Here is a 115343-nt window from a genome sequence, read left to right as displayed (position 1 = left end):
CCCTGTGCCTCGACGAGGTAGGCGGAGCAGGGGGACTCGGGACCGGGGAAGCTCCCCGCGCAGCCCAGGACGGTCAGCCGCATCCGGTCGCCCCACGATTACTGTGAGTAGTCGACACGCCGGGGTCAGCAGCGCTGATGATCTCAACCGACGCGTACGCCACGCTGCGCAGCCTACGCGCAGCTACGGCAGGGCAAGAATCATCTTCTGGAAGTTGTCATCAACGCGACACCCACGGGGCCGGCCGACGGTCCGTCGGCCGGCCCACCCGGTGGGGTCAGGCCCAGAGCTGCCCCTCCAGGGCGCCCTCGGCGTCGGCGAGGGTGCCGCCGTACGCCCCGGTGGAGAGGTACTTCCAACCGCCGTCGCAGACCACGAAGGCGACGTCGGCCCGTCGACCGTCCCGCACCGCCTCGTGCGCCACGGCCAGGGCGGCGTGCAGGATCGCCCCGGTGGAGAAGCCGGCGAAGATCCCCTCCACCTCCACCAACTGCCGGGTACGCAGCACCGCGTCCCTGGTGCCGACGGAGAAGCGGCGGTTGAGCACCGTCGCGTCGTACAACTCGGGGACGTAACCCTCGTCGATGTTGCGCAGGCCGTAGACCAGCTCGCCGTAGCGCGGCTCGGCCGCCACCACCTGGATGCCCTCGACCTTTTCCCGCAGGAACCGCCCGGTGCCCATCAGGGTGCCGGTGGTGCCCAGGCCCGCCACGAAGTGCGTGATGGTGGGCAGGTCGTGCAGCAGCTCAGGCCCGGTGGTCTCGTAGTGCGCCCGCGCGTTGGCCTCGTTGCCGTACTGGTAGAGCATCACCCAGTCCGGATGATCGGCCGAGATCTGCTTCGCGGTGGCGACCGCCTGGTTCGAGCCACCCGCCGCCGGCGAGAAGATGATCTCCGCACCGTACATCCGGAGCAGCTGAATCCGCTCGGTGGAGACGTTCTCCGGCATCACGCAGACCAGCCGGTAGCCGCGCAGCTTGGCCACCATGGCCAGCGAGATACCGGTGTTGCCGCTGGTCGGCTCCAGGATGGTGTCCCCCGGGCGGAGGCGGCCGGCCTGCTCCGCCGCGCGGACCATGAACAGGGCCGCGCGGTCCTTGATGCTGCCGGTCGGGTTCCGGTCCTCCAGCTTCGCCCAGAGCCGCACCGGCGGCGCCCCGTCGGGCACCGTCGGCGAGAGCCGGGGCAACCCCACCAGGGGGGTGCCGCCGCAGGCGTCGAGCAGGCTGTCGTACCGCGCCATGACGCCCGCCCTCAGCGGGGGGCGACGGCCGCGCGCCGAGCCGCCACCGACGCGGCGGTCGCTCGGCGCTGGCTGAACGCCGCGGTGGCGGCACGGTGCTGGCTGATCGCCGCAGCGGCGGCGAAGCCGAACGCCCCACCGGCGACTGCCGGCAGCACGGTCACGCTGTCGCCGTCGCTGAGCTTGGCGTCCAGCGCGCCCAGGAACCGGACGTCCTCGTCGTTGACGTAGACGTTGACGAAACGGTGCAGCGCACCGGCGTCGGTGACCAGCCGGGCCTTCAGGCCGGCGTGCCGGGAGTCCAGGTCGGTGAGCAGGTCGTTCAGGGTGTCCCCGGCGCCCTCGACGACCTTCGCGCCGCCGGTGTAGCTGCGCAGGATGGTGGGGATGCGAACCTCGATGGCCATGACGTACTCCTTGATCGGGTGTGCCTCGGTGCCGGACGGGAAGGGTGCGCGGAGCTGAAGGTCAGCTACCGGAACACTCGTAGTCGACCGTCGCCGGGCTCTGCCCGAACATGTAGGACTGGACCGCGTGCGGGTCCACCCCGGCGTCCACGATCCGCACCGGCTCCTCGGTCACCACGCCGTCGACGATCCGGAAGGACCGGATCTCCTCGGTGTCCGGCTCGCGGGTGGAGACCAGCACGTAGTGCGCGCCCGGCTCACCGGCGAAGGCGACGTCCGTCCGGGACGGGTACGCCTCGGTGGCCGTGTGCGAGTGGTAGATGACGACCGGTTCCTCGTCGCGGTCGTCCATCTCCCGCCACACCCGCAACTGCTCCATCGAGTCGAACTCGTAGAACGTCATCGAGCGGGCCGCGTTGTCCATCGGGATGTGCCGGGTCGGGGTGTCGCCGCCGACGGGTCCGGCGACCACCCCACACGCCTCGTCCGGGTGGTCCCGGCGCGCGTGGGCGACGATCGCCTCGACGATCGACCGGTCGATGCTCAGCACGTCGACCAGCCTAGCCCCCGTCTGCCGGAACCGGCGAGGCGGTGACCGTCACAGTTCAGTCGATCAAGGCGTTGAGCAGGGATTCCTGGAGATAACCCAGATAGGCGTAGACCGACAGTTGGAACACCCGGGACGAGGTCGGGTCCTCAGCGACCGCGTCGTCGAGCTCCTCGCCCAGGTCGGTGCCGTCCTTGATCTCCAACCGGACGCCCATCGCGAGCCGGGCGTCGTTGAGCGCCCGCAACCACGCCTCGGCCGCCTCGGCGTCCAGCCGCACCTCGCCCCCCGCGGAGTCGGGCAGCGCGGCCAGCACCGCGCCGGCCTGGTCGATCTTGGCGGTCTTCAGGTCGCCCTCGGTGTAACGGCGGAACTCCGCCGTACCGGCCGGATCGTCCGGGTAGGCGTCGGGGAAGAGCCGGCCGACGACCGGGTCGGTGTGGTCGAAGCCGTCGGTGAGCAGACCGACCACCTCACTGGCGACCTTGCGCAGCACCCGGACCTCGTCCACGGCGAAGGTCGCCACGTAACGGCCGCCCTGGCGACGGAACATGCTCACCGTTTCGCCTCCGTTCGCGACTGCGGGGCTCGCAACACCGGCTCACTCCTCGCGCTCACGACCGGTCCACCGTTGCCCAGAGGCCGTACGCGTGCAACTGCGACGCGTCGTGCTCCATCCGCTCCCGGGCGCCGCTGGACACCACGGCCCGACCCTTGTGGTGCACGTCCAGCATCAACTTCTCGGCCTTCTCCCGGCTGTAACCGAACAGCTTCTGGAAGACCCAGGTCACGTACGTCATGAGGTTGACCGGATCGTCCCAGACGATCGTCACCCACTGCCGGTCCGCGACCGGCACCTCGTCGGTGTCCGGCGTCTCGACCGGTGCAACCTGTGGAGCCGCCATGCCCCCCATCGTGCCACCGGAAGTGGCGATCCGATGAACCGGAACGCCGGGGCGGCGTGGATCACCCTCCCGAGCTGCGGAAACCGGGCAGGGTACGGACACGGCGGGAATACGCACGGGGACCCTCGGCGGCTCAGGCGAGCAGGATGCCGTGGTCGAGGGCGTCGGAGAGGACCCCGTCGAGCGAGAGCCGCAGCGCCTCGAACCGCCGGGTCACCTCACGGGACACCTCCAACTCGACCTCCCGCAGCGCCCGTTGCGCCCAGGACCGGGCGGCGTTCGAATCGTCGTTGCCGGGGCTGCGCCAGTGCTGCCAGCACCCGCCGGAGAGGGCGATCCCGATCGGCGGCAGCACCTCGGCACGCAACGCGCCGGGATGACCGGGCAACGCGTCCAACGCGCCTGCCCCGGGCAGCAGCGCCACCCCGGCGGTTCTGGTGACCAGGAGCACCCGGTCCAGCTCCCGACCGGACGGATGGTCGGCCAGCCCCCACCGGACGGCGGCGCCGATCCGGTGGCGCACCCCCTCGGGCAGCGGTGCGCCGAAGACCTGGGCGGCGGCACCCTCGATGATCTCCCGGGCGGCCCGGTCCTGCTGGTCGGTGGCGAGCAGGGAAAGCGCCTCCAGCTCCCGGTCGAGCAGTTGCGGCAGGCCCGCGCAGCCCACCCCGAAGACGATCTCCTGAACGGCGCGCAGGTGGATGGCGGCCAGTTCGAGGGCGAGGTGCTGACCGACAGCACGGGCGCAGGCCCGGGTCTGCCGCTCCAACCGGTCGGCCCAGTCGTCGCCGGGCGGGTCGGCGACCACCGGCACCCGCCCGTGCGTGCCGGGTGGCTCGGGCGACCGGGAACTCGCCCGGCGCAGCCCCTCGGCGGCGGCCCAGCCGACCAGCGCCCGGCGCAGCGCCGGGTGCTCGCCCCGGTGCACCGGAAACCAGTCGGCCCCGGCCAGCGCCGGCACCGTGGCCAGCAGCGTGGCCCGGTGCGCCGCGACGGTCACCGCCACCGGGTCGACCGGCGGGCCGACGGCGGGCCTGACCGGGGGCGGCGGGACGGACACCCCCGTGCCGTCCGTCGCCACCGCCTCCGATGCCTCCCAGCCGCCCGCTCCGGGGGTGACCACGAAGAGGACCCGCACCGACGCGCGGGCCACCTCGGCGAGCAGGTGCAGCTCGGCGGCGGTGAGGGTCTGGTCGGCGCCGATCACGAAGAGCAGCGCGCCGGACCGGACCACCGCGTCCAGCAGGACCCGCCCGCCGGCCACGCCCAGGGTGTCGGTGTCCGGCGTGTCGAGCACGGCGAAGTGCCGCAGCAGCGGCTCCGGCAGGCTCAACTCCACCCGGCGCGGTGCCCGGGCCAGCGCCGGACCGGCCGCCGCCTGGTCTGCGCCGTAGGAATGGGGCTGGCGGTAGCCGGGCACGTACGCCGCCCGGGTGGCGACCCGGGCGTGCCGGACCAGCAGGCAACTGCCCGCCGGCACGACGAGCATCCCGGAGGGAATGGCGAGCAGCGCGGCGAGCACCTCGCGGCGGGCCGCTCCGGCGGGGCCTGCGGCGACCACGGTGAGCGGTTCGTCGGGGTGGACTTCGGCGGCCCGGAGGTGGTGCGGGAACGGGCCCCGACGGGGCGGCCCGGCGGTACCGGAATCGTCGGACGGGTCGTCGGTCATGTCGACCCCGGGGAGTGGTCCGGGCTTCATGCGGCCTCCGCTTGACGCAGGCGACGGTCTGCACCCGCGTAGGACGTCAGATCGGTGACGTTTGGCTGACGGAAGGTTACGGGGCGCACCCGGTTCCGCCGGAACATCTCGGATACTCAGCGGCAACTGCGACATTACTCAACTTCACAGCGTGACCAGGTACCTCCGGACCGATTTACATCGATATGCTGCTCGGATGAGTCGGTGGAGTTTCGTCGGCCGAACGGATGAACTCACCCGTCTGTTGGCAGCGGTGCACGAGGGCCAGGGGCACGGGCTCTTCCTCAGCGGCAGCGCGGGCATCGGCAAGAGCCGGTTGCTGCGCGAGGGAGTGGCCGCACTGCCCACCGACCGGTACGCGCTGTCGTTCGTCGCGGCCAGCACCGCCACCGCGGCACTGCCCTTCGGCGGGCTCGCCCCGGTGCTGCCGGCCGAGCAACCGCCGGGCCTCTCCCCCGCCGGCGTGCTCCGCTGGGGGGTCGAGGTGCTCCAGGAGCAGGCGGCCGGGCGGCGCATCGTGCTCGCCATCGACGACGCCCACCTGCTCGATCCGCCCTCGGCGGCGCTGGTCCACCTGCTCGCCCGCGCCGAGAACACCACGGTGCTGGGGACGCTGCGCAGCGGCGAGCAGATCCCGCTGCCCATCCGCGCACTGTGGACCGACGATCTGGTCGCGCACGCCGAACTGGCCCCGCTCGGCCCGCGCGAGACCACCGGTCTGCTCGCCGCCATCCTGGCCGGGCCGGTCGACGCCGGTTCCGCCGAACGGCTGTTCCGGCTCTCCGCCGGCAATCCGCTGCTGTTGCGGGAGCTGGTGCTGGCCGCTGCCACCGGCGGCGAACTGGTCCGCACCTACGGGGTGTGGCGGTGGACCGGGCGGCTGGAGCTGGCCCCCAGCCTCACCGACCTCATCGACACCCGGATCGGGCAGTTGGAACCCGGCGTCCGGGCGGTGGTGGAGCTGGTCGCCTTCGGCGAACCGCTCGGCCTGCGGCTGCTCGACCAGGCCGCCGACCAGGCCGACGTGGAGGTCGCCGAGGAACGCGGCCTGATCACCGTCGTGCCGGACGACCGGCGGGTCGACGTCCGACTCGCCCACCCGCTCTACGGCGAGGTGATCCGCCGACGCTGCCCGGTCAGCCGGACCCGCCGCCTCAAGGCCCAGCTCGCCGAACGGTTGGAACTGGTCGGCACCCGCCGCCGGGGCGACCTGCTGCGGGTCGCGGTGTGGCGGCTGGACTCCGGCACCGCCCAGGACCCGGCCCTACTGCTGCACGCGGCCGTCCAGGCGTTCACCCGGTACGACGTGCCGCTGGCCACCCGACTGGCCCGCGCGGCCCTCGACGCCGACGGCGGTTACGACGCCGCCGAACTTCTCGCCACCATCCTGATGTTCGGCGACCGGCCGGCGGAGGCGATCGGGGTGCTCGACGCGGTGGCCGGTGACATCGCCTGCGAGCAGCGCCGCAGCCGGTGGCTGACCGTACGCGGGATGGTCAGCTACTGGGGGCTGAGCGACGAGTCCACGGTGGACACGATCGCGGCGGCCGGGCAGTCCCTGAGCGATCCCGGGCACCAGGCCCGGGTCCGCGCCTTCGAGGCGATCATGCGGTTGCACGGCCTGGACGTCGACGCCGCGCTGCGACTCGGCCGGTCGGTGCTGGACCGGCCGGCAGCCAGCGTCGCGGCCCGGGAACTCGCCCGGTCCACGATCGCCCATGCCGACGCGGTGCGCGGCCGGTTCCGGGCCAGCGCCACGGCGATCGACCGGGTGCAGGCGGAGGCGGCAAACTGGCGGGTCGACATGCCGTACCTGCAACTGGCCATGGAGCTGGCCCGGGGCACCCGGCTGGCGCTCTCCGGAGACCTGGCCGGCATCGACGCCATCGCGGCCGACGAATTCGCCGACCAGGCCGGCGCCGGGGACTTCCGGCTCGGCACCGGCTACCTGTCCATCCTCCAGGCGTACGCGGCGCGGCTGCGCGGTCGTGGCGACGACGCGCTCAAGGCCAGCCTCGACGCCTGCGCCGTGCTCGCCACCAGCCGGGTCTTCGCGGGCCTGGCCCACGCCGAGCGGGCCCAGGCGGCGGTGTTGCGCGGTGACGTGGCGACCGCGGTGGCGGCGATGGCCGAGGCCGATCGGACCCAGACCCCCGGGATGGCGGTGCTCCAACCCTGGCTGGAGCAGGCCCGGGGCGCGGTGCTGGTGGCCGGGGGCGACCTGCCCGGGGCGACGAGGCACCTCTGCGAGTTGGCCGACCGGCTGCGCGCCGACGGCTTCGCCGGGCACGAGGTGCTGGTCCTGCACGACCTGGTCCGGCTCGGCCAGGCCGCCGCCCCGGTCGGGCCGACCTGCACCGACGGCAACCGGCGTACGGTGGCGCAGCGGCTGGCGGAACTCTCCGAGACCGTCGACGGGGTGCTGACGCCGCTGCTCGCCCGGCATGCGCGAGCAGCGGCCGAGCGGGACGGGGCGGCCCTGCTGGAGGTGGCCGACGAATTCGCGAAACTCGACCTGACGGTCTGGGCGGTGGACGCCACGGCGATGGCGCTGCGTGGGTGGCGGCGGGACCGGTCGACGTCCGCCGCCGCCGCGCACGAACGGCTCGCCGCCCTGCTCACCCGCTGCGACCAGATCCGCACCCCGGCGCTGGACGGGCTACGCCCCACACTGAGCGACCGGGAGTTGGAGATCGCCGGTCTCGCCGCCGCCGGGGTGACCAGCCGGGCCATCGCGGGTCAACTGTTCCTGTCGCCCCGGACGGTGGAGAACCATCTCCAGCGGGTCTACAGCAAGCTCGGCATCACCGGTCGCGGTGAGCTGGGCGCGGCGTTGCGGTCGATCCCGGGCCACGACGGCGGCCGGACCCGATGAACTCTAGGCTGGGCTGGTGAGCCACCTTCGCCCCGCCCTGCTGACCGACCACTACGAGCTGACCATGGTCAGTGCCGCCCTGCGGGACGGCACCGCCGACCGCCGGTGCACCTTCGAGGTGTTCAGCCGGCGGCTGCCCACCGGACGCCGGTACGGGGTGGTCGCGGGGACCGGCCGGCTGATCGACGTGATCAAGGATTTCCGGTTCACCCCGGAGGAGGTCGAGTTCCTGCTCCGGACCGGGGTGGTGGACGAGCCGGCCGCCCGGTGGCTGGCCGACTACCGCTTCACCGGCGATATCGACGGGTACGCCGAGGGCGAACTGTTCTTCCCGGGCTCGCCGATCCTCACCGTCTCCGGGGGGTTCGCCGAGTGTGTGGTCCTGGAGACGCTGGTGCTGTCGGTGCTCAACCACGACTGCGCGGTGGCTGCGGCAGCCGCCCGGATGGTCACCGCAGCCCGGGGCCGGGCGCTGATCGAAATGGGTTCCCGGCGGGCCCACGAGGAGGCGGCGGTGGCCGCCGCGCGGGCGGCGTACCTGGCCGGGTTCCGGTTCACCTCCAACCTGGCGGCCGGCCAGCGCTACGGCATCCCCACCGCCGGTACCGCCGCCCACGCGTTCACCCTGCTGCACGACGACGAGCGGACGGCGTTCGCCTCGCAGGTCGCCACGTTGGGCCGGGACACCACGCTGCTGGTCGACACGTACGACATCAGCCAGGGCATCCGGACCGCCATCGAGGTGGCCGGGCCGCAACTGCGGGCGGTCCGGATCGACTCCGGCGACCTCGCGGTCATCGCCCAGCAGTCCCGGGAGCTGCTCGACTCGCTCGGCGCCACCGAGACCAAGATCATCGTGTCGGGTGACCTCGACGAGTACGCCATCGCCGCGCTCGCCGCCGAACCGGTCGACATGTACGGCGCGGGCACGGCCGTGGTCACCGGCTCCGGCGCACCCACCGCCAGCCTGGTCTACAAGCTGGTCGAGGTGGACGGGCGGCCGGTGGTCAAGCGGTCCGAGAACAAGGGCACCATCGGCGGCCGGAAGGTCGCGGTGCGCCGGCACAAGCCCACCGGCACCGCGACCGAGGAGGTCGTCGTCTCGCAGGGGGTGCCGGACCGGCAGGCCAACGACCGGCTGCTCCAGCACTCGTTCGTGGTCGACGGTGAACCGGTCGCCCTGCCGAGCATCGCCGAGTCCCGCGAACACCTGCGCCAGTGCCTGATCTCCATCCCGTGGGAGGGGTTGAAGCTCTCCGCGGGCGATCCGGCGATCCCGGTCACCGTCGTACCGGCAGGTTGAGTATTCCTGGCAGGCTGGGGCGTACCAGCCGGCTGAATCGTGCTGGCGAGCGGGGAGGAAGGGGACACCGATGGCCAACGCGCTGATCATCGTGGACGTGCAGAACGATTTCTGCGAGGGCGGGTCACTCGCCGTCGCCGGGGGTGCGGGGGTCGCCGCCGGCATCTCCGGACTGTTGGCGGACGAGCCGCAGCGGTGGGACCACGTGGTCGCCACGAAGGACTACCACGTCGACCCGGGGGCGCACTTCGGTGATCCGCCGGACTACGTCGAGTCGTGGCCCCGGCATTGCGTGGTCGGCACCTCGGGCAGCGAGTTCCACCCCGGCCTGGCGACCGACCGGGTCGAGGCGATCTTCCACAAGGGCGAGCACGCCGCCGCGTACTCCGGGTTCGAGGGGCACGCCGGCGACGGTGAGTGCCTGGCCGACTGGCTGCGCCGGCACGACGTGGACCGGGTCGACGTGGTCGGCATCGCCACCGACCACTGCGTGCGGGCCACCGCCCTGGACGCCGCGCGGGAGGGCTTCGCCACCACCGTGCTGCTCGACCTGACGGCGGCGGTCGCGCCGGCGACGCTGGACGTGGCGCTGCGGGCGATGGACGGTGCCGGGGTCACCATGCACGGTGCGCCGGTGATCAACGCCGCATGAGCCGGTAATCACTTGCCGATGTCGTACCCCCGGTCGAGGATGACCGCCGGAGGTACGGAGCATCATGACGTTGACGCCTTACCGGCAGGCCCTGGCCCAGCCCGGTCTGCGGGCCCTGCTGCTGGTGGCGGTGCTGGCCCGCATCCCGCTCACCGCGACGGGGGTGACGCTCACCTTCTTCGTGGTGCTGGAGCTGGGCCGGGGTTACGGTGCCGCCGGCCTGGTCGGTGCCGCGTCGGTCGCCGGCGCGGCCATCGGTTCACCCCTGCTCGGCCGGTTGGTGGACCGGCGCGGCCTGCGTCCGGTGGTCGCGGTGACCACCGCCGTCGAGGCGGTCTTCTGGGCGAGCGCCCCGACGTTGAGCCTGCCGCTGCTGCTGCCCGCCGCGTTCGTGGCCGGGTTGTTCGCGCTGCCGGTCTTCTCGGTCATCCGGCAGTCGATCGCCGCGCTGGTGCCGGCGTCCCGCCGACGCCCCGCATACGCGCTGGACTCGATGTCGATGGAGCTGTCCTTCATGATCGGGCCGGCGCTGGCCGTGGCGCTGGCCACCGCCGTCTCCCCCCGGGTCACCCTCTGGGCGGTCGGCGCGGGCATCGTCGGCGCCGGCATCGCCCTCTGGCTGCTCAACCCGCCGACCCGCGGCGCCGAGGAGCCGGCCGGCCCGCAGCCCCGGGTGCCCCGGCGGCAGTGGTTGACCAGCCGCCTGCTCGCCGTGTTCGCGGTGAGCGCCGCCGCCACGCTGGTGCTCGGCGGCACCGACGTGGCGGTGGTGGCCGTGCTGCGGGCGGGTGGCGAGGTCGGCTGGACCGGTGCGGTGCTCACCGTCTGGGCGGTCGCGTCGCTGATCGGCGGCTTCGCGTACGGCGCGGTCCGCCGGTCCTTTTCTCCGTTGGCCCTGGCCGCCCTGCTCAGCCTCTGCACCATCCCGGTCGGGTTGGGCGGCGGTCACTGGTGGCTGCTCTGCCTGGCCCTGCTCCCCGCCGGTGCGCTCTGCGCCCCCACCATCGCCGCCACCGCCGACGCGGTCAGCCGGCTCGCTCCCGCCGGTGTACGCGGTGAGGCGATGGGTCTACACGGCTCCGCCACCACGGTCGGCATCGCGCTCGGCGCTCCCCTGGCCGGCGCGGTGATCGACGCCTCGGTGCCGCTCTGGGGCTTCGCGGTCACCGGGGCGGTGGGGTTGCTGGTGACCCTCGTGGTCCTCCCGCTGGAACTGCGGCACCGCCGCTCGCCCGCCACCCCGGCACCCGACATGTCCACACCCGCACCGGCACCGACCGCGTGAGCCACCACCGCCCACCGCGGCCGGGCCGCGTCAGGGCGGCGGTGGGCCGTGGTCGGCGATACGCTGCCACGACAAGGAGATTGCCGCGATCATCGAGGCCAACCCCCATGGGTGCGCTCGGCATCGAGATTCTCCACCCGGGAGACACCGCCGTTCCCGATGGTGCGCGGGTCGTCACGAACCGACCCGCCGTCGCGAAACCGACCACCTCGCCGGCCAACTCCACGTCGACACCCTGCGCCGTGACCCCACACGTCTGCTGATGAGCCATATGCCTCAGCGTCAGAATTATGCTTCTGGGGCATAGAGCCGCGCCGAGAATGTGTCACCCGACGGGTTCCACAATCCAGCGGGAGGCCCGGCGAGGCGAGGGACGGCCGTTACACCGCTCGTCGCCCCACTTCGCGACGATCTCGCTCAGTTCATCAGTTCCTCAGCTCCTCAGCGAGGCTTGCGACGTCGCTGCGGGTCCTCAGCGAGGCTCGCGACGTCGCTGCGGGCGGCGTTGCGGTCCCGCTGGGTGCCGGCCCGGGACAGGGCGGCGCGCACCAGCACAGCGGGCAGGAAGCCGCGCACCAGCGCAACGGCCGGGAAGCCCTGCACCAGCGGAACCCGGGCGCTGCGCAAACGCGGATTCCGGCAGGCACAGAACAGCGACCGGACCTGCCCCGTGGCATCCGGAAACGGCGAAGGGCACCGTGCCCCAGGTGGGGTGCGGTGCCCTTCGGTGGTCTGGGTCGGGCGTCAGCGCTGGTCGAGGTTCCCGGACGTGTCCTCCTGGTAGCTGGCGCCACCGTTGACCGCGCTGGTCAGCGGCTTGGCACCACCCTCCGGCGGGCCGGCGAGGCTCTGGCCGGCGGCCAGCTCGGGGAACTTCGCGTCGAATGCCGGGCGCTCCGAACGGATCCGGGGCATCCGGTCGAAGTTGCGCAGCGGCGGCGGGCAACTGGTCGCCCACTCCAGCGAGTTGCCGTGGCCCCACGGGTCGTCCACCTCGACGACCGGCCCGGTCTTGTACGACTTCCAGCAGTTCCAGATGAACGGCAGGGTCGAGATACCGGTGATGAACGCCCCGATCGTGGAGATCATGTTGAGCGTGGTGAAGCCGTCGCTGGGCAGGTAGTCGGCGTACCGGCGGGGCATGCCCTCCGCGCCGAGCCAGTGCTGCACCAGGAACGTGGTGTGGAAGCCGATCATGGTGAGCCAGAAGTGGATCTTTCCCAGCCGCTCGTCGAGCATCCGGCCGAACATCTTCGGGAACCAGAAGTAGATGCCGGCGAAGACGGCGAACACGATGGTGCCGAAGAGCACGTAGTGGAAGTGCGCCACCACGAAGTAGGAATCGTGCACGTGGAAGTCCAGCGGCGGGCTGGCCAGGATCACCCCGGTGAGACCACCGAAGAGGAAGGTGACCAGGAAGCCGAGCGCGAAGAGCATCGGCGTCTCGAAGGTGATCTGGCCGCGCCACATCGTGCCGATCCAGTTGAAGAACTTCATCCCGGTCGGCACGGCGATCAGATAGCTCAGGAAGCTGAAGAACGGCAGCAGCACCTGGCCGCTGGCGAACATGTGGTGCGCCCAGACGCTCATCGACAGCGCGGCGATCGCGATCGTCGCGGCCACCAGGCCCTTGTAACCGAAGATCGGCTTACGGGAGAAGACCGGGATGACCTCGGTGATGATGCCGAAGAACGGCAGCGCGATGATGTAGACCTCGGGGTGGCCGAAGAACCAGAAGAGGTGCTGCCACAGCATCGGGCCGCCGGTGGCCGGGTCGTACACGTGGGCACCGAGCAGGCGGTCGGCGGCGAGCGCGAAGAGCGCGGCGGCCAGCAGCGGGAAGACCAGGATCGCCAGCAGGCTGGTGACCAGCATGTTCCACGTGAAGATCGGCATCCGGAACATGGTCATGCCGGGCGCGCGCAGGGTCAGGATCGTGGTGATCAGGTTGACCGCGCCGAGGATGGTGCCCAGACCGGAGATGGCCAGGCCGACCACCCACATGTTCGCGCCGACACCAGGCGAGTGCTCCATGGTGCTCAGCGGGGTGTAGGCGGTCCAGCCGAAGTCCGCGGCGCCACCCGGGGTGAGGAAGCCGGCGGTGGCCATGGTGCCGCCGAACAGGTACAGCCAGTAGGCGAAGGCGTTCAGCCGGGGGAACGAGACGTCGGGGGCGCCGATCTGCAGCGGCACGACGTAGTTGGCGAACGCGAACACGATCGGCGTCGCAAAGAACAGCAGCATGATCGTGCCGTGCATGGTGAACAGCTGGTTGTACTGCTCCGGCGACAGGAACTGCAGGCCCGGTCGCGCCAGCTCGGCTCGCATGATCAGGGCCATCAGGCCGCCGATCATGAAGAACACGAACGCGGTGACCATGTACATGATCCCGATCTGCTTCGCGTCCGTGGTGCGCAGCAGCCGCGCGATGGCCGACCCCTTGACCGGCTCTCGGACCGGCCATGGCCGGGTCACGACCGGCTTGGGTGCGACGGTGGTCACGAATGGCCTCCGGTTCTCGGTTGTCCCGCTCGGCACGCGCTGTCAGCTGCGAGCCGTCATCCGAAAGGATGTTAGTCCCCGGTAGGTCGCAGCACCGCTCGGGGTGCTCTGGCACCATGTCCGGCCGACCATCGCGCCTACAGCGGGCCGACCAGGAGCCGGTAGTGCTCACCGAAGATCCGCCCGCCCCGCCCACGCAGCAACGGGTCGCGCAGCGCCGGCGGCACGTCGCGGGTGCGGTTGCGGTCCCGGGTCCGGTCGCGCACCCATCGGGTACGCGGACGACGGCGGCTCTCGTACGCCACCAGGGCCGCCTCGACGCTGCCGGCGGCCCGCAGCGACTCGGCGAGCACCACCGCGTCCTCCAGTGCCATCGCTATCCCCTGGGACAGGGTCGGCGCGGTGGCGTGCGCGGCGTCGCCGACCAGCAGCACCCGCCCCCGGTGCCAGCGGCCCAGCTCGACCTCGTCGGTGAGCCCGACCTGGACGTCGTGCCAGGCGGCCAGCACCGCGGGGACCGGCCCGCCGTAGTCGCCGAAGAGTTCGTGCAGCCGGGCGACCGGGTCGGCCGGCGCGACGGTGCCGGCCTCGTCGGCGTAGCAGTACAGCCGGCCGGCACCGAGCGGCACCACCAGGAACCCGGCCCGGCGGCCGAGCAGCGCCGTCCAGTCGGCGACGTCCGGGCCGTCGCGCACCACGCCCCGGTAGACCACCTGACCCGCGGGCCGGGGCGGGCCGCCGAGCGCGGCCAGTGCGCGCACCGCCGAGCGGGGGCCGTCCGCGCCGATCACCAGGTCGTACTCGCCGCCGGTGCCGTCGGTGAAGGTGACCGCGACCCCGTCGGGCAGCAGCTCGACGGCGCTCACCTCGGCGCCGTGCCGGACCGCGCCCCCGGCCCCGCTGAGCAGCACCTGGTAGAGGTCGCGGCGGGGCAGCGCCCGGCACTCGCCCACCTCGGCCCAGAGCGCGTCGAGGTCCACCTCGCAGAGCGGGTCGCCCGCGGCGTCGAGGAAGCGCTGGCGGTGGATCACCTGCCCGAGGGGGCGGACCGGGCCGTCGAGGTCCAGTCGACGCAGCGCGCGGGCGGCGTTGCCGGGCAGGTAGAGACCGGTGTCGGCGAGTTCGTTGGGCGGAAGTCTCTCGGTGACGTCCGGCCGGAAGCCGGCCAACCGCAGGGCCCGGGCGACGGCCAGACCGGCGATGCCCGCGCCGACGACGAGGATGCGCAGGGGGGAGCCACGCATGGTGGTGTACGCCTCCGGAGGGGATCGGTACGCGGTGAAGGCAAGACACTACTCCGCGCGATCGGCGCACACCAGAGCCGGTGAGCCCCACCGAACCACTCCGGACTGGACAGAAAGTCGTTCCGCCAGCTGAACGCCGTTCGATCGAAGAATACCCATGGGCTGGATGTCGCTCGTCTCACTAGAGTGACGGCGTGACGACGGACGAGTCATACCGCTCGGTCAAGTCGGCGGGTCGGGCACTGGACGTGCTGGAGGCGCTGGCCGCCCCCGCCGGCCCCCGCTCGCCGGTGGAGCTGAGCCGGGCGCTGGGCATCCCGAAGAGCAGCCTGCACGCCATCCTGCGGACCCTGCTGGACCGCGAGTGGGTGGCCGCCGACCCGACCGGCACCCGGTTCTCAGTGGGGTTACGGGCGCTGGAGGTCGGCGCGGCGTTCCTCGCCGGCGCGGACGCCGCCGCCCTCTACGACGTGACCCTGGACCGGCTGGCCGAGTGCTCCGGCGAGACGGTGCAGCTCTACCGCCTCGACCGCGGTTCGGTGGTGCTCCTCGCCCGGCGGGACTCGGCGCACATCGTCCGGCCGGTCTGCGCGGTGGGGCGGCGGCTGCCCGCGCACGCCACCGCGGCCGGCAAGGCACTGCTCGCCGCCCGGACCGACGAGGAGGTCGACCGGCTGCTCCAGTGGCCGCTGCCGGCGGTCACCGGTCGGACGGTCACCACTCCGGAGGCGCTGCGCGCCGAGCTGGCCGCCGTCCGGCGGCGCGGCTGGGCCGAGGAGTGGGAGGAGTGCAGCCCGGGACTGGCGGCGGTGGCGGTGGCCGTGCCGCTGCAGGAGGCGGCGGTGGACGCGATCGCGGTGGCCGCACCGGTGGACCGGCTGGGGCCGGAGGCACGGACCCGGCTGGCGGCGGTGTTGCGGGAGGCGGCGGCCCAGGCGCGGACCGCCCGCGCCCTGCTCGCGCCCCATCGGTAGAACGAGGTTCCCGTATAGGGACGTGAACAGTTGTCAACTTAACCGGTTCAGTTGCGTCATAGTTTCAAGTATGTAAATGTGTTCAGGACCATGGGAGCGCTCCCGGTCACATCCGAGACAAGGTCCGGCGCCCCCGCGCCGCAGCCAAGGAGCATCATGAAGCGTCCATTGCGGGCCCTCGCCGCCGCCGGCCTCCTGGCCGTCGGTTCGATCGTCGCCGTCGCCTTCGGCGGCACCGCCTCCGCCGACACCCAGATCTGCGAGCAGTACGGCTCGACCGTCATCGGCGGCCGGTACGTGGTCCAGAACAACCGTTGGGGCACCACCGCCCAGCAGTGCATCAACGTCACCGGCAGCGGCTTCAACATCACCAGCCAGCAGGGCTCCGCGCCGACCAACGGCGCACCCGTGTCGTACCCGTCGATCTTCGTCGGCTGCCACTACACCAACTGCTCGCCGGGGACCAACCTGCCGGCCCAGGTCAAGTCGATCAGCAGCGCCCCGGGCAGCATCTCCTTCAACTACGTGGGCGGCGCGATCTACGACGCCGCCTACGACATCTGGCTCGACCCGTCGCCCAAGCGGGACGGGGTCAACGCGATGGAGATCATGATCTGGTTCAACCGGCAGGGCAGCATCCAGCCGATCGGCTCGCCGGTGGGCAACGCGAACATCGCGGGCCGCAGCTGGCAGGTGTGGCGCGGCAACAACGGCGGCAACAACGTCATCTCGTACGTCGCGCCGTCGGCGATCCAGGGCATGAGCTTCAACGTGCTGGACTTCATCGCCGACACCCGCAACCGTGGGGCGATCACCAACGACTGGTACCTGACCAGCATCCAGGCCGGTTTCGAGCCGTGGCAGGGCGGTGCCGGGCTGGCCGTCACCAACTTCTCCCAGACCGTCAACACCGGTGGCAACCCGCCGCCCACCACCGCCCCGCCGACCACGCCCCCGGGCAACGGCGGCGGCTGCGCGGTGAAGTACACGTCGAACTCGTGGAACAACGGCTTCACCGCCGACGTGACCGTCACCAACCGGGGTTCCAGCGCCATCAACGGTTGGACCCTGAGCTACAACCTGCCCAGCGGGCAGCAGGTCACCAGCTCCTGGAACGCCAGCGTGACGCAGAGCGGGTCCACGGTGACCGCCCGCAACGCCAGCCACAACGGCACCCTCTCCCCCGGTGGCAGCGCGACCTTCGGCTACCAGGGCTCGCTCAACGGGACGTACTCGGCGCCGACCAGCTTCTCGCTCAACGGCGTCGCCTGCGCCCGCGCCTGACCCACACCACCCACCACCACGCGGGGGGCCGTGACCGACAGGTCACGCCCCCCGCACCCCTGCGGCCCACGAGGCCAGGTCGAACCCTGGACGTCGCACGGGCCGGCCCGACGCCCGGTGATCACCCGCATCAGGCCGGCCTACCTGGCGACAGCTCAGCCGCCCAGCGCGTCGATGTCGCGCATCTCCTCGGCGGTCAGGGAGAAGTCCCAGATGGCGGCGTTGGCCCGGATGCGTTCCGGGGTGACCGACTTCGGGATCACCACGGTCTCGTGGTCGATGTGCCACCGCAGCACCACCTGCGCCGGGGAGACGTCGTGCGCGGCGGCGATCCGGGTCAACACCGGATCGGCCAGGTCGCTGGCCTTGAACGGGCTGTAGCCCTCCAGCACGATCCCCCGGTCCCGGTGCTCGGCGTGCCGCTGCCGGTCGTACAGCGACGGGCTCCACCGGATCTGGTTGACCGCCGGGTTCTCCTCGGTGGCCTGGATCAGCTCGTCGAGCTGGGCGGTGGCGTAGTTGCTCACCCCCACCGCCCGGGTCAGGTTCTCGTCCCGGGCGGCCAGCAGCTCGCGCCAGACCGGGATGCTGTCCGCCGGCGACGACGGCGGCCAGTGGATCAGCCAGAGGTCGACGTGGTCGGTGCCCAGCGCCCGCAGGCTCGCCTCGATCGTCTCGCGTTCCCGGCCGACCCGGTCCGGCGGCAGCTTGGTGGTGATGAAGACGTCCTCCCGGCGCAGTCCACTCTCCCTGACCGCCCGACCCACCTCCTCCTCGTTGCCGTACATGGTGGCGGTGTCGATGTGCCGGTAGCCGGCGTCCAACGCGGACAGCACGGCGTCGTAGCCGGCCTCGCCGGTGGCCTGCCAGGTGCCGAAACCGAGCAGCGGCATCCGTACGTCGCCGGGGAGCAGGACGGTGGGTTGGTCGAGGTCCATGCCCAACGTTCTACCCGACATCGCACCGGACATGCCGGGCACCCGGCGAACCGGGACGGATTGCCGGAGAATGCCGGTGTGCCGCGCATCGACCCGGGCCGACGGCGAGGAGCATCGTGTACCTGACCCACCTGGAGTGTCCCCGCTGCGGCCGGGAGGACGACCCCGGCCGGCTCACCAACCTCTGCACGTGCGGCTCACCGCTGCTGGCCCGCTACGACCTGGCCGCGGTGGCCGCCACGGTGACCCCGGAGCGGTTCGGGTTGCGCCCGGCCGACCTGTGGCGCTACCGGGAACTGCTGCCGGTGGCCGACGAGCGGCACGTCACCACGCTGGGCGAGGGGTGGACGCCGCTGTTGCGCGCCCCCGCGTACGGCCACGAGATCGGCATCGACGACCTGATCGTCAAGGACGAGGGGCTCACCCCGACCGGGTCGTTCAAGGCCCGCGGAGCGGCCGTCGGGGTGAGCCGGGCCCGGGAACTGGGCGTACGGCGGTTGGCCATGCCCACCAACGGCAACGCCGGAGCGGCCTGGGCGACGTACGCGGCACGGGCCGGGATGGCGGCGACCATCGTGATGCCGCTGGACGCCCCGGCCATCTGCCGCCGGGAGTGCGTGGCCGCCGGGGCCGACCTGCGCCTGGTGGACGGGTTGATCGGCGACGCCGGACGCTGGGTGGCCGAGCTGGTGGCCGACGCGGACGGGGCGATCTTCGACGCCGGCACACTGCGCGAGCCGTACCGGTTGGAGGGCAAGAAGACGATGGGGTACGAGATCGTCGAGCAGCTCGGCTGGCAGGTGCCCGACGTGATCATCTACCCGACCGGTGGCGGGGTCGGCCTGATCGGCATCCACAAGGCCCTGCACGAGCTGCGGGAGCTGGGCTGGGTGGGCGACAAGCTGCCCCGGTTGGTGGCCGTGCAGTCCACCGGCTGCGCGCCGATCGTCCGGGCGTTCGCCGCCGGTGAGGACCGGGCCCGGCCCTGGGTCGACGCGCACACGGTGGCGTTCGGGATCACCGTGCCGGCCCCGCTGGGCGACGAGCTGATCCTGACCGCGCTGCGGGAGAGCAGCGGCACGGCGGTCGCCGTCGACGATGCGGAGATCCTCGTCGACCTGCGGGACTTCGCCGCCCGGGAGGGGCTGCTGCTCTGCCCGGAGGGGGCGGCCTGCCTGACCGCCGCCCGGCACCTGCGGGCCGGCGGCTGGATCCGGGCCGACGAGCGGGTGGTGGTGCTGAACACGGGCTCGGGGCTGAAGTACCCGGAAACGGTGGACGTCTCCGGCGTACCCGTGCGCTGACCTCGGGCCGAGGCCGGCCGGCGTCCCCTGTCCCGCCGGTCCCCTCCGTGGCGGAGGGGACCGGCCCGCGCAGGAACCCGGCCCGCGCGGCGCCCCAGGAATGTGCGGGAACCCGGCACGCGCAGGGCCCCCGGCGCGCATCGGCGCGGGTCGGGGGCCCTGCGACGGTCCTCGGCGGGGCCGGGTCAGGAGGTCGGCGGCTCGTCCTCACCGGCGGCCTCCGCCGCGTCGGCCTCCTCCTTGGTCCGGTGCACCACCTGGTCGGCGTGCTCCGGCGGGCCGTACACGGTGTAGAGGACCAGCGGGTTGGGGCCGGTGTTGACGAAGTTGTGCTTCGTCCCGGCCGGCACCACCACCAGGTCACCCTGGGCGACCTCCCGGGTCTCCCCGCCGACCCGGGCCTCGCCGGTGCCGCTGACGAAGGTCAGGATCTGGTCGATCCCGTCGTGGACCTCCTCGCCGATCTCACCGCCCGGCGGGATGGTCATGATCACCAACTGGGTCTTCTCGCCGGTCCAGAGCACCCGGCGGAAGTCCGGGCTCTTCTGGGCGACCGTCGCGATCGTGAAATGCTCCATGTCCCGCTCATACCCGCAACGGCAACGAATCACGCCGGGCTGTGCAGATGATGGAATTCCCCACCCTGGGAAGGTTTGCCGGTCGTCGAATCGGGCAACGAGCACTCCGACCGGCGCAGCGAACGCACCGGTCGAACCAGGTCCCCGCTGGCGTACCGCCGGATGGCTGCGGTGGTGGGAGACGGTCGGAGCGCGGCGACGGACGGCCGATGGGCCGTACGGCGCCGTGCGCCCGTATCCGCCTGCCGAGCTGTCGAAACTCCGTACGCCGGCCGTCGTGCGCCCGGCCGCCGGCCCGGCTGCCGGCCGGGGCTAGCCTGCTGGGGTGGCCCGACTGCTGCTCGTCGAGGACGACCTGACCATCCGCACCCCGCTGGTCCGGGCGCTGCGCGACCGGGGGCACGCGGTGGCCGCCGCGTCGACCGCGATGGAGGGGCTACGGCACACCCTCGACGACCGACCCGACCTCGTCGTGCTCGACCTCGGCCTGCCCGACCTGGACGGCGGCGAGCTGCTGCGGATGTTGCGCGCGGTCAGCGCCGTACCGGTGATCGTGGCCACCGCCCGCGACGACGAGCGGGAGATCGTCCGGCTGCTCGACGCCGGGGCGGACGACTACGTGGTCAAGCCGTTCACCGCCGTCCAGCTCGACGCCCGGGTGCGGGCCGTGCTGCGCCGGGGCGGCCCCGACCGGCCCGACGAGGAAGCCACGCTGGTGGTCGGCGGGCTGCGCATCGACCCGCGCGCCCGGCAGGTCACCCTTAACGACGTGCCGGTGGAGCTGACCCCGCGCGAGTTCGACCTGCTGCACCACCTCGCTGGCCGACCCGGCGCGGTGGTGACCAAACGGGAGCTGCTCACCGAGGTCTGGCGGATTCCCTACGGCGGGGCGGACAAGACCGTCGACGTGCACCTGTCCTGGCTGCGCCGCAAGCTCGGGGAGAGCGCCCAGCAGCCGCGTTACCTGCACACCGTCCGAGGGGTCGGGGTACGGCTCGCCCCGCCCGGGACGGACGGGTGAGACGGCCGGCTCTGCCGGTCGCCCCTTCGGCACGTCCCCCGGGCGGGGCGACGACCGCACCGGTGCACCGGGGTCGGGCACCGGCTCGGCCGTGGGTCAGCGGGCGGCGCAGGTCAGCACCGTCGGGGGTTGGTTGTCGCCGGTGACGACGAGCCCCCAGGTGGTGGTCGCGCCGGGGCTCAGGTTCCCGTTGTAGTTGGCGTTGGTCGCGGTGACCTGCCGGCCGGACTGGCTGACCGTGGCGCTCCAGGACGAGGCGATCTGCTGGGTGCCCGCGAAGGTGAGCGCGGTGCTCCAGCCGGTGCTGGCGGCACCGCCGATGTTGCGGACCGTCACCTCGGCCTGGAAACCACCCGACCAGGAGCCGGTCACCCGGTAGCCGGCCGAGCAACCGGTCACCGGCGCCGGCGTCCCGGTGGGGGTCGCGGTCGGGGTGGCCGTCGGCGTCGCGGTGGGAGTGGGGGTCGCGGTCGGGGTGGCGGTGGGAGTGGGGGTCGGGGTGGGCCCGTCCGAGGTGGTGTAGTCGGCCGGGGTGTACGCCGCCGCGCACGTTCCGCCGCAGGAGGCGGGCAGCGCGAAGCGGTAGACCCGACCGTTGTTGACCAGCGTGCCGGCCGCGTCGCGGACCCGGATCTGGAAGTCGGTGCCGCCGGAGGCGGTCGCCCCGATCACGTACGACTGTCCCATGTCGCTGTTCATGGTGGCGGCCGTCCACACCCCACCGGCCAGGTACTCCACCCCGTGGATGCCGTTGGCCAGGTGCGAGACGGCGATCGCCGGCCAGTACCGCTGGGCGCCCTTCATGAAGCCGATCCGGATGTCACCGGAGTAGTTCGGCGCGGGCACGAACGACCAGGAGACGTGCCGGTTGTTCCAGTGGGTGGGGTTCATGTCCCCCACCGGCGTCCCGTTCCGGACGAACCGGTTGAGCGAGGCGGTGGAGAGGTCCAGGTGGTAGGGATCGTCGCGGCACCAGGCGTTGCCGTCGCCGCAACTGTCCGCCACCACCATGGTCAACGTCGCCCCGTTGTAGGCGTCCGTGGTCCACGAGCCGTTGCGGCAGAACGGCTGCCCGGGTGCGCCGTCGTTGACGCCGGTGCAGTAGTCGCCGACGGTGACCCGGACGAAGCGACCACAGTTCAGGCCGTTGTTCCACAGGCCGATCTTCGCCGCCTGGCTGGCCGGGATCGGCCGGATCGGGTACGACGAGTAGTCACCGGGCAGGTCGTAGGCGTTGAGCGCGACGAAGTCCGGCGAGTCCAGCTCCGACTGGGGCAGGCCGCAGCCGCCGTACGGGGCGCCGAGGCCGTCGAAGTGGGTGGCGTTGCCGGTGACCGGGGTGCTCGGCTCGGGCACCGCGAGCGCCCGGGCGGGCAGCGGGACGGCCAGCAGCAGCGCGGCGGCGGTCAACGCCGCGAGCAGGCCGGCACGATGACGCGACGATGTCATGGGGGTACGCCTTCCGGGCAGGATGGAGCGGGGACATGGTGTTCGGATGCCCTTCCACGCCCGGCGTGCCGCCCACCCATGCCACCACCGGCACCGACCACTGTCAATGCCCGATGTGGAGGGCCCGGGTACGACGCCGATCCGTCACCACGATTGCCGGGCAACCCCTGTGACGGGGGCGGTCGGCCCGGTAGATTGAGGTATGGTGCCCGCCCCCGGGGGTCGGGTGGCGGAACCCGTCTACCGACCCATCCTCACCAGCAGACGGGGTGAGCTGGAGGCGCTGGGTCATCTGGACAGCGCCTCGGCTCCCCTGGTCGCCCCGCTCCTCAACGTGTCCACGACCGACACCGGCCTGCCCGAGCTGCTGCGCCGGCTGCCCGCCGGGTTGGTGCCGGCCGTCGACGTCTGCGCGCTGCCCGAAGGGCCGGGTGGCGAGCTGGCCCGGTGGGACGTACCGGTGCTCCCGGTGGTCGGGTTGGCGTGCGGCGACCGGCGGTTGGCGGCGCACGGCGCGGCCTGTCGCGCGTACGCCCGGGGTGCGGTGGTGCGGTTGCGGGTCGGCCGGGACCGGGCCGGCCCGGATGCCGCCACGACGGCGGTGGAGCGGGTGTGGCGGCGGACCGGGCTGGTCCCGGAGCAGTGCGACCTGCTGGTCGACGCCGGTGACGTGTGCTGCCTCGCCGATCTTCGGGCCGCCGAGCCCCGGGTGCGGTGGATGGTGGACTGGGCCTGCCGGCACGCCTGGCGCACGGTGACCGTGGCGGCCGGCGGGATGCCGCCGTCGCTGTCCCGGCTGCGCACCGACGAACCGGTCCGGGTGGACCGCTGGGACCTGCTGTTCTGGCGTCGGCTGGCCGACCTGGGCGTGGGGTACGGCGACTACGGGGTGGTCGCCGCCCCGCCGGGCGACGTGGAGCCGGGCGACCGGCTGCCCACGGTGCGGTACACCACCGAGGACGGGTGGTGGATCTACCGCTGGTCGCGGCGGGGTGGCCGGGGCGACGAGAGGTTCGCCGACCTGTGCCGCACACTGGTCACCGCCGCACACTGGCCGCCCGCCGGGGCAAGCTTCTCCTGGGGTGACCACGAGTTGCTGCGGCGGGCCCGCCGGGCGACCGGGGCCGGCTCACCGGCCAACTGGACGGCGTGGAGCACCTCGCACCATCTGGCGCACGTGCTGACGGAGTTGACCGGTCCGGTCGACGGGCGTCGTCGGGCCCCGCCGACGAGCACCGAGGACCGGGACGGGTTCACCCGGCCGCATCGCGGCGGAGAGCACTGGCGGGCCCGCTGATCGGGTCACTCCTGCTCGGTGAAGCCGAACTGGACCACGCCCTCGTCGTCGACGGAGGCGTCCACGGAGGTGTCGTTGAGCAGTTCGGCGGCATCGGGGTCGAGGAAGATGCGGGCCCCCTCGGTGTCGACGACCTGATCGCCCTGCGCCGGCACGGGCACCAGTTCGATGGTCAGCGCGCCGGCCTCGGTGTCGGCGGCGATCCGCAGCCCACCGTCCTGGGCGACGTCCTGCTGGGCCGTGAGGTCACGGATCACGAGCACGGCGTTGTCGGTCATGGTGAGCATGGCGGGACTCCTCGGGATCTTCGGGATCTTCGGGATCGGACGTCGCGCGACGACAGTTGCGCGCTCCCTGCGGCGGGCCGGTGCCCGCCGGGTGATTCGGGGCGCCTTCGCGCGGCCCTCCCACCCACCGTGCCCGCTGCCCGGGGGTTCGTCAAATAGAGCGGGGTCTGTCGAAGGCCCCGCCGAACATCCCCGTTTCCGCTCCTCAGCGCCCTGATCCTTCCTACCCTGAGCGCATGGACGCTGCCAGAAGGTACGCCGCCGAACTGCTCGGCACCCTGCTGCTGGTCTTCGTCGGAGTGGGCACCGCAGTCTTCGCCCAGATGCAGGGCGGAGTGGTCGTCGTGGCGCTGGCCTTCGGGTTCGTCCTGGTGGGGCTGGTGTACGCGATCGGCCCGCTCTCCGGCGCGCACCTCAATCCCGCAGTGACGATGGGGGTGCTGCTCTCCGGCAAGATCTCCGTGGTCGGCGCGGTCGCGTACTGGATCGCGCAGTTCGTGGGGGCCACGGTGGCCAGCTTCGTCATCTGGGGGCTGGTGCGCTGGGGAGGCGTGGCGGACCAGACCGGGGCGTTGGGCACCAACGGCTACGGGGTGCACATCAACCGGGGAGGCACGGCGGTGCTGGAGGTCGTCCTGACGTTCCTGTTCGTGCTGGTGGTGCTGGTGGTGACGAGTCGGGTCGAGCACGCCGGCTTCGCCGGCCTGGCGATCGGCCTGACCTTGGTAGCGGTGCTGCTGGTGGGGATCACCCTGGACGGCACCTCGATCAATCCGGCCCGGTCGTTCGGTCCGGCCGTGTTCGAAGGCGGTGCGGCGCTGCGGCATCTGTGGGTGTTCATCGTCTTCCCGCTGCTCGGCGGGGCGCTGGCCGCACTGGCCGCCCCGCTGCTGGTGGAGCCGAGCCGGCACTTCCGCGCCGAGCCCGACGCGCCCGATCCGGCCGCGCCGGACCCGACCTGACCACCACCGGCGGACCACCGGCCCGGGACCATCACCCTGGGAAGAAAATCTACGGTGTCGCGGCTTGCTTGACGGAAATCTTCGTGACAGCGTCAGTGCATGCATCGTCGTCTCTTTCCCCGGACGCTGGCGCTGGTGGCACTGGTCGCCACCGTGGCCGCCGCCGGTGCGCTTCCGGCCACCGCCGAGTCACCCGGCCCGGCGGCCACCCGGCTGCACGCCACCATCGACGCCGTCCTCGCCGACCCCCGGCTCGCCGGGGCGCAGGCCGGGGTGGTCGTGGTGGACACGGCCACCGGCCGGACCCTCTACGACCGCAACGGCGACCGCCAACTGGTGCCCGCCTCCAACACCAAGCTGCTGACGTCGACGGCAGCCCTGGCGCTGCTCGGCCCCGGGCACCGGTTCAGCACCGACGTGCTCACCGACGGCCGGCGTCGGGCCGGGCTCGTCGCCGGCAACCTCTACCTGCGGGGCGGCGGCGACCCGACGATGCTGACCGCCGACTACGACGCGCTGGCCGCCCAGGTCGCCGCCGACGGGGTACGGATGGTGACCGGGCACCTGGTCGCCGACGACACCCGCTACGACGCCGCCCGGCTCGGTGCGGAGTGGGCCTGGGACGACGAGTCCTACTACTACGCCGCGCAGGTCTCCGCGCTGACCGTGGCGCCGGACACCGACTACGACGCGGGCACCGTCATCGTGCGGGCCGCCCCGGCGGGCGCGGCCGGGGCGAAACCGGTGGTGACCCTGAGCCCGCCAAACGGTTACCTGCGGATCGACAACCGGGCCGAGACGGTCGCCGACGGCGAGACGACGCTGTCGTTCGAGCGGACGCACGGCGGCAACACCATCGTGGTCACCGGCCGGATCGCGGTCGGCGCGGCGGCGACCAGCGACTGGATGACCGTCTGGGAACCCACCGGCTACGCCGCCGCCGTCTTCCGGGACGCGCTGCGCCGGCACGGGGTCCGGGTGCTCGGTCGGACCGTGCCCGGCCGGGCCACCCCGGCGGATGCCACGCCGGTGGCCCGGCACGACTCGATGGCCCTGGCCGAGTTGCTGGTGCCCTTTCTCAAGTTGTCCAACAACGGGCACGCCGAGGTGCTGACCAAGGAGATCGGCCGGGTCATCTCCGGTTCCGGCAGTTGGCCGGCGGGGTTGACCGCGATCAGCGAGTACGTCGCCGACACCGGAATGGACACCGGCACCCTGCGCCAACTCGACGGCTCCGGGTTGTCCCGGCGCAACCTGATCCCGGCCGACGAGTTCGTCGCCCTGCTCTCCGCCGTCCGCCGGGAACCCTGGTTCGACACCTGGTACGCGGCGCTGCCGATCGCCGGAAACGCCGAGCGCCTCGTCGGTGGCACCCTGCGCAGCCGGATGCGCGGCACGGCGGCGGCGGACAACGTGCACGCCAAGTCCGGCAGCCTTACGGGGGTGTCCGCCCTGTCCGGCTACGCCACCGACGGCGACGGGCGGGTGCTGGCCTTCTCGGTGGTGTTCAACAACTACCTCACCTCGTCGGTCAAGGCGTTGGAGGACCAGATCGCCATCGCGCTGGCCTCCTACCGGGAGGCGGACGGCAGGTCGACGCGCGCGACGCCGCCGGTGGCCCCGGAGTCACCACGGGTGCCCGAGGGCCGGGAGTGTTCCTGGGTCAAGCCGATCGTCTGCTGAGCGCGCCCGATGGGTCAGCGCCGCTGCAACACCACCACCGGGATCTCCCGGTCGGTCTTGCTCTGGTACTCGTTGTACGCCGGCCAGATGGCGGTCATCGTCGGCCACATCCGGGCCCGCTCCGCCGGCTCGGCGGTACGCGCCCGGACGGTGAACGCCTCCGCACCGACCTGCACCTGCGCCTCGGGTTCGTCGCGCAGGTTGAGATACCAGGAGGGGTGCTGGGGCGCACCGCCCTGGGAGGCGACGACCAGGTAGTCGTCGCCGTCCCGGCCGTAGATGAGCGCGGTGCGGCGCAACTTGCCACTGCGCCGGCCCCGGGTGGTCAGCAGCAGCGTGAAGACGCCCGGCTGCCACTCGTGCCCCTCGACGCCGCCGGTCGCGACGTACCGCCGGATGTGATCGGCGACCCAGCCCTCGGGGCTGTCCAGCACCTGCTCGTCGGTCGACATCTGGGCCTCCGGGTAGCTCGTGGGCATCGACCCGGCCACGCTATCCCGACATAAAGCCCAAAGGAGGGCTAACGACTCAACGCACCGCTGCCGCCTGGAGGTTCACGTTGCCGCAGCTGCTGTTGAAGGTCTTCTCGACGGTCCAGCGGATCAGCAGCTTCTCACCCCGGGGCACCTGGTACCGGATGACGAACTGGGCGGTGTGGGTGGTGTGCGGGTCCTCCAGCCGCAGCGTGCGGGTCGCCCCACCGGTGGACAGCCGCGCGTCCAGCCGCCCCTGGGCCATCCAGACCCCGGCGAAGAGGTGCACCGTACGCGGTTCCCCGTCACCCGCCACGGCCAGCGCGAACCCGTTACCGACACCGCAGACGAACACGCCGGTGCCGGTGGCGGAGACGGCCGGCACCGGAGCGCCGTCGCGCCAGCCGAACAGCTCGGGGTTGGTGTCGTACCGGTCGCGTGCGCCCCGACCGCCCTCGTCCCGGATCTCGTCGCTGCCGCCGCCCCTGCGGACCAGAGTCTCCGGCCGGTTGAGCCCCCAGTGCACCCAGTCCCGGGTGCCCAGCGCGGTCAGGTCCACCTCGGCGGGCACGTCGGCCCGGGAGACGCTCAGCGTCGGCGCGGCCGGGGACGCCACCGGGGTGGCGGTCGGAGTCGGTGGCTCGCTCGGTGGCGGGGTGCGTTCCCGGGGCTGCAACCCGGGCGTGACGATCCCGGCCTCGGCCGAAACGCCCACCCCCGCCGCCCCGGTCGGGTATCCGGCCGGGGTCGGCGCGCCGGCCGGCAGCACCAGGTCGGACTCCGGCGGGTCCGAATCCGGACCCAGATAGGTCACCAGCACCGCGAGGCAGGCCAGGCCGGCCACCGCCTCGATCGCCCAGCGGCGACGTTGCCGACGTCGGGCCTCCCGACGCTGCGCGATACGCGTCGTCGGGCCCGGCCCGATCCGCCAGGTTTCTTGGTCGTTCACGTGTGTCCCACTCCCCAGCCCGACGCCCGCGACCGGTCGGGGAGGGGGTGCGGTCGCGCCGTGAGCGTTCTCACGTTGTCATTCCAGGGCCGGGATGCGCCATATGCCAGCGGGTGGGCGTTTCCAGTTTGTTACCAAGTGCGAGCGATGGAAAGTTACCTGCCAAGGATGAAAGCCCAGCTCAACCTCATGATGGCGCGGAGATCAACAATAGGTGGCCGTCAGCGGATCTCGAAACCCAACGACTGGGCGAGCACCATCGCCTGCTCCGGGTCGATCACCGCGCCGGCCCGCTCGACCGCCGTCGGGTCCAGCGCGGTGAGGTCGCTGCCCCGCAGATCGGCCCCGGTGAACCGCACCGCGTGCAGTTGGGCGGCCGAGAGGTCCACCCGGGCCAGGGTCGCGCCGGTCAGATTCGCCCCGGTCAGATCGGCCTCACGCATCCGTACGTCGCTGAGCTGCGCGCCGCGCAGGTCGGCCCCCGGTAGCGCGACGAACGACCAGTCCCCACCCGACACCCGCAACGGACGCAGCTCGCACTGGTCGAACGTGCTGCCGACCAGCTTGCAGCCGGTGAACTCGGCCTCGAACAGGTTGCACCGGCGGAACACGCAGCGGACGAAGGCCGAGTCGGTGTGCCGGGAGGAGTTGAACGACACCCCGCCGAAGGAGCACTCGGTGAACGAGGCGCCCCGGCTGACCGCCTCGGTCAGGTCGACGTCGGAGAAGACGCAGCGGACGAAGTGCCGGTCGACCAACTCCTCGGCGTACCAGTCGGTGTGGCGGAACGTCTCGTCCTCGGCGGCCTGCGGCATCGCTCCACCATAGGTGCGAGCACCGACACCGTCGGCGCACCTACCGCCCGGCGCGCACCGGCTAGTACGTTCGGTGACGTGAACGTGGCACGCAGCACCGACCCGGACCGCATCGGCTTCGACCCGGGCCGGCTGGCCCGGATCGACGACCACTTCGGCCGGTACGTCGACGACGGGCGGCTGGCCGGCTGGCAGATCGTGGTCACCCGGCGCGGCGAGGTCGCGCACTCCTCGGTCCACGGGCTGCGCGACCTGGAGGCGGGCACCCCGGTCGAGCCCGACACCATCTGGCGGATCTACTCGATGACCAAGCCGATCACCTCGGTCGCGGCGATGATGCTGTGGGAGGAGGGCCGGTTCGAGCTGACCGACCCGATCAGCCGCTGGCTGCCGGAGTTCGCCGACGTCCGGGTCTTCGACAAGGGCTCGGCGCTCAAGGCGTACACCGTGCCGGCGGTCGAGCCGATCCGGGTCTGGCACCTGCTCACCCACACCGCCGGGCTGACCTACGGGTTCGCGCAGACCTCGGTGGTCGACGCGCTCTACCGGGCCGCCGGCTACGACCTCGGCGTCCCGCCGGGGCTGGACCTGGCCGGGGCCAGCGCCGGGATGGCGAAGCTGCCGCTGCTGTTCCAGCCCGGCACCGGTTGGAACTACGGCGTCTCCACCGACGTGCTCGGCCGGCTCGTCGAGGTGCTCTCCGGGCAGAGCCTGGCCGATTTCCTCACCACCCGCATCCTCGTCCCGCTGGGCATGACCGACACCGGGTTCTGGGTCGACCAGGCGGATGCCAAGCGGCTCGCCGCCCTCTACACCCCGCACCCCGGCACCGGTCGGGCGGTCCGCGCCGATCAGCTCGGTGCCGCCGCGCTGGCCCCGCCGCAGTGCCTGTCCGGCGGGGGCGGGTTGGTCTCCACGGCCGCCGACTACCACCGGTTCACCCAGCTGCTGCTGCGCGGCGGCGAGCTGGACGGCGTACGACTGCTCGGGCCCCGGACGGTGCGCTACATGACCCGCAACCACCTGCCCGGCGGCGGCGACCTGGCGTCGTTGCAGCCGCAGGGGTTCGCCGAGACGGTGCTGGACGGCATCGGCTTCGGGCTGGGCTTCGCCGTGGTGCAGGACCCGGTGCCGGCCAAGGTGCCGAGCAGCGTCGGCGAATACTACTGGGGCGGGTTGGCCAGCACCGCGTTCTGGGTCGACCCGGCCGAGGAGATCACCGCGCTGCTGTTCACCCAGCTGATGCCGTCGAGCACCTACCCGCTGCGCTCCCAGCTCCGCCAACTCGTCTACGCGGCCCTGGTCGGCTGAGCCGGGCCTGCCGGCGGCGGGGCCGCCCCGGCCGGCAGCGGCGGTGCCGGCGGGGTCAGTCGGCGAGCCGGGCCGGAAAACCGCCGGTGGCGATCGGCCCCCAGCTCTCGACGGTGATCCTGATCAGCGACTTGCCCTGCGCCACCATGGCCGCCCGGTACTCGTCCCAGTCCGGGTGTTCCCCGGAGATGCTGCGGAAGTAGTCCACCAGCGGCTCCAGCGCGTCGGGCAGGTCGAGCACCTCGGCCACCCCGTCGACCTGCACCCATGGGCCGTCCCAGTCGTCGGAGAGCACACAGGCGGAGACCCGGGGGTCACGGCGGATGTTGGCGATCTTGGCCCGTTCCGGGTAGCTGGAGATCATCAACCGTCCGACGCCGTCCACACCGCAGGCGACCGGGGAGGACTGCGGACGGCCGTCGGCCCGGGTGGTCATCAGCAGCACCCGGTGCCGGGGGCGGACGAACTCGATCAGGGCGTCCCGGTCGACCCGGGTGTTGGTTGCGACGCTGCGTGCCATCCCCCGGTTCTACCAGGCCCGTCGGCCGGCGACTCGGCGGGCGTCAACCGGACCGGCCGCCGACCCGGCCCGGCGCGGGCTGGGCGGGGACCCGGGGCCGGGCCGTGGGCCGCCAGGCGCGGCCGTTGGCGTAGATCACCCGGAACCCGAGGTACGCCGCGAGCGGCGCCCAGTGCGCCGAGCCCATCCGCAGCTCGGCGGCATTGTGCCGCTGGCCGTTGGCGAGCACGTCGAGCAGCACCGTCTCGAAGGCGGCCGACTCGACCCAGTCGACCTCGCGGGTGAAACCGCAGATCAGGGCCGCGCCGGTGACGTCGAGGAAGTCGCGCAGCGTGGCGTCGGAGGCGCGCAGCACCGAGCAGCTGCCGAAGTAGAGCCGCCGGCCCTCGGCCCGGCCGGCCATCCGCTCGGCGACGTCGGCCAGCTCGACGGAGTCCCAGTCGGTGAGGCAGAGCCGGCTGGGCTCGCCGTGCATGGCGAAGAAGCCGACCCGGTGGTCGGCGTACTGCTTGAGCAGCCAGCGGTCGAGGAAGTAGAACAGCTCGTCGCGGGTGGCGGCGTCCTTGTGGATGTAGCGGATGCGGCCGAGCCGTTCGAGCAGGTCGAGGGTGGGCAACACGGACCCGCGTTCGTTGAGGTCACGGTGCCACTGCCCCTCGACACAGAAGACCCCGCCCCGCGCCACCTGCACCTCCCCGACCTCGCCGGCGCGGACGACGTTACCGGGTCCCGGTCACGAACCCACATCACCCTGGGTGCCCGACTGATCCGTTTCGGGATACTCCGCCGCTATGGGGAAATCCGTCCCGCGCCGGTACGACCTGACCGAATTGCAATTCACCGCAATTCACAGGTGACACCCAGCTATCACCAACTGTGAGGACAATTCCCCTTTATCACCGCGAATCAGCCGGCCAGCTGTCAGGGTGGAAGTCGCAGGACGTCCCGGGCGATGCCCTGTTCACCACCCCAATCACTGCCAATCGGGAGGACTTCTGTGCGCCAGAACACTGTGAAGCGGGCACTCGTCGCGTTCGCCCTGGCTCTGCCGGGAGCCGCGATCGCCACGGTGGTCGCCGCGCCAGCGGCCCACGCCGACGGCTGCTACACCTGGAAACGCGACCTCTACCAGGGGCGCTCCGGCGATGACGTCCGCCAGTTGCAGATCCGGGTCGCCGGTTGGGCGGGCCGCGGGGGAATCGTCCGGATCGACGGGGACTTCGGCCCCGAGACCACCGCCGCGGTCAAGCGCTTCCAGACCGCGTACGGGCTGCGCAGCGACGGCGTCGCCGGCCGGCAGACCTTCACCAAGCTCTACCAGTTGCAGGACAACGACTGCACGCCGGCCCACTTCAGCTACCGCGAACTGGACGACGGCTGCGGCGAGGGCGGGTGGAGCGGCGGTCCGGTCTCCGCCACCGACACCAAGGCCACCGCCGTGCGCACCATGTGGAAACTGGAGGCGCTGCGGCGCGGCCTGGGCGACAAGCCGCTCAACGTCACCAGCGGCTTCCGCGACTCCAACTGCAACAAGCAGGTCGGCGGGGCGTCGGACAGCCAGCACCTCTACGGCAACGCCGCCGACCTGACCTCGGGCAGCAGGTCACTCTGCGAGATCGCCCGCGCCTCCCGCGACCACGGGTTCAGCGGCATCTACGGCCCCGGGTACGCCGGCCACGACGACCACGTCCACGTGGACTCCCGGCGGGAGAACAACCGCGACACGTCGACGAACCGCACCAGCTGGGCGGCTCCCGACTGCGGCGTCAGCCGCTGACCGGCACACTGGCCGACGCCGGTCCGGCCCCACGGGATCATCGGGGCCGGGCCGGCGTCGGGGCACCAGGGGCGTCGGACGGGCCTGCCCGCTCAGCTCGCCCGGGGCCAGCGCGGCGCGGTGGCGGGGGGCGCCACCGGCCGTCCCGGCACGCCGGAGCGCACCCCGGGCCGCAGCCCCGACGTGGTGGGCCGCGCCCCGGGTGTGCCGGGTCGGCCGACCTGGTCACGGGCCGGGTAGCCGGCCGCCGGGGCGGTCCGCGCCGGGGCCGTGCCGGGCCGGGGCGTGGTGTACGTAAACGGGAAGGGCACGTGCACGAACGGGTTTCCGTGCCGGATCAGCGCGTCGATCTGACGCTCGTTCAATCCGTGGTTCTCCAGCACCCGCCGTCCCCAGCGGTGCAACCGGCACGGGTAGGACGCACCGTCGTTGCGGCACAGCGGCCCGTTGGGCCATTCCTCGGCGGCGTGCACCACCACCGCCCGCACCGCGAGCCGGACGTCCTCGGGTGTCAACGAGGCGGGCACCGGCACCTCACCCAGAACCTGATCGATGGGGTCCGTCGACTGCTCACCAACTCGCACGGCAGGCCTCCCGCAGTTCGGCAGCAGTTGCGGCTGAATCGCCGCAACGCATCCTCGCGCAGTGGTACGGGCGGTGACCGGCGGCGGTTCAATCCCCCCAGGCGGTGAGCAGATCCTCCGGCGTCAACACCCGCACACCGTCCACCACCGCACCGGCCCGGGCGACCGCCAGCAGCGCCACCTGTTCGTCGGCACCGGGCAGCCGGGACCGGTGCAGGGTGAGCCGACCCAGGTCGTGCCCGTCGAAGGGTCGGTTCTCCAGCCACTTCACCGAGCCGACGAAGGTGATCCGCCGGGCGACCGGCCCACGGTCCGCCCCGACCAGGTCGATCTCCGGGTCGTTGGTCCGGGTCCAGTAGCCGCCCACCACGGCGGTGTCGTCGGGCAGGTGGCCGGCCGGCAGTCGCCGCAGCGCCTCCCGTACCACCGGCTCGATCGCCCGGCCCCGCCAGGACGTCCAGGAGGTGCGGATCCTGGCGAGGGTGAGATCGCCCCGTCCGCGCTCGATCTCGGGCAGGTACGGGCCGAGGAAGGTCAGCCAGAAGCGCAGGTACGGGTCGGCGACGGTGTAACGGGTCTCCCGGGAGGGGCGGGTGGACAGCGGGGTGGCGACCTCGACGATGCGCTTGTCGGCCAGCAACCGCAGTGCCCGGCTGAGCGATGCCTGGGGCAGGTCACCGGCCGCTCGCGCGATCAGGGAGAAGGTGCGTTCACCGGAACCGATGGCCCGCAGCACCAGACCGGCCTGCGACTGGGTCGGGAACTCGGCGGCCAGCGCCCGTTCCGCACTGACCAGCAGGGCGGAGGTCGGGTCGGTGACCGCCTCGGCGAGGTAGTCGCCGAGGCCGGCCCCGGCGGGCCACTCGTCGAGGATCAGCGGCAGGCCGCCGGAGACCAGATAGGCGTCGAAGGCGTCGGCCGGTGCCGCACCGAGCATGTCCCGGACGTCGGTGGGGCTCAGCGGCGGCACCACCAGCTCCGTCGCCCGCTGGTGGAACGGCCGCCCGTAGTCGTTCAGCGCCTCCATCATCGCCAGGTCGGAGCCGATGCAGACCAACAGGACCGGCAGCCGTGACAACTCCCGGTCGAACACCTTCTGCAGGGTGCCCTCCAGTCCGGGGTCCGTGGCGATCAGGTAGGGCAACTCGTCGAGCACCACCACGGCCGGCCGGTCTGTCGGCAGGGCGGCGGCCAGCAGGGTGAGCGCGGCGTCCCAGGTGCTCGGGCGTTGGGCGGCGAAGAGTTGCGCACCGGGCAGGCTGGACCCGACCACGGCCTCGACGAACAGGGCGAGATCGGCAGCCACGGTGGGCTGGGCGGATGCGGTGAAGAACAGGTAGGGGACCCCGGCCCGGTCGACGAACTCCTCGACCAACCGGGACTTGCCGACCCGACGACGCCCACGCATCAACAGCGCCCGGCCGGGGCGTCCGGCCCGCCCACCCCGGCTGACCTTGGCCAGGATGCCGTCGAGAAGGCCGAGTTCCCGGTCACGTCCCACAAAGCCGTCCACGCTCAGCTCCAATACCCTCATCGGTGATACCACCAAAGATGAGGGTATCGACTCTGAGGGTTTGGCGCTGTCAGACCAGGCCCGCGTCGTGGACCAGCAGCGCCACCTGGACCCGGTTGTTCAGCGCCAGCTTGGTCAGCAGCCGCGACACGTACGCCTTCACCGTCGCCACGCTCATGAACAGCTCCGCCGAGATCTCCGCGTTGCTCCGGCCGTGGCCGAGCGCCACCGCCACCTCCCGTTCCCGTTCGGTGAGCCCGACCAACAGCCGCAGCGCCCGGTCCCGACGCGGGTCCGGGCCCGGCGTCGGCCCGTCGGTCAGGTGGCTGATCAGCTGCCGGGTCACCGTCGGCGACAGGGTCGCCTCGCCGGCCGCCACCCGGCGCACCGCCCGGACGATCTCGGCGGGTGGGGTGTCCTTGAGCAGGAAGCCGCCCGCGCCGGCCCGCAACGCCCGCAGCACCTGCTCGTCGGCGTCGAAGGTGGTCAGCACCAGCACCTCCGGCGGGTGCGGCAGCGCCCGCAGCGCCTCGGTGGCGGCCAACCCGTCCACCCGGGGCATCCGGATGTCCATCAGGACCACGTCGGGCGCGCACCCGGCGACGGCGGCGGGCACCTCGTCGCCGTCGGCCGCCTCGCCCACCACCCGCAGGTCCGGCACGCCGCCGAGGATCATCGACAGCCCGGCGCGGACCAGCGCGTCGTCGTCGACGATCAACACCCGCACCGGGGCGTCGCCGCCGTCCGTCGTGCCGGTCACCGGGTACCACCGGGCAACCGGGCGGCGGTCCCGGCCGGGCGGTTCATGCCCGCCACGGCAGTCGGGCGGCCAACCGGAAGTCGCCGGTCGCGTCGTCCCGACCGTGCGTCAGCCGGCCACCGGTCAGGGTGACCCGCTCGGCGATGCCGACCAGCCCGGTCCCGGCGCCCGGCAGCACCGGCCCGGGTGGGCCCACCGGCCACGGGTTACGGATCTCGACGCTCAACTCCCGTCCCGGTGCGCCGGCCAGCCGGACGGCGACCGCCGCACCGGGGGCGTGCTTGCGCGCGTTGGTCAGCCCCTCCTGCACGATCCGGTACGCGCCGCGCCCCACCGCCGTCGGCACGTCCGCCGGGTCGGCGACCTCGTCGACCAGGGTGACCCGCACCCCGGCGGCCCGGGACTCGGCGATCAGCGCGGGCACGTCCGCGAGGGTGGGCTGGGGGCGTTCCGGGCCGGTGTCGCCGCCGGCGGTGTCGGCGCGGAGCACCCCGATCACCTCGCGCAGGTCCTGCAGGGCGGCGTGGGCGCTGCCCCGGATCACCCCGGCCGCCCGCGCCACCTCCTGCGGTGACGCGTCCGGGCGGAATTCCAGCGCCCCGGCGTGCAGGCTGAGCAGCGAGATCCGGTGCGCCAGCACGTCGTGCATCTCCCGGGCGATCCGGGTGCGTTCCAGCTGGCGGGCCTGGTCGACGCGGAGCTGCTGCTCGGCCTCCGCCCGGTGGGCGCGGTCGCGCAGCGACAGCACCAGCTGCCGGCGGGCCCGGACGAACATCGCCCAGGCCACCACCACGCCGATGAACATCACCGTCCAGGCCACCGTCCCCCAGTAGGGCAGCGACGGATCGGGGCGGACGGCGGTGTAGAGCGGGACCGTCAGCAGGTGGAAGCCGACCAGCGCCGCGCCGACCGGCAGCGGACGGTGGACCAGCACGGTGAACACCACGATCAGCAGCGCCACCCCGGCGGTCACCGAGAACAGGGCCAGCGGCAGTCCGACCACGGCCAGCCCGACCGGCCAGCGCCGGCGCAGCCAGAGGGCCGCGCAGCAGGCGAGACCCGCCAGCAGGTCGACCCCGACCAGCCAGGACGGGCCCGCGTTGTGGGCGAACTGCGGGTTCGGTGACACCGCGTCACCGAACGCCACCAGCGCCCAGCCGAGGGCGAGCAGGAAGGCCACCACGTCGACCAGCCAGTCCCGGGGCGTACGCCGGGGCGCCCTCGCCTCGGGCGTCAGCGCCCCCGGCAGCAGCCAGGGATGATCGGGTACGACGGCAGCACTCACCCACCCATGCTAGAAACCCGGCCGGCCTCCCGGACACCAACCAAAGTCGAGGTCTGCCGGTAGACCTAGGTAGGGGTGACGCTCGACCGCCGGCCGCAGCGCCCGGCCGGGTGGCTCCGACAGGCTCGACGGCATGATTACAGCTGACCACCTCACCAAGCGGTACGGCCCGCACGCCGCCGTCGACGACGTCTCCTTCCGGTGCGAACCCGGCACGGTGACCGGTTTCCTCGGCCCGAACGGCGCCGGCAAGTCCACCACCATGCGGATGCTCTGCGGGCTGACCCGCCCGACCTCCGGCGCCGCTGCCGTCGCCGGCCGCCCCTACCGGGAGCTGCCCAACCCGGGGCGGGAGGTGGGCGTGCTGCTGGACGCCTCGGCGCAGCACGTCGGGCGCAGCGGGCGGGAGACGCTGACCCTGGCCGCCCGGACCATGGGCGTGGACGCCGGGCGGGTGGCCGCCGTCCTCGACCGGGTGGGCCTGAACCCGGTGGCGGCGAAGCGGCGGGTCGGGGCGTACTCGCTGGGCATGCGGCAGCGGCTCGGCCTGGCGCTGGCGCTGCTCGGCGAACCCCGGGTGCTGGTCCTCGACGAGCCGGCCAACGGCCTGGACCCGGAGGGGATCTTCTGGATGCGCGGGTTGCTGCGCGACTTCGCCGACCGGGGCGGCACCGTGCTGCTCTCCTCCCACCTGCTGCGGGAGGTGGAGGCGGTCGCCGACCGGCTGGTGGTGATCGGCGGTGGCCGGGTGGTCGCCCAGGGCGGCAAGGACGAACTGCTGGCCGGCGCCGGCACGCTGGTCCGGGCCCGCGACCCGCACGCCCTGCGGCTCACCCTCGACCGGGCCGGGCTGGACGCCACCGGCAGCGCCGACGGCGGGTGTGTGGTCCGCGCCGAGCCCGACGCCGTCGGGCAGGCCGCCGCCGACGCCGGGCTGGTCCTGACCGAGCTGCGCCCGGCCGGTGGCGGTGGCCTGGAACAGCTCTTCCTCACCCTGACCGCCGGCGCGAGCACCAAGGAGGCCGTGAAGTGACCACCGTGACGACCACACCCCCCGTCCCCGTCCGGGAAGCGGTCCCCGGACCGTCCCTGGCCCGGCTGATCGGGGTGGAGCTGCGCAAGCTCGGCGACACCCGGGCCGGCCGCTGGCTGCTGGCCTCGATCGGGCTGATCGCCGCCGCGATCGTCGCGCTGCAACTGCGCTTCGTCGACGACGCCGCACAGACCTTCACCAATTTCTTCACCGCGTCACTGGCGCCGGTGGCGCTGCTGCTGCCGGTGCTGGGCATCCTGTCGATCACCGCCGAGTGGTCCCAGCGCACCGCCCTGACCACGTTCGCCCTGGTGCCACGCCGGGAGCGGGTGGTGGTCGCCAAGCTCGCCGCCGTGCTGCTCGCCGCGCTGGCGTCGGTGCTGGTCAGCCTGACCGTCGCCGCCGCCGGCACCCTGCTGGCCGGGGTCACCGGCGGGGCGGGCAGCTGGGACTTCGACTGGACGGTGGCCGGGCACGCCGCCGTGTTCCAGGCCATCAACGTGCTGATCGGCGCGGGGTTCGGGTTGCTGCTGCTCAACACCCCGCTGGCGATCGTCACCTCGCTGCTGCTGCCGACGGTGTGGGGCATCCTCTCCGCGATGATCTCGGCGCTGCACGACCCGGCCCGCTGGCTGGACACCTCGATCACCATGGAGCCGCTGCTCGGCCCGGACGTGACCGCCGGGCAGTGGGGCCGGCTCGGGGTGTCCCTGCTGGTCTGGGTGGCCGCGCCGCTCGCCGCCGGGCTGGTGCGCACGATGCGGCGGGAGGTGCACTGACCATGCGGGCGGGGGAGCCGGGCGCACCGACCACGGTCGGGGGTGACGTCGGGGAACTGGTGGTGATGTGGGTTGGCTTCCCGCTGCTGGGCGCCGCCGTGGGCGGGCTGCTGCCGCTGGTCGCCGACTGGGTGGCCGGGCTGCCCTGGGCCCCGGTGCAGGGCTGGTTCGAGCTGGTCGCCGGGTTGCCGTACCGACGGGCGCTGGCCGGGGGCGTGGCGCTCGGCGTGCTGGCCGGCCTGTTCGTCGCCTTTGTCGGGACCCGGGAACGGCTGATCGTCACCGTGGACCGGACCGGGGCACGGCTGCGCCGCGACGGCGTCGACCGCGATCTGGCCCGCCGGACCGTCACCGCCGTCTTCGCCGACCGCAAGGAGCTGGTGCTGCTCGACCCCGCCGGTGCGGAACTGGCCCGGGAACGGTCCGACCTCAGCCCGCGTCGACTGCGCGACGCCTTCCGTGAGCACGGTTGGCCGTGGCAGGACGCCGACCCGCACCGGGACGCCTTCCGCCGATGGGTGGCGGGGCTGCCCGACCTGCCGCCGGGGGCCGACCCGCTGCTGCGCGTGCGGCAGCGGGCCGTCGAGGCCGGCCGGCAGCGCGACGCCCGGGAACTGCGCGGTGAGCTGGCCCGGCTCGGGGTGGTCGTCCGGGACGAGGGCAGCCGGCAGTACTGGCGGACCGTTCCGCTTCCCCGGGAGGAAAACCCCGACGGGCGGTAGCGTTGCGGTGGAGGAGATCTCCGGAACCGGGAGCGTGCCCCATGACCGAGCAGCAGCCGTACCGGGTGCTGGGCCGGCACCCCGGCTTCGAGCTGCGCCGGTACCCGGCCCATCTGGTCGCCGAGCTACGGATCGACGGTGGGTTCGCCGCCGCCGGCACCGCCGCGTTCCGGCCGCTGGCCGCGTACCTGTCCGGGGCCAACCGGTCCCGACGGCGGATGGGGGCGAGCGGGCCGGTGGTCCAGGAGGCGACCGGCTCCGAGCAGATCGCGATGACCGCGCCGGTGGTCCAGGAGGAGGGCGACCGACCCGGGAACTGGTTGGTGTGGTTCGTGCTGCCGGCGCGGCTCAGCCCGGCCACCGTGCCCGAGCCGGAGGACCCCCGGATCACCGTCCGGGAGATCCCGGAGCAACTCGCCGCGGCGGTCCGGTTCGCCGGGCGGTGGACCGACCGGGCCTTCGAGCAGCGGGCCACCGCACTGGGCCGGGCCGTCACCGACGCCGGCCTGACCCCGTCGGGGGCGATCCGGTACGCCCGGTACGACCCGCCGTGGAAGCCGTGGTTCCTGCGACACAACGAGGTGGTGCTGCCGGTCGTCGAGTGACCCCGGCGTGCAGCAACGCGGTGCCCAGACCGGCGAGCAGCCCGGCCAGCGACGGGAGCGCATCGGAGCCGGCGATCGGGCTGTTGCCGGCCAGCGCGGTCAACGGGGCACCGAGCCCGAGAACCGCGCTGACCAGCAGCGCGCCGGACAGCAGCGCCAGCGGGACGACCAGGGTGACCGGGACGAGCAGCGCGTACCGCCGCCATGCCGGTCGGCCGCCCGACCAGGGCCGGGTCAGCACCGTCACCCCTACCAGCAGCACCGCGCCGAGCACCGCCGCCGGGGGCAGCCGGTCGGCCGGCCCGACGAGCCGGACCACCGGCAGGCCGACCCCGCCGACGACGGCCACCGCCACCGCGATCCGGGCCCGCCCCCGCCCGGGTGCGGCGGCCAGCGCAGCCGCCACGGTCAACGCCAGCAGGAGCAGGCCGGTCATCAGGGCGGCCGGACCCAGTTCGGCTTCCCGGTCGGTCGGTGCCCGGGTCAGCACGGCGACCAGCGCCAACACCGCCGCGACGACGGAGAGTCCGGCCAGCACGGCCCGGTCCCGCCCGGGCGCTGCGTCCCGGCGTACGGCGGAGGCAGCGGTGAGGGCGACGGCCAGCCAGCCGAGGACGACGAGCGACACGGTCGCGCCGGGGCCGGTGGGGTCGGCCCGGTCGACGGCGACGTCGGCGGCCAGCGCGCCACCGCCGAGCAGCACGGCCCGCAGGGTCCAGGGTCGCCGGCCGCCACCGGCCAGCACCAGCCCGGACACGACCGCCATCAGCGCCAGGAAACGCAGGTCACGGGCCCAGTAGGTGTGCGCGTCGGGGAGCCGCTCCGACCACGGGCCGACCGGCTCGGTGAGCGGTTGCCACGCGGTCATGCCGACCGCCCAGAGCAGCACGGCCAGGGCGGCGAACCCGGCACCGACGGCGACGAGCCGGCCGGCCGATCGCGGAGCGTGACCGGCCGGGGAGGACATCATGGATGGTCAGACGCCATCCTGGCGGTTACGGTTCCCCCTCTGGGGAGGTGCCGTCGGTGTACGTGGTGTCCGTGATCAACTACAAGGGCGGGGTGGGTAAGACCACCGTGACCGCCAACCTCGGGGCCGAACTGGCAAACCGGGGGATGAAGGTGCTGCTGATCGACCTCGATCCGCAGACCAGCCTGACGTTCAGCTTCTACGACCCGGACGACTGGCGGGAACGGCTGCGCGACGGCCGCACCGTGAAACGCTGGTACGACGGCCTGCGCGGGGACACCCCGGCGGTGACCCTGGGTGAGCTGGTGGTCTCCCCCGGCCCGGCCAACGCGCACCTGTCCGGGGCCGGGCGGCTCGACCTGATCGCCTCGCACCTCGGCCTGGCCGACATCGACCTGGCGCTGGCCCGGGGCGTGGCCGACGGGGAGGACTACGACCGGGAGCTGTTCCGGGTCCGCGGGGCGCTGGCCGAGGGGCTGCACGACGCGGCGCTCGACGGCTACGACCTGGTGCTGATCGACTGCCCGCCGAACTTCAACGTGGTCACCCAGTCCGCCGTCATCGCCAGCGACCACCTGCTGATCCCGGCGAAGGCGGACTACCTGTCCACCCTCGGCATCGACCACCTCTGCGGCAGTGTCCGCGAACTCGTCGACCGCTACAACGCCGACGCCCGCCGGTTCGCCACCAGCCGCCGGCACCACAAGGTGGCCCCGGACATCGCCGGGGTGGTCTTCACCATGATCCAGCTGACCGCGCAGCGGCCCATCGCCGCCCACCAGGGCTACCTGGACCAGGTCCGCGCCCTCGGGCTGCCGGTCTTTCCCACCGCCCTGCGGGAGAACATCACCCTGTTCGCCGGGAACACCCCGCGCGGGGTGCCGGTGGTGCTGCGTCACCGGGTCACCTCGCCGGTGGTGCAGGAGGAGTTGCGGCAGATCACCTCCGAGTTCATCGCCCACCTGCAACCGCGCGAGGTGGTGGTGTGACCGGGACGCCGCCCGGCGGGGACCTCGCGGCCGGGGTGCTGGCCCGGGTGGGTGAGTTGCTGTCCGGGCTGTCGGCCGCCGACGTCGCCGCGCTGGCGCAGGGCCGGGCCCGGCTGGTCGTCGTCCCGGTGGCACCGGCCGGTGACGCCGCCGACCGGCCGGCCGCCCCGACGCCGGCGACTCTCCTGCCGGCCGCGCCGGTGCAGCCCACCCCGTCGGGCGTCGACCTGGACGCCGCATCGGCCACGCTGGCCACCATGGCGCACCGCCGGGACGGTACGGCGTACCTGACGCCCTGGTCGATCCGGGACCTGCGGGCGCTGGCCGCCCGGCTCGGGTTGCGCGGGGTGGGCGGCCTGCGCAAGGCGGAACTGGTGGAACGGCTGGTCGACCGGACGATCGGGTTCCGCGTCGCATCCGCCGCCGTCCGCGCCCGCTGAGCCGGCTACGGCTCCGCACCGACCCGCAATCGATCCGACCGACCCGGCACCGACCCGACCGGCGTCCATCCGACCGGCCCGATCCGTGTCCATCCGACCGGCCCGATCCGACCGGCGGCGGGGTCCGTGGCCGGCTCGCGGTCGGGGGCCGGTCGCACGGCCCGGACCTGCTCGTCCGTCCGGTCGGAGCCGACACTTTCGATCTTGTGCGACACCGGGCCGGTGGATACGCTCCCGCGACTGTCTCCACCTGAGAAAGGACCGCAGTGACCTCTCCTGTCACCACCCAGAAGTCCTGGGTCGTCGCCCTGCTGCTCTGCTTCTTTGTCGGTGTGCTCGGCGCGCACCGGTTCTATACCGGCAAGGTCGGCACCGGCGTGCTCCAGCTGATCACCATCGGCGGATTGGGCATCTGGGCCTTCATCGATCTGATCATGATCCTGGTCGGCGCGTTCCGCGACAAGCAGGGCCAGCCGCTCGCCAAGTGAGCCGGTGAGGCCGGGGCCGACCGGTCCCGGCCCCACCCCGCAGCGGTCCCGGTCCCGGGGGGCGTCGCCGGGTGGGTGGGACCTCGGCGCGCAGCGGTTGGCGGTGGGCGGGAATTCACCTCGTCGACCTCCCGCCGGTCGGGTTCCGGCCGATAACATCGCCGGGCATGGATATGAAGAGCAGCACCCGCCCGCGACCCGGGCGGCTGATCGCCGCGCTCGCCGCCGCCGTCACCCTGGCGGTCCCGGTGGCGGTGACCGCGACCTCGGCGTCCGCGGCGGCCACGTCGACCGTGGCGCAGGCCCTCGCCGCCCAGGACGGTCGGACCGCCACGGTCACCGGTTACGTGATCGGCCAGCCGACCGGCGCCAGCACGGTGCTCACCTCCGGCTACACCGCCGACACCGCCATCGCCCTGGCCGACACCGCCACCGAGACCGGCACCAGCCGGATGCTCTACGTCCAGATCACCGCCGACTACCGCAGCACGTTCGGGCTGTTGACCAACCCGACGCTGCGCGGCCGGCAGGTCACCGCGACCGGGACGCTGACCGCGTACTTCAGTCACGGTGGGTTGAAGAGCCCGAGCGCGATGAGCCTCGGCGGCGGCAGCACGCCGACGCCCACCGCGACCGCCGCCCCCACCCCCGCGCCCACCGGCTCCACCGGGCCGTACGACTCGACGTACTACGCGAACGCGGTCGGCAAGAGCGGCAGCGCGCTGCGCAGCTCGCTGCACACCATCATCAGGACCCAGACGAAGCTCAGCTACGACCAGGTGTGGGACGCGTTGAAGGACACCGACCAGGACCCGGCGAACGCCAACAACGTCATCCTGCTCTACAGCGGACGGTCGCAGAGCAAGAGCAGCAACGGCGGCGGGTCCAACGACTGGAACCGGGAGCACGTCTGGGCCAAGTCGCACGGTGACTTCGGCACCGCCACCGGGCCGGGCACCGACGTGCACCACCTGCGCCCGGAGGACGTGACGGTCAACTCCGCACGCGGCAACAAGGACTTCGACACCGGCGGCAGCGCGGTCGCCGAGGCCGCCGGCAGCTACACGGACGCCGACTCGTTCGAGCCCCGCAACGCGGTCAAGGGCGACGTCGCCCGCATGATCATGTATATGGCGATCCGGTACGAGGGTGACGACGGCTGGCCGAACCTGGAGATGAACAACTCCGTCAGCAACGGCAGCGCGCCCTACCTGGGCCGGCTGCCGGTGCTGCTCCAGTGGCACCGGCAGGACCCGCCGGACGCCTTCGAGCAGCGCCGCAACCAGCGCATCTACGAGCGCTGGCAGGGCAACCGCAACCCGTTCGTCGACCACCCGGAGTGGGCCACCGCGATCTGGGGCTGAACGGTCCGGTTGTCACAGATCACCCCGGTCGGGCCGTGAGGACGCGGCCTGACCGGGTAAACCCCCGGCATGGCACACACCGTTCCCGACATCAGCCTCAACGACGGCAACACCATCCCGCAGCTCGGCTTCGGGGTCTACCAGATCGAGCCGAAGGACACCGCCGCGGCCGTCAGCCGGGCGCTGGAGATCGGCTACCGGCACATCGACACCGCCGAGATGTACGGCAACGAGGCGGAGGTCGGCGCGGCGATCCGCACCTCCGGGCTGGACCGGGGCGAGGTCTTCGTGACCAGCAAGCTGAACAACGGCTTCCACCGCCCCGAGGACGCCCGCAAGGCGTTCGAGTCGACGCTGTCCGCGCTGAAGATGGACCACATCGACCTGTTCCTCATCCACTGGCCGCTGCCGACCCGTTACGACGGCGATTTCGTCTCCACCTGGAAGGCGCTGGAGGAGTTCCGGCGCGACGGCCGGGCCCGCTCGATCGGGGTGTCGAACTTCCAGGTGCCGCACCTGGAGCGGCTGGCCGCCGAGGCGGACGTGGTGCCGGCGGTCAACCAGATCGAGGTGCACCCGTACCTCACCAATGAGCAGGTGCGCGCGTACGGCGACGCCCACAACATCCTCACCGAGGCGTGGTCGCCGATCGCCCAGGGCAGGGTGCTCGACGACCCGACGATCGTCGACATCGCCGAGCAGGTGGGGCGCACCTCCGCCCAGGTGGTGCTGCGTTGGCACGTGCAGCGCGGCGACATCGTCTTCCCGAAGTCGACCACCCCGAAGCGGATCGAGGAGAACTTCCGGATCTTCGACTTCACCCTGGACGACACGGCCATGGAACGGATCAGCGGGCTGGACAAGGGCGAGACGGGCCGGACGGGCCCCAACCCGGACGTCTTCGACTACATCCCCGCCTGAGCACGACATGCGCCACGGGCGGGACCCGCGCGCGGGTCCCGCCCGTGGCGCATGTCGGCGGGAGTGCTGCCCTGGTGGGCGGCGGCCGACCGGTCGGCTCAGGCCGGGTCGGCCAAGTCGAGCCGCCAGTCGTTGGAGCGCATCAGCCGGCCCGGCGGGTACTCGAAGTCGGTGGGGCCGAGCAGGGTGAAGCCGGCCTTGCGGCAGACCGCGTTGGAGGCCGCGTTGCCGACCGACGGGTAGGCGTGCGCCCATCGGTGCCGGCCCCGGCCCCGGGCGCGGGCGTCGGCGAGGGCCGCCAGCGTGGCGGCGGTGGCCAGCCCCCGGCCCTGGTGATCGGGGAGGATCGCCCAGCCCAGCTCGTAGACCGGGACGTCGTGCCAGACCCGTTCCCCGTAGCCGACGCTGCCGACCTTGCGCCCGTCGGGCAGCACCACCGTGAACATCTGGCCACTGCGCGGGCCGTGGCCGCGTACGTACCGTTCGTGCCGGGCGACCACCTGCTCGTCGGTCTCCGGGCCGCCGGTGTGGTCGCGAACCTCCGGCACGTTGAGCCGACGCAGCAGTTCCAGGTCTTCGGCCTGCCACCGCGCGATGCGTACCCCGGTCATCCGGCTGCCCCGTCCGTGTCGGTGGCACCCATTGAAGCAGTCGGCACCGACAACCGGACGGTTCCCGGCGGCTCGTCACCGCCGAGCCGCCGGGAGCCGGTGGTGGGTCACCATGCTGTCGGGCTGATGACGTAAACGAATCAGCCACCACATCGGTCATTGATAGATGCACATCGAGGTCCGTAGCATCCCCGGCATGCGTGCCGCTCGCATCACCGCCACCGCCACCGCCACCGTCGCCGCGCTCGTGAGCCTGGGCGCGGTCACCGCCGCCCGCGCCGACGACACCCCGGCGCTCACCACCCCCGGCGCCCCGGTGGTGGTGAGCAACGACCCGCACCGGCTCACCCTGAGCTGGACCCCGTCGACCTGGAAGGGCGAGCCGGGCGGCCCGATCACCTACGATGTGCTCTCGCCGCTCGGGCCGAACGCCTACCGGGGTCTGGGCAGCACGGAGACCGCCGGCATCACCCTGACCAACCTGGCCCCCGGCACCGACTACCGGATCGCCCTCCAGGCGTACGCGATCGGCGGTTACTCCGACACCTCGCCGGTCACCGAGGTGCGCACCGCGTACGGGCGGGCGAAGGTCGACTACCTCAACCTCGACTGGGCGCCCACCGACAACCAGGCCCAGTTCCGGCTCGCCGTCACCAACACCGGCACCGCGCCGCTGGACCTGACCACCGTGCGGGTCCGCTACCACCTGCGCTTCGAGAACGGCAACGCCGCGCTGACCACCGAGTGCGACTGGGCGACGCTGGGCTGCGACCACATCCGGCGTACCCTCCAGTACTTCCCGCCGCCCGCGCCGCCGCCCGGTCCCAGCCCGACCCCGACCGTCTACCCGGTGCCCGGAACCCCCTTCCCCGGCTGGGTGGAGCTAACCTTCACCACCGGCGTCCTCGCCCCCGGCGCCTCCTCCGGGGCGATCCAGCTCCGGCTGCACCGGCCGAACTGGACGGCGATCGACGAACGCGACGACCCGAGCTGGCAGCCGGCCACCGGCGCGTGGACCGCCAACAGCCGGATCACCCTCGACGTCAACGGGGTCCGTGAGTACGGGGACAACTGGGGCTGACCGACGTCACGCGCGGGCTTCGCCGGCGACGGCGCGCTGGGCCGCGACGATCGTGTCGACCGGCAGGCCGAGGCCGCACAGCACGGCGGCCAGGTAGTCCAGCACCCGCCAGTGCTGCTCGTCGGTGAGCCCGAGCCGCCGCCACGCCCCGCCAGCCGCCCGTCCACCGCCCCCGGAGCCCATGCCGCCTCCCGACCCAGGGCCAACGCCGGAGCCGGGGCCACCGAGGGCCGTAGCCAACTGAGCGGTCAGCCTGCCTGCCAGCCGTGGCCGGTCCAGCCCGATCAGGTACGGGGCCAGCTCGGCGTCCGCCGCGACCAGGCGCAGCCAGCGGATCACCACTGCCCGCACACCAGCCGGGCCAAGCCAGTCGAACGCGTTCCGGGGGCAGGTGACCAACTCCGTCGTCCGCACATCCAGCAGTACGGCCGATCGAACGTCACCAGTTCAGCTGGCTCCACGCGGCTGTCGGCCGCCCACCAACGGTGTTCAGCCGTCGAGGCGGGCAACCGGGGCAGGCACCTTGAGTAGTTCGGCGAGGCTGTCCATCGTCGACTGGAAGTCGAGCCGGTCGGCGGCGTGGAAGCGGCGGAAGAACCAGTTGGGCACCCGTGGATGACCACGCCGGCTGTGAAAGATCACGTCCTGGATCTGTCGGGCCACGGTCAGCAGTTCCGTGGTGGTGGCCGGGTGGTCGCGGCGGCGCACAGCCGAGGTGATGTGGCCCTGGAGGATCGCCATGGCCCGGTCCCGGTCGGCAGCGACGTCCCGCTGCCCCCGGTAGATCTCCACGCCGAGCAGCAGTGCCCCCAGGGAGGGCACGAACCACTGGAGCAACAACTGCGACACGGTCAGACCGGCCACCACGCCGAAGGTCATCCCGACCAGCACCCAGCCGGCCACTCCGGCGAGGACGGCATGGGCATAGCGACGGCGGAGCCGGGCACCCCAGCCGAGGTTCTGCTGCTGACAGGCCAGCACGTCCCACGGCACGGGCAGCGGCGGCACCTCGTAGTAGTCGTGTAGATAGCGTTCGCCGCCCCGGAAGGCGCGGTCGAGGCGGCTCACCTCGTGTGCGCCGATCCGCTCGCCGACCGCCACGGTGTTCCACGGCAGGCCGAACAGCTCCACGTCGAACATCTCCTGAAGGGTGGCCGCCCGGCGGATCTGGCCGTTGGACCAGGAACCGAGACCGACGGCGTTGGCCACCGCCCAGAGAGCACCGACGGCGGTGACCGCCGTTCCCGACACGCCGGTGAGGGCGACCACCGCACCTGCCGCCCCGACCCCCACGGAGATCCACATCCGCAGGCCATCGAGCCGTTGGGCACGGGAGTGACAGACCGCCATGGCCCGGAGCAATGCCATCATCTCCGGCTCGTTCTGCCGCCTGAGCAGGGAATCAGTACGCTCTGCCACGGCCACCTCCCCATTCGGTGACTGAGTCTAGTTCCAGTCCGCCATAGGTAACGACAAGCACCCCCAAGGAGACGTACAGTGATCGCCATCTATCACTAAGTCATGATTTTCGCTGACACACGGATTAGTAACCGCTTCGCGGCGACTTGCCGTAGATTCAGACCGCGCGTCCCGTGCCTGCTCCCAGGCGGCGCACCCGGGGTCGCCAGCGCCAGCTTCACCCCTCGTAGCAGAAGGTTCAACGACGACGATGGACCAGGGTCTCAACGCCGACCTGAACGATTACGTTCATGACAGCAAGGTGACATCCGCGCTGCGTAGTTGGGCCGACGGCTTCGGCGGCACCGTCCGCATGCCCGCCCAATCACGCCGGGCGCGTGGCTACACCGAGGCGTTCCTCTTCACCATCACGCTCGACCGCCCCCGCCCCCGCGGACCGGGCCGGACCGGTAGCGAGAAGCTCCTCGTCAAGGTGCTGCCCGCCTGGCCGCACACCAAGGAGCCGGGGCGGCACGAGTTGGCCTGGTCGTCCGCCCCCGGCTTCGCCGAACGCCGCCTGGTGCAGCAGCGGTACCACTGGTATCCGGTGGGCGACGGCCGTCACCTGATGTTCCAGAGCGTCGCCAACGGCGGCGACCCGGTCCTGACCCTCACTGAACTGGCCGACGACGACAAGTCCATCGTCGGAGCCGTCCGGGCTGTGGTGACGAGCCTGTCCACCGACCTGAACGGCGACGGTAAGCGCCGGGCCGGACCGGGCCCCTCCGTCGACCGCACCCGCGTTGACCGGTACCTCAGCCGCGAACTGGCCGTGACACAGGCCCTGCCGGTGGCCCGCGCGGAGGCAGCCCGGCTGGGTTTGGCCCAGCCCGGCGACGACTGGGTGCACCTCGACGGCCAGGTGCTGCCGAATCCCCTACGGCTGGCTGATGAGGACTCGACCCTCGCCACCCACATGGTCGACTACCTGTTCGGCTTCGCCCACGGTGACCTGCACGGGGGCAACGTTCTGATCCCCCTCTCCAGCACCAATACCCGGCGGCCGAACCAGTTCCGGCTGATCGACCTCAGCTCCTTCGAGGAGGACGCGCCACTGAGCCGTGACTTGTACTGCCTGCTGGTGACGACAGCCCTGCTCTGGGTCGCGCCACCGCCCGGGGATGACGGTGCAAGTCGTCCGGGGCTGCCGGCCGACCAGGCTGACGCGCTCCTGCACCACCTCGTCACACCGAACGCCCCGCCGTCGAGCCGACTGCTGCCCGTGTTGACCAACCTGGTAAAGGCCGTCAACAAGGCCGGCCTGACCTACGCCGAAAAGGACTGGCTGCCGGAGTGGCGTAATCAGGCCACGCTCTCCCTGATCAGCCAGGCCCTCACCTGCATGACCTTTGACAACATCGACGACGCCGGTCGTCGTTGGTGCTTCCGGTTGGCCGCCCACGCAACGGAGGCATACCGCCGGGCGCACCGCCGGGCACAACACTCGGCGTCGACACCGCCGCCGCCATTCCCACCACAGCCCAGGCCGATTGCCGGTCCGCCACGGCAGGCCACCACGGGCTCAGTTGCCCAGGGGCGGCACCAGCAGCAGAACGGTCCGGCCACGCCAACATGGCAGGAGCAGACCGACTTGGCCTGGCCGTACGGCGTCGTGAGCATGTCCTCGCACCGGCACGCCGGGTCGGACGGGCCACCGGACGCGTCGAGGTTCGTCCCATCGACGCAGCCGGGGCGGCAGCGGGCGAGGAAGGCCGCGGGCTCGCGGGGCCCGGTGCCGTTCCCACGACGAAACGGTGGCGCGCCGATCGCCTGCCAGTCGACCGCACCCGGACGCGCCACCGCACCCGTTACCGGGGCGTCGGGCCGGCCGGGTAACTCCTCGCCGGCCACCCGGACCGGCCGGCCGGACCGGTGGCGGAACATCCGGCGGTTTCCCCCGACCGTAGGGGTCGGCTCGACGTTGCGGGTGCGGCTGACCAGATTCATGGTCGCCGCGCTCAGCACCAGCCTGGTCCTCCTACTGGCCGGCGACACGGTCGGACCGGAGCAGTTCGGGGCGGCCAACCGGTGGCCCGGGGAGGAGCCCGGCCGAGGTGGTCGCGGAACGCCACGCGAGGTGTCCCCACGCCGCGACGACGCCGCGATGACCACGCTCCGCCGCCTCGCCGAGGCCCTCCGCGACCTGCCGGTGCCGGCGACGCAGGGCCCCTACGCATACGTCTGCCTGCGGGTGTGGTCGCCCAACGATCTGGACGCCGGCTCCGACGACCCGGGGCGTTACCAGGAGGAGCAGCTGTGGTGGACCTCGCAACGGTCCGGCCGCCGCTCCGTGACCAGATTCGAGGGCGGCCAGCGGACCGGGACGCCGGACGTCACCCCGTACGGCGTCGGCGGCCTCACCGACGTTCCCCCCGAGCCAGCGGAGGAGTTGGCCGTGTTGCGTGAGCAGTTCGTCGCGCTGCACCGCAGTCTTCCCCGGGAGCTGGACGATGCGGCCGGCACGCTCGGGCTGGTCGACTGGTTTTATCGGTTCTGGCCGCTCACGCCCCGGCAGCGCGCCGCCCTGCTCCAGTTGGTGATCGAGATGCCCGGCGTCCGCTACCGGGGCAGTTACCCGGACCGGGCGAACCGCCCCGGGTACGCGGTCAGCGCCGACGGCGTCGACGGACGGCGGGAAACGCTGATCTTCGATCCTGACACCGGTCGGCTGCTCAGTCGTGAGACGACCGGGTCGAACGAGACGATGCTTGGCTACTATCTGTTTCTCGATGCCACCTGGACCGAGACAACGACGCACATCCCGTGTGCCGCCTTCCATTCCCCCTACGGTCAGTAGCAGGTGCGGCTGACGTAGTTGGCCCAGTTCCGGTAGGGCGAGGCGTCCGTCCGGACGCGGTTGCCTGCCCCGACGCTGAACAGTGGACTGCTGTCGTAGTAAAAGGTGACCGAGCCGCTGCCCATGTTGTAGTGGGCCGATTCGATTCGGAACTGCCAGTCCCAGGTCGCCAGGTTCTGCCGGCCGCACGAGGAGAGCTTGCCCCGGGGGTAACCGAAGTCGGGCCGATCATAGAAGCAGTACCAGCCCAGCGGGCAGTCCGCCACGGCATGGGTGCCCACGGGCGCCCGCAGGGTCACGACGAGGGTGCCGCCGCTGTAGCTGACCTCGTTGTCGTTGAGCACCGTCCCGCCGGGATGGACGGCCAGGTAGGCAGCCATCTGAGGGTTGAGGGCGGCGCGGTCGACCGGGGCTGCCAGAACAGGTCCCGGGACCAGGGACACCAGCAGCAGTACGCCGAACACGACGTTGGCTACGGCACGGACAGGGCGGTAGAGAGCCATTCGGCACCTCGCGGTGTGAGCGCGCAGAACGGGGGAAGTCTCCGGCGTGTTCGCCGAAGAGAGCCGGGAGAAATTGATTCACTTCTCCGCCTGTGATCAGCGTAGGAAGGTCCCTCCCAGATCACCAGTCCGTACGCGCCCAGTTTTTGTCGCCAAAGCGTCAGAAGGCCAGCCGGCGGGCACAAGTCGAGAGAACCATGAAACTTCCAGCGACACCAATCGAATTGCATCCGGCAGAATGCAATTCGCGCACCAGTGGGGGGTCCGGGGCTGCTACCGCGCTCCGAGGTGCGTGAGCATCGTCTGGTTGGCGGCCCAGCCGTCGGGGAACTTCACCGGCACGTCCAGGTACACCGACTCCGTCGACGGGTGGGCGTCCAGCAGCTCACCGATGCCGGCGCGGGCCACCACGATGCAGGCGTGCCGGTGCCGGGAGGCCAGCACGCACAGCCGTCCCGACTCCAGGTGGAAGTTCGTCGCGTCCCGCCGGCCGGAGAGCGGGTGCAGCACGATCGTCACGTCGTACTCGCGGCCCTGGAGCCGGTTGGCGGTGTCCACGGTGATGCCCGCCCCGGCCGCGCCGAGCTGGGCGCGGATCGCGGCGACCTGGTCGCGGTGCGCCGCACCGACGGCGATCCGGTCGGCGGTGACCGGCGCGCCGGCCGGCGCGTGCTCGGAGACCGCGACCGCACCCCGGGCCAGCACCCGCAGGGCGAGCGCGGCGCACGCCGAGGCGGCCTCCGCGTCGGTACGCAGGGTGTGCCGGGCCGGCAGCTCGTGCAACGCCCAGCCCGTCGCGACGGCCAGCTCCACCGCCGCGTCCAGCGCGTCGCCCGACCCCGGCCCGGTGAGCGTCAATGCCCGGTCGGCCGGGCCGGTGCCGGCCCGGAAGCCGGTGAACGGGTAGAACGCCGCCGCGACCACCGGGGCCGCCGACGCCGGCAGCCGCCAGGACACCGGCAGCCGGTGCACCGGCAGCTCCGGGTTGTGGCGCAGCAGCACCGCCACCGCCGCCTGCATCGGGTCCCAGCTCAGGCCCGTCCAGCGCAGGGTCTCGACGGTGGAGAACGGGTCGAGCTGCCCGGGATCACCCACGAACAGCGCCCGCTCGAACCGCCCGGCCACCCGCAGCAGCGCATCCGAGCGCATCTGGTACGCCTCGTCGACAATCGCCCACGGCCACCGCCCCTCGGTGACCGTGGCCCACTTGGCCGCCGTACCGATGGTGACGGCCGGGTCGCCCAGGTCGGCGACCTTGGACGCCACCCGGACCGTGTCGTGGCCCCGGACCCGCTCCGACGGCCGGTAGTCGGTCGCGGACAGCCGGCCGATGCGCAGCTCGGGGGCCTTGGTGGCGAGCCGGTCGATGAGGTCGTCGACCTGCTCGTTGGTCTGCGCCACGATGATCAGCGGCTCACCGGCGGCGGCCAGCTCCACGGCGGCCCGCACGACGAGGGTCGACTTGCCGGCCCCGGGTGGGGAGTCGACCACGACGCCCCGGTGGTCGCCGGCGCGCAGGTCGGCCAGGACGGCCGCGATCACCCGTTCCGCCTCGACGGCCGGCGGCACCTCAAGCCCGAGCATCGGCTCCCCTCCTGCCTGGTGACCCTGGGACCCTACCGGCAGCGGCCCGGGTAGCCGGCCCGCCGGCGGGGCGATACGCCGGCGGGGCGATACGCCGGCGGGCCGCCCGCGGCGCAGATGCCGGCGGTGACCGGCAGGCGAGACCGGGAGCCGGCCGCCCCGGCCCGCGCCGTGGTGATCGGCATGCCGCCTCCGCGTCGTCCCATGGAGTTGGACGGGTCTGTCGGACACGGTGGGTTTGTCCGGGATCTGACACCGGGTCGAAGAGGCCGGCACGGCGACGTCGCGTCCCCGGGGCGCGGGCGGCGGCGACGCGGCCGGTCCGGACTCCGGCCGGAGCGCAACCCGCACCCTCACGGGATCGATCCCGGCCGGCTGACCGGCACATTCGCCACCAATGGCAGCGACGTCGACAGATCTACCGGGGATGTCGCCATGGCACGGTTCCGCCCACCGGGCGACGCCGAGGTGACGACCGGCGTCGGGGCCGGCGGCACGAACGGTGCGACCTGCGCCCGAAAAGATGCCACCGGCGGTCGCCTCTCACTTCCGCTTACCCATTCGGCGGATCACGCGCTATTGACGGCAACGATAGAAAGAACGCCTTCCTGTTCCTCCGTCCACGGACCTGACCCTCACTCAACGTCCTGTGCACGGGACTGCCCGGTTCAGCGTCGACGGGCGAAGCGAAGCAATTCACGGAGAGGAGCACGTTCCACATGACATCTCATTCTGGGAACGACTCTGCCCTCGGCGACCCGGCCGCCGTCCCCGCCGATTCCCCACCGTCCGGCAGCTTTCTCGGCGGTCTCTCGGCCCGGGCGCGGACGGCCCTGACCCACGCCGGCACCAGGCACGACTATCCCGCCGGCGCCACCCTGTTCCACCAGGGCGACCCGTCCCGTCACGTGGTGCTGATCGAGCAGGGTTGGGTCAAGGTCACCTCCACCTCGCGGCAGGGCTGGGAGGCCCTGCTGGCCATCCGGGGGCCGGGCGACATCCTCGGCGAACTGTCTGCCGTGGACGGACGTCCCCGGCTGGCCACCGTCACCGGGCTCTCGCCGATCCGGACCGTGGTGCTGACCGCCGAACGGTTGCACCGCTGTCTGGCCGACAACCCCGAGGTCGCCCTGTCGCTGCTCCGTCACCTGGCCTCCAGCCTGCGGGAGGCCGACGGCCGACGGGTGGAGTACGGATCCAGCAACGGTGACCACCGGCTGGTCGTCCTGCTGGTGGAACTGCTGGACAGGCACGGTGTGCCGACCCCGGAGGGGATCGCGCTCGACCTGCCGCTGACCCAGCAGGATCTCGCCGCGTCCGTCGGGGTGTCCCGGGAGGTGGTGGCCCGGACGTTGCGGGTGCTTCGGCACCGACAGGTGCTGCTCACCCGACGCCGACGGATCGTGGTGGTGCAGCCGGAGCTGCTCCGGTCGTTGGCCGGTTCTGTGTCGATGTCGACACCCGAGCCGTAGGGCTCGACATCGAGCGGAAGGCCGGATCCCGGGACCCTCATCAGGACGGCAGTCCTGCGGTTCCCTGAGGAGTTCCATGTACCGAGCAGCCCGTGTCCCGAACGACCGCGTCGTGCGCCGACGGGCACGTCCCGTCGTCGGCGCAGCCGGCAGGGTGGCCGACCGGGAAAGCCGGTCGGAGACGGACCAGCAGGCGGCGCTGCGGCTGGCGGAGCGGCTGATCGCCGAGGCCCGCGACGAGTTGCGGCGGGCCGACGCGAAGGCGTCGCAGTGGCTGACCACCTCGGGCGGCGCGGTGCTGGCGATGCTGACCGTCCTCACCGGCACCCGCTGGTCACCAGGGCAGTTGACCGGCGCGGCGGTCTGGGCCTGGTGGTCCGGCTGCGCCTGCGCGGCAGTGGCCCTGTTCACGCTGGCCATGGCGCTGCTGCCGAGAACGGCGGGCGGCGCCGAGGCGCGGCAGGTCGCCTACTTCGGGCACGTGTACCGGCTGCGTGACCCCGCACTGGTCCGCCGGTACGTCGAGCGGGCCGCGCAGGACACCATGCCCGGCCTGATCTCGCAGCTCTGCTGGCTCAGCCGCCTGGTGATGACCAAGTACCGCTGGGTCCGGGCCGGCACGGTGCTCATCTCGCTCGCCGCCGCCCTGGTCGCGCTGGCGCTGCTCTGACCGAGGCACAGCAAGGCCCGACCGAACCGTGGAGAGGAGAGACCCGATGTCTTCCCGTACCGAGGACGCGAACAGGATGCCCGCCTGGTGGTCCAGGGCGAGTTTCGCCGGCCGGCTGTCGGATGCCGACCGGGCATCCCTGCTACGCATCGGCGGCCGGCAGGAGTTCCCGTCCACCCATCCGCTGATACGGCAGGGCGACCGGGGCCGGCACCTGTTGTTGCTGACCACCGGGCAGGCCCGGATCATGGTCGAGGGCAGCCGGCGGGGCCCACAGGGCATCGCGCTGCGGTACGCCGGTGACCTGGTCGGTGAGTTGTCCTATCTCGACGACGGGCCCCGGTCCGCCTCGGTGGTTGCCGTAGGGCCGGTGGTGGTCCGTCACATCCCGGCCGAGGCGTTCGACCAGTACCTTCGGCATCATCCGGCGGCACATCGGCCCTTCGCCCGGCTGCTGGCCGACCGCCTGCGGGCCGCCGACAGGCGGACCGTCACCGCGTCCTACGACACGACCACCCGGGTCGCCGCCGTGCTGGCCGACCTGACGGTTCTGACGGACGACGAGTTGGTCGCGCACACCACCCAACGCGAGCTGGCGCAACTGGTCGACGCGTCGCAGATATCGGTGCACCGGGCCCTGCGCCGACTGGCACACCTGGGCCTGGTGGCGACCCGGCACGGCTCGATCGTGATCGTCGATGAGGTCGGGCTGGGACGGATCGCCGGATCACCGGCCGAATCCATCACCTGATGTAGATCAACTAGCCGGGTCCGCAATTCCCGCCGCAGAGTCGAAACCGACCCACCCCTCAGAAGAAAAGGACGAACAATCGCCATGGAACTTCCACGACCCTGGACCGTCGTCTCGTCCGACATCGTCAATTCCAGCGCGGGCGGATACCCCCGGCAGTCCGATCTGGCGACCGCCGTGGAGCAGATAATCGGCAGGATCGAACACCGGTGCCCCTACCCGGGCCGGTGGATCCGTCGGGAACGCGGCGACGGGGAACTCGTCCTCATTTCGGCCGACGTCCCGATCGCCTGGGTGCTCGCCGACCTCCTGCCTCAACTCCGGCAGGAGATCCTCGACCACAACCGCAACAAGCACCCCGACCACCGGCTCCGACTGCGCGTCGGCGTCGACGCGGGGGACGTGAGCGTCGATGTCGCGGGCGTGCCCCGGGGCGGTGACGCGATCGTCGACGCGACCCGGCTGCGCGACTGCGGCGCCAGCCGGGAGGCGGCGTTCGCGGTGCCGGGCGCGCCGGTGGTGGCGGTCGTCTCCGATGCGGTCTACCGCCGGGTCGTCCCGGCCAACGCCCTCGGCATGGAGCCGTGGATGTTCCGGCCCGTCCGCGCGGTGGTGCCCGACAAGACGTTCCAGGCACACGCCTGGCTCCACCTACCGGCCCACCAGCCGCCGGCGGTCAGCGCGTCGATCGACGAGCCCGCACCACCGCGGGCCGACGACCGACCCGCGTCCACCCCGGCCGACGACCGACCCGCGTCCCCCTCGGCCGGCGACCCGCGGCGCGTGGCCGACCTTGCCCGACGCGCCGCCGACGCCCACCGCGTCCACGACGGCCGCCACCAGGGCGACAACGTCGGACAGACCGCCTACGGCGACCACGCGACCTTGACCAACTACGGCCCGATCAGCAAGGGAGGAGGATCGGCATGACCACCGACACGCCGGCCACCGACGGTGAGGAAACCGTGCCGCCGGGCGACGGCAGGCAGGACACCCACGTGGCGGAGGAGAAGTCCCCGCCCGACACCGGTGGGGCCGCCCCGCAGACCTCCGCCGAGCAGCCCGGAGTCGACCGCCCCGCTCCGCCGGACCCGCCCGCCCCCGGGCGGGGCGACGCCCTCGGCCGGATGGACCAGCTCCGCGCGGCCGGCGGGAAGCCGACCCCCGGTGACTCCGGGGGCAAGGACGAGAGCTGGCGGCACGCCGACGACCCACCGCGGGGCGACGCCGGACCCGACCCGGTGTTCTCCAACGTCGGGCAGACCGCCTACGGCGACCACGCCGTGCTCGTCAACATCCAGCTTCCCGACGGGCGTCGGGTCACCATCCTGCGGTCCCAGCGCACCCCGGCCGAGCTGCGCGAGTCGGAGAACACCTCGGTGACCGTGGACGGCTTCGACGACGCCGTCCAACGCCTCAAGGACAAGCACGTCGTCGTCCTGCGGGGCGGCGTCGGCACCGGCCGGCGCACCACCGCTGAGCTGATGCTGTGGCGGGTCGTCGGCATCGACCGGGTGGTCGGCGTCGAGGACCCCGAGGTGACCCTCACCCAGCTGGCGCGGCAGGAGGGGCTGCTGCTCAAGGGCCACGGCACGGTGCTGGAGCTGCCGGCCAGCGAGGCGGTGACGATCGGCACGCTGCGGGCCTTCGAGTCGCTCGCCCGCAACGTCGCGGCCTACGTGGTGATCCTCGACGGTCACGGCGACACCGCCGATCCGACCCTCGCCCGGTACACCGTCGACCACACGCCACCTCCGCCGGAGAACGTGCTCCGCCGGCACCTGCTGCGGTTGCTGCGGCGACAGCAGCGCTGCACGGGCGGCTGTGCCCCGTGCGTCGGCGACTGCTGGGCGGCGTTCGTCGAGCGGTGCGTGTCGCACGACCGGATCGCCGCCGAGCTGTCCGCGCACCCCCGCCCCCGGCAGACCGTGGAACTCGCCCAGTCGCTGGCCAGCTGGAGCGGCATCGACGAGGAGTTGGAGGCCGCCCTGGGCGGGCTGCGTCGCCGTCGCCGTGACCTGGTCGCCCGCCTGCTGAAGCAGGACAGCGCGGAGAAGACCCTGGAGGACCCGCAGGCGGCCCCACGCCGGCAGGCGTTCCAGATCGCCTACGCGGCCCTGCACAACCTCCCGCTGGCCGACGTCTTCGACGCCAGCGAGTTGTTGCTGGGAATCCTTCAGGCGGTGGAGAGCGGCACCGAACGACTTCCCCGGGTGGTGTTCGACGGTGGCGTCGACCAGATGCTGCACGCCTGGGGCGGCGAGTCCCCCCTCGCGGCGGCCGAGACCGGCGAGCAGCCCCGCCGGGCCCGGCTCGCCGACCCCCGACTGCTGTTCGACGTGCTCGACGTGGTGTGGCACGACTTCGACGGCGTCCGGCTGCCGCTGCTGGTCTGGTTGGAGGAGCTTGTCTTCACCCGCCGCGACGAGGTCCGGCGACGGGCTGCACAGATCACCGGCTGGCTCGCCACCTACGACTTCGACGAGGTCTGCAACGGGATGCTCCGGCAGTGGGCGGCGGACGAACGGGGCACCGGGCGGCAGGCCGCCGCCTGGGCGCTGGACGTCGCAGCGTACGACGACCGGCTCGTCGGGCGCATCCAGGGTCGGGTGCTCGGTTGGGTACGCAGCGCCAACCCGCTGCTGCACGACACCGCCGCCCGCGTCTACAGCACCCGGATCGGCCGTCTCGCTCCCACCGACACGCTGCGGGAGCTGCGTACCCTGGCCAGCCGGGACGACCTCAACGGCAGCGCCTCGGTGGCGCGGGCGCTGATGGACCTCTACCCCGTCGCCCCCGAGGAGACCTGGCGCACCCTGGTCGCCTGGAACGGCGACGACCTGCACCGGCTCCGGGTCCACGCCGCGCGGGGCATGACCCTGCTGGGACGGCTCGCCGGCCGGGCCCCCCACGACGGTTGGCCGCTGCTGCTCACCGCCGTCGAGTGCTTCACCCCGGAGCCGGGTGAACTGGCCGGGCTCTGGCAGGGCGCGCTCGGCGACCCCACCACCGCTCCCCGGGCCTGGAAGCTGCTGCACGCCTGGCTGCAACTGGGCGACGAGGAGCCGGTGCTGGCCGACCGGATGGTCGCCCTGTTCTCCGAGGTGCTCGTCGGCCGGCTGGTCGGGCGCAGCCGCTTCTACCTGCGCGACTGGTCCCGGCAGTCGGCCACCGCCCGCCGCCTGCTCACCCCGCCCGGCAACGCCGCCGGGAACGGGGCGGACGTTCCGTCACAGCCCACCCCTGGAGGTAACCCGTGAGCATCCCGACTACCGGCCGTACCGTCGCCCGGCGCAGTCTGTGGCGTCGGCTGGTCGACTGGTTCCGTGGCACCCCGCTGCCGCCGGGACCGGTGACCAGGGACGAGGAGATCACCTACCAGCCGACCGACGACAGCACCCTGCTCACCGCGCTCTGCCAGGGAGACGTCTACGAGTTCCAGGTGCACACCACCCTGGTCTGGTCCGCCTTCCTGCCCTACCACGACCTCGTCGCCGAGGCGGACGAGTTCACCGCCAGCGCCCGGGACACCGTCCGGGAGCGGATCTGGGAGGTGGCGCGGCACTTCTCGGCGTACCAGTCGGTGGAGGCGGAGCAGGCGATCCAGGAGGCGCTCACCCCGCAGTGGTGCTACCGGGGCGCCGCCGGCATGGTGCGGTGCCGGGCGAAGGTCCGGGTGCTGCCCGACCCCCGGGTCCGTGATCACCTGCTGCCGTTCGAGCAGCGGAAGCTCGACGTCGAGGCGAACACCACGCTGGCCCTGCTGCGGGCCGACCGGTTCGAGCAGGTGGCGCGACGCTGGCAGCAGCTCTTCGACACCCTCGGCCACGACGCGATGGTGGCGTACGCGGCGCAGCTCGCCGACCCGACCGTCTCGGCCGTGGTCACCAGCCTGGTCAACCACCGGCGGGCGAGCGCGGTGCAACTGGTCGACGTGCTGCGTCAGGCCAGCAAGGACCACGAGAACGTCGGCCTCTACGAGTTCGCCAGCGCCTACGACGCGGCCCTGCAGACGTTGCGCCGGCAGATGCACCTCGACGAGGGCGGCTTCCCGATCGCGGCGGTCGAGTCGGGGGCCGGGTCATGAGGCCCGGCCGCGTCAGGATGCTCAGCCGGGGCACGGGGCTCCGCCGGATCGCGCTGGCGGCGGTCACCGTGACGACGCTCGGCACCGGCGCCAACTGCGGCGGCGGCGACAACAGCCAGGACGCGTGCACGGCCGTCCCGGGACCGGCACCGACGGGGGTGGGCCGCACGGCCGTGCTGCTGGACGTCTCGGCGTCCACCCGCGGGGCCGGCCCGGCACCGGACTGGGCGGCGGAGGTGGACGCCCCGGTGGCTGCCGCCGTCGACCGTGGTGACGTGGTCTCCATCGGCGCATTCGACGGCTCGGCGTCCACCGTCACCTGGGCGGTACGCGACCGGGTAACCGCGCCCACCAGCAAACGGAGCAACAACCAGCGGCTGGAACGCGAAGGGACGAAGTCCTGCCTGCGCGGCTGGGCGAGGGAGGCGGCGCGGATGCCGGCTCGTACCACCGGCACGGACCTGTTGGGCGCGCTGGGCGTCGCCGGTGGACAGACCTCTGCCGCAGGCGAGGCACGCCGGACGGTGGTGATCGCCACGGACGGGTTGGGCACCGTCGGCTGCACCGACCTCAGCCGGGCCCCGGCCGGTGGGGCGGCGCTCATCGAAGCCGCCGTCCGCGACTGCCCGACCCGCACCGGATGGCCCACCGAGCTGGCCGGGAACCACCTGGTGATGCTCGGGGTGGGGCATCCCGCCGAGGGCCAGCCGCTTCCCGAGACCGGGCACCTGGCCTGGCTCCGGCAGTACTGGCGACGGCTCTGCGCGGTGGCACAGGCCGCTTCCTGCGAGGTCTCCACCGCGCCGGTGACCGTCCGGGCCGGTGGGACGGGCGGCGGGGCGGGACAGCTGCCCGCTGACCCGCCGGTCAGTTTCCGCCCCGAGGTGGGACCGCCACCGCCGGAGCCTGAGGGCAAGGTCTGGCCGGTGCCCTCCGCCGCGCTGTTCGCCACCGACTCCGACGAGGTGGGTCAGGCCGGGATCGCCCGGCTCGGGCAGATCCGGAAGGAGATCGGCGGGGACCGGGTCACCCGGGTCGAGGTCATCGGCTACACCGACTCGCGCGGCAGCGACCGCTACAACCAGGGCCTCTCCGAACGCCGGGCCGCCGCGGTCGGTGCGGCCCTGCGCCAACTGGGACTGCCGACGCCGGTCACCCGGGGCGCCGGGGAGACCGGGCGGATCTGCCTGGCCGAACAGCGGCCGGACGGCACCTGGGACGAGGGGTGCCTGCAACGCAACCGCAGGGTCGAAATCGTGATCAGCACAGAGAGCGGATGAGCGATGACCGACAATCACGTACACCACGACGACGGCGGCAACGGCCGCCGCTACCAGTCAGTGCAGTGCCCCCCGCTGCTGACCCTCGGCGCGACCCGGCTCGCCGAGCCGGTCGCCACACCGGAGCCGTACCGGCCGGACCAGTTGTCGCACACCGAGTCGGCCCGGCTGGTCCAGGCCAAGGCCGACGCGGAGGAGGCGCTGACCGCGTACCACAGTCGGTTGAAGACGGCGGGCGACCGGATGGTCGATGCCTGGCACCGGGCGAGGGTGGGATTGCACCGGCTGGAGGTGCTGCTCGCCGAGCGGGAACTCGGTGCGGCGGCCCGTCGGGAACAGCAGGTGGAGCGGGAGCACGCCACCGACGGCGTCGAGGACCGACGTCACCGTCCGGGCTGGCAACATCCGGTGCTCGTGTGGGCGGTGATCCTGATCAGCGCGGTCTACGACACGGTCTTCTTCGCCGGGTCGTTCCGGGACGCCATCGACGCCGTCGACGACGTGCGGTCCGTGGAGTACTGGGTGTCGTTCCTGCCGGGCTTCGGGATCTTCATGGCGCTGACCCTGGCCGGCTACTGGCTGGGGGTGCCGCTGTTCCGACACCGGGCCAGGGCCGAACGACGGCGCTGGCGGCGACGGCTGGGGTGGCGGATCCTGCTCCGCCGGGTCTTCGTGCTGTGGCGCCCGGAGGACGAGGAGCGTCAGCCGGGCGAGCTGCCCTGGCCGAGCTGGGTGCTGCCGGTGAGCTTCGCCGTGCTGGTGGTCGGGGTGCTGGCGGGATGGGCCTGGCTGCGCGGCGGCCGCCTGCTGATGTCCGATCTGCAGTGGCCGCTGGTGGGCCTGCTGCTGCTGCTCACCGTGTCGGCCATCGCGTTCAAGGCCGGCGCGCACAACCCCGTCGCCGACCGGGCGAGGCGGGCAGGCCGGCGACGGCGGGACGTCACGCGACGGTACGACCGGCTCAAGGCCGAGTCGCAGGCGCAGTTGGCCGGGCACGAGAAAGCCTGGCAGGAACTGCACCTGGCGGTGGAGGACGCGGTGACCGGCGTCTGGCGGCACGTCACCGACGCCTGGACCGAGATCGCCGAGGGACGGGCCCGGCACGGGCTCACCGGCATGGTCGCCCCCGGTTTCGTCACCTCCGGGGACACCGACGCGTCGGCCCGCACCCTGTTCGCGGGGCTGACCGGTCCGTCGCTGCGGCTGGAGACGCTACGGGTGACGCAGGACCTGCTCGACCGGCACCGACCCGAGGTGCTCAGCGCGGAACAGACTGCGCTGACCGAGCGGCTCAACGCGCAGCTCGATGCGGCAACGGCGGGCAGCGGACCGGACCCGGTCGACGAGTACCGGGAGATGGACAAGGGCTGACCGCGGTTCCGCCGGGGCCGGCGGGGTGACCCCGCCGGCCCTGCGGCCTGGTCGGCTCTGCCGTGGAAGGACATCCGCACCATCACCACACGCCCGGGTGAAACCTGTCGGTCATCGGACTGCAAGAGCCGCCAAACCAGGTGAAAAGCAGTCATCTGATGCCCCTACGCAACGAACTACGGGTACGCAGGGTGTCCGAGCGATCGCTTGCTGGCTATGGTGTCGGCTCCGCATCCCTCGCAACACATAGGACTGACGTGGGCATCCTTCAAGAGATGCAACGGGCGCACGCACGACAGGTGCACGCCCAGAAGCAGGCTCAAGCTGCCGCACACCGGCACCACCAGCAACTACGCAAGGAGGCTGAGCGCGCCCTGAAGGCCGCGCAGCGGACGGCCGTCGCCAACGAGCGCGAGCGCAGGAGGTTGTACGTCGAGGCGCGGATGGCCGAGGTCGCTGCCGACAACTCCGGTCTTCAGGCGCATCTTGAGGACCTGGGCAACATCCTGGCCGCGACCCTCGCTATCGATGATCACATCGACTTCCGCCGACTCCGCAAGTCGGCGGAGCACGCCCCGTTCAAGCCGGGCAACCTCGCGACTCCACTGGCACCACCCGACTGGAGACGGTACGAGCCCACCCCACCCGGCGTGCTGGGCAAGATGTTCGGCGGCCAGGCCAGGTACCAGCAGCAGACCGCCGCAGCCCAACAGGCATTCGGGCAGGCCCAGGCGCAGCATGCCGCAGCGGAGGCCGACCGGCAGCGACGACTGGCTGCCGCCCACCAGCGTTACCTCCAGAAGTGCGCCAAGGTCGATGCCGAGGTCAACGCACACAACACGGAGATCGACCGCTTCGCGGCAGCCGTCGCCGCCGCCGAACCGGCCGCCGTGGTCGACTACTTCGGGCTGGTGCTGGGCAACTCCGTCTACCCGGACGACTTCCCCCAGCACTACCGACTCGCATACGTCCCCGAATCCCGCCAACTGGTGGTGGAATACCACCTGCCGACGCTGGATGTGATCCCTGCCGTACGCGAATACCGCTACGTCAAGGCCCGCGACGAAATCACCACCGCCGCGCGGCCCAGCAAGGAAATCAAGGAGCGGTACGCCACCATCGTCGCGCAGGTCACCTTGCGGACCGTGCACGAACTGTTCGAGGCCGACCGGTCCACGCTCGTCGAGACGGTGGTGTTCAACGGCATCGTCGACACCATCGACCCTCGGACGGGCGCGTCCGTCCAGCCGTGCCTGGTGACGTTGCGGACCACCCGGGAGACCTTCACCGGGCTCAACCTTCGCCTCGTGGAGCCGCTCGCCTGCCTGGCGCACCTCAACGCGTCGGTGTCGAAGCGGCCCGCCGAACTGGCACCGGTCCGGCCGGTGCTGGAGTTCGACATGGTCGACAAGCGGTTCGTCGACGAGGTCGACGTGCTGGCCGACCTGGACCAGCGACCCAACCTGCTCAGGCTGACCCCGAACGAGTTCGAGAGCCTGATCCAGAACCTCTTCGCCACGATGGGCCTGGACACCAAGCAGACCCGTCCGTCCCGAGACGGCGGCGTGGACTGCGTCGCCTTCGACCCGCGCCCCATCTTCGGCGGCAAGGTCGTCATCCAGGCCAAGCGCTACCGCAACATCGTCGACGTGTCCGCCGTGCGGGACCTCTTCGGCACCCTCCAAAACGAGGGCGCGTCGAAAGGCATTCTCGTCACCACCAGCGGCTACGGGCCAGCCTCGTACGAGTTCGCCTCGGGCAAGCCGCTGGAGTTGATCGACGGCTCCAACCTGCTCTACCTGCTCGGCGAACACGCGGGGGTGACCGCCCGGATCGACCCGAACGATCTGGACTGAACATGGACCAGCCGCGTCCACCCGAACGAGCGCTGATCATGCACTTCACCCACGTCGACAACCTGCCGGCGATCCTGGCAGCGCGAAGGCTCGTGGCAGACAGCGTCGTGGGCGAACGCCTGGTGACCAACGTGGGTTCGACGCCCATCAAGGCCAACCGCCGGACCAAACCGGTGCCCTGCCCACCCGGCGGATTCGTCGCCGATTATGTGCCCTTCTACTTCGCGCCCCGTTCCCCGATGATGTACCGGATTGCAAAGGATCACGAGTCGGGCAAGCCGGATCTTTACCCGGGTGGAGACGATCCCCTCGTCTACCTCGTGAGCTCGGTTGATCGCCTTCAGGAGGCCGGCCTGGCCTGGGTCGCCAGCGACGGCAACTGCGCCGCCACGATCACCCGGTTCTCAGGAAGACTGGAAGATCTGGTCCATCTGGTGGACTGGATGTTGATGCGGGAAAAGGTCTGGAACGACACTCCGGAGAACCGGGACCGGATGCGGCGACGGGCGGCCGAGTTGCTGGTGCACCGGGAGTTTCCGTTGGAGCTGGTCATCGGTTACGCCGTACGGACGACGGCACGGGAGACACAGCTGAGGCGGCTCCTCCGTTCTGCTGGCATCATCAACCCGTACGTCGTTGTCAGACCGGACTGGTACTACGGCTATACCCGGAGGGAGGTGCGCGAATGATCGTCGTCAGCCACGGCAACCTGCTCACCGCCGACGCCGAGGCCCTGGTCAACACCGTGAACACCGTGGGCGTGATGGGCAAGGGGATCGCCCTCCAGTTCAAGCGCGCCTTCCCCGCCAACTACACGGCCTACCGGGCCGCCTGTGCGGCGAAAGATGTCCAGCTGGGCCGAATGTTCGTGTTCGACTCCGGTCTTCTCGGTTCCCGCCGCTTCGTGATCAATTTCCCGACCAAGGGTCATTGGAAGGCCAGCTCGAAGTTGTCCGACATCCAGTCCGGTCTCACTGATCTCGTCCGGGTCGTCCGGGAACAGCAGATCCGCTCGGTGGCGCTGCCGGCCCTCGGCTGCGGCAACGGTGGGCTCGACTGGGGCGTGGTCCAACCAATGATCGAGCAGGCGTTCGCCGAGCTGCCCGACGTCAAGGTGCTGCTGTTCCCCCCGGAGGGCGCTCCGGAGCCGGCGGACATGCCGGTCGCGACCCGTAAGCCAGCCCTGACCGCCGGACGCGCCACGCTGCTGCGGGCCATCGAACGCTATCTCGACCGCGCACGCGCGTTGGAACCCCGGGACGGCATCACCAACCTGGAGATCCAGAAGATCGCCTACTTTCTCCAGGTCTTCGGGGAGCCGCTGCGCCTGTCCTTCACCCGCGGCCGCTACGGGCCGTACGCGGACAACCTCAACCACGTTCTCGATCGCCTCGAAGGCCACTACCTGATCGGCTTCGGCGACCGAACCTCTCGGGTCGAGGAGTTGCGTCCCATCCACCTCACCGACGGAACCAGCGAGGCCGTTTCCGCATGGTTCGCTGCCGGTCACCGGTTGCCGGAGGCGCTCGACCGCATCGCTGCGCTGGTGGACGGGTTCGAGTCTCCGTACAGCCTCGAACTGCTCGCCACAGTGCACTTCGCCGGTGAGGTAGAGCCTCCGACCAGCGACCTCGACGAGTTGATCGAACGTGTTCAGGCGTGGAGCGGGCGGAAGGCACGCCTGTTCACGCCGGCGCACGTCACCACCGCATACGAGCGCTTGCAGTCCGCCAGTCTGCTGCCCCGCCTGGCCGCGTCGTCGGCCTGACCGGCTTCATGCCCGAACGGGCAGACCGGTCGCGGATCGGGCTTCGTCGGTTGGTTCGCGCGGCAAGTCGTGGCCCTGGCGTTGGGTGGTGCGAGCCGACCGCCAGTCGCGCAGGGCGTTCTTGATGCGCCGATTCTCGGCGAGCGCCTCGTCGCGTTCGCGGATACGGCGGTGCAACTCGTAGGCGAGGCGATGCAGCAAAGCGTCGACGTCCTCAGTGCGGTAGCCGCGTCGGCAGCGTGGGGTGAGCGGCATCGCCAGGGCGTGAACCTGTTCGGGGGTGAGCGGGCCGGCCAGGGCGTGTGCGCTGCGGTAGGCCCCCATCAGCGGCTCGACAAATCGGGCAGGTGAAGACGTTCGGCGGGCACCCCGGCGAGGGGTAGCCAGCGGCGGGCGTCGGCGAGCATCGCGGGTGGGCCGCAGACGTACACCTGTTGGTGGGGTTGGTGGTGGCGTAGGGCGGTGGTGAGCGCGTCGCCCTGCTCGGCCGAGTGTGCCTCGGGGTCGTCGGAGAAGACGGGCACGATGGTCAGCCAGTCGTGGGCACACTGGAGCTTGTCGAGGGCGATCGGGTCGTAGAGGTCGAAGAAGGTGCGGGTGCCGACGACCAGGGTGACCCGGCGGCCGTCGGGGGCGGCGGCGACCTGCTCGACCAGGGCGCGCAGCGGGGCCAGGCCGGTGCCGCCGGCCACCAGCAACAGGTCGCCGTCGCGCAGGTGCTGGCCGGTGTCGCGGGGCGGGCCGAGCCAGACCACGTCGCCGGGGTTCACCTCGTAGGCGAGGCTGACCGAGACGCTGCCGGCGGGGACGGCGCGAACGTGCAGCTCGACGGTGCCCTCGGGGCGGGGCGCGTTGGCGGGGGAATACCAGCGCCACCGGCCGGGATTGCGCGCCGTGCTGACGGCGACGACCTGGCCCGGCCGGTAGGGCAGCGGCCGCCAGGGCCGTACCGTCAGGACGGCGATGTGGTCGCCGGGGTTGTCGCGGGCGACCACCTGGGCGGGCCGCCACGGCGGATCGTCGTCGGCCCGCGCCGCCGCCCGCCGCAGCCGCTCCACCGGCACGTCGGCGCCGGCCAGCGCACAGATCAGCTCCGCGTGCGGCAGCAACGCAAACCGGCGGAAGGCATGACCCAGCACGGTCAGCGTCACCGCCTGCGCCGCCGGCTCCGGGTCGGTGGTGACCCGGCGGAGCGTGGCGATCAGCAGCTCGGCATCGTGGGCGGCGAGCCGACCCGGCAGCGCCACCCGCAGCTCGTCGGCCTCCCTCACCGGGCCACCGCCCGCCGCACCTGGGCGATCCGCCCGTCGGGCAGGTCGGCCGCCCAGCACACCCCGACCAGGTAGTCACCGACGCGCCGATGCTGCTCCTCGGACAGGCCGAGCCCACCCCAGGCGTCCGCCGGCTCCCCGGCGAGCGCGGCGGTCACGCTCGCCGTCAGGTGCGCGGCCAGCCGAACCCGATCCACCCCGATGAGGTACGGCGACAGCTCCGCGTCCGCCGTCACCAGCCGCAACCAGCGATGGACGATCTCCTCCGGGGTCATGACTGCTCACCGCCCTCGGGCGTGACCGGCGCACGATCGGACAGCCGACCCGGGTACGGAGTGTGTTCGCTGGGGCGCGGCGCTGCCTGCGGCCCGGTCACCTTCTCGTCGGCGGCGGGGACGGGGAGGTCTGTTGCGGCGGTGTTCATGGTGTCTGCGGCCCCTGTTTCTCGGCGGAAGGGTGAACGGGCACCGGGGCGGGCGGGGACGAGGTCGCGTCGTTCGGGTCGGCACGCCCCGGAGCCCAGCACCCGCCCCGGGCCATGCAGTCGACCATCGCTCTTGACCAGCGGTCCTGGTATGCCCTGATGATCGTGAGCACCATGCGCCCTCGGCATCCAGCCGACTACTCAGTCCGGCCGAGCCAACGATTTCCAGTGTCCAGGCGACGAGATGACGCCCGACCGCTGAGCGCCCGAGGTCTAGTCCTTTTCGGCACGCGAGGCACCCGGCGGGCTGAGAGGCGGGAACGTCCTCGATATGCGCGCTGCGTATACCGCTCCCGCACGGAGCGAGTTGAATGGATACGCTCGACTTCGGACTCAGCCGCCCGCGATTGGCGAGGTTGCCGGTGACATCTGTGAACTGCCCACGCTGTGGCGGCCGGCTCGCCCGCGACAACGACAGCGGACGCTGCGCCCCCTGCCAGGCCGCCGAACGCTACCGGCTCAGCGCGCCGCCCGAGGTGCCAGCCTCGTTCTGGGAGCACCAGCCGGTACGACAGGCGCTGGCCGAACGGCACCTCGGGCAGGTGATCAGGGCGTACCGGTGCCACCCGTACCACGGACGGCACCCGTTGCCCCAGACCGTGGTGGCAGGGTGGATGGGGATCACCCAGGCGCAGTTGAGCCGAGTGGAGAACGGCCCGCCACTGGTGCACCTGGACCGGCTGGCCCACTGGGCGCGGCTATTCGGTATCCCCGGGGCCTCCCTGTGGTTCACCCCGATTGGCCGGAACCACATGACGGGTGTTGCCGTGACACCCGAGCCACCATCCCCGGGGCCGGACGAGGGCCGGCGAGCACTGTTGGCTGCCATCGCCGCCGTAGCTGCGGGAGCCGGCTTGATCGGGAGCACGAACCTCGTCCCGCCCCGGCGCATCGGAGCAGCGGATGTCACACGCCTGAACGCCGTGCTGACCCTCTACCGATCGGTGGATCGTGAGAGCGGAGGCGGCCTGCTGTACCGGGAGGTGGCCCGCTTCGCCGAGTCGGTCTACCGCATGCTCGACTGGACCCATCCGGCCGGGCTCACCCCGCGTCTGGTGGCTGCGGTCGCGGCAGCTCGCCAGTTGGCCGGCTGGACGGCCCTCGATGCGGGCAGACACGACGACGCCCAACGGCACTTCGTCGCTGGTGAAAGGGCCGCGCTCACCGCTGGCGATGCACCACTGACAGCGATGATCCGCTATGCGCAGGCCAAGCAGCTTCAACACCTGCGGCACAACCGGGATGCCCTGGCGACGCTCCAACTCGCGCACGCCCAACTCGGATCGCAGGCCACCCCGGCGGTCAAGGCCCTCCTCTGGGGCGCGGAAGCCGCCTCGGCCGCCGCTCTCGGCGACCACCGGACCGCAGTGACGACCTTGGGCAAGGCGAGCGATCAATTCGACCGCATCAGCCAGGAGCGCGAGCCGGACTCTATGGGGTTTTACGACCGGGGCGAACTGCTCGCCCAGTACGGCCGTGTCTATCGGGACAGGGCGCGGCAGGACGGCAGACATGCGCCCGCGGCGGTGCGCTGGGTCGAGGCCGCCATCGCGTCCTTCGGCACGGCAAATGTACGCAGCACGGTGCTGAACGAGGTCGGCCTGTGCAGTGCGTTGTTCCTGGCCGACGAGCCGGAGCGAGCCCTCGCCGTGGGTGTCCGGGTGATGGAACAGTCGCGCGGGATCAGTTCCCGACGGGTGCTCGATCGGGTCGTCAACCTACGCCGCGACCTGGTGCACCATCGAGAACTCCCGGAGGTGGCCGCGTTCGAGCGTGCCCTCACCGCCCGTGCTGCGGCAACTGTATGAGCGGGCGGTTCTCCGAAGAGGCGATGACAGCGGCGATGCGAGAAGTCGCGGCCAGTCTGGGCGTTTCCTCGGAGGACGCGCAGTTGCTGCGGTTGACTAATAACGCTGTCTTCGCCCTGCCGACGTCCGGCATCGTCATTCGGATCGCACGTACTCACCGACTGCGTGACCGAGTGGCCAAGGTCGTCCGCCTCGCGCGCTGGTTCGCCGACATCGACGCGCCGACCATCCGCCTGGCACCGGGGGTCGAGCAGCCGGTCGAGGTCGGCACCCTGGCCGCATCCGTTTGGGAATACCTCCCAGCCGGATCACCCACCCCGACGGTGGAGGACCTCGGCCTTGTCCTGCGGGAGTTCCACTCTCTCGGCCTGCCACCGTTTCCGCTCCCCGCCTGGGAGCCGGTAGCTGACGCGCGCAAACGACTGGCCGACGCCGACGGCATTGGTGAGAGTGACCGTGGCTATCTGACGCAGTGGTGCGACCGCTTGGAGCCGCAGATCGACGCTCTGAACCAGCGCACGCAACAGGGGCTCATCCACGGGGACGCCCACGTCAGCAACCTGCTCCGAGAGCCATCGGACCGGGTATTTATGTGCGATTTCGACGCCACCTGCGTGGGCCCTCGGCAGGTTGATCTGGCAGCCGTCGCGGTGGGCCAGCAGCGGTTCGGACGCACGGGAGCACAGGAGTCATTGGCAGCTACCTACGGCCAGGACGTGACCTCTGACCCTTCGTGGCCGTTGCTGCGAGAGGCACGCGAGTTGAAGATGATCGTGGCCGCTGCACCTTTTCTGGCAACCTCAGAAGAGATCTCTGCCGAATTCGATGACCGTCTCCGATCTATTCGAGAGAGCAACCATAGGAAACACTGGAAGCCCTTCGCTGACCTGGCCAAGCCAGGCAGCCGCAGCCCTCGTTCAAACGAGGGCTGCGGCTAGGAGCTTGGGTTAAGAACCCCGGAGTCCGTTGAGGTGGACTATTAGCCACCCCAACGGAGCATCGAACTGGTAGTCGACTTCACATCTCAACGCGCAGGAGTGGCTCCGCCCCTTGTGGCGCACCCTCGACGACGTCGGCAGCCGGCAACCCAATAGCAGCCATGACTCTTTTCGCCGCCAAACGCCCTGGCGCCCGAGTGGTGCTGATCTTGTCACCTGAAATAATCGCGCCTTGCCAAATTTCGGCGTCGCGCCGCCAGTCGATCTTCGTGGCAAGCCGGAGGTATTGATCAGTACGCCAACCCGGATCTGGGTTCTTCTCGATCTCATATGCGACATGGCCGATAATCACGAGCCCGGTGGCGGTCATGTTGATGTAGTGCTTCCGATAGTCAACAACCTGATTAGCAGGCCCACCGGAGGTAGGTAGTTCTGCGATGGCCTGCCACGGCGTCATGTGCGTCGTCAGCATCTCCATCATCGAGAGCGTCCGTTCAACGAAGGCATCCTGCTGCTCCGTCGTGCCGATCACCTGGTTACTCCGCGCAGGGATACTAGACTCGCTAAGCGCATAGTCCCGGAACAGCAACTCCTTGACCATACCGCGAACCTGGTTGAGCAAGAAAACCGCTGGCGAATTCTTCGACAGACTCTTCGAGGTCTCATCAATACGAGAGTGGAACAAGGTGGAACCATCTACGATCTTAGTGAGCACCCGGTTAAGCGGCTCTCTAGTATTAAATGCCGCCAGAAGACTGGCTGGGATTTGCTTCGTCTGCGCCGCATCGGCAAAATCCTGATGGATCCGGGCAAGGTCCGGCTCAACAACGATGACCACAGAAACACTGTCGCTCATAAACGTCGAATCAGGATCACTGAGCAAACCCCCCGCCCTGCTAATCGCAGCAAGACGATGCTGCCCATCAGTGACTGAGAACCTCGTTTCATCGCCAATGACAACAAATCCGACCGTCGTGGCGAAATTGCCGCGCGGCACGTGAATCGCAGGTACCGAACGAACATTCAGGGTCACCGGCGGAAGGATGTAGTTCCGCTCATTCTCAACAAGGTACTTACTGATAGCCCGAACGTGCGTCGTATCCATGGGGCGATTCGTTGCCATACGGGGATTGCCACCTTTGGCGGCAGGTTCAGCCACAACATGATTGATGAGAAAAGCATTCGAGAAGGCGGTGGTGAGCATGAGGCGCCCACCTTGCTGAAATACGACACAGGTGAAAGAACGGCCACCAGACGCTGAGGCCGCCTCACTCGCGGCCTGCTGGGCAGCAGTCAAGGAATCATGCTGAGTCAGACCCATCTCAGCGAAAAACATCAGCGCCTTACTCCGTCCTCTTCAACCTTGCGGATTCATACTAAACTGGGCTGCGTACGGATCTGGCCGTATTCGGCAGCACCATCAATCGGAAAATTGCCGATCAACAACAGGGCAACGTGCACAATAAGTCTGAGTTTTCGGAACACCGCAGCGTCACCCTATGCTCGCGCTTTGCGCCTTGTCGACGTAAGCGCTCCAGGAACTTTACAGGCACGGGACCGACGACCAGGGCCCGAAATCGAATCCTATTAACCGCGCCACGAGGAACAGGCTTAGCGATGAGCGCCCCACAGGCGAAACACAGAGTCTTGCGCTAGCGCCACAACCATAGTTTCCCCTGTTCAACCGCCACTACGATGCCACCGCTTACCAGTTGAGGAATGGCGATTTTTCGATGTATAAGATCTCGGACTGTCGTAGAACCGACAGCTGACCCAGAGATGCGGCATCGGCAGCTACCGTGCCTGAGTGACGGATCTTGAGCCGGGCAGCTACGAGCACCTGATCACTGACCAGCTCGCTGCACGCCTCCGTCACTTCGTTCCCGCCCAGGTCCAGCACCATCCCCTGGACCCTGCTGACGCCCATCACCCCCTTACCCGGCACCTCGCCGCCCTGATCAGCCGGGCCCTGCAAGCTGTCCCCAACGGCGAGGACAAGCTCCGCCACCAGGTCGAGCTGACCAACCGGATCGCCGAGGCCGTCGCCACCCTCAGCCCTGCCGCGACCGACCAGCACGACCAGATCGCCGACGCCAAAAACCTCCTGCACGCCATCGCCGCCCCACCCACGCCCCCGGCGCAGCCGACCTTCCCGCAGCGCCCCACCACCCCGCTCTCCACCGGCGCGCTGCTGGTCAACGGCCGCCACCAGCCCCGCATCGGCCACGAGGTCAACCACGAGATGGCGTCGGCGGAACGGGTCGACCTGCTCTGCGCGTTCATCAAGTGGCACGGCCTGCGCATCGTCGAACCCGCCATCCGTGAGCTGATCCAGCGCGGCGGCAAGCTACGCGTCATCACCACCACCTACCTGGGCGCGACCGACCAACGCGCCCTCGACCTGCTCGCCGAACTCGGTGCCGACATCAAGGTCTCCTACGAGACCAGGACCACCCGACTACACGCCAAGGCGTGGCTGTTCCGCCGCCACCACGGGCTGACCACCGCGTACGTCGGGTCGAGCAACCTGTCGAAGGCCGCGCTGGTCGACGGGGTGGAGTGGAACGTCCGGATCTCGAACGTCGAGCAGCCACACGTCATCGACACGTTCACCGCCACCTTCGAGGACTACTGGAACGATCCGGCCTTCGAGACCTACGACGCCGGGCGGGACGCCGAGCGTCTGCGCCGCGCCCTCAGCGGGGAACGGCGCGAGGACTCGCCGACGCAGATCGCCAACCTGGATGTGCGGCCGTACCCGTACCAGGCGGAGATCCTGGCCGACCTGGACGCGGAGCGGCAGGTACACGGACGGCACCGCAACCTGGTGGTGATGGCGACGGGCACCGGCAAGACGGTCGTCGCCGCCCTGGACTACCGACGCCTGCACCGCGCCGGGCAGGTCGACTCGCTGCTCTTCGTCGCGCATCAGGAGCAGATCCTGCGGCAGAGCCTGTCGACGTTCCGGCAGGTCATGGGGGACGGCAGCTTCGGCGAGACGCTGGTGGCCGGCCAGGTGCCGACGCGCTGGACGCACGTCTTCGCCTCGATCCAGTCGCTGCACCGGCGGGAGATCGACCCACATGCCTACGACATGGTGATCGTCGACGAGTTCCATCACGCGGAAGCGCCGACGTACGCCCGGTTGTTGGCGCGGCTTGCGCCGCGCGTACTGCTGGGGCTGACGGCGACGCCCGACCGGGCCGACGGCGGCGACGTGCGGCGGTGGTTCGACGGCCGGGCGGCCGTGGAGCTGCATCTGTGGGAGGCGCTGGAGCGGCAACTGCTCGCACCGTTCCAGTATTTCGGGGTACATGACGACACGGATCTGTCGCACCTGCGCTGGCGGCGCGGCCAGGGGTACGACCTGGCCGACCTTGACGGCGTCTACACCGGTGACGACGCGCGGGCGCGGATCATCCTCCGGGCCGTCCGGGACACTGTGGACACCGGCCGAATGCGGGCGCTCGGGTTCTGCGTGGGTATCGGGCACGCCGAGTTCATGGCCGACTGGTTCACCCGGCACGGCGTACCGTCGGCGGCGGTGACCTCACGGGTCGACCGGGCGGACCGGGACGGGCTGCTGCGGGAGTTCCGGGCCGGGAAGCTGCGGGTGCTGTTCACCGTCGACCTGTTCAACGAGGGTGTCGACCTGCCGATGGTCGACACGATTCTGATGCTGCGGCCCACCGAGAGCGCCACCATCTTCCTGCAACAGCTCGGCCGTGGGCTGCGCCTCGACGACGACAAGCCGTGCCTGACCGTGCTCGACTTCATCGGTGGGCAGCACGCCAACTTCCGATTCGACCTGCGGTGGCGGGCGCTGACCGGGGTCAACCGCCGGGCCGTCAAAGCCGCCGTCGAGCAGGACTTTCCGTCGCTACCCAGCGGCTGCCACGTGCAGCTCGACCGGGTCGCCAAGGAGATCGTGCTCGACAACCTGCGCACCGCGCTGCCCACGTCCAAGAAGGGTCTGGTGGCCGAGCTGCGGCAGCTCGGTGACGTCAGCCTCGCCGAGTTCCTGCGGGAGACCGGCCTTGAGGTGGCCGACGTCTACCGGTCGGCGTCGGTCGGCGGGTGGGCCGGGCTGCGGCGGCTCGGCGGCCTGGACCCCTCCGCACCCGGCCCGGCCGACCGGGAGTTGGGCCGGGCCATCGGCAGGATGCTGCACCTGGACGACGTCGACCGGCTCGACCTGCTGGCCCGGGTCGCCGCCGGTGACCCGCCACCGGACGGGCGGCTATGGAACATGCTGCACTTCGACCTGTGGGGGCCGCAGGTGCCGCTTGCCGCCCGGGAGGATCGACTCAAACGGTTGTGGGCGGAGCCGGCGCGGTGCGCCGAACTGCGTCAGCTCGTCGAGGTGTTACGCGACGGCATCCACCGGGTCACCGCGCCCGGCGGGGTGCTACGGGTGCACGCCCGCTACAGCCGCAACGAGGCGTGCGCGGCGTTCGGGATGCCGAATCCCGGGTCGCTGCGGGAAGGCGTGAAGTGGCTGCCAGCCGAGCAGGCGGACCTGTTCTTCGTCACCCTGGTCAAGTCGGAGCAGCACTACTCCCCCACCACCATGTACGCCGACCGGGCGATCACCGAGCGGCTGTTCCAGTGGGAGTCGCAGAGCACCACGTCGGCCGGCTCGACCACCGGACAGCGCTACATCCACCACGTGGCACGGGGTTCGACGGTGCACCTGTTCGTGCGGGAGACCCGGGTGCCGGACCGGGACCTCGGCGCACCGGCCTACCTGTACGCCGGCCCGATGACCTACCAGCAGCACAGCGGGGAACGGCCGATGCGGATCGTGTGGGAGCTGGCGACCCCGCTACCCGCCGACCTGTACGCGGCGGCCCGCACCATCGCCGCCTGACCGAGCACCCCCGGGATCACTCAGGCCGCATCGGCGTTCGGCGTGAACCTGACATCGAGCCGCATATCGAGGGCGCCGGCCAGCCGCTCCAGGACGGGCAGAGTGGGTATCGTCCCGCCAGCCTCGAACCGCGCCACGGCGGACTGCGTCATCCCGGCAGCTCGCGCCAACTGACTCTGGCTCCAGCCACTGCGCTCGCGCAGGTGGCGAACCTCCTGGCCCAGCTCGTAGGCGATTCGGGTCGCCTCGTACGCCTCGGCTGCTCCAGGTTCGGCCAGCCGGCGGTCACGCAGGTCGTTCCAGTCGACGCGATCACTCATCGTTCTGCCCCCTCGTTCACGGTGTGCCGCTCCGCCATGCACCGCTCAAGCGCCCGGCGAGCCCGCTGGATCTCCCGGTCCTCCCGCATCCGCGTCTTCCGGAACACCGTCAACAGGATGATCCTCCGCTCGGAAGCTATCCAGTACGTCACGCGTACCGCGCTGTGCTCCAGGTAGAAGCGCAGTTCTCTGAGTTTGCCGTCGAGCTGCCTGGTATGAGGTTCGCTGAGAAGAACGCCTTGATTGGCAAGGAGGTCGATATAGAACGCCGCTCGCGCGAAATCGGTGCTCGGCAGTTCCTCCAACCAGTCTCGGACTTCTGGTTCCAGCTCCACGCTACCCCAGGCCATAGCGTCGATGCTATAACTTTGAGGGAGTCACTCATCGTTAGCGCCACTCGCGTGTCGGGTTACACATCAAGCTCGGGGCACGGGCTGAGAGCGGTATCAGCCGGCAGCGACCGTTCAGGACGAGTGCTCCTCGACCACCCAATGGCCCTCGATGCCCAGCTCATCGATGCGCTGCCACAGCGGTGCCAACGCCGCCTCCGGATCGCGGCTGAACACGCTCCCCCTGATCCGTACGAAGACGCAGTTGCCGACCCGTTCCAGCACCGCCTGCCGACGCATGTCGCTCTCCCACTGCTCCGGCCCGTGGTAGGCGTCCCCGTCACACTCGATCGCCAGCCGCCGCCCGTCCGGGGCGGGCAGCACGAAATCGATCCGGTACGAGCCGATCCGGAACTGCGGCAGCGGCCGGAACCCCCGGCGCAGCATCCGCCGCAGCACCTCGCGTTCGAAGTCGCTGTCGCAGCGCTTCTCCAGGTCGTCGTAGGACTCCTCGGCGGTGTTGACGTTCTGGCAGTAGCGCAGCAGCAGCCCCCGGGCGTCGTCGGCGCGCAGGTCGTCGGGTTGCACGGAGTGGAACACCCAGAGCTGGTCGCGGGCCCGGGAGGCGGCGACGTTGACCCGGCGGTGGTGGTCGCGTTTGGTGAAGGCGGCGACCGGTCCCTGGTGCGGGGAGACGACCGTCGACACCAGCACCACGTCGCGTTCGTCGCCCTGGAAGGTGTAGGAGTCGCCGACGCGCAGCCGGCGGCGTTCCATCTCCTCCTCGCCGATCTGCTCCCGCAGCCGGGCCAGCAGATAGAGGGCCTGCCCGCTGGTGCTGAGCAGGCTGACCACGCCGACGCTGCGGCCCGCGTACGCCGGGTCGGCGACGATCGTGGCGACCCGCGCGACGAGGGCCTCGGCCTCGGCCACGTTGACGTTGCCGTAGCCGGGCAGGTCCTGGCGGATGCCCTCGGGCACGTGCACGGCGACGACCGGGTCGCCGATGCCGGCGGGCCGGTCGGTGCGCAGCGGTTCGATCTCGCCGCCGTAGTAGGTGTCGCTGGAGAACCCGATGATCGCCGGCACGGACCGGAAGTGCTCGGTGAGCAGGATCCGCTCGGGCGAGCGGCGGACCGCGTGGTCGTAGAGGCTGCTCTCCGGGTCGAAGTGCTCGGCCGACGGCACATCGACCAGGTGCGAGTTGATCAGGCCGGTGACGCTGCCGACGAAGGAGAGCTGCGGCCCGATCTGCTGGTCGTCGCCGACCACCACGGCCCGTTCGGCGAGGCTGAGGATCGGCAGCGCGAACAGGTCCGCCTGGGACGCCTCGTCGACGATGACGACGTCGAAGCGCGCGCCCCCGGCGAACTGTTCGATGGCCCGGTCGACGGACATCACCCAGACCGGCACGGCGTCCACGGCGGCGGCCATCGCCTTCTGCGCGTGGGCCTGCCACTGGGCGGCGTTCTTCCCGGTCCCCTTGCCGATCTTGCGTAGCGCGGTGGTCCAGTCGGCGAGGGCGGCCCGCCGCCGGTCGTCCAACGCCAGCGACACCTCCAACCAGGCGGAGGCCACGACCAGTTCCCTGGTGAGCTGCCGGATGCGTTCCCGGGTGCGGTCGACACGCCGGCCCAGGGCGACCGGGTCGACGCTGCCGACGACCTGGTCGAACCAGGTCTGCGCGCGCCGCCACCGCCACCGGTCGAGGCAGTCCGCGCCGGTGCCGTGCAGGGCGGCGGCGGTGCCGGCCTCCAGTTGGGCGGTCCAGTCGGGGGCGACGGGTCGCAGCCGGTCGGCGAGCTGGGCGAGGCGTTGCGCCTCGGGGCGCAGGGCGGCGAGCCGGCGCACCTCGTCGAGCAGGGCGTCCCAGCCGTCGAGGTCGCCCTGGTAGCTGTGGTCGAGCAGCCGCCACAGGTCGCTGGCGTCGGCGCCGGACATGCCGTGCTGCAGCAGCGCGTCGAGCCGGTGCTCCTCGGCGACCAGCTCGTCGTGGGCGAACACCGCCGTGGCCCGGCCGAGCAGGGCGATCAGCGCGGTCAGCCGGCGTACGTCGATGGTGTGCTCGGCGCGCGGCAGCAACCGGCGGACGACGCCCAGCAGGGCCGGCCAGCGCCGCCGGTCCCAGTCCAACGCGGTGGCGGCGGCGGTGAGCAGCTGGCCGGTCCAGTACTCCGGCTCGTCGCCGACCTCGACCGGCAGCCCGAGCGACGCCCGCCACTCCGCCCACCGGGTGGTCAACGCCTGCCGCAGCCGACGCCGGGTGACGTACGCGACGACGATGTCGACGTCGTCGGCGCTCCGCAACACCTCGCCGTCGATCCGGCATTCGGTGGCGATCCGGGCCAGGGTGCCCTGGAAGAGCTTGCTGACGCCCTTGCCGGCGGCGAACCGCTGCCGCAGCTCGTCGAGCAGGGCCAGCAACCGGCGCGGCTCGGTCAGGTGGACCTCGGCGACGGTGACCTCGTGCCCGGCGATGACCCGGGCGGCGGCGGCCAGGTCGGCGAGCGCCTGCTGGCTGGCGGCGACGTGGTCCTCCCACCGGATCCGCCAGTTGGCGTCGGCCTGCAACAGGGTGCCGAGGCGGTCGGTCCACGCCCCCTCCCGCTCGGTGAGCAGGGTCAGCGCCTCCCGCAGCTGCCCGCCGAGGTGTTCCAGGGCGGGCTGCCCGACGGCGCGCACCTCGGCGACCAGCACCCCGGCGTCGGCGAGCCGGTCCAGTTCGCGCCGGGTCGTGGCCAGCTCGTGGCGGTCGGCCCGGATCGCCTCGGCGGTCGGCAGGTCGGCAGCCGTCGGCAGCCGACGCAGCGCCTGGGCCCGGTCCTGTCGCCGGGTACGCCGGGCGATGTCGAGCAGTTCGCTGAACTCCTCGCCGGTCAGCGGGGCGTCGAGGGCGGGGGCGAGCGGGTCGGGGATGTCGCCGTAGCGGTCGGCCCGTTCCCGCAGCCAGACGCCGATGTCGCCGGGGGACAGCCGGATGCCGTCGATGTCGTACCGGGCGGACTCGTGCTCCGCCATCGCCCGCAGGCCGGCCAGGGCGAGCCCGAGGTCCCGCTCGGCCTCCTCCAGCTGCCGGCGCAGCCGGTCGACCTTCTGCTGCTCGGCGCGACGGTCCAGGGTGGCGCCCCGGTCGGAGAGTTCCCGGGCGGCGAGCTGGAGCTGCACGAGCTGGTCGGTGGAGCGGCCGAGCACCGCCAGGCAGAGCGGTTGGATCTCCGGTGGCAGGCCGTCGCGCAGCACCCGCAGCGGGTCCTCCTTCTGGGCGACGACGAGCACCCGCTTGCCGTGCGCCATCAGGTGGCAGATCAGGTTGCGGATGGTGTGCGTCTTGCCGGTGCCGGGCGGCCCCTGCACGGCGACGTTGCGGTGCTGGGCCAGCCGTCGGGCGATGGACTCCTGCGCCTCGTTGGTGGGCAACGGCATGAGCAGCCGCTCACCCAGCGGCTGCCACCGCTGCGGCTGGTCCTGCGGCATCTCCAGCCGGCTCGGTTCGTGGGCGAGGATGGCGGCCAACGCCCCGATGCCGGTGGTGTCGCCGGCCAGCAGCCGCTCCCGCAGCTCCTCCAGGAACCGGCGCAGCATCCGCTGCCGGGGCCGGACGAACAGCACCCCGGTGTCGTGCACGTACGCGCCGGTGGGGGCGGGGGCGTCGGCGTCGCGCAGCACCGGGTCGTGGCCGAGCCGGCGCAACGCCCGCGCGAAGAACTCCCGCCGGTCCTCCTGCGCCCAGACGTCCAGGTCGAGCTGCCCGCCGGCCCCGGCCAGGGCCAGCAGTTGACGCAGGTAACGCTCGTCGAGGCCGGTCAGCGGGTCGGTCTGCAACCGGGCCGGCCCCTGCGGTACGACCCGGACGACCGACCGGTCCACGTCGAACTCGACGGCGACCGGGGTCACCACCAGCGGGTACTGCACCCGGTGGCCGGCGACCTCGGCGCGGATGACGCCGTGCCCCCAGACCAGTTCGTGACTGGCGGCGGTCATGTCGACCCGGTGCATCAGGTCGAACAGGGCGCGGTGCAGCTGGCGTACCCGGTCGGTGCGGGCGGCCTGCTCGGCCCAGGGCCGCCAGTCCTGCTCCCGCCACTGGTCGAAGCGGGGGCGCAGGCGCGCGATCGTCTCCTCGTCGCCGGTCAGCCTCGGCTCGGCCGGGTAGGGCGGGGTGTCGGCGAGGTGCGCCACGAACTCGACGGGGGTCTTGAGCCGCCGGGGCGTCGCCGGCAACCCGACCTGCAACCAGCTGACCCCGTCGGCCGAGACGCCCAGCTGGCAGTCGGGGTGCTCGGGCAGGTCGTGCTGCCAGAACGCGTCGGTGGTGGGCACCGTCCGGGCCGGCTTCTCCAGCTGGGCGCGGACCGCCATCAGATAGTCGACCAGCGCGGTGGTGCGCTCCAGGATCAGCGCGGGCGTTTCAGTGTCGGGCGTGGCGCGGGGGAGCATGCGGCACCTTTGCTGGCTGTGGCGGTCCCCGGCACCCTACCGGCGAATTCCTCCCGGACGGGGCCTCCGGGCGGCATTCTTGACCGCGACCGTGTCGTAGGTCCGTTCTAGCCTGGGCCGGCAACCACATCGAGGGAGACCATCGTGCTCGACCACCTGGGCATCCAGGCCCGCGACATCCCCGCCAGCCTCGCCTTCTACGACGCCGTCCTCGCCCCGCTGGGCGCCCGCCGGATGTTGGAATACGGCGACGTGGTCGGCTACGGCGTCGAACGGCCCGACTTCTGGCTCAGCCCGACCACGGTGTCCGGCCCGGCCCACGAGGCGCACATCGCCTTCACCGCCGCCGACCGGGCCGCCGTCCGGGCGTTCCACGACGCAGCGGTGGCGGCCGGCGCCGAGGTGCTGCACGCCCCGAAGGTGTGGCCGGAATACCACCCGACCTACTTCGGCGCGTTCGTCCGCGACCCGGACGGCAACAACGTCGAGGCGGTCTGCCACCGGCCGGAGTGACGGTCCGCCGCCCGGTCCGCCCGGCCACCACGGCTTCCCGACCCGGTGGGGCGGCGGGCGGCGGCACCCCGGTTCGCGACGGAGAGCCTGGACCCCCACCTGCACATCTCGGCTGCCTGACGCGGTGGGGTCGGCACATCTCGGCTGCCGCCCGCCGGGGCGGTCAGACCGGCTCGGCCGCCGCCCGCGCCAGGTTCTCCGGCACGTCCTTGACGTGATAGATCCGTTCGCTCGGCTCGATGCCGGCGAGGAACATCGCGTACACGGCCGCCATCCGCAGCCAGGCCACCGACCGCAGCAGCGTCACCGCCCGCTCCGGCCGGCAGCCGGGCACGTCGGCCCGCCAACGCGCGCACCAGTCGGCCACCAGGGCGGCGGCCGGCTCGGCGGGCAACTGTTCGGTCAGCCGGAGGATGTCGAAGGCCGGGTGCCCGACGAACGAGTCACCCCAGTCGATGATGGTGTGCCGCGACCCGTCGGCGCGGACGTTGCCGGGGTGCAGGTCGCCGTGCACGACGGTGTCCGGCAGCCCGCACCGGGCCACCTCGTCGAGCCGCGCCTCCAGTCCGGCGAGGAGCGGGTCGGCGGCGGGATGTGGGGCGAGCGTCGCGCGTAGCCACCGGGCCAGGGCGACGCCGCGCTGGTCCGGCACCCCGGCGGCGATCAGCCGGTCGAGGGTGGGCGTCGTGCGTACCTGGAGGGCATGGTGTGCGGCGGCGATCGCGGCGCGTTCGGCGGCGTCGGCGCCGTAACGATCCTCCCCCGGCACGTGGTCGAGCAGCATCCGCCCCTCGTCGGCGGCGGCGAGCAGCGTCGGCGTGGCCGGGTCGTCGGCCAGCAGCCGCAGCACCGCCGCCTCGTGCCGGAAGAACACCGGCACCTGCTTGAGCCAGGCGATGCCGTGCGGCCCGTCGAGCCGCCAGATCGCCGACAGGTTCCAGGTGCGCTCCTGGGTGACCGCCGTCGCCGGCCGGCCCAACCGGTCGAGCTGCGCGGCGGCCCAGGCCAGGCTCGCCGCCGGCCCGCCCGGCTGCGCGTAGGGCACCCGCAGCGGATGCGCCGCCGGCTCCACCGCCTCCGCCGGCAGCAGCGGTACGCCCACCGGCCCGGCCGCCTCGGCCAGGTAGCTGACGTGACCCCCGGGTGGCCGGCCGCGCTGCCCGGCGAGCACCCGCAGCACGGTCACCTCGACGCCGTACGCCGCACGGGCCCCGGCGACGACCGCCACCGTGTCCTGCCACCAGGGCACCGGCACGTCGAAGTCGGGCAGCGCGCCCAGCGTTCGGCCGGTGGTATCGACGAGGACGAGTCGGATGGTGCGGGACATGCCCCGGACGGTAGCGACGACCCGCCCGACAGGCGAGCCGAATATCGCCGGGGCTCCGTCCGGCAGCGGTCAGCCCGGGTGGGTGGCGGTCAGCTGCCCGGGTGGGTGGCGAGGATGGCGTCGAGGCCCCGGACGAAGAGGTCCTCGTCGCTCCACTGTCCGTCGTCGAGGTGGCCGGCGGCGATGAGGGTGGGGTAGGCGTCGGCGTTCGCCACGAGGTGTCGACGGGCGTCGGCGCGTACCTCGGGATCGTCGGTCCGCCGCCAGGTGGCCTCGGTGAGCGCCGCGCCGATCACGTAGTTGGCCACGAGCCGGGTCACCACGGCCAGGTGGACGCCGGTGAACCCGGCGCGGACCAACGCCGCCTGCAGGAACTCCGTGCGGGCGAGGACGTGCGGGCCGAGCATCGGTCGGCCGATCAGGCTGGGCGCCCAGGGGTGGCGGAGCATCGCCGCCCGCCACCCGGAGGCCAGCGTGCGTACGTCGGCCCGCCAGTCGGCGTCGGCAGCGGGCAGCGGCACCTCGCCGAAGATCTCGTCGACGGCCAGGTCGAGGACGTCCTCCTTGGTGGTCACGTGCCAGTAGAGGGCCGTCGGGGTGACCGTGAGGCGCTCCGCCAACCGGCGCATGGTCAACCCGTCCACGCCGTGCCGGTCGAGCAGGGCCACGGCCGCCGCCACGATCCGCTCCCGGGTCAGCGGGGTGGTCCGGCGGTTGCGGACCGGCTCCTCGCGCAGCCAGACCGTGCCGGCCCTGCCGTCGGCCCGGCCTTCGTGCCGCCCGGCCGGTCGCCCGCTCAATTCGGTCGCGTCCACCTGCAGCATCCTAGTACCGTGGCCACTTAATTTAACGCTGTTAGATTAGACTCGGGCATGCCGCCGGCCGCACCCCCGGTGAGCGGTGTGGCTCTCCCGGAAGGACGGTGGTGACCGTGCCGCTGATGCGGATACAACTGGACAGCGACCGGCTCACCGCGCGCCGGGTGGTGGAGCTGCACCGGGCCGGAAAGACCCACCGCGAGTCCCGCGACGCCGCCCGCGCCGAGGTCTGGCGGCGGGGGCGCACCCCCGCCGCAGAGCCCGTCTTCGTCGGCGTCACCAACGGCGAGCCCGTCCGGCTCATCTACGACGTCGAGGTCTACCGGGACGTGACGTCGTGACGGCCGCCCGCACACGGTGTTCCCCTGGTCGGGGCGAGCACCGGGCGGCCGTCGGCCACGGGCGGCCGTCGACGCCGCAGACGCACGTGCCGGCAGCCGGGCCCGTGGGTTGTCAGTGGACCGGGTCGTGGGTGCCGCGTGGGACACCCGGCCGGCAGCGGCGCAGCCGGTCCGCCGCCATCCGCCCGCCGACGGCCAGGCCGTACCGCTCGACGGCGGTCAGGCCGTAGGCGCTGCACGTCGGGGTGTAGCGGCACTGGCCCGGCCAGCGGTGCGACAACCAGCGACGGTAACCGAGGATCGCGGCCCGGCCCGCCCGGTCGACCACCGGCGCCCGGCTCACCCGGGCCGTGGTCGCGCCGAGGGTGAGCAGGAACGAGAACAGCCCGAAGTCACAGCAGGGCAGGCCGTCGCAGTCGCAGACGTCGCAGTCGGCGTCGCACCAGTCGCGCTTCTTCTTGCGCTGCTTGCGCTTGAAATGGATCACGCCGTACATGATGCGACGGCCGCGCCACCACGACGGAAGGCCGGCGGCCGGGCGCTGTCCGACCAGCCCACCCTGCCCCGGCACGCGCTTGCCGCCCCGGCGGTGCTCCCGTGGGCGAGGTAGCGGCCACTACCTCGACCCTCCGGCGACGAGGCACCCCTCGGCCCGCCCGGGCCGGCCGACATCCCTCGATCCGTCCGGGGGTACGGTCCGGGGATGGAGCAGCGGATCAGTCTGGTCACGCTCGGGGTCGCCGACCTGCCCCGGGCCCGCGCCTTCTACGAGCGGCTCGGCTGGCGCGGCCAGGAGGTGCAGGAAACGGTCTTCTTCCAGGCCGGCGGGCTGGCCGTGGTGCTCTGGGGGCGGGCCGCGCTGGCCGCCGACGCCGGGGTGGCCGACGCCGGCCCGGGGGCGGCGTCACTGGCGCACAACGTCCACTCCCGGGCCGAGGTGGACGACATCCTGACCGTCGCCGCACACGCCGGGGCCCGGATCACCCGGCCGGCGGCGGAGACCTTCTACGGCGGGTACGCCGGCTGCTTCACCGACCCGGACGGTCACCTGTGGGAGATCGCCTGGAACCCGGGCTTCCCGCTCGCCGAGGACGGCAGCCTCACCGTGCCGGACCTGACCCCACCGTCCTGACCGTGAGCGGGGCTCCGCTGGGCTGACAGCAGAGCCGCAAGCAGCAGACGGGCCGGCTACGGCAGCAGAGCAGGAGCGGCGGACGGGCTGGGCCGACAGCAGAGCCGGAACCACCGAAGAAGCCGGGCCGACGGGGCGGGTCGACCGGTCAGCGGTCGACGGTACGGCGTACCCCGTCGTGGCCGGCGCAGGGCTTCGGCCGACCGCCGGTCAGGCTGACCGCGCCGTCGCGGCACAACACCAGGTAACCGTGCCCGGCCCAGAACTGCGGCACGCAGTCGAACCAGTCGCAGACCCGGTGGTCGGGCTCGCGGACCCGGTCGCCGCCGCAGTAGTCGTACCCCATCGGGTTGGCCGGCGCCCCGCAACGCCGCTCCCGCACCACGGACGGTGACGGGGCGGGCGACGGGGGGCGGGTGCGGGGCGGGGCAGGCGCGGCGGTGGCCGCCGCCGCCACCTCCGGGGTGACCGGCGGGTCGGACTCGACCAGCACCGCCGGCACCACCAGGGTCAGCATGGCGGCCACCGCGACGGTACGTCGACCGCCCGGGATACGGGCGCTGATCCGGGCCTGCGCGGGGGTGGCGATCGCCGGCCGGAACGGCGTGGTCTCGGCGTGCGTGGCGATCAGCTCGTCGAGTTGGGCGAGGACGGCGGCCCGGTGCTCGATGGCGTCGGCGAAGGCCAGGGTGAGCACGAACCGGAACTCGGCCGCCGCGCCCGGCGGCAGCAGCAGGCCGGAGGTCTGCCGCCGGTCCAGGACCTGGATCAGGGTGACCGGGGCCGCCGGGTCGTGCAGCAGCCCGGTCATCTTCCCGTACGCCCAGTCGCGCCGGCCGCGCCCGCCGACCAGGACCAGTCGACGGTTGGTGACCACCGCGATGCCGGCGTCCGTGACCCGCACCCCGTCGGGCAGCCGGTGGCGCAGCCGCCCCGGGTCCGCCTCGACGACCAGGTCGGGGGCGGGCAGCACGGCGGTGTGCCGGAGTTCGACCAGTTGGGCGCCGGGCATCGTCCAGAGGACGGCCTCGCCGGGACTCAACGCCAGCGGCAGGCCGACACCGGCCGACGCCGTGCCCCGCAGGCCGACGGCGAGGGCACGCAGCCGACGCAGTTCGTCGTCGCGGCGTCGCCAGGCCCGCTCCACGGTACGGAAGGCCCGCCGTCGTCGTTCATTCTGCTGGCGTGCCCAGGTGTAACGCCAGGTGGAACCCGTCGAATCAGTCATCGCCACGCCGATCCCTCCGCCGCGCGAGCCACCAACCGGGGTGTTCACCCGGCTCAACGGCGGAGACAAGCCCGACGGACCCGACATTGCGGGTTTACCACCCGATCGGGGGATGAATTTCCTCCCAGAGTGGCGCATCGCACGGTGACCCACGTTCCGGTCCGACGCCGTGCGGGGTGGGGCCGGCGTGGGTAACGTCAGCCGCAGCCGGGCCGCAGCGCCCGCACCGCCGACGCGAAGGGGGACCCGTGACCGGCCCGGACCAGCGCCACCGCGTGGTGCTCGGCGTCGACATCGGCACCACCAGCACCAAGACCGTGGCGTACGACGTCGACGGCCATCAACTCGCCAGCCACTCGGTCGGCTACCCCCTCGACGAGCCGCACCCCGGCTACGCCGAGCAGGACCCCCAGCTCATCTTCGACGCGGTGGTGGAGACCATCCGCACCGTCGTCACCGAGTTGGGCGCCGGCATCGCCGGCCTGTCGTTCAGCACCGCGATGCACAGCCTGATCGGCCTCGACCCGGACGGCGTACCGCTCACCCCGTCGGTGACCTGGGCAGACTCCCGGGCCAGCAGCCAGGCCGAGCGGCTGCGCGCGGCGCCCTGGGGGCTGGCCCTGCACCGGCGCACCGGCACCCCCGTGCACCCGATGGCCCCGCTGTCCAAACTCCTCTGGTACGCCGAGCAGGAGCCGAAACTGCACGAACGGGTCGCCCACTGGGTCGGCATCAAGGACTACGTGCTGCTGCGGCTGGCCGACGCGCTGGTCACCGACCACTCGGTCGCCTCGGCCACCGGCCTGATGGACATCCACCGGCTCGGCTGGGACGCCCAGGCGCTGCGGATCGCCGGGATCACCGAGGAGCAGCTACCCCAACTCGTCCCCACCACCACCGTGCTGCCGGGGCTCACCGCCCGCGCCGCCATCGCCACCGGCCTGCCCGCCGACACCCCGCTCGTCGTCGGCGCGGGTGACGGCCCGCTGGCCAACCTGGGTCTCGGCGCGGTACGCCCCGGCGTCGTCGCCTGCTCCATCGGCACCTCCGGGGCGATGCGGGTGGCCGTCGAACGCCCCGCCGTCGACCCGCTCGGCGGGGTGTTCTGCTATGCGCTCACCGAGGACCGCTGGGTGGTCGGCGGGGCGATCAACAACGGCGGGATCGTGCTCCAGTGGGCCGGCGACGCGCTCGCCCCCGAGTTCGGCGAGCACGGCGAGGAGGAGCTGCTGGCGTTGGCCGCCACCGCCCCGGTCGGCTCCGGCGGGCTGATCATGCTGCCGTACCTGCTCAGCGAGCGGGCCCCGCACTGGAGCGCGCTGCCGCGCGGGGCGTACGTCGGGCTGACCCACGGGCACCGCCGCGAACACCTCGTCCGGGCCGCGTTGGAGGGGGTCTGCCAGCAGCTCGCCCTGGTTTTGGCGTCGGTCCGGGCGGCCGGCAACGAGGTCCGCGAGGTCCGCGCCAGCGGCGGGTTCGCCCGCAGCCCGTTGTGGCGGCAGATGCTCGCCGACGCGCTCGGCATGCCGGTGCGGTTCCCCGCCGGCCACGAGGGCTCCAGCTTCGGCGCGGCGCTGCTCGGCATGCAGGCGCTCGGCCTGATCGACTCCATCGACGTCGCCGCCGACCTGGTGCGCATCGACGAGACGGTACGCCCCGAGCCGGCCGCCGCCGCCACCTACGCCGCCCTGCTCCCCCTGCACTCCGAGCTGTACGACGCGCTGCTGCCCACCTTCGCGTCGCTGCGCCGGCTGGCCCCCAGCCTGCCGGCGGAGCCGCCACCCACCCCCGCACCCATGTGATCGCCCGCCCCGCACCGGGTCGGACACCGTCCGAAGGTCGTGATTACCGTGCTCACTCTCCTCGCCGCACCGGCGGAACCGGCCACCAGCGCCGGTGACGCCCAGCTCGTCGTGGCCGCCCTGCTGGGCATCGCCGCGGTGGTGCTGCTCATCGCCTGGGGCAAGGTGCACCCCTTCCTGTCACTGATCCTCGGCGCGGCGGTGCTGGGCGTGGTCGCCACCATGGCCCCCGACAAGATGATCACGTCGTTCAGCGCCGGGGTCGGCTCCACCGTCGGCGGGGTGGGGCTGCTGATCGCGCTCGGCGCGATGATCGGTGGCCTGCTCGCCGAGTCCGGTGGGGCCGACGGCATCGTCAACCGGGTCGTCGGGCGGGTCTCCGGCACCGCCCTGCCCTGGGCGATGGCCGGGGTCGCCGCGCTGATCGGCCTGCCGCTCTTCTTCGAGGTCGGCGTGGTGCTGCTGGTGCCGATCGTGCTGCTGGTCTCGCTGCGCACCGACGTGCCGCTGATGAAGATCGGCATCCCGGCGCTGGCCGGCCTGTCGGTACTGCACGGCCTCGTCCCGCCGCACCCCGGCCCCCTGGTGGCGATCTCCTCGCTCAACGCCGACCTGGGGCTCACCCTCGGCCTTGGCCTGATCATCGCCATCCCCACCGTGATCATCGCCGGCCCGGTGTTCGGCAACTTCATCGCCCGGTACGTACCGGCCACCGCGCCTGCCGCACTGCTGCCCACCCGGCAGCCGGCCACCAGCGGTGGCGGCCGGCGGGGACCCGGCAGCCCCGACGCCCGCCGCGACCGCACACCCGACGGTTCGGACGCCGGGCGCGGACGGGCCGGCGACGACGTCGACGGCGACCTGCTCACCGACGACGACCTGGTGAACCCGGGCACCGGTCGGCCGGGCGCGCCGGTCGACGACAGCGGCACCGAGACCGCCCGGCGTGCCCCGAGGTTCTGGCCGGCGGTGCTCACCGTGCTGCTGCCGGTGGTGCTGATGCTGCTGCGCGCGGTCGGCGAACTGGCCCTGGCCGAGGGGACCTTCGCCCGGCAGGCCCTCGACCTCGTCGGCACCCCGATCGTGGCGCTGCTGGCCGGCGTGATCGTCGCCATGTTCACCCTCGGCTACCAGGCCGGCTTCAGCCGCAGTCAGGTCTCCTCGGTGCTCGGCGGCTCGCTGCCGCCGATCGCCGGCATCCTGCTGATCGTCGCCGCCGGTGGTGGCTTCAAGCAGGTGCTGGTGGACGCCGGGGTGGGCAACCTGGTCGCCGACGCGGCCAAGGACGCCAACCTCTCCCCGTTGCTGCTGGGCTGGCTGGTCGCCGTCGGCATCCGGGTCGCCACCGGCTCCGCGACGGTCGCCACGATCACCGCCGCCGGCATCGTCGCCCCGCTGGCGGCCACCCTGGACCGGCCGGAGGTGGCGCTGCTGGCACTGGCCGTCGGCTGCGGGTCGCTGTTCTTCTCGCACGTCAACGACGCCGGCTTCTGGCTGGTCAAGGAGTACTTCGGGCTGACCGTGGGACAGACCATCAAGAGCTGGTCGGTGCTGGAGACGATCATCTCGGTGGTCGGCTTCGCCGGCGTACTGCTGCTCGACCTGGTCCTGTGAGGCTCCCGGGCCGCCGGACCGGACCTCGCCGGCCGCACCGGTCGGGCGTTGATCAACTCAATGTCGCCGTAACAGCGGTATCGGAGCGCGCGGATACCGCTGTTGCGGCGATGTGGCGAGCCGACGCCGGGCGAGCCGACGCCGGGCGAGCCGACGCCGGGCGAGCCGACGCCGGGCGAGCCGACGCCGGGCGGGCAGGCGGGTGGGGAGGGCGCGGGGGCGTGGTGGGTCAGGCGCCGGGGATGTTGCCGGGCGGGTCCTCGCCGATCAGGCCCGCCGCCGGCTTCTCCGCCGACACCGGCAGGCCGAAGTCCGCGTACGTCAGGTCGAGCGCCGAGGTCTTGCCCGGCTCACCGGACAGCTCGATCCGGTAGCGGACCAGCCGCCCCTGCGCGTCCACGGTCGCGGTGAACGGCACCGCGGCGGCCCGTTCCCCGAGCACCCCGCCCAGCCCGTCGCCGAGCACCTCGGTGTTGCGTCGCAGGTCCAGGGTGCCGGCGTAGGCCCGGTCGCCGGTGGCGCGTACCTCGGTGGCCGCGCCGAGCGTGCTCGCCAGCCGGGTGTTGTCCAGCCCGGTCCGCTTCGCGGCGGCCGCCTCGGCGGTGCCCAGGTGCCACCAGGTGCGCCCGTCCCAGACCGGCACCCGCCGGTCCGGGGCGGTCACCTTCACATAGACGTCGGTGCCGGTGGCGAGCCGTTCGATGACCACCTTGCCGTTCGCCACGGCCAGCGTCGTCGTCTCCAGCCCGCGCCGAGCCCGGGGGTCCCAGACCAGGGTGGTGCCGTCCCCGCCCGCGCCGTCACCGAGGCTCAGCCGGTAGGACTGCTGGTCGACCCGCTGCGCGGCGGCGGCCAGCACGGCGGTCGGCGCGGTCGGTGCCGGCCCGCTGGCGGACGGCCCGGCGGTCGGTGTCGACCCGGCACCGCCGTCCGAGGTGCAGCCGGCGGCCGTCACCAGCACGACGAGGGCGGCGGTGGCGGCGGCCAGCTTCGGGTGCTTCACGACGGTCTCCCCGGGCGATGCGCCCGCCGGCCGAGCCGATCGACGCTGGTGACAGAGCGGTCGCGCCAGCCTAGCCCGACCGCCCGCCGCCGACCGGCCACCCCTGCCCGGCCCTCTCCCCGACAGCGACAGCCAGCCCGGGCGCACGCCCCGGGGGACGACACAGCTCGGACCCGGGCACACGCCGATGCCGTTCGATCAGCGTGTTCGGCCCGGTGCGGGCCAGCCGTGAGGCGTCACGGTCCCCGCGCCCGTCGGCGTCCGGGTCAGGGAGCCTCGACGGCGGAGATGCGGTAGCGGTGCACCTCCGCCCCGAGGATCGCGGTCTCCTGCTCCTGGGTCGGGCCGGACCCCCGGAACGCCAGCAACTGGTCGTCGGACTCCCACCGTTCGTAAACGTTGATCCGACCCGGCTCGACCAGGTCGGGACCGATCGCGAAGTCCACGCAGCCGGGCGTCGCACGGGCCTGCCGGACGACCTCCAGGCAGGACTCCAGGTAGGCGTCCCGCTCCGCGGGTTCGACGTAGAGACTTCCGGCGACGATGAACACGGGCGACCTCCGGTAGGCGGGCGGAACGTCCCCCATCCTGACCTACCGGAGGTGATGCCCCCGTCGTCCCGCTCAGGCCCGGCTGATCGCGTTGGCGTGGATCGCCTCCGCCAGGTACTCGGCCAGCCCCGGCGCGATCGTCTCGTAGTAGGCGGTGAACCGCGGGTCGGCCAGGTACATGTCGGCCAGCCCGGTGTGCACCTCGTACGAGCAGTCGTAGAACCAGCGGACAATGAGCTGCCGGTGCTCCTCGGCCAGCGCCTTCGCCTCCGCCGAGTCGGCCGGCCTGCCGCTGGTCAACGCCGCGACGATGCGCCGGTTCCAGTCGTCCTGCTCCGCCTTGTGGCGCAGCCAGTCCTCCTTCGAGTAGCCGGCCGCCCGTCGGGTCGACACCCGGTACGCCTCGGTGTCACCCCAGCGCTCCCGCGCCTCCTCGGCGTGCTCGTCCGGGTCGACGTCACCGAAGACCTCGAACCGCTCTTCCGGGGTCAGATTGAGTTCCATCCGTCTCGCCTCCATCGCGATCTCGATCGCCGCGACCATCTCCTGGAGTTTCCCGATCCGCCCGGTCAGCAGGTCGTGCTGCCGGCGCAGGTGCGCCGCCGGGTCGGCGGTCGGGTCGTCGAGGATCGCCGCGATCTCCTCCAGCGGAAACCCCAGCTCCCGGTAGAAGCGGATGTGCTGCAACCGCTCCAGGTCCGCGTCGTCGTAGCGGCGGTAGCCGGCCGCCGTCCGGCCGCTCGGCGAGAGCAGCTTGATCTCGTCGTAGTGGTGCAGCGTCCGGACCGTCACCCGGGCCACCTTCGCCACCTGACCCACCGTGTACGCCATGGTTTCCCCCCTTCCGGCACCAAGCCTCCGGCCTGCCGCGACGTGAGGGTCAAGCCCGATTCTGCGCCAGTCCCGCGGTTCCCCCGGCGCGCCCCACCGCACCAGGTCGGGGCGGGCCGGGCCGGGCCGGAAAGGCTCGGGCAGGGCAGAACCGGGTCAGGGCGAGCCGGATAGGGCCGGGCCGGGCCGGGCCGGGCCGGAGGAGGGCGGGGGGAAGGGCGGGCAGGTCAGCGCGGGGTGTGCAGGGCGGCCAGCCGGCCGGGACGGCCGTACCGGTAGCCCTGACCGTGGACGCAGCCGATCGCGGTGACCGCCGCGTGCTGCCCCTCGGTCTCCACCCCCTCGGCCACCACCGCCAGGTCGAACGCCCCGGCCAACCGGGTGACCATCTCCACCGTGGCGTACGCCCGCGCGTCGGTATCGAGCCGGGCCACGAACGATCGGTCGATCTTGAGCTCGGTGGCCGGGATCCGGTGCAGGTAGCTCAACGACGAGTAACCGGTGCCGAAGTCGTCGATGGCGATCCGGATGCCCAGCTCCCGGAGCTGGGCGAGCCGTTCCAACACCGCCTCGCTGCCGTCGATCAACGCCGACTCGGTCAGCTCCAGGGTGAGCGCACGGGGCGCCAGGCCGGCGGTGGCGGTGGCCGCCGTGACGGTGGCGATCAGGTCGGGGCGGCGCAGGTGCGCGGCGGCGATGTTGACCGCCACGGTCGCCTCGGGCACCAGGGCCCGCCAGGTCGCCGCCGCCCGGCACGCCTCGTGGATCACCCACCGGTCGATCGGCACGATCAACCCGGTCTCCTCCGCCAACGGCAGGAACGCCGCCGGGGCGAGCAGGCCGAGCCGGGGGTGCCGCCAGCGGACCAGGGCCTCCGCGCTGCGGACCGCGCCGGTGGCCAGGTCGACGATCGGCTGGTACTCCAGGTGCAGTTGCCGCTCGGCGACGGCCCGCCGCAGGTCGGCGATCAACTCGGCCCGGCCCACCGCCGACTCCCGCAGCGCGGGCGTGCAGGTGCGGTACGCGGACTTCCCGGCGGCCTTCGCCGCGTACATCGCGATGTCGGCGTCGCGCAGCAGGTCGGTGTGGGAGGCGTGCTGCGGGCCGAACTCGGCGATGCCGATGCTGGCCGACGGGTGGACCCCGACGTCCTCCTCGCCTGCCGACGGTTGCAGGGCGGCGAGCAGCCGCTCGGCGAGCCGTTCCGGGGCGACCGGGCGGTCACCGTCGACCAGCACGGCGAACTCGTCGCCGCCCAGCCGGGCGATCGTGCCGTCGCCACCGACGGCGGTCCGCATCCGGACCGCGATGCTGGACAGCAGGGTGTCACCGGTGGCGTGCCCGAACCGGTCGTTCACCTGCTTGAAGCCGTCCAGGTCGAGGAGCAGGACGGCCACCGGGGGGCCCTCGCGCAACGCCTGGCGCAACCGCCGGTTGAACATCAGCCGGTTGGGCAGGCCGGTGAGCTGGTCGGCGTAGGCGAGCCTGCGCAGCCGGGCCACCAGTCGCAGGTTCTCGTTGGCCGCCAGCCCCTGCCGCAGGGCGAGCACCCCGAGCAGCGCCATCATGCCGACGAAGACCAGAGGTGGGGTCTGCCCGGTGGGTCGGCGGGCCAGCACCACCGCGATGATCGCCCCGCCGACCGGCAGGTAGGGCAGCGCCACCCGCCACCACGACGGGAGCGGGGACTCGCCGACCTCCTCGGCGCCGTCGCAGGTCGGCGGCGGTGGTCGGGTGGTGGCGATGCCGATCAGCAGGTAGCTCAGCGGCCAGCAGACGTCGATCGGGTGCCCCGGGGCGTAACTGCCGTGCGCGACCAGCGAGACGTAGACGGCGTCCGCGCCGGCCCGGGTGACCAGGCTCGCCCCGATCAGGGTCAACGGCGGCCACACCGGGCGGGCCGAGCCGGCCACCGCCACCAGGATGGTCAACTGCATCAGATCGATCATCGGGTAGAGCAGGCCGATGGTCCGCAGGGGATCGTCGAGGTCGGCGGCGGCGATGTCGCGGAACACCACCACCCAGCCGATCGGGATCAGGGCCAGCCCGACGATCACCCCGTCCAGCACCGCACGCGCCCGGCCGACCATGCTGCGCGGGGCGGTCAGCGCGGCCAGCAACGCGGCCGTGCCGGTGACGATGCCGGCGGTGAAGACCGCGCCGATCAGCGGGGTGTGCGGCAGTTCGTCGGCGCGCAGCCGGTCCACCGTCCACAGCAGCCGGCCGGCGGCGGCCAACCCCATGGTGAGCGCGAGCAGCGCCCAGAACCGGCGCAGCGGGGCGGGGTGCCGGCGCATCGTCCGGGTGCAGGCGTAACTGGCCCAGCTCGCCAGCGCCGTGGCGGTCACGTCGCTGGCCAGGGCCGCCCCGGGCAGCGCGGCGAGCAGCCAGCCCAGCTCCAGCACCACGACCACCGAGGCGACGATCGCACCCACCCGGGGAAGGGTCAACGGTCGGATCGGCGCGCCGGAGACGGCGTCCTGGGGTAGCACGGTGATCGCTCCGGCTCTCTGTCCAACGCGCACCTCGACCGTGCGGACCAGCCACGGACGGCGAACCCTCGAAGCCTAGCCAGCCGTACGAGCCGCCGCCACACCTGACAGGTCGGTTATCCGACCACTGAGGACAGCCCGGCGGACGACCTGGTCGACACGTCGGCAACCGGTGGCCCGCCGTGCGTCCACGGAGTCTCCTCCGCCGTCGGGAACGTGCCGGCGGGCAGGAACGCCTCCGACAGGGTGGTCAGGCAGAGCCGCTCCCCCACCTGTGGCACGCTGCCCGGCGGCGCGGTCAACCCCCGGCCCATCCCGCCGGACAGCTCCAGCACCACCTCGGTCCGGCCGTCCGCCGCCGGGGTCACGAAGACCACCTTCGCCTTCTGCCCCGGCCGTGCGGTCGACCACAGGGTCGCCCCGACCGGCACCCGGACCGGCTCGGTGGTCACCACCTGGATCCTCGGCCGCAGCACCGGCCGTTTGCCGCTGTCGTCCACCCGCGCCGGGTCGGCCAGGGTCACGTCACCCACGAACGCCTCCCCGGTCAGCCGGTGCTCGGCCATCACCAGCGGGTCGTCATAGGCGCGCTGGACCGCGTACGTGGTCGCCGCGCGTTCCAGCCGGTGCAGTCGTACCGCCGCCGCGACCGCGCCGTCGCGCCGGGGCTGCGGTCCACCGTCGGCGTCGAGATGCTCGGCGTACCCGGTGAAGGCGTCCCGGTCGCCGGCCCACCGCCCGGCCACCCGGGCCCCGGGCGGCAGCGCGCCGAGCAGACCCAGGCCGCGCCACATCAGCTCCCAGGTGGGCGCGAGCTGCCCGCGCAGCAACCGCACCAGCTCCGCGTACGCCTCGTCGCGGGCGGCCGGGTCGTCGTCGGCCGCCGCCCACGCGGCCATCGCCGGGGCGAGCGCCGCGTTGTCGAATTCCGGGTCGGTGGCCGGCCCGGCCGGCGGGCACACCCCCGGGTCCTCCGCCCGGGCGGCGGCCGCGACACCGGTCCAGCCGGCCGGCGGATCGATCCAGCCGAGCAGCGCCGGCAGGTGCAGGTCCTCCACCGCGCTCTGCCCGGTCGCCCAGTGCAGGGTGAGCGCGTCGGTCATCGCCAGCAGCGCCGACGAGCCGGGCTGCTCGGCCCGTTCGGCGAAGAAGGTCAGCCAGCGGCCGAGCAGCGGCACCGCCGGGTGCACCGGATAGTCGCCGTCCGGACGGCGGAACCGGGTGGACCGGCCCAGCAGCCGCAGGAAGGTGATCCCGGCCGGGTTCGGCACCCAGAGCTGCGGGGCATCCACGTAGCGGTAGCGGACGTCGCGCCCCCGGTCCACGGCCACCGCCTCCGAGACACCCCGGAAGCCGTCCAGCCACGGCAGCACGATCCCGGCCAGTTCGGTGACGAAGCGGAACCGCTGGTCCCGGTTGCGGGGCTGCGGCACGATCAGCAACCGCGCGTCGTCGGGGGCGGTGCCGACCAACGCGGCGAGCGGGGCGTGCGCCTCACCGGCCATCGCCAGCGGCACCAGCACCAGTGGACGGGTGGCCAGGTGCAGGTGCCGGACCGTGGCGACCGGCTGGGCCACCCCGGCGGCGACGGCCTGGGCCCGTGCCAGCGCGCGCAGCGTACTCATGCGGGGTGGCCGGCGAGGGCGTCGGCGCGCAGCCGGGCGGCGGCCCGCAGCAGCGCGGCGGCCTCCTCCCGCTCCGGATCGGCGGCCCGCTCGCCGGTCGCCAGGGCCAGCACCTCGGTCACCTCGGCGATCCCGCCGAGCGCCTCCCGCACCGGCCGACCCAACGCGCCGGTCTGCCCGCGCGCCTCGTTCCGACAGAAGTACGCCAGTTCGCAGCCGGCCAGGCAGTCCGGCGCGTATCGGGCCGGCACGGTACGCAGCGCGGCGGCCAGCGTCGCCGGCTCGGCGGCCGGGTCGGCGGTGAAGCCGGTCGGCACGACGGTGAGCAGATCGTCCAGCCGGGCCATCCGGTCCAGCTGGCGGCGCAGCACCAGCAGTTGCTTGCGCACGTCGATCAGGCTGGCCACCGGCTGGTTGGCGAAGTCACGCGGGCAGACCAGCACCACGTCGTGCGACACCGACTCCGGGTCCCGCCCCTCGGCGGCGAACAGGTCCCGCAGCGCCAGCACATAGACGGCCGACTGGACGGCGGCGGCGGCCACCTTCGCCGGGTCGGCCTGGCCGTCGATCACGGGGAACGACTTGATCTCCACGACGTGGAACCGGCCACCGAGCCGGGCGGCGACCAGGTCCGGTTCCAGGTGCACCCGCTGGCCCGCCACCTGCAGGCCCAGCAGCGGATGGTCGAACAGCGCCGCCTCCGACCCGCTGGCGGTCAACGCGGCCCGGGACCGTTCCCGCCGGTCCGGCAGGTCGTCCGCGCCGCCCAGGTCCGTCCAGCTGGCCCGCTCCGGCACCGGTACGCCCAACCGCTGCGCGACCAGTCGCAGCAGCTCCGCACCACCGTCCGCCTTGACCTGCGCCTCGAACGCGTTGCCCCGGGTGATGGCGAACCGGGACTGGCCGAACCGGGCCGGGAAGCCGACCCGCTCGGCGAGCGCCGACTTGTCCACCCCGGCCCCGTCCAGCACGGCCCGCCGGGAGCAGCCGGGGTTTCCGGTGAGCGCGGCGATCGTCCGGGCGTTGTGCCGTTTCGGGGGCGCGTCGCCCCGGATCGCGGCCAGGCGCTGTGCGGTGCTCGTCACGACAGGCCACGATAGCCGCCCCGACCGACCCCGGCCGGCAGCCGACGCCCGTTCCCGGCCGGCCCGGTTGCGGCAGCGCGGTCGCGACGGCCCGGTCGCGGCAGCGCGGTCGCGACGGCCCGGTCGCGGCAGCGCGGTCGCGACGGCCCGGTCGCGGCAGCGCGGAGCGTGCGGACCGGCGGTCGACGGTGCGGGGTGGCGCGGGCGGGTCAGCGGCCGGCGGACCGGTTCCAGGGCGAACGGGGCGAGCGGGCACCGGCGGCCGGCCGGTGGCGGCGCGACGGGCGACGGGCGGGGGTGCAGGGTGGCCGGGAGGCGGTGTGCACCGGCGCGGTCGGCGAGCCCGGTGGGCGGCCGATCAACCAGCAGAGGAAACGGGCCACGGTCAGCCGACCGGGAGGCGGCGGGCCTCGTCGGCGTCGACGGCGTACTCGACGCCGCAGAACGAGCACTGCTGCACGTACTTCGTCCGGATAGGGATCAGCGGGACGAAGAACAGGGTGAACTTCGTCGACCGGCGGCTGATCACCTGCGCGGCCTGGTTGCCGCAGTGCCGGCAGACGGCGGTCATCACCCCCGACCGGGTGACCTTGGTACGGAGTCCGAAGATGAAGAACATCGCCCGGCAGTACCCCGCCCGACGCCCCGGGAACCACCGGCGAGAAAATCCTGCCCGCTGTTGTCCGGAACCGTGCCTCCGCAGGTCGCACACGGCCGGGGCCCCGCAGGTCGCACACGGCCGGGGCCCCGCAGGTCGCACACGGCCGAGGCCCCGCAGGTCGCACACGGCCGGGGCCCCGCAGGTCGCACACGGCCGGGGCCCCGCAGGTCGCACACAGCCGGGGGCCGGTGGTGTGCCCGTCCACCCCTGCCACCTGTGAATCGTCAACGTCATCAGCTCTACAGGGGTCGCCTCCATGGTGCTGCTGCCGGGCGATCCGGCCCAGGGCGACTCCGGCCCAGGACAGGCCACCACCCGCACCCGGACCTTGAGAACCGGCCCGGGCACGGGTGCGGTGGTGGTGGTTCAGGTGCCGGGAGCGCCGGTGTGGATCTCCTCGGCCGCCCAGATCGGCTGCCAGTCGGCCATCTCGTGGAAGCGGCGCAGCTCGGACAGGCCGGCCACCGACCCGCTCCACGCCGCGTACGGCGGGTTGCCCTCGTCGAAGCCGCTCTGCACGAAGGTGAGCCTCGTCTTTCCGCCGGACTCGGCCAGCTCCCAGGTGGTGACGCCGACCGGCCCCCAGTCCACCGACATCTTCCGGCCGGGCTCCAGGTCGATCACCTTCGCCGTGTACCCGCTGTCGAAGCCACCCATGGCGTACCGGCCGCCGACCCAGGGCTCGATGCCGATGGGATAGCCGAACCAGGCGCTGGCCTGCCCGGAGTCGGTCAGCGAGGTCCAGACCCGGTCGATCGGCGCGGCGATGGTCAGCTCACCGCGCAGGTCGGCGGAGGTGAAGTCGGTCTTCGGCAGCAGCGGGCGACCCTCCAGGTGCGCGGCCAGGTTGGCGATCGACAGCGACCACCAGGTCTGCAGGACGCCACGGATGCTGCTGCCGTCCATCGCCTCGGCGAAGTCGAAGTGGCTCTGGCTGAGGGTCAGCAGCGTGGCGTCCGGCCCCTGCGCCGTCAGGCACAGCTCGCTGGTCGTCTCGACCCCGTCGAGCAGCCAGTCGAAACGCAGCGTGTACGGGTCGGCGTGCCGCAGCCGTTGGTGGGGTGCGTCGCCCTCGGGCGTGTGCCGGCCCCAGAACTCGTACCGGCTGGGCAGGTCGACCTCGGCGTGCTCGGTCAGCCAGACGCGCAGCTCGGTCGGGTCGGTGAGCGCCCGCCACACGGCCTCCACCGGAGCGGCGAGCCGGGCGCCCAGCGTGAGTGGTTCAGTCACGGTCTTCCCCCTTGGGGTAACAGGCCACGGCGAGCTTGAAGGCGTCCCCCTCGACGCCGCCGTAGCGGGTGAACAGGTCCTGCAACGTCGACTGCAGGTCGTGCAGGAACTCCTGCCGATGCTCGGCCGGCACCCGGATCTCGCCGGAGACCCCGATCGAGGGCAGTTCCGGCGCGTTCCGGTCGAGCGCGGCGACGTCGGCCTGGACCTCCTCCATCAGGTCGAGCAGGTGGCCCAGGCTCAGCTCGTCGGAGACCCGGCGGGCCCCGCCGATCCGGCCGACCAGCCGGGGCGAGAGCCAGTACGACCGGGCGACGGCCTGCCAGATGCCCTCGCTGATGCCGCGCACCTTCCGGCTGGCCACCTGCTCGACCAGGCCGGCCGCAGCGAGCTGCTTGACGTGGTAGTAGACCCGCTGCGGGGTCTGCTCCAGTCGGGCCGCCACCTCGGTGCAGGTGCGGGGCTCGGCCAACTGCCGCAGCACGTCCACGCGCTGCGGCTTGAGCAGGGTCTCGGCCTGCTCGATCTGCTCCAGGTACAGGACGTCTCTCATCTCAAAAACAATCCTGTACGTAAAAATTCTCCTTGTCAATTGGATCGACGAAAGCCGCGCCGAGGTGGCGCGGCTTTCGTCAGGGCGATCGGCGCGTACGGTCAGGGCGTGCCGCGCAGGCTGGTCAGGGCGTCCAGTTCGGGCGCAGCGGGTAGCCGTTCACGCCCTGCGGGGCGTTGCGGGTCGCCAGCACCTGGTGCAGTTGGATGCCGTTGCGCTCGAAGGCCAGCCGCGACCCGGCCATGTAGAGACCCCAGACCCGGGCCGTGCCCAGGCCCACCTCGTCGACGCAGGAATCCCAGTTCGCCACGAGATTGCGGCACCAGGCGGCCAGGGTCAGCGCGTAGTGCTGCCGCAGGTTCTCCTCGTGGTGCACCTCGAAGCCGGCATCGTGCACCTCGCTGATCAGGCGACCCGGCCCGGCCAGCTCGCCGTCGGGGAAGACGTACCGGTCGATGAACGCGCCGGAGCGGTGCGGCGCCCGGTTGTCGGCCCGGGTGATGCAGTGGTTGAGCAACCGGCCGCCGGGACGCAGCCGGTCCCGCAGCGCCCGGAAGTAGGCCGGGTAGTTGCGCACCCCGATGTGTTCGGTCAGCCCGATCGAGGAGATCGCGTCGAACTGTTCCCGGGGCGCGTCGCGGTAGTCGAGGTGACGCACCTCGGCCAGGCCGGTGAGCCCCTCCCGCGCGATGGCCGCCTGCGCCCACTGCGCCTGCGCCCTGGACAGGGTCACCCCGATCGCCCGCACGCCGTACTCGCGGGCCGCGTGCCGGACCATGCCGCCCCAGCCGCAGCCCACGTCCAGCAGGCGCATCCCCTGCTGAAGGCCCAGCTTGCCGGCGACCAGGTCGTACTTGGCCGCCTGGGCCTGCTCCAGGGTGTCGGTCGGGCTGCGGTACACCGCGCAGGTGTACGTCATGGAATCGCCGAGCACCTTCTCGTAGAAGGCGTTCGACACGTCGTAGTGGTGCGAGATGGCCGTGCTGTCGCGGCCCCGGGAGTGCCGCAGCCCACCCAGCACCCGCCGCCAGCGGGGCAGCGCCTCCTGCGGCGGTGTCGGTGGGGGCCGCAGCCGCTCCCAGCCGAGCCCGCGCACCAGGGCCAGCCCCTCGGCCACCGGGGGGACCCGCAACCGCAGGTCGGTGAGCACCCGCAGGGCCTCGTACGGGTCGCCGGGGTGCACCCCGCCCAGCCCGAGATCACCGCTGACGTAGGCCCGCACCATGCCCAGGTCGCCCGGGGCGGTGAGCAGGTAGGACAGCCCCCGCTCGGAGCGGATGTCGAGGGTGATCCCGGCGTCGGCCGGGCCGATCGCGCTGCCGTCGTAGCCGGTGATGCGGACCGGCAGGTCCCGCGTGGTGACCGCGCGGACGATGTCGGCGACAGTCGGGCCGGGCCGACTTCCCGCCGGCGGGCTGGCCGGGGCGCTCGCCGCCCCCTGTTCTCGGTCGGTCAGGCTCATTTTCGGGCAACCGCCTTCTCGTAGAGTCCGGTGAGCCGATGGTCCGGGTCATAGCGGTCCTTCACCGCACGCCAGGTCTCCCCGCCGTAGAGCTGGTCGAAGACCGCCCGGTCGTAGTACGCGTCGGAGTAGAGCGACTTGTGGCCGCCGAACTCCGACACCGCCCGCTCGATGGAGCGATTCACGTCGCCGTCAACGGCACCGTCCACGATCGGCACGGTGCCCCAGAAGCCGATGTTGAGATACGTCCGACCGGGGCGGAGCGGATAGAGCGGCCAGGCCCGGGCCGAGCCGGGGCCGGCGGGCTCACGTAGCCGCAACGGGCAGAGCCACACCGGGGTCATCCCCACGTTCCGGTCGAACCACCGCAGGAAGTCGGCCGCGCCCTCCAGCGAGATCTCGACGTCCTGCACGACGCGTTCCCGGGCCGGCCGGCCCCGCCACCGGTCCACCCGGGCGGCCACCTGGTGCCGGTGTTCCAGCCGGACCAGCCGGTGGTAGACGTCGCTGCGCCGCCAGCGGCCCGGCCAGAGCCGACGCACCACCGGATGCTGCGCCCCGAACGCGGCCGAGCACCAGAACCAGTCGGTGTCCCAGCGCCACAGGTAGTCGTGGCCGCTCAGGGTGTCCCGCACCCGACGACGCAGCGAGCGGTAGTAGATGTCCTGGTCGGTGTAGTCGCTGAGCGGCTCCGGGTCGTCGGTGAAGGAGCCGAGCACCAGATAGGACTCGCCGGGACTGAACATGACGCCGTCCATCGCGTCGACCGGCTGCCCCTCCCACTCGCCCTTGGCGGTCACCTCGGCGATCGCGTCGGTCAACTCCTCCAGCCGGGTGAACCGGAGGTTGCGCAGGGCCACCGCCCGCCCCACCGGCTGGAGTTCGATGCGCAGCCGGGTGGCGTATCCCAGGCTGCCCAGCGAGTTGGGGAACGCGGCGAACAGGTCGGCGTGCGGGCCGTCCCGCCGGGCGGTGACGACCTCCCCCGCCCCGGTGAGGATGTCCAACTCGAGGACCGACTCGTGCGGGAGCCCGTTGCGGAACGACGTCGACTCGATGCCCAGCCCGGTCACCGCACCGCCCAGGGTGATCGTGCGCAACTGGGGCACGACCAGGGGCATCAGGCCGTGCGGGAGGGTCGCGTCGACCAGATCCTCGTAGGTGCACATGCCCTGCACCTCGGCGGTACGGGCGACCGGGTCGACCGACAGGACGCCGTCCAGGCCGCTGACGTCGAGGCCGGGCACACCGGTGGCCGACCGGGGTCGGAACAGGTTGGAGGTGCGTTTGGCCAGTCGTATGGGTTGTCCGGGAGGCACGGCGGCGTACGACCGCCGCAACGCGTCCACCGCCAGTTCATGATCACGCTGCGCGCGCATGAGATCACTTTACGCGCGAAGCGCCGTTCTGGGGGACCCCACCGCCGGCCGTTTCGGATCAGCCGGCCGCCCGGAAACACCCCTGCCGCAGGTCCGGCCGGGGCCCCCGGCCCCGGCGCGGCGCCGGTCGAAACCGGTGGCCGCGAGGGGTCCGGGAGGGGTAACCCGGGCGGGGCGTAGCGTGGTGGCATGCCGAAAGCCGTGTGGAACGACCAGGTCGTGGCCGAGAGCGACGACACCGTCCTGGTGGAGGGCAACCACTACTTCCCCCGCAACACCCTGCGCGACGACCTGATCACCGAGTCGACGACCCGGACGGTCTGCCCGTGGAAGGGCACCGCCTCCTACTACTCCCTCACCGACGGCGACCGGACCAGTCCCGACGCGGTCTGGTACTACCCCGACCCGAAGCCGGAGGCGGAGCAGATCCGCGACCGGGTGGCGTTCTGGAAGGACGTCCGGGTCGTCGACTGAGTCACCCCGTCGCGGGCCGACTAGCCGTCGGCCCGCCCGGTGGGTCACCATGCCAGCATGGCCGTCCCCGATCCGCACCGCGACCCGTCCGGCACCGTGTACGGCGCCAGGCGGGCCGCCCGCCCCGGGCTGCCCCGTGATCCGCTGATGCGGTTCGCGCTGGCCGCCGGGTTGGCCGGCGTACTGCTGGGGGTCTTCTTCGCCACCGGTGTGCTCGGCGGCGAAGGGCGGACGCAGCCGGTGGTACCTGCGGCGGCCGCCCCCGCCCCCACCACGGCGGACGCGCCGGCGCCGACGAGCAGCGAGCCGGCCCCGACGACCGCACCGCCGTCACCGACCCCGGCAGTCACCACCCCCACCGCCGTCACCGGGCCGACGGCATTCCGCGCCGTGACCTCCGGACTCTGCCTCGGCACCGACGGCGCCGGCGAGAAGACCGCGGCCGAACTGGCCGCCTGCACCGGCGGGCCGGAGCAGCAGTGGGTGGCCAACCCGGTCGCGCCGGACGTGGTCACGCTCACCAACGCCGCGTACGACCGCTGCCTGGACGTCGAGGGCGGCAGCGGCGACGACGGCGCGAGGCTCCAGCAGTTCGGCTGCCACGGGCAGGCCAACCAACAGTGGCGGCTGACCCCGCTGGGTACCGGCCCGGTGCTGCTGGTCGGCGTGCAGTCGGGCAAGTGCGCGCAGGTACGCGACGGCGGTACCGGAGCCGGTGCCGAGTTGGTGCAGGCCACCTGCACCGGCGCCGCCGGCCAGCAGTGGGCCCTCGGCTGACGGTGCCGCCGAGCGCCACCCCTGGTCGACCGGTCGACCCTGGTGGCTCCACCACCGGGTGACCGGCGTCGCCCGGCCACACCACCGCCGATGCGTGGTCGCGGACCGGACCGGGGCCCCGCTCCCGGCCCACCCCCGCAGGGGGTGCGGACTCGGATCACGGTCCTGGCCTTGGATACGCGGAACGCGCAAAACACGAGTGGCCGGAAATCCATCGTACGCAATAATCGGGCCATGACCTCCACCGTGCACCGGATCGCCGTGCTCGCCCTCAACGATGTGGTGGGCCTCGACCTGGGCACCCCGGCACAGCTCTTCGGTGCCGCCCGCACCGACGACCGGCGGCCGCTCTACGACGTCGCCACCTGTACCCCCGGTGGCCGTGCGGTACGCAGCACCGCCGGGTTCCAGGTGTTGCCCGACCACGGCCTCGACCTGCTGGTCACCGCCGACACGGTGGTGGTGCCCGGCATGCGCAGTGGCCCGCCGATGACCGACGGCACCATCGACCCGGCGGTGGCCGAGGCGCTGCGGGGCGCGCACCGGCGCGGCGCCCGGGTCATGTCGATCTGCACGGGCGCGTTCGTGCTGGCCGCCGCCGGGCTGCTCGACGGCCACCCGGCCACCACCCACTGGGCGTACGCGGACCGGTTCCGCCGGCTGCACCCGGGTATCGACCTCGACCCGGACGTGCTCTTCATCGACACCGGACGGGTCCTCACCTCGGCCGGAGTGGCCGCCGGCATCGACCTGTGCCTGCACGTCATCCGCATCGACCACGGCAGCGATGTGGCCAACCGGGCGGCCCGCCGCTGCGTGGTGCCGCCGTGGCGCGACGGCGGCCAGGCCCAGTACATCGAACGACCGGTGCCCCGCGCCCCGGTCAGCGACACCGCCGCCACCCGGGACTGGGCCCGACGACGCCTGCACGAGCCGGTGGCCCTGCGGGACTTGGCCGCGCACGCCCGGATGAGCGTACGCACCTTCACCCGGCACTTCCGCTCCGAAACCGGGCTCAGCCCGGCACAATGGCTGCTCCAGCAGCGCACCGACCACGCCCGCCTGCTGCTGGAGACCACCGACCTGACGGTCGACCAGGTGGCCCACCGCTGCGGCTTCGGCAGCACCGCCGCCCTGCGTCAACACCTGCACGCGCGGATCGGCGTCTCCCCGTCGGTCTACCGCCGCACCTTCCGCCGCACCCGCTGACCGCGCCGGTCAGCGCCGCCCGTGACGGGCGCGGAGATAGTCGGACACTACGTACTCGCCGAGGTCGCCCAGGTCGGGGGTGAACAGACGACCCCGGGAACGGCGGGCCACCGCCGCCATGAACCGGTGCAGACCCGGGTCGTCACCGAGCATGAACAGGTTGAGCGTCGCCCCGGCACGGGTCAACCGGTCCACCTCGCGGATGGTCGCCTCTATCGTCTCGGGCAGCGGCGGCCAATGGAAATATGCTTCACCGTCGTCCGGGTCGAGATGCGCGGTCGGCTCGCCGTCGGTCACCACCAACACCACCGGCTCGGCCCCCGGATGGCGGCGCAGGTGCCGTCCGGCCAGCCGCAACGCGTGCTGGAGGTTGGTGCCCTGCTGCATGTCCGGCTCCACCGCCGCCAACTCCTGCTGGGTCAACGGCATCGCCTCCCGGCCGAAACCGACGATCTGCAGAGCGTCCTGCGGGAACCGGCTCACCATCAGGTGCGACAGGGCCAGCGCCGTCTGCTTCATCGGCCCCCACCGCCCCTGCGACACCATCGAGTACGACAGGTCCACGCAGAGCGCCACCGCCGCCGACGCCCGCCGCTCCGTCTCCACCACCTCGAAGTCCTCGACGGCGAGTTGCAGCGGCACGGTGGGACCGGCCCGACGCACCGCCCGGGTGAGCGTGCGCACCACGTCCAACGGCTGCTCGTCGCCGTACTCCCACTGCCGGGAGGCGCCGCTGACCTCGCCGGCCGCCCCGGCCGTACGCAGGTCGTGCTGGCCGCGCGGGCCGGCGGTGAGGTCGGCGAAGACCCGGCGCAGCGCGGTGCCGGCGAGTCGGCGCAGCGCCTTCGGGCTGAGCGTCAACCCGTCGGCATCCCGGCTCACCCAGCCCTGCCGGCGCAGCTCCCGCTCCAGCTCCCGCAACCGGCGGACGTCGTCGGCGGCGTCGCGGCCCAGCGTCCGGGCGACCGCGTCGACGTCCACGTCGTCCAGGGTGGCCCCCGGCTGCTGCTGGTCCAGGGAGTCCAGCAGCTCGTCCAGCTCGGCGATCTCGTCCAGCGCCCCCGTCGCCTCGCCGTAGCCGAGCGGCTGGTCGCCACGGACCCGCTCGCCGCGCTGCCAATTGAGGTCGGGACGCAGGGCGCGCAGGTGGGCGTCGAGCGCGGACAGCTCACCGGCGAGCCGGTCACCGAGGGACTGCCGCATCAGCCCGGCCAGCTCCTCGCGCTGCCGGTCCGACAGCGACCGCATCAGCCGCTCACCGGCGGCCGACCGGCGGGCCAGCACGTCGACCAGCTCGTCGACGGTGCCCGGCTGTTCCGGGAAGAACTCGCCGTGCCGGCGCATGAACTCGGCGAACGCGTCGGTGGTGTCCTCCGCGCGGGCGTGCCGGGCCAGCAGGTCGTTGAGGTCACGCATCATCTCGGCGAGCTGCGCCTGCACTGCCGGGTCACCGGCGGCCCGCGCCGCGTCGCGCAGCCCGCTGAACCGCTGCTCCAGCACCTCCCCGCGCAGCCCGTCCAGAATCCGCTGGTAGGTCTGCCGGGCCTCGTCGCTGGTCCACCGGTACCCGGCCAACTCCTGCACCGCGCGGGCGGTCGACCGGGGCAGGTTGTCCAGCACCGTCTCGGCGAACCGGGCGTCGTCGTCGGTCCGCTCACGCAGCGCGTCCCGCTCCGCCGCGAGCGCCTGGTCGAGCAGCGCCCGGGAGCGGGTCACCGCGCCGTCCAGGTCGCCCCGGCGCAACGCCTCACGACGCAACCGCCGGGCGCGCGCCGCCAGCTCGTCCAGGCCGCCCCGGTTGTTCGGGCCACGGCGCAGCAGGTCACGCAGCGCGTCCCGGAGGCTGCCGCCGGCCAGCACCTCCGCGCCGACCGCGTCCACCGCGGCGCGCACGTCGTACGGCGGGGCGAGCGGGTCGGGGCCGCCCTGCCACTGGCCGTACCGGAACCGGTTGCCGGCCATGCTCAGCTCCGACCGCCGTAGACGGTACGACCGGAGTCGGTGACGTCCTTGCCGAGCCGGCGGGTCAGGTGCAGCCCCTCCAGCACGAACTCGACCCCGGCGGCGGCCTGCTCCGGGGTGGGCGCGTCGCCCAACCCCAGCCGGTCCAGCGCCTTGGCCAGCCCCGGCACCGTGCCGACCTGATGCAGCAGCTCCGCCGAGGAGACCAGCTCGCCGGTCTCGATCATCGCCCCCTCGGCGACCAGCGCGGTGAAGCCGGAGAGGTCCAGCCCGGCCAGCCGGGCCCGGAAGGTCTCGGCGGTGGCGGCCCGCAGCAGGTGGGCCAGCACCTCGATCTCCCGCCCCTCCTCACCGCTCTCGAACTCGACCTTGCCGCGCAGCGTCGAGGTCACCGACACCGCGTCGCCGACCCGGGCGACCGGCGACTCGGGCCGTACCGTGGCGTCGCCGGCAGCCGACGCGGAGCCGGCAGCCGGGGAACCGGCGGGGCCGGCGAGCAGGCCGGCGCGGCGCAACGCGGCGGCGGCGACCGTCTCGGCGGCGGCGATGGCGAACCGGGCGGAGACCCCGGAGCGCGGGTCCACCGACGGCGACTCGCGCACCGCGCGGGCGAACCGGGCCAGCACCTCCAGCACGTGCTCCGGCACCTCGGCGACCAGGTCGGCCTCCTGCCGGATCAGCGCCAGCTCCAGCTCCAGGTCGACCGGGTAGTGGGTACGGACCTCCGCGCCGAACCGGTCCTTGAGCGGGGTGATGATCCGGCCCCGGTTGGTGTAGTCCTCCGGGTTGGCGCTGGCCACCAGGAACAGGTCCAGCGGCAGCCGCAGCTGGTAGCCGCGGACCTGGATGTCCCGCTCCTCCAGCACGTTGAGCAGCGCCACCTGGATCCGCTCGGCCAGGTCGGGCAGCTCGTTGACGGCGAAGATGCCCCGGTTGGTGCGCGGCACCAATCCGAAGTGGATGGTCTCCGGGTCACCGAGGGTACGACCCTGGGCGATCCGGATCGGGTCGACGTCACCGATCAGGTCACCCACGCTGGTGTCCGGGGTGGCCAGCTTCTCGCCGTACCGCATCGAACGGTGCAGCCAGCCGATCGGCAGGTCGTCGCCGGCCTCGGCGACCAGCGCACGGGACGCCGGGGTGAGCGGGTGCAGGGGATGCTCGTTGAGCACCGAGCCGGGGAGCACCGGGGTCCACTCGTCGAGCAGCGTCACCAGCGCCCGGATCAGTCGGGTCTTGCCCTGGCCGCGCTCGCCGAGCAGCACCATGTCGTGGCCGGCGAGCAACGCCCGCTCGACCTCGGGCAGCACGCTGTCGTCGTAGCCGACGATGCCGGGGAAACGGTCCTCGCCGGAACGCATCCGGGCGAGCAGGTTGTGGCGGAGTTCCTGCTTGACGGTCTGGTACCGGTGTCCGGCGGCGCGCAACGCGCCGAGGGTGCCCGGCAGGTCGGCGGGCGGGACCGGGAGAGCCTGGTTGGGCGCAGTCACCCGTCCCACGCTAGCGCGGTCGGGCCCCCTACGCCGCCGGCACCGGGATCGCCCTTCCGACATGCCGGCCCGGACCCGGGTGGCGTCCCGACCGCCACCATGACCCGCTTACGTGCGGGCGGGTCCGCCCCGGCGCTCCGGGGCGGCGGGACGGCGGGTGGGCCCGCGGTGCGGCCGGCGGCCGACCGGGTTCGCCGGCACCCCGTCGCCCCGACCAGGGAGAACGTCCGGTCGGGGGCGGGGTTAGGGTCGACGGCGTGACCTACCTCGCCGCGGACGACCGCTACGACCAGTTGACCTACCGCCGCAGTGGGCGCAGTGGCCTGCGGCTGCCCGCCATCTCGCTCGGGCTGTGGCACAACTTCGGGCCGGACCGCCCGTTCGCGCGCCAGCGGGACATCGTCCGCCGGGCGTTCGACCTCGGCGTCACCCACTTCGACCTGGCCAACAACTACGGTCCGCCGCCCGGCGCGGCGGAGGAGGCGTTCGGCCGACTGCTCGCCACCGACCTCAGGCCGTACCGGGACGAGCTGGTGGTGTCCAGCAAGGCCGGCTACCTGATGTGGCCCGGCCCGTACGGCGAGTGGGGCTCCCGGAAGAACCTGATCTCGTCGCTGGACCAGTCGCTGCGGCGGATGGGTCTGGACTACGTCGACATCTTCTACTCCCACCGCTTCGACCCGGACACCCCGCTGGAGGAGACGATGGGTGCGCTGGACGCCATCGTCCGGTCCGGCCGGGCGCTCTACGTCGGCGTCTCCAACTACGACTCGGAGCAGACCGCGCGGGCCGCCGCGATCCTGCGTGACCTGGGTACGCCGCTGCTGATCAACCAGCCGTCGTACTCGATGTTCAACCGGTGGACCGAGGCCGACGGGTTGCTCGACACGCTGGCCGAGGTCGGCGCGGGCTGCATCGCCTACAGTCCGCTGGCCCAGGGGCTGCTCACCGACCGCTACCTCGACGGCATCCCCGCGGACTCCCGGGCGCGCACCAGCGTCTTCCTCAACGAGAACGACGTGACCGGGGAGAAGCTGGCCACCATCCGGGGCCTCGCCGGGATCGCCGAGCGGCGCGGGCAGACGCTGGCCCAGCTCGCCCTCGCCTGGGCGCTGCGCGACCCCCGGATGACCAGCCTGATCATCGGGGCGAGCAGCGTGGCCCAGTTGGAGGGCAACGTCGCCGCCGTACGCCACCTCGACTTCACCCCCGACGAGCTGACCGAGATCGATCGCCTCCTCGCCTGACCGCCCACTCTCCCGCGCCGCGGGGGGCCGCGCTTGTGGGCCGAAGTTGCGGTATCCGCGCGCCGGGATACCGCAACTTCGGCGAAACTGTGTGGATCATGCGAGCCGGGTGGGCCTCACCAGATGCGGCGGCGGCCGGCGCGGTGGTTGCGGACACCACACGGGCGGCCGGGCGGAACGGGTGCCGGTCGGCGCAGCCGGGTCGCCACCAGCGCCACCAGCAGCACGGTCACCACCGCCGCCGCCCCCACCACCAGCCGCATGTTGCCGCCCCCGACCTGGGTCACGGACGCCACCGGCACGCCGGCCTCCTCCCCCGCGCCGACGGACCCGCCGACGTCCGAGGTGGCGTCGGCGGAGGCCGCCGGGGCCGGGTCGGCCGGGGCGTCGCTCGCCACGGTCGACGACGGGGTCGGGGCGGTGTCCGTCGGGGTGGCCGCCAGCACGCTGCCCGCCGCCCGGAACAGCACGTCGGAGCAGGAGTAGTAGGTGTCCGGGGTGTCGGAGTTCTGCCACACCGTGTAGATCAGGTGCCGACCGGTCAACCCGGCGGGCAACCGCCCCGGCATCTGGTACGACCCGTCGCGCAGCGGCGGGTCGGTCACCGACAGGAACGGGATCGTGTCGAGGTCGGCCCAGCGCAGCGGGGTCCGCGGGTCGTAACCGGAGCGGGTGGTGTACAGCCGGAACGTGCCCTTGTGCGGGATGGTGCCCCGGTAGCGGAACGTGTACTTCGCCCCGGCGGTCAGCTCCGTCGCCGGCCAGTCGGCCCGCGCCAGGTCCAGCCCCCGGTAGGCGGAGAGCCCGCCGCTGCACAGCTCGCCGTCGGGGATGCGTTCCCGGTCCCGGCCGGCGACGCCGTACACCCGGATGTTGTCCCACTCGCGCAGCGCCGCGCCCGCCGACACCGCGGACAGGCAGGCCGGCGTCGAGACGTGCGGCCCCTCCGGGCCACAGGCCGCCGAACGGCTCAGCGGGCTGGTCGGTGCGCCGTGCGCGGCGGCAGGAGCCGCATCGAGCAGCACGGTCACCGCCACGACCGCGAGCGCGGCGAACGTTCGGCGTACGGTCATCTGGTCGACCTCCCGCCCTTGGTACGGATGCGGGCCGGCAAAGGTTCGACGATCCGGCGCGCCGTGCCGGTGACGGGGCCACAGCGGGGACCGGTTCGCTCTACAGTGACCGCACTTCCCGTATCAAGGAGCACACCGTGTCCGAGCCGGAGCCGACGTCAGACTCCCCGGAGGGCAGCCCACCGCCGCCCGGGTCCCCGCCCGCCGACGGGATGCCGTACCTGCTGACCATGCCTGCCCTGGAGGGGGTGCCGCCGGCCATCAGGTGGCCCGGTCGGGAGGGTGAGCCCGGGTGGGCCATCCCGGTCCAGATCCCCGACGGCACCGTCGGGTACGCCATCTTCCTGCCCCTGGTGCCGGCCGCCGCAGCCACCCCGGCCGCCGCAGCCACCCCGGCGGGCAGCGCCGACCCGGCCCCCGCAGGCCCGCCCGCCGTCGCGCCGGCCGGTCGCGATGACGGCGACCCCACCGTGCCGACCGGCGACAACCCGGCCGGGCCGGCCTCCGCTGCCCCGTCGGCGACGGCGGTCGGCGGGTCGGCGGTCGGCGGACCCGGTCGACCGGCGACCGTCCCGGCACCGCGCAGCGCCGCAGCCACGACCGGTGGCCCCTCGACCCCACCGACCGCGGCAGCGCCCGGCTCCGACCAACCCCCGGCTGCCGACGCCGGCCGGCCGGCAACGCCCGGCACCGACCAAACGGCAACACCCCGCACCGGCCAAACGGCACTACCCGGCACCGGCCAACCCGCGACTCCCGGCACCGGCCAGCCGGCGACGCCCGGTCCCGGGCGACCCGCGACCGGTGGGCAACCGGCACCACACTGGGGTGGCCCGCCGGTGGACTGGCGCCCGACCCCACCCCCGCCGTCGTTCCTCACCACCCGGTGGCCCGGTCCCCGGCCCGCCACCGGCTGGGCGGTGCCGGCAGCGGTCCTGGCCGGCGCGCTGGGCGTGGCGTTCTTCGTGCCACTGAGCCGTACCGGCATCGGCTGGTTCCTCGGCTGGCTGATCCTGACCGTCGGGGTGGTCGCCGCGGTCGGCCGCAGCGCCGGGGCGCTGACCCGCACCGACCGCCTGATCCGGGGCGGCTGGGCGGTGGGCGCGCTGGCCTTGCTGGCCGTACTGGCCTTCCGCAACGCCTGGTGGCTGGTGACCTTCTGCGTGCTCGGGGCGCTGGGCTGCGCGACGCTGGCCATCATAGGCGGCAGACAGGTCCGCTCGATCCTGTTCAGCCTGGTCGCGGCCCCGCTCGCGGCACTGCGCGGGCTGCCCTGGGTACGTCGGCACGTGAGCACCACCGGCTCCGGCCAGTTGGTGCCCCGGGTCGTCGGCTCGATCGTCGCCACCGCCGTGGTGCTGCTCGTCTTCGGGCTGCTGCTCTCCTCCGCCGACGCCGCCTTCAACCAGGTCCTCGGCGCGATCGTGCCCGAGATCAACGTCGGCACGGTGATCCGGTGGCTCTTCCTGGCCGCGGTGGGTGGGCTGATCGCGGTCGCCGCCACCTACGCCCTGGCCGCCCCGCCGGACCTGTCGACGGTCGACCGGGAGGGCCGACGCCGGTGGGGGACGCTGGAGTGGGCCCCGGCCATCGCCGCCCTGACGTTGCTCTTCGTCGGCTTCGTCGCGGTGCAGTTCACCGTGCTCTTCGGCGGCCAGCGGCACGTCCTGCGCACCGCCGGCCTGAGCTACGCCGAGTACGCCCGCAGCGGGTTCTGGCAGCTGACCGTGGTGACGCTGCTGACCGTGGCGGTGCTGGGCGGGGTCAGCCGGTGGGCACGCCGGGAGACCCGCGTCGAACGGGTCCTGCTGCGGGTCCTGCTCGGGCTGCTCAGCGCGCTCAGCGTGGTGATCGTGGTGTCGGCGCTGTCCCGGATGTACACCTACCAGAAGGTCTACAGCTTCACCGGTGAGCGGATCTTCGTGATGGCCTTCGAGCTGCTGCTCGGCGCGGTCTTCCTGATGATCCTGGTGGCGGGGGTGCGGTGGCGGGGTCGCTGGATCCCCGGCGCCACCGTCGGCCTGGCCGTGGTGATGCTGCTCAGCCTGGCCGTGCTGAACCCGGAGGACTACGCGGCCCGCCGCAACATCACCCGCTACGAGGAGACCGGCAAGATCGACGCCTGGTACCTGCGGGCGCTCTCCGCCGACGCCACGCCCGCCCTGGCCAACCTGCCGGACCGGGTCCGCCGCTGCACGCTGAGCTGGATCGACGACGACCTCGCCGAGCCGGACCCGTGGTACGCCTGGAACCTGGGCCGCGCCCGGGCCCGCGCGGAACTCGACCGGCTGGGTCCACGGGCGATCGGCGGGCAGAAGGACTGCAAGGCCGCCGACCAGTACGACCTACCGAAGACGCGGCGTACGCCCCGTTGACCCGGCCGCCCCGTCCGGTCCGGTGGCACCAGCCGATGGACCGGGCGGGGCGCGACGGAGACCAGTTTCCGACCCTCCGGGCGGCCACGAGGCGCGACGATGCGATGCCGCTCATCGGGACGGCCGAGCCCGATGTGCCACCCGCCGAACGGGCACGGCACCGCTGGTGAGCAGGTACGAGTCCGGCTACCGCTACGGCGCGGGCACGCGCTCGGCCAGCGCGGCGCAGACGAACCGCGCCAGGGCCGCCGCGTTCGAGTGATCGAAGACCACCCCCGCCGGCAACCGCAGGCCCGTCGCTGTGTTCAGGCGATTCCGCAGCTGCACGGCCGTCAACGAGTCGAATCCCAACTCCCGGAAGTTCCGTTCGGCCTCGGGGCCGTCCGGCGAGCCGAAGCCCAGGACCGCCGCCACGCTCTCCCGAACCAGCCCCGACACGGCGCGGAAGAGTTCCTCCGGATCCGAGGAGCGCAGACCGTCACCGAACTCCGTCGTCTCCTTACCGGCGGCTCCCGCCGTGAGAAGTGACTCGATCGCCTCACGCGCGTCCTCGATCTCACCGAGCAGCGGGCTCTGCCGGTGGGTGGTGAAGATCGGCGCGAAGGACTCCCAGTCGATGTCGGCGACAGCCAGGAACTGCTCGTCGTGCTCGATCGCGCGGACCAGGGCGGCAATGGCCAGGTCCGGATCCATCTCCCGCACGCCCTGCCGCTGGAGCAGTTCACCGGTGCCCGTCTCCTCTACCATCCCGGCACCGGCCCAGGCTCCCCAGGCAACGGAGGTGGCCGGCCTGCCCCGTGCTCGACGCCACTCGGCGAAGCCGTCGAGGAAGGCGTTCCCTGCCGCATAGAGCGACAGGGTCGCGCTGCCCCATACGCCCGCATTGGAGGAAAAGAGCACAAACGCGTCGAGCGGCGTGTCGGCGAGCAGCTCGTCCAACAGGACGGCACCCTCGACCTTCGCGGCCATCACCTGCGTGTGCTCGCCCGGATCAAGGTCCTTGACCAGGTTGTAGGAGGCCACCCCGGCGGCATGGACGACGGTGCGGATCACCTCGCCCGAGGTACGCAGCCCGGTCAGGAGTCCGGCCAGTGCCGTACGGTCGGCGATGTCGCAGCCGGCGATCGTCACACGGGCACCCAGCTGTTCGAGTTCGGCCGTCAACCGGTCCACCCCGGCAGCGTCCGGGCCGCGGCGGCTGACCAGCACAAGGTGCTCGGCGCCGTGCGCGGCCAGCCAGCGTGCGACGTGCGCGCCCAGGCCGCCCGTACCGCCGGTGATCAGGACCGTCCCGGAAGGACGCCAGGCACCCGGCTCCCCGGCGGTTCCGCTACGGCGGGCGCGTACCAGGCGGCGTCCGTACGCGCCGTCGCTGCGCAGCGCGATCTGGTCCTCACCGTGGTTGCCGTCGAGCAGAGCGGCGAGGTCATGCGTGATCACCCTGTCCGTGGCGTCCATCGGGAGGTCGATCAGTCCGCCCCACAGGGAGGGGAGTTCCAGTGCCATCGCCCGCCCCGCCCCCCACGTCTGGGCCTGTATCGGGTCCTGCACCGGATCGCCGACGCCGGTACCGACCGCCCCCTGCGTCAACGCCCAGACCCGCAGCGCGCGGCCGGTGTCCAGCACGGCCTGCATCAGCACCGCCGTCGCCATCACCCCGACCCCGACCCTGACTCCCGCTCCGGCCACGCCCTCGTCGTTCATGGCGAGCAGCGAGACGACTCCGGTGGTGTCGCCGTCGATACAACTGCTCAGCAGCATCGTCCACCCGGGTCGGTCGGGAGCCGCGGCGTCAAGTTCCAGCACCCGCGCGCGATCCCCGCCGCCGGTCAGGACGTCGGCGATCCGGTCGGCGATCTGCTGTGCCGTGGCGACCCCCTTGGGCACGACCACCATCCAACGCCCCGGCGCAGCCCTGCCCTGCCGGGACGGCAGAGCGCGCCAGGTCACCTGGTAGCACCACCGGTCGATCACCGCTTCCTGGTCGCGACGCCGGCGCCAGGCCGACAGCGCCGGCACCAGCTCACGCAGGGGGGTGTCCGCGCCAACGCCCAGCGCGACGCCCAGCGCGTCCGCGTCGCCCCGCTCCACCGCGCCCCAGAACTCCTCGGCGACGTCGGCGGGCCGGGACCGGGGAGCCGCGTCGGCAACCCGGGGGTTCGTCGCTGATGCCCAGTAGCGCTGGTGTTGGAAGGGATACGTCGGCAACCCCACCACACGCCCCGCAGGCAACACCCGACCCCAATCCACCTCCACACCACACACAAACGCCTCAGCCGCCGAACGCACCAACCGATCCACCCCACCATCACCCCGCCGCAACGACCCCACCACCACAAACTCCCCACCCACACCATCCACAATCTCCTGCAACGCCGGCACCAACACCGGATGCGCACTCACCTCAACAAACGCCACACCCCCCGCACCCACCGCCGCCCCCACCGCATCCGAAAACAACACCGTCTGCCGCAAATTCCTATACCAATAATCCGCATCCAACCCCCCAGTATCCAACCACCCACCAGTCACCGACGAATAAAACGCCACCCCACAAGACCGCGGACGAACACCCGCCAACTCCACCCGCAACCGCCCCTCCACCC

Annotated in this window: 102 protein-coding genes and 2 pseudogenes (1 of these 104 running past the window's edge); 48 read left to right on the top strand and 56 right to left on the bottom strand. The window is 72.4% G+C overall.

Annotated features, from left to right (window positions below; genetic code table 11):
• From GA0070216_RS26330 to GA0070216_RS26300, 7 genes are all read right to left on the bottom strand, one after another.
• Positions 1-83: the beginning of an MBL fold metallo-hydrolase gene (locus GA0070216_RS26330; protein WP_091251605.1), read on the bottom strand. It extends 664 nt beyond the left edge of the window; only the first 83 of its 747 coding nucleotides appear in the window; its start codon is at positions 81-83; the stop codon falls past the left edge of the window.
• A 194-nt stretch (positions 84-277) separates the two neighbouring features.
• Entirely contained in the window at positions 278-1243 is a 966-nt protein-coding gene (locus tag GA0070216_RS26325; RefSeq protein WP_091251602.1) for a PLP-dependent cysteine synthase family protein, read from the bottom strand.
• An 11-nt stretch (positions 1244-1254) separates the two neighbouring features.
• Positions 1255-1650: a MoaD/ThiS family protein gene (locus tag GA0070216_RS26320; RefSeq protein ID WP_091251599.1), complete on the bottom strand. Its 396-nt coding sequence runs from the start codon at positions 1648-1650 to the stop codon at positions 1255-1257.
• A gap of 61 nt (positions 1651-1711) precedes the next feature.
• Positions 1712-2200 carry a M67 family metallopeptidase gene (locus GA0070216_RS26315; protein ID WP_091251597.1) on the bottom strand — a complete coding sequence of 163 codons (489 nt, stop codon included), beginning with the start codon at positions 2198-2200 and terminating at the stop codon, positions 1712-1714.
• A 55-nt stretch (positions 2201-2255) separates the two neighbouring features.
• Positions 2256-2750, bottom strand: coding sequence for a DUF2017 domain-containing protein (locus GA0070216_RS26310; RefSeq protein ID WP_176739142.1), 495 nt, complete (start codon positions 2748-2750; stop codon positions 2256-2258).
• Positions 2751-2811: 61 nt separating this feature from the next.
• Positions 2812-3102, bottom strand: coding sequence for an ATP-dependent Clp protease adapter ClpS (gene clpS / locus GA0070216_RS26305; protein ID WP_091251593.1), 291 nt, complete (start codon positions 3100-3102; stop codon positions 2812-2814).
• 133 nt (positions 3103-3235) lie between these two features.
• A complete protein-coding gene (locus tag GA0070216_RS26300) occupies positions 3236-4801 on the bottom strand; it encodes a P-loop NTPase family protein (protein WP_091251590.1) in 1566 nt (521 codons plus the stop codon).
• A 196-nt stretch (positions 4802-4997) separates the two neighbouring features.
• Here GA0070216_RS26300 and GA0070216_RS26295 point away from each other — a divergent pair, with 196 nt between their 5' ends.
• The 4 genes from GA0070216_RS26295 to GA0070216_RS26280 all read left to right on the top strand — a co-directional run bounded on the left by GA0070216_RS26295 (position 4998) and on the right by GA0070216_RS26280 (position 10916).
• A complete protein-coding gene (locus GA0070216_RS26295; protein WP_091251588.1) occupies positions 4998-7676 on the top strand; it encodes a helix-turn-helix transcriptional regulator in 2679 nt (892 codons plus the stop codon).
• A gap of 16 nt (positions 7677-7692) precedes the next feature.
• Complete coding sequence (locus GA0070216_RS26290; protein WP_091251586.1) at positions 7693-8979, top strand: nicotinate phosphoribosyltransferase; 1287 nt, start codon at positions 7693-7695, stop codon at positions 8977-8979.
• Between the two features lie 70 nt (positions 8980-9049).
• Positions 9050-9631 carry an isochorismatase family protein gene (locus GA0070216_RS26285; protein ID WP_091251584.1) on the top strand — a complete coding sequence of 194 codons (582 nt, stop codon included), beginning with the start codon at positions 9050-9052 and terminating at the stop codon, positions 9629-9631.
• 64 nt (positions 9632-9695) lie between these two features.
• Complete coding sequence (locus GA0070216_RS26280; protein ID WP_091251582.1) at positions 9696-10916, top strand: MFS transporter; 1221 nt, start codon at positions 9696-9698, stop codon at positions 10914-10916.
• 441 nt (positions 10917-11357) lie between these two features.
• Here GA0070216_RS26280 and GA0070216_RS34735 read toward each other — a convergent pair whose 3' ends face one another.
• The 3 genes from GA0070216_RS34735 to GA0070216_RS26265 all read right to left on the bottom strand — a co-directional run bounded on the left by GA0070216_RS34735 (position 11358) and on the right by GA0070216_RS26265 (position 14662).
• Complete coding sequence (locus GA0070216_RS34735) at positions 11358-11519, bottom strand: hypothetical protein (protein ID WP_176739138.1); 162 nt, start codon at positions 11517-11519, stop codon at positions 11358-11360.
• Positions 11520-11660: 141 nt separating this feature from the next.
• Positions 11661-13418, bottom strand: coding sequence for an aa3-type cytochrome oxidase subunit I (gene ctaD / locus GA0070216_RS26270; RefSeq protein ID WP_091251578.1), 1758 nt, complete (start codon positions 13416-13418; stop codon positions 11661-11663).
• Positions 13419-13555: 137 nt separating this feature from the next.
• A complete protein-coding gene (locus GA0070216_RS26265) occupies positions 13556-14662 on the bottom strand; it encodes an FAD-dependent monooxygenase (RefSeq protein WP_091251576.1) in 1107 nt (368 codons plus the stop codon).
• 194 nt (positions 14663-14856) lie between these two features.
• Between GA0070216_RS26265 and GA0070216_RS26260 the strand changes: the two genes are divergently transcribed.
• On the top strand, positions 14857-15636 hold the full coding sequence (locus GA0070216_RS26260) for an IclR family transcriptional regulator (RefSeq protein ID WP_091251573.1): 780 nt from the start codon (positions 14857-14859) through the stop codon (positions 15634-15636).
• A 156-nt stretch (positions 15637-15792) separates the two neighbouring features.
• Entirely contained in the window at positions 15793-16920 is a 1128-nt protein-coding gene (locus GA0070216_RS26255; protein ID WP_091251571.1) for a glycoside hydrolase family 12 protein, read from the top strand.
• A 155-nt stretch (positions 16921-17075) separates the two neighbouring features.
• On the opposite strand, the gene GA0070216_RS26250 is transcribed toward GA0070216_RS26255, so the two are convergent.
• Positions 17076-17858 (bottom strand): aldo/keto reductase, encoded by a 783-nt coding sequence (locus tag GA0070216_RS26250; protein ID WP_091251569.1) that lies wholly within the window; start codon positions 17856-17858, stop codon positions 17076-17078.
• A gap of 116 nt (positions 17859-17974) precedes the next feature.
• Between GA0070216_RS26250 and GA0070216_RS26245 the strand changes: the two genes are divergently transcribed.
• Positions 17975-19162 (top strand): threonine synthase, encoded by a 1188-nt coding sequence (locus GA0070216_RS26245; RefSeq protein WP_091251567.1) that lies wholly within the window; start codon positions 17975-17977, stop codon positions 19160-19162.
• Positions 19163-19347: 185 nt separating this feature from the next.
• Here GA0070216_RS26245 and GA0070216_RS26240 read toward each other — a convergent pair whose 3' ends face one another.
• On the bottom strand, positions 19348-19740 hold the full coding sequence (locus GA0070216_RS26240) for a cupin domain-containing protein (RefSeq protein ID WP_091251564.1): 393 nt from the start codon (positions 19738-19740) through the stop codon (positions 19348-19350).
• Positions 19741-20065: 325 nt separating this feature from the next.
• On the opposite strand from GA0070216_RS26240, the gene GA0070216_RS26235 reads away from it, so the two are divergent.
• Positions 20066-20761, top strand: a complete 696-nt coding sequence (locus tag GA0070216_RS26235; protein WP_091251563.1) for a response regulator transcription factor — start codon at positions 20066-20068, stop codon at positions 20759-20761.
• A gap of 96 nt (positions 20762-20857) precedes the next feature.
• On the opposite strand, the gene GA0070216_RS26230 is transcribed toward GA0070216_RS26235, so the two are convergent.
• Positions 20858-22210 (bottom strand): cellulose binding domain-containing protein, encoded by a 1353-nt coding sequence (locus GA0070216_RS26230; protein WP_091251562.1) that lies wholly within the window; start codon positions 22208-22210, stop codon positions 20858-20860.
• A gap of 202 nt (positions 22211-22412) precedes the next feature.
• On the opposite strand from GA0070216_RS26230, the gene GA0070216_RS26225 reads away from it, so the two are divergent.
• The gene (locus GA0070216_RS26225) at positions 22413-23507 is read left to right on the top strand and encodes a beta family protein (RefSeq protein WP_176739137.1); all 1095 of its coding nucleotides are present in this window, start codon (positions 22413-22415) and stop codon (positions 23505-23507) included.
• 5 nt (positions 23508-23512) lie between these two features.
• Here the strand turns inward: GA0070216_RS26225 and GA0070216_RS26220 are convergent, their stop codons facing one another.
• Positions 23513-23794, bottom strand: a complete 282-nt coding sequence (locus tag GA0070216_RS26220) for a HesB/IscA family protein (protein ID WP_091251560.1) — start codon at positions 23792-23794, stop codon at positions 23513-23515.
• A 236-nt stretch (positions 23795-24030) separates the two neighbouring features.
• Here GA0070216_RS26220 and GA0070216_RS26215 point away from each other — a divergent pair, with 236 nt between their 5' ends.
• Together GA0070216_RS26215 and dacB are read left to right on the top strand one after the other, a co-directional pair.
• The gene (locus GA0070216_RS26215; RefSeq protein ID WP_091251558.1) at positions 24031-24756 is read left to right on the top strand and encodes an MIP/aquaporin family protein; all 726 of its coding nucleotides are present in this window, start codon (positions 24031-24033) and stop codon (positions 24754-24756) included.
• Between the two features lie 99 nt (positions 24757-24855).
• Complete coding sequence (gene dacB, locus GA0070216_RS26210) at positions 24856-26439, top strand: D-alanyl-D-alanine carboxypeptidase/D-alanyl-D-alanine endopeptidase (RefSeq protein ID WP_091251556.1); 1584 nt, start codon at positions 24856-24858, stop codon at positions 26437-26439.
• Between the two features lie 14 nt (positions 26440-26453).
• Here the strand turns inward: dacB and GA0070216_RS26205 are convergent, their stop codons facing one another.
• The 3 genes from GA0070216_RS26205 to GA0070216_RS26195 form a co-directional block, all read right to left on the bottom strand.
• Positions 26454-26891 (bottom strand): nitroreductase family deazaflavin-dependent oxidoreductase, encoded by a 438-nt coding sequence (locus GA0070216_RS26205; protein ID WP_091251699.1) that lies wholly within the window; start codon positions 26889-26891, stop codon positions 26454-26456.
• 76 nt (positions 26892-26967) lie between these two features.
• Positions 26968-27861 (bottom strand): hypothetical protein, encoded by an 894-nt coding sequence (locus tag GA0070216_RS26200; RefSeq protein WP_245722747.1) that lies wholly within the window; start codon positions 27859-27861, stop codon positions 26968-26970.
• 221 nt (positions 27862-28082) lie between these two features.
• On the bottom strand, positions 28083-28676 hold the full coding sequence (locus GA0070216_RS26195; protein ID WP_091251554.1) for a pentapeptide repeat-containing protein: 594 nt from the start codon (positions 28674-28676) through the stop codon (positions 28083-28085).
• A gap of 78 nt (positions 28677-28754) precedes the next feature.
• Here GA0070216_RS26195 and GA0070216_RS26190 point away from each other — a divergent pair, with 78 nt between their 5' ends.
• Entirely contained in the window at positions 28755-29987 is a 1233-nt protein-coding gene (locus GA0070216_RS26190; protein ID WP_091251551.1) for a serine hydrolase domain-containing protein, read from the top strand.
• Positions 29988-30042: 55 nt separating this feature from the next.
• Here GA0070216_RS26190 and GA0070216_RS26185 read toward each other — a convergent pair whose 3' ends face one another.
• Both GA0070216_RS26185 and GA0070216_RS26180 read right to left on the bottom strand, forming a co-directional pair.
• On the bottom strand, positions 30043-30507 hold the full coding sequence (locus GA0070216_RS26185) for a PPOX class F420-dependent oxidoreductase (protein ID WP_091251549.1): 465 nt from the start codon (positions 30505-30507) through the stop codon (positions 30043-30045).
• 43 nt (positions 30508-30550) lie between these two features.
• Entirely contained in the window at positions 30551-31192 is a 642-nt protein-coding gene (locus GA0070216_RS26180) for a DUF6642 family protein (RefSeq protein ID WP_091251693.1), read from the bottom strand.
• 312 nt (positions 31193-31504) lie between these two features.
• Between GA0070216_RS26180 and GA0070216_RS26175 the strand changes: the two genes are divergently transcribed.
• The gene (locus GA0070216_RS26175) at positions 31505-32284 is read left to right on the top strand and encodes a D-Ala-D-Ala carboxypeptidase family metallohydrolase (RefSeq protein ID WP_091251547.1); all 780 of its coding nucleotides are present in this window, start codon (positions 31505-31507) and stop codon (positions 32282-32284) included.
• Between the two features lie 92 nt (positions 32285-32376).
• On the opposite strand, the gene GA0070216_RS26170 is transcribed toward GA0070216_RS26175, so the two are convergent.
• From GA0070216_RS26170 to GA0070216_RS26155, 4 genes and pseudogenes are all read right to left on the bottom strand, one after another.
• On the bottom strand, positions 32377-32868 hold the full coding sequence (locus GA0070216_RS26170) for a hypothetical protein (RefSeq protein WP_091251545.1): 492 nt from the start codon (positions 32866-32868) through the stop codon (positions 32377-32379).
• 88 nt (positions 32869-32956) lie between these two features.
• Positions 32957-34402 carry an ATP-binding protein gene (locus GA0070216_RS26165; protein WP_091251542.1) on the bottom strand — a complete coding sequence of 482 codons (1446 nt, stop codon included), beginning with the start codon at positions 34400-34402 and terminating at the stop codon, positions 32957-32959.
• A 49-nt stretch (positions 34403-34451) separates the two neighbouring features.
• A pseudogene (locus GA0070216_RS26160) lies at positions 34452-35188 on the bottom strand (response regulator).
• Entirely contained in the window at positions 35185-36426 is a 1242-nt protein-coding gene (locus tag GA0070216_RS26155) for a sensor histidine kinase (protein ID WP_091251540.1), read from the bottom strand. The pseudogene GA0070216_RS26160 and the gene GA0070216_RS26155 overlap by 4 nt, the downstream one beginning before the upstream one ends.
• Before the next feature lie 133 nt (positions 36427-36559).
• Here GA0070216_RS26155 and GA0070216_RS26150 point away from each other — a divergent pair, with 133 nt between their 5' ends.
• Genes GA0070216_RS26150 through GA0070216_RS26135 form a run of 4 tightly spaced genes read left to right on the top strand, consistent with a single transcriptional unit; the run spans position 36560 to position 39565 of the window.
• Positions 36560-37459 carry an ABC transporter ATP-binding protein gene (locus GA0070216_RS26150; protein WP_091251538.1) on the top strand — a complete coding sequence of 300 codons (900 nt, stop codon included), beginning with the start codon at positions 36560-36562 and terminating at the stop codon, positions 37457-37459.
• Positions 37456-38238 (top strand): ABC transporter permease, encoded by a 783-nt coding sequence (locus tag GA0070216_RS26145; RefSeq protein ID WP_091251537.1) that lies wholly within the window; start codon positions 37456-37458, stop codon positions 38236-38238. The genes GA0070216_RS26150 and GA0070216_RS26145 overlap by 4 nt, the downstream gene beginning before the upstream one ends.
• A gap of 2 nt (positions 38239-38240) precedes the next feature.
• On the top strand, positions 38241-38960 hold the full coding sequence (locus GA0070216_RS26140) for a YqeB family protein (protein ID WP_091251535.1): 720 nt from the start codon (positions 38241-38243) through the stop codon (positions 38958-38960).
• Between the two features lie 41 nt (positions 38961-39001).
• A complete protein-coding gene (locus GA0070216_RS26135) occupies positions 39002-39565 on the top strand; it encodes an SOUL family heme-binding protein (protein ID WP_091251533.1) in 564 nt (187 codons plus the stop codon).
• Here the strand turns inward: GA0070216_RS26135 and GA0070216_RS26130 are convergent.
• Positions 39453-40535, bottom strand: coding sequence for a hypothetical protein (locus tag GA0070216_RS26130; protein WP_091251531.1), 1083 nt, complete (start codon positions 40533-40535; stop codon positions 39453-39455). The genes GA0070216_RS26135 and GA0070216_RS26130 overlap by 113 nt on opposite strands.
• A gap of 56 nt (positions 40536-40591) precedes the next feature.
• Here GA0070216_RS26130 and GA0070216_RS26125 point away from each other — a divergent pair, with 56 nt between their 5' ends.
• The 5 genes from GA0070216_RS26125 (at position 40592) to GA0070216_RS26100 (ending at position 44737) form a co-directional block, all read left to right on the top strand.
• On the top strand, positions 40592-41524 hold the full coding sequence (locus GA0070216_RS26125; RefSeq protein WP_091251528.1) for a ParA family protein: 933 nt from the start codon (positions 40592-40594) through the stop codon (positions 41522-41524).
• The gene (locus GA0070216_RS26120; RefSeq protein WP_091251524.1) at positions 41521-41964 is read left to right on the top strand and encodes a Rho termination factor N-terminal domain-containing protein; all 444 of its coding nucleotides are present in this window, start codon (positions 41521-41523) and stop codon (positions 41962-41964) included. Before GA0070216_RS26125 ends, GA0070216_RS26120 begins: the two co-directional genes overlap by 4 nt.
• A gap of 266 nt (positions 41965-42230) precedes the next feature.
• Positions 42231-42452, top strand: a complete 222-nt coding sequence (locus GA0070216_RS26110; RefSeq protein WP_091251519.1) for a TM2 domain-containing protein — start codon at positions 42231-42233, stop codon at positions 42450-42452.
• 167 nt (positions 42453-42619) lie between these two features.
• Positions 42620-43816 (top strand): endonuclease, encoded by a 1197-nt coding sequence (locus GA0070216_RS26105; RefSeq protein WP_091251514.1) that lies wholly within the window; start codon positions 42620-42622, stop codon positions 43814-43816.
• A gap of 69 nt (positions 43817-43885) precedes the next feature.
• Positions 43886-44737 (top strand): aldo/keto reductase, encoded by an 852-nt coding sequence (locus tag GA0070216_RS26100; protein ID WP_091251511.1) that lies wholly within the window; start codon positions 43886-43888, stop codon positions 44735-44737.
• 98 nt (positions 44738-44835) lie between these two features.
• On the opposite strand, the gene GA0070216_RS26095 is transcribed toward GA0070216_RS26100, so the two are convergent.
• Positions 44836-45348, bottom strand: a complete 513-nt coding sequence (locus tag GA0070216_RS26095; protein WP_091251509.1) for a GNAT family N-acetyltransferase — start codon at positions 45346-45348, stop codon at positions 44836-44838.
• Between the two features lie 196 nt (positions 45349-45544).
• Here GA0070216_RS26095 and GA0070216_RS26090 point away from each other — a divergent pair, with 196 nt between their 5' ends.
• Positions 45545-46429 carry a cellulose binding domain-containing protein gene (locus GA0070216_RS26090; protein WP_091251688.1) on the top strand — a complete coding sequence of 295 codons (885 nt, stop codon included), beginning with the start codon at positions 45545-45547 and terminating at the stop codon, positions 46427-46429.
• A 6-nt stretch (positions 46430-46435) separates the two neighbouring features.
• Here GA0070216_RS26090 and GA0070216_RS26085 read toward each other — a convergent pair whose 3' ends face one another.
• Together GA0070216_RS26085 and GA0070216_RS26080 are read right to left on the bottom strand one after the other, a co-directional pair.
• Complete coding sequence (locus tag GA0070216_RS26085) at positions 46436-46771, bottom strand: globin (RefSeq protein ID WP_245722746.1); 336 nt, start codon at positions 46769-46771, stop codon at positions 46436-46438.
• A gap of 147 nt (positions 46772-46918) precedes the next feature.
• Complete coding sequence (locus GA0070216_RS26080) at positions 46919-47848, bottom strand: S-4TM family putative pore-forming effector (protein WP_141723206.1); 930 nt, start codon at positions 47846-47848, stop codon at positions 46919-46921.
• A 250-nt stretch (positions 47849-48098) separates the two neighbouring features.
• Between GA0070216_RS26080 and GA0070216_RS26075 the strand changes: the two genes are divergently transcribed.
• The gene (locus GA0070216_RS26075; protein ID WP_091251506.1) at positions 48099-50684 is read left to right on the top strand and encodes a hypothetical protein; all 2586 of its coding nucleotides are present in this window, start codon (positions 48099-48101) and stop codon (positions 50682-50684) included.
• Here the strand turns inward: GA0070216_RS26075 and GA0070216_RS26070 are convergent.
• Together GA0070216_RS26070 and GA0070216_RS26065 are read right to left on the bottom strand one after the other, a co-directional pair.
• Positions 50678-51187: a peptidase inhibitor family I36 protein gene (locus GA0070216_RS26070; RefSeq protein ID WP_141723205.1), complete on the bottom strand. Its 510-nt coding sequence runs from the start codon at positions 51185-51187 to the stop codon at positions 50678-50680. The two genes, GA0070216_RS26075 and GA0070216_RS26070, sit on opposite strands and share 7 nt — an antisense overlap.
• A 273-nt stretch (positions 51188-51460) precedes the next feature.
• On the bottom strand, positions 51461-52771 hold the full coding sequence (locus tag GA0070216_RS26065) for an AAA family ATPase (RefSeq protein WP_091251503.1): 1311 nt from the start codon (positions 52769-52771) through the stop codon (positions 51461-51463).
• A 719-nt stretch (positions 52772-53490) separates the two neighbouring features.
• Between GA0070216_RS26065 and GA0070216_RS26060 the strand changes: the two genes are divergently transcribed.
• The 11 genes from GA0070216_RS26060 (at position 53491) to darG (ending at position 66026) form a co-directional block, all read left to right on the top strand.
• A complete protein-coding gene (locus GA0070216_RS26060) occupies positions 53491-54243 on the top strand; it encodes a Crp/Fnr family transcriptional regulator (RefSeq protein WP_245722745.1) in 753 nt (250 codons plus the stop codon).
• Positions 54244-54355: 112 nt separating this feature from the next.
• Positions 54356-54913: a Pycsar system effector family protein gene (locus tag GA0070216_RS26055; RefSeq protein WP_141723204.1), complete on the top strand. Its 558-nt coding sequence runs from the start codon at positions 54356-54358 to the stop codon at positions 54911-54913.
• 46 nt (positions 54914-54959) lie between these two features.
• Positions 54960-55664: a Crp/Fnr family transcriptional regulator gene (locus tag GA0070216_RS26050; RefSeq protein WP_091251499.1), complete on the top strand. Its 705-nt coding sequence runs from the start codon at positions 54960-54962 to the stop codon at positions 55662-55664.
• Between the two features lie 84 nt (positions 55665-55748).
• Entirely contained in the window at positions 55749-56594 is an 846-nt protein-coding gene (locus GA0070216_RS26045; RefSeq protein ID WP_091251497.1) for a nucleotidyl cyclase domain-containing protein, read from the top strand.
• Entirely contained in the window at positions 56591-58924 is a 2334-nt protein-coding gene (locus GA0070216_RS26040; RefSeq protein WP_091251495.1) for a hypothetical protein, read from the top strand. The genes GA0070216_RS26045 and GA0070216_RS26040 overlap by 4 nt, the downstream gene beginning before the upstream one ends.
• On the top strand, positions 58921-59751 hold the full coding sequence (locus GA0070216_RS26035; RefSeq protein ID WP_091251492.1) for a hypothetical protein: 831 nt from the start codon (positions 58921-58923) through the stop codon (positions 59749-59751). Before GA0070216_RS26040 ends, GA0070216_RS26035 begins: the two co-directional genes overlap by 4 nt.
• On the top strand, positions 59748-61031 hold the full coding sequence (locus GA0070216_RS35070) for an OmpA family protein (RefSeq protein ID WP_218108282.1): 1284 nt from the start codon (positions 59748-59750) through the stop codon (positions 61029-61031). Before GA0070216_RS26035 ends, GA0070216_RS35070 begins: the two co-directional genes overlap by 4 nt.
• A 3-nt stretch (positions 61032-61034) precedes the next feature.
• Entirely contained in the window at positions 61035-62402 is a 1368-nt protein-coding gene (locus GA0070216_RS26025; RefSeq protein WP_091251490.1) for a hypothetical protein, read from the top strand.
• Positions 62403-62677: 275 nt separating this feature from the next.
• Positions 62678-64258, top strand: coding sequence for a restriction endonuclease (locus tag GA0070216_RS26020; protein WP_245722744.1), 1581 nt, complete (start codon positions 62678-62680; stop codon positions 64256-64258).
• A gap of 2 nt (positions 64259-64260) precedes the next feature.
• The gene (gene darT, locus GA0070216_RS26015) at positions 64261-64947 is read left to right on the top strand and encodes a type II toxin-antitoxin system toxin DNA ADP-ribosyl transferase DarT (protein ID WP_091251486.1); all 687 of its coding nucleotides are present in this window, start codon (positions 64261-64263) and stop codon (positions 64945-64947) included.
• Positions 64944-66026, top strand: a complete 1083-nt coding sequence (darG, locus tag GA0070216_RS26010) for a type II toxin-antitoxin system antitoxin DNA ADP-ribosyl glycohydrolase DarG (RefSeq protein ID WP_091251484.1) — start codon at positions 64944-64946, stop codon at positions 66024-66026. The genes darT and darG overlap by 4 nt, the downstream gene beginning before the upstream one ends.
• 6 nt (positions 66027-66032) lie before the next feature.
• On the opposite strand, the gene GA0070216_RS26005 is transcribed toward darG, so the two are convergent.
• Genes GA0070216_RS26005 through GA0070216_RS25995 form a run of 3 tightly spaced genes read right to left on the bottom strand, consistent with a single transcriptional unit; the run spans position 66033 to position 67572 of the window.
• Positions 66033-66350: a DivIVA domain-containing protein gene (locus GA0070216_RS26005; protein ID WP_176739135.1), complete on the bottom strand. Its 318-nt coding sequence runs from the start codon at positions 66348-66350 to the stop codon at positions 66033-66035.
• Positions 66350-67297, bottom strand: coding sequence for an FAD-binding oxidoreductase (locus tag GA0070216_RS26000; RefSeq protein WP_091251481.1), 948 nt, complete (start codon positions 67295-67297; stop codon positions 66350-66352). The genes GA0070216_RS26005 and GA0070216_RS26000 overlap by 1 nt, the downstream gene beginning before the upstream one ends.
• Positions 67294-67572: a globin family protein gene (locus GA0070216_RS25995; protein ID WP_091251479.1), complete on the bottom strand. Its 279-nt coding sequence runs from the start codon at positions 67570-67572 to the stop codon at positions 67294-67296. The genes GA0070216_RS26000 and GA0070216_RS25995 overlap by 4 nt, the downstream gene beginning before the upstream one ends.
• 520 nt (positions 67573-68092) lie before the next feature.
• Between GA0070216_RS25995 and GA0070216_RS25990 the strand changes: the two genes are divergently transcribed.
• Positions 68093-69589, top strand: a complete 1497-nt coding sequence (locus GA0070216_RS25990; RefSeq protein ID WP_245722743.1) for a helix-turn-helix domain-containing protein — start codon at positions 68093-68095, stop codon at positions 69587-69589.
• Positions 69586-70527, top strand: coding sequence for an aminoglycoside phosphotransferase family protein (locus GA0070216_RS25985; RefSeq protein ID WP_245722742.1), 942 nt, complete (start codon positions 69586-69588; stop codon positions 70525-70527). The genes GA0070216_RS25990 and GA0070216_RS25985 overlap by 4 nt, the downstream gene beginning before the upstream one ends.
• Positions 70528-70606: 79 nt before the next feature.
• On the opposite strand, the gene GA0070216_RS25980 is transcribed toward GA0070216_RS25985, so the two are convergent.
• On the bottom strand, positions 70607-71863 hold the full coding sequence (locus GA0070216_RS25980; RefSeq protein WP_091251477.1) for a DNA sulfur modification protein DndB: 1257 nt from the start codon (positions 71861-71863) through the stop codon (positions 70607-70609).
• A 471-nt stretch (positions 71864-72334) separates the two neighbouring features.
• Between GA0070216_RS25980 and GA0070216_RS25975 the strand changes: the two genes are divergently transcribed.
• A complete protein-coding gene (locus GA0070216_RS25975; RefSeq protein WP_091251476.1) occupies positions 72335-75397 on the top strand; it encodes a DEAD/DEAH box helicase in 3063 nt (1020 codons plus the stop codon).
• 20 nt (positions 75398-75417) lie between these two features.
• On the opposite strand, the gene GA0070216_RS25970 is transcribed toward GA0070216_RS25975, so the two are convergent.
• The 3 genes from GA0070216_RS25970 to GA0070216_RS25960 all read right to left on the bottom strand — a co-directional run bounded on the left by GA0070216_RS25970 (position 75418) and on the right by GA0070216_RS25960 (position 80483).
• A complete protein-coding gene (locus GA0070216_RS25970) occupies positions 75418-75717 on the bottom strand; it encodes a helix-turn-helix domain-containing protein (RefSeq protein WP_091251473.1) in 300 nt (99 codons plus the stop codon).
• Positions 75714-76067, bottom strand: coding sequence for a type II toxin-antitoxin system RelE/ParE family toxin (locus GA0070216_RS25965; protein ID WP_091251471.1), 354 nt, complete (start codon positions 76065-76067; stop codon positions 75714-75716). The genes GA0070216_RS25970 and GA0070216_RS25965 overlap by 4 nt, the downstream gene beginning before the upstream one ends.
• Positions 76068-76181: 114 nt before the next feature.
• Complete coding sequence (locus tag GA0070216_RS25960) at positions 76182-80483, bottom strand: AAA domain-containing protein (protein ID WP_091251469.1); 4302 nt, start codon at positions 80481-80483, stop codon at positions 76182-76184.
• A 144-nt stretch (positions 80484-80627) separates the two neighbouring features.
• Here GA0070216_RS25960 and GA0070216_RS25955 point away from each other — a divergent pair, with 144 nt between their 5' ends.
• Positions 80628-80996, top strand: a complete 369-nt coding sequence (locus GA0070216_RS25955) for a VOC family protein (RefSeq protein WP_091251467.1) — start codon at positions 80628-80630, stop codon at positions 80994-80996.
• A gap of 163 nt (positions 80997-81159) precedes the next feature.
• Here the strand turns inward: GA0070216_RS25955 and GA0070216_RS25950 are convergent, their stop codons facing one another.
• Both GA0070216_RS25950 and GA0070216_RS25945 read right to left on the bottom strand, forming a co-directional pair.
• Positions 81160-82323, bottom strand: coding sequence for a phosphotransferase family protein (locus tag GA0070216_RS25950; protein WP_091251465.1), 1164 nt, complete (start codon positions 82321-82323; stop codon positions 81160-81162).
• An 89-nt stretch (positions 82324-82412) separates the two neighbouring features.
• Positions 82413-83138 (bottom strand): TetR/AcrR family transcriptional regulator, encoded by a 726-nt coding sequence (locus GA0070216_RS25945; RefSeq protein ID WP_245722741.1) that lies wholly within the window; start codon positions 83136-83138, stop codon positions 82413-82415.
• Positions 83139-83248: 110 nt separating this feature from the next.
• On the opposite strand from GA0070216_RS25945, the gene GA0070216_RS25940 reads away from it, so the two are divergent.
• Positions 83249-83482 (top strand): hypothetical protein, encoded by a 234-nt coding sequence (locus GA0070216_RS25940; protein WP_245722740.1) that lies wholly within the window; start codon positions 83249-83251, stop codon positions 83480-83482.
• 112 nt (positions 83483-83594) lie between these two features.
• Here GA0070216_RS25940 and yidD read toward each other — a convergent pair whose 3' ends face one another.
• Positions 83595-83978 (bottom strand): membrane protein insertion efficiency factor YidD, encoded by a 384-nt coding sequence (gene yidD, locus GA0070216_RS25935; RefSeq protein WP_091251460.1) that lies wholly within the window; start codon positions 83976-83978, stop codon positions 83595-83597.
• 207 nt (positions 83979-84185) lie between these two features.
• Between yidD and GA0070216_RS25930 the strand changes: the two genes are divergently transcribed.
• Positions 84186-84614, top strand: a complete 429-nt coding sequence (locus tag GA0070216_RS25930; RefSeq protein ID WP_091251458.1) for a VOC family protein — start codon at positions 84186-84188, stop codon at positions 84612-84614.
• Between the two features lie 148 nt (positions 84615-84762).
• Here GA0070216_RS25930 and GA0070216_RS25925 read toward each other — a convergent pair whose 3' ends face one another.
• Entirely contained in the window at positions 84763-85848 is a 1086-nt protein-coding gene (locus GA0070216_RS25925) for a hypothetical protein (RefSeq protein ID WP_091251455.1), read from the bottom strand.
• Positions 85849-86090: 242 nt separating this feature from the next.
• Between GA0070216_RS25925 and GA0070216_RS25920 the strand changes: the two genes are divergently transcribed.
• On the top strand, positions 86091-87644 hold the full coding sequence (locus tag GA0070216_RS25920) for a gluconokinase (RefSeq protein WP_245722739.1): 1554 nt from the start codon (positions 86091-86093) through the stop codon (positions 87642-87644).
• A 48-nt stretch (positions 87645-87692) separates the two neighbouring features.
• Positions 87693-89258, top strand: coding sequence for a GntT/GntP/DsdX family permease (locus GA0070216_RS25915; RefSeq protein ID WP_091251453.1), 1566 nt, complete (start codon positions 87693-87695; stop codon positions 89256-89258).
• Between the two features lie 229 nt (positions 89259-89487).
• Here the strand turns inward: GA0070216_RS25915 and GA0070216_RS25910 are convergent, their stop codons facing one another.
• The 11 genes from GA0070216_RS25910 to GA0070216_RS25860 form a co-directional block, all read right to left on the bottom strand.
• Positions 89488-90261 carry a hypothetical protein gene (locus GA0070216_RS25910; protein ID WP_091251450.1) on the bottom strand — a complete coding sequence of 258 codons (774 nt, stop codon included), beginning with the start codon at positions 90259-90261 and terminating at the stop codon, positions 89488-89490.
• Positions 90262-90527: 266 nt separating this feature from the next.
• Positions 90528-90848, bottom strand: coding sequence for a putative quinol monooxygenase (locus GA0070216_RS25905; protein WP_176739134.1), 321 nt, complete (start codon positions 90846-90848; stop codon positions 90528-90530).
• Between the two features lie 36 nt (positions 90849-90884).
• Positions 90885-91643, bottom strand: a complete 759-nt coding sequence (locus GA0070216_RS25900) for a MerR family transcriptional regulator (protein WP_091251445.1) — start codon at positions 91641-91643, stop codon at positions 90885-90887.
• A 227-nt stretch (positions 91644-91870) separates the two neighbouring features.
• Entirely contained in the window at positions 91871-94135 is a 2265-nt protein-coding gene (locus GA0070216_RS25895) for a putative bifunctional diguanylate cyclase/phosphodiesterase (protein WP_245722738.1), read from the bottom strand.
• 116 nt (positions 94136-94251) lie between these two features.
• Positions 94252-95760: a hypothetical protein gene (locus GA0070216_RS25890; protein WP_091251440.1), complete on the bottom strand. Its 1509-nt coding sequence runs from the start codon at positions 95758-95760 to the stop codon at positions 94252-94254.
• Positions 95757-96845: a hypothetical protein gene (locus GA0070216_RS25885; RefSeq protein WP_091251438.1), complete on the bottom strand. Its 1089-nt coding sequence runs from the start codon at positions 96843-96845 to the stop codon at positions 95757-95759. The genes GA0070216_RS25890 and GA0070216_RS25885 overlap by 4 nt, the downstream gene beginning before the upstream one ends.
• Positions 96846-97230: 385 nt before the next feature.
• Entirely contained in the window at positions 97231-97464 is a 234-nt protein-coding gene (locus GA0070216_RS25880) for a zinc-ribbon domain-containing protein (protein WP_091251437.1), read from the bottom strand.
• A 408-nt stretch (positions 97465-97872) separates the two neighbouring features.
• Entirely contained in the window at positions 97873-98736 is an 864-nt protein-coding gene (locus GA0070216_RS25875) for an SRPBCC family protein (RefSeq protein ID WP_091251434.1), read from the bottom strand.
• Positions 98729-99289 carry a winged helix-turn-helix domain-containing protein gene (locus GA0070216_RS25870; protein ID WP_091251430.1) on the bottom strand — a complete coding sequence of 187 codons (561 nt, stop codon included), beginning with the start codon at positions 99287-99289 and terminating at the stop codon, positions 98729-98731. The genes GA0070216_RS25875 and GA0070216_RS25870 overlap by 8 nt, the downstream gene beginning before the upstream one ends.
• A 124-nt stretch (positions 99290-99413) precedes the next feature.
• Positions 99414-100751, bottom strand: coding sequence for a class I SAM-dependent methyltransferase (locus GA0070216_RS25865; RefSeq protein WP_091251428.1), 1338 nt, complete (start codon positions 100749-100751; stop codon positions 99414-99416).
• Positions 100748-102130 (bottom strand): FAD-binding oxidoreductase, encoded by a 1383-nt coding sequence (locus GA0070216_RS25860; protein ID WP_091251425.1) that lies wholly within the window; start codon positions 102128-102130, stop codon positions 100748-100750. Before GA0070216_RS25860 ends, GA0070216_RS25865 begins: the two co-directional genes overlap by 4 nt.
• Positions 102131-102319: 189 nt before the next feature.
• Between GA0070216_RS25860 and GA0070216_RS25855 the strand changes: the two genes are divergently transcribed.
• The 3 genes from GA0070216_RS25855 to GA0070216_RS25845 all read left to right on the top strand — a co-directional run bounded on the left by GA0070216_RS25855 (position 102320) and on the right by GA0070216_RS25845 (position 104590).
• The gene (locus GA0070216_RS25855; RefSeq protein WP_091251423.1) at positions 102320-102604 is read left to right on the top strand and encodes a DUF427 domain-containing protein; all 285 of its coding nucleotides are present in this window, start codon (positions 102320-102322) and stop codon (positions 102602-102604) included.
• A 57-nt stretch (positions 102605-102661) separates the two neighbouring features.
• The gene (locus tag GA0070216_RS25850; protein WP_091251421.1) at positions 102662-103381 is read left to right on the top strand and encodes an RICIN domain-containing protein; all 720 of its coding nucleotides are present in this window, start codon (positions 102662-102664) and stop codon (positions 103379-103381) included.
• 234 nt (positions 103382-103615) lie between these two features.
• Positions 103616-104590: a GlxA family transcriptional regulator gene (locus tag GA0070216_RS25845; protein WP_091251419.1), complete on the top strand. Its 975-nt coding sequence runs from the start codon at positions 103616-103618 to the stop codon at positions 104588-104590.
• A gap of 9 nt (positions 104591-104599) precedes the next feature.
• Here the strand turns inward: GA0070216_RS25845 and GA0070216_RS25840 are convergent, their stop codons facing one another.
• Both GA0070216_RS25840 and GA0070216_RS25835 read right to left on the bottom strand, forming a co-directional pair.
• Positions 104600-106552 (bottom strand): VWA domain-containing protein, encoded by a 1953-nt coding sequence (locus GA0070216_RS25840; protein ID WP_091251417.1) that lies wholly within the window; start codon positions 106550-106552, stop codon positions 104600-104602.
• A gap of 2 nt (positions 106553-106554) precedes the next feature.
• Entirely contained in the window at positions 106555-108051 is a 1497-nt protein-coding gene (locus GA0070216_RS25835; RefSeq protein WP_091251414.1) for a magnesium chelatase ATPase subunit I, read from the bottom strand.
• Positions 108052-108299: 248 nt separating this feature from the next.
• Here GA0070216_RS25835 and mgrA point away from each other — a divergent pair, with 248 nt between their 5' ends.
• A complete protein-coding gene (gene mgrA / locus GA0070216_RS25830; protein ID WP_091251413.1) occupies positions 108300-109289 on the top strand; it encodes an L-glyceraldehyde 3-phosphate reductase in 990 nt (329 codons plus the stop codon).
• 116 nt (positions 109290-109405) lie between these two features.
• On the opposite strand, the gene GA0070216_RS25825 is transcribed toward mgrA, so the two are convergent.
• Complete coding sequence (locus GA0070216_RS25825) at positions 109406-110362, bottom strand: lytic polysaccharide monooxygenase auxiliary activity family 9 protein (protein ID WP_091251410.1); 957 nt, start codon at positions 110360-110362, stop codon at positions 109406-109408.
• 137 nt (positions 110363-110499) lie between these two features.
• Between GA0070216_RS25825 and GA0070216_RS25820 the strand changes: the two genes are divergently transcribed.
• Complete coding sequence (locus tag GA0070216_RS25820) at positions 110500-112737, top strand: DUF4153 domain-containing protein (RefSeq protein ID WP_245722737.1); 2238 nt, start codon at positions 110500-110502, stop codon at positions 112735-112737.
• 192 nt (positions 112738-112929) lie between these two features.
• Here the strand turns inward: GA0070216_RS25820 and GA0070216_RS25815 are convergent, their stop codons facing one another.
• Complete coding sequence (locus GA0070216_RS25815) at positions 112930-114951, bottom strand: SDR family NAD(P)-dependent oxidoreductase (RefSeq protein ID WP_245722736.1); 2022 nt, start codon at positions 114949-114951, stop codon at positions 112930-112932.
• A gap of 48 nt (positions 114952-114999) precedes the next feature.
• A pseudogene (locus GA0070216_RS36685) lies at positions 115000-115323 on the bottom strand (acyltransferase domain-containing protein); the annotation flags it as partial.
• Positions 115324-115343 lie beyond the last annotated feature (20 nt).

Origin of the sequence: Micromonospora matsumotoense (assembly GCF_900091525.1) — a bacterium.
In the GTDB taxonomy this organism is placed as follows: Bacteria; Actinomycetota; Actinomycetes; order Mycobacteriales; family Micromonosporaceae; genus Micromonospora; species Micromonospora matsumotoensis.
This window is presented reverse-complemented; position numbering and strand designations above follow the sequence as displayed.

Excerpts from the sequence above, each read along its gene's own strand:
- GA0070216_RS26250 (WP_091251569.1), bottom strand. The coding sequence starts at position 17,858 with ATGGACCTCGACCAACCCACCGTCCTGCTCCCCGGCGACGTACGGATG.
- GA0070216_RS26230 (WP_091251562.1), bottom strand. The coding sequence starts at position 22,210 with ATGACATCGTCGCGTCATCGTGCCGGCCTGCTCGCGGCGTTGACCGCC.
- GA0070216_RS25930 (WP_091251458.1), top strand. The coding sequence starts at position 84,186 with ATGGAGCAGCGGATCAGTCTGGTCACGCTCGGGGTCGCCGACCTGCCC.
- GA0070216_RS25900 (WP_091251445.1), bottom strand. The coding sequence starts at position 91,643 with ATGGCGTACACGGTGGGTCAGGTGGCGAAGGTGGCCCGGGTGACGGTC.
- GA0070216_RS26105 (WP_091251514.1), top strand. The coding sequence starts at position 42,620 with ATGGATATGAAGAGCAGCACCCGCCCGCGACCCGGGCGGCTGATCGCC.
- GA0070216_RS26130 (WP_091251531.1), bottom strand. The coding sequence starts at position 40,535 with ATGATGTCCTCCCCGGCCGGTCACGCTCCGCGATCGGCCGGCCGGCTC.
- GA0070216_RS26310 (WP_176739142.1), bottom strand. The coding sequence starts at position 2,750 with ATGTTCCGTCGCCAGGGCGGCCGTTACGTGGCGACCTTCGCCGTGGAC.
- GA0070216_RS25850 (WP_091251421.1), top strand. The coding sequence starts at position 102,662 with ATGGCCGTCCCCGATCCGCACCGCGACCCGTCCGGCACCGTGTACGGC.
- GA0070216_RS25985 (WP_245722742.1), top strand. The coding sequence starts at position 69,586 with ATGAGCGGGCGGTTCTCCGAAGAGGCGATGACAGCGGCGATGCGAGAA.
- GA0070216_RS26040 (WP_091251495.1), top strand. The coding sequence starts at position 56,591 with ATGACCACCGACACGCCGGCCACCGACGGTGAGGAAACCGTGCCGCCG.
- GA0070216_RS26065 (WP_091251503.1), bottom strand. The coding sequence starts at position 52,771 with ATGCTCGGGCTTGAGGTGCCGCCGGCCGTCGAGGCGGAACGGGTGATC.
- GA0070216_RS26020 (WP_245722744.1), top strand. The coding sequence starts at position 62,678 with ATGCAACGGGCGCACGCACGACAGGTGCACGCCCAGAAGCAGGCTCAA.
- GA0070216_RS26240 (WP_091251564.1), bottom strand. The coding sequence starts at position 19,740 with ATGGAGCATTTCACGATCGCGACGGTCGCCCAGAAGAGCCCGGACTTC.
- GA0070216_RS26070 (WP_141723205.1), bottom strand. The coding sequence starts at position 51,187 with ATGGCTCTCTACCGCCCTGTCCGTGCCGTAGCCAACGTCGTGTTCGGC.
- darG (WP_091251484.1), top strand. The coding sequence starts at position 64,944 with ATGATCGTCGTCAGCCACGGCAACCTGCTCACCGCCGACGCCGAGGCC.
- yidD (WP_091251460.1), bottom strand. The coding sequence starts at position 83,978 with ATGTACGGCGTGATCCATTTCAAGCGCAAGCAGCGCAAGAAGAAGCGC.
- GA0070216_RS26140 (WP_091251535.1), top strand. The coding sequence starts at position 38,241 with ATGCGGGCGGGGGAGCCGGGCGCACCGACCACGGTCGGGGGTGACGTC.
- GA0070216_RS25870 (WP_091251430.1), bottom strand. The coding sequence starts at position 99,289 with ATGAGAGACGTCCTGTACCTGGAGCAGATCGAGCAGGCCGAGACCCTG.
- GA0070216_RS26005 (WP_176739135.1), bottom strand. The coding sequence starts at position 66,350 with ATGGGGGCCTACCGCAGCGCACACGCCCTGGCCGGCCCGCTCACCCCC.
- GA0070216_RS25855 (WP_091251423.1), top strand. The coding sequence starts at position 102,320 with ATGCCGAAAGCCGTGTGGAACGACCAGGTCGTGGCCGAGAGCGACGAC.
- clpS (WP_091251593.1), bottom strand. The coding sequence starts at position 3,102 with ATGGCGGCTCCACAGGTTGCACCGGTCGAGACGCCGGACACCGACGAG.
- GA0070216_RS26280 (WP_091251582.1), top strand. The coding sequence starts at position 9,696 with ATGACGTTGACGCCTTACCGGCAGGCCCTGGCCCAGCCCGGTCTGCGG.
- GA0070216_RS26185 (WP_091251549.1), bottom strand. The coding sequence starts at position 30,507 with ATGGCACGCAGCGTCGCAACCAACACCCGGGTCGACCGGGACGCCCTG.
- GA0070216_RS26215 (WP_091251558.1), top strand. The coding sequence starts at position 24,031 with ATGGACGCTGCCAGAAGGTACGCCGCCGAACTGCTCGGCACCCTGCTG.
- GA0070216_RS26255 (WP_091251571.1), top strand. The coding sequence starts at position 15,793 with ATGAAGCGTCCATTGCGGGCCCTCGCCGCCGCCGGCCTCCTGGCCGTC.
- GA0070216_RS26300 (WP_091251590.1), bottom strand. The coding sequence starts at position 4,801 with ATGAAGCCCGGACCACTCCCCGGGGTCGACATGACCGACGACCCGTCC.
- GA0070216_RS25825 (WP_091251410.1), bottom strand. The coding sequence starts at position 110,362 with ATGACCGTACGCCGAACGTTCGCCGCGCTCGCGGTCGTGGCGGTGACC.
- GA0070216_RS25840 (WP_091251417.1), bottom strand. The coding sequence starts at position 106,552 with ATGGCCGGCAACCGGTTCCGGTACGGCCAGTGGCAGGGCGGCCCCGAC.
- GA0070216_RS25980 (WP_091251477.1), bottom strand. The coding sequence starts at position 71,863 with ATGTTTTTCGCTGAGATGGGTCTGACTCAGCATGATTCCTTGACTGCT.
- GA0070216_RS26205 (WP_091251699.1), bottom strand. The coding sequence starts at position 26,891 with ATGTCGACCGACGAGCAGGTGCTGGACAGCCCCGAGGGCTGGGTCGCC.
- GA0070216_RS26025 (WP_091251490.1), top strand. The coding sequence starts at position 61,035 with ATGACCGACAATCACGTACACCACGACGACGGCGGCAACGGCCGCCGC.
- GA0070216_RS26075 (WP_091251506.1), top strand. The coding sequence starts at position 48,099 with ATGGACCAGGGTCTCAACGCCGACCTGAACGATTACGTTCATGACAGC.
- GA0070216_RS26220 (WP_091251560.1), bottom strand. The coding sequence starts at position 23,794 with ATGCTCACCATGACCGACAACGCCGTGCTCGTGATCCGTGACCTCACG.
- GA0070216_RS26100 (WP_091251511.1), top strand. The coding sequence starts at position 43,886 with ATGGCACACACCGTTCCCGACATCAGCCTCAACGACGGCAACACCATC.
- GA0070216_RS26165 (WP_091251542.1), bottom strand. The coding sequence starts at position 34,402 with ATGAGGGTATTGGAGCTGAGCGTGGACGGCTTTGTGGGACGTGACCGG.
- GA0070216_RS26295 (WP_091251588.1), top strand. The coding sequence starts at position 4,998 with ATGAGTCGGTGGAGTTTCGTCGGCCGAACGGATGAACTCACCCGTCTG.
- GA0070216_RS26325 (WP_091251602.1), bottom strand. The coding sequence starts at position 1,243 with ATGGCGCGGTACGACAGCCTGCTCGACGCCTGCGGCGGCACCCCCCTG.
- GA0070216_RS26090 (WP_091251688.1), top strand. The coding sequence starts at position 45,545 with ATGCGTGCCGCTCGCATCACCGCCACCGCCACCGCCACCGTCGCCGCG.
- GA0070216_RS25965 (WP_091251471.1), bottom strand. The coding sequence starts at position 76,067 with ATGGCCTGGGGTAGCGTGGAGCTGGAACCAGAAGTCCGAGACTGGTTG.
- GA0070216_RS25880 (WP_091251437.1), bottom strand. The coding sequence starts at position 97,464 with ATGTTCTTCATCTTCGGACTCCGTACCAAGGTCACCCGGTCGGGGGTG.
- GA0070216_RS25950 (WP_091251465.1), bottom strand. The coding sequence starts at position 82,323 with ATGTCCCGCACCATCCGACTCGTCCTCGTCGATACCACCGGCCGAACG.
- GA0070216_RS35070 (WP_218108282.1), top strand. The coding sequence starts at position 59,748 with ATGAGGCCCGGCCGCGTCAGGATGCTCAGCCGGGGCACGGGGCTCCGC.
- GA0070216_RS26045 (WP_091251497.1), top strand. The coding sequence starts at position 55,749 with ATGGAACTTCCACGACCCTGGACCGTCGTCTCGTCCGACATCGTCAAT.
- GA0070216_RS26150 (WP_091251538.1), top strand. The coding sequence starts at position 36,560 with ATGATTACAGCTGACCACCTCACCAAGCGGTACGGCCCGCACGCCGCC.
- GA0070216_RS25970 (WP_091251473.1), bottom strand. The coding sequence starts at position 75,717 with ATGAGTGATCGCGTCGACTGGAACGACCTGCGTGACCGCCGGCTGGCC.
- GA0070216_RS25845 (WP_091251419.1), top strand. The coding sequence starts at position 103,616 with ATGACCTCCACCGTGCACCGGATCGCCGTGCTCGCCCTCAACGATGTG.
- GA0070216_RS26060 (WP_245722745.1), top strand. The coding sequence starts at position 53,491 with ATGACATCTCATTCTGGGAACGACTCTGCCCTCGGCGACCCGGCCGCC.
- darT (WP_091251486.1), top strand. The coding sequence starts at position 64,261 with ATGGACCAGCCGCGTCCACCCGAACGAGCGCTGATCATGCACTTCACC.
- GA0070216_RS25860 (WP_091251425.1), bottom strand. The coding sequence starts at position 102,130 with ATGCGCGCGCAGCGTGATCATGAACTGGCGGTGGACGCGTTGCGGCGG.
- GA0070216_RS25890 (WP_091251440.1), bottom strand. The coding sequence starts at position 95,760 with ATGAGTACGCTGCGCGCGCTGGCACGGGCCCAGGCCGTCGCCGCCGGG.
- GA0070216_RS26195 (WP_091251554.1), bottom strand. The coding sequence starts at position 28,676 with ATGCCGCAGGCCGCCGAGGACGAGACGTTCCGCCACACCGACTGGTAC.
- GA0070216_RS26050 (WP_091251499.1), top strand. The coding sequence starts at position 54,960 with ATGTCTTCCCGTACCGAGGACGCGAACAGGATGCCCGCCTGGTGGTCC.
- GA0070216_RS26265 (WP_091251576.1), bottom strand. The coding sequence starts at position 14,662 with ATGCGTGGCTCCCCCCTGCGCATCCTCGTCGTCGGCGCGGGCATCGCC.
- GA0070216_RS25905 (WP_176739134.1), bottom strand. The coding sequence starts at position 90,848 with ATGGGGGACGTTCCGCCCGCCTACCGGAGGTCGCCCGTGTTCATCGTC.
- GA0070216_RS26285 (WP_091251584.1), top strand. The coding sequence starts at position 9,050 with ATGGCCAACGCGCTGATCATCGTGGACGTGCAGAACGATTTCTGCGAG.
- GA0070216_RS25990 (WP_245722743.1), top strand. The coding sequence starts at position 68,093 with ATGGATACGCTCGACTTCGGACTCAGCCGCCCGCGATTGGCGAGGTTG.
- GA0070216_RS26320 (WP_091251599.1), bottom strand. The coding sequence starts at position 1,650 with ATGGCCATCGAGGTTCGCATCCCCACCATCCTGCGCAGCTACACCGGC.
- GA0070216_RS25865 (WP_091251428.1), bottom strand. The coding sequence starts at position 100,751 with ATGAGCCTGACCGACCGAGAACAGGGGGCGGCGAGCGCCCCGGCCAGC.
- GA0070216_RS26225 (WP_176739137.1), top strand. The coding sequence starts at position 22,413 with ATGGTGCCCGCCCCCGGGGGTCGGGTGGCGGAACCCGTCTACCGACCC.
- dacB (WP_091251556.1), top strand. The coding sequence starts at position 24,856 with ATGCATCGTCGTCTCTTTCCCCGGACGCTGGCGCTGGTGGCACTGGTC.
- GA0070216_RS25960 (WP_091251469.1), bottom strand. The coding sequence starts at position 80,483 with ATGCTCCCCCGCGCCACGCCCGACACTGAAACGCCCGCGCTGATCCTG.
- GA0070216_RS25995 (WP_091251479.1), bottom strand. The coding sequence starts at position 67,572 with ATGACCCCGGAGGAGATCGTCCATCGCTGGTTGCGGCTGGTGACGGCG.
- GA0070216_RS26095 (WP_091251509.1), bottom strand. The coding sequence starts at position 45,348 with ATGACCGGGGTACGCATCGCGCGGTGGCAGGCCGAAGACCTGGAACTG.
- GA0070216_RS26135 (WP_091251533.1), top strand. The coding sequence starts at position 39,002 with ATGACCGAGCAGCAGCCGTACCGGGTGCTGGGCCGGCACCCCGGCTTC.